Source organism: Methylobacterium sp. 092160098-2 (assembly GCF_028920805.1).
Lineage (GTDB): Bacteria > Pseudomonadota > Alphaproteobacteria > Rhizobiales > Beijerinckiaceae > Methylobacterium > Methylobacterium fujisawaense.
The window spans coordinates 2,402,040-2,515,534 of the sequence record NZ_JAQPZJ010000001.1; the positions used below are offsets into that span (position 1 = coordinate 2,402,040).

99 protein-coding genes, 1 tRNA gene, 3 pseudogenes and 2 riboswitches (2 of these 105 cut by a window edge) are annotated in these 113,495 nt (G+C 69.8%); of the genes and pseudogenes, 50 read left to right on the top strand and 53 right to left on the bottom strand.

What is annotated here, in order from left to right; translation table 11 throughout:
* A protein-coding gene (locus PQI07_RS11280; protein ID WP_274926639.1) for an EAL domain-containing protein crosses the window boundary here: on the top strand, positions 1-165 show its end. 933 nt of this gene lie to the left of the window's left edge; 165 of the gene's 1,098 nt are visible here — the last part of the coding sequence; the start codon falls outside the window, past its left edge; it ends in the stop codon at positions 163-165.
* Between the two features lie 41 nt (positions 166-206).
* Here PQI07_RS11280 and PQI07_RS11285 read toward each other — a convergent pair whose 3' ends face one another.
* From PQI07_RS11285 to bla, 5 genes are all read right to left on the bottom strand, one after another.
* A complete protein-coding gene (locus PQI07_RS11285; protein ID WP_274926640.1) occupies positions 207-1,457 on the bottom strand; it encodes an OprO/OprP family phosphate-selective porin in 1,251 nt (416 codons plus the stop codon).
* Between the two features lie 251 nt (positions 1,458-1,708).
* On the bottom strand, positions 1,709-2,557 hold the full coding sequence (gene panC, locus PQI07_RS11290; RefSeq protein ID WP_274926641.1) for a pantoate--beta-alanine ligase: 849 nt from the start codon (positions 2,555-2,557) through the stop codon (positions 1,709-1,711).
* Between the two features lie 140 nt (positions 2,558-2,697).
* Positions 2,698-3,054 carry a hypothetical protein gene (locus tag PQI07_RS11295; RefSeq protein ID WP_274926642.1) on the bottom strand — a complete coding sequence of 119 codons (357 nt, stop codon included), beginning with the start codon at positions 3,052-3,054 and terminating at the stop codon, positions 2,698-2,700.
* A 67-nt stretch (positions 3,055-3,121) separates the two neighbouring features.
* Complete coding sequence (locus tag PQI07_RS11300; RefSeq protein ID WP_043356908.1) at positions 3,122-3,607, bottom strand: YbaK/EbsC family protein; 486 nt, start codon at positions 3,605-3,607, stop codon at positions 3,122-3,124.
* An 11-nt stretch (positions 3,608-3,618) separates the two neighbouring features.
* Positions 3,619-4,497: a class A beta-lactamase gene (bla, locus tag PQI07_RS11305; protein ID WP_274926643.1), complete on the bottom strand. Its 879-nt coding sequence runs from the start codon at positions 4,495-4,497 to the stop codon at positions 3,619-3,621.
* A 123-nt stretch (positions 4,498-4,620) separates the two neighbouring features.
* On the opposite strand from bla, the gene mnmE reads away from it, so the two are divergent.
* Positions 4,621-5,946, top strand: a complete 1,326-nt coding sequence (gene mnmE / locus PQI07_RS11310; RefSeq protein WP_274926644.1) for a tRNA uridine-5-carboxymethylaminomethyl(34) synthesis GTPase MnmE — start codon at positions 4,621-4,623, stop codon at positions 5,944-5,946.
* Between the two features lie 101 nt (positions 5,947-6,047).
* Here mnmE and PQI07_RS11315 read toward each other — a convergent pair whose 3' ends face one another.
* Together PQI07_RS11315 and PQI07_RS11320 are read right to left on the bottom strand one after the other, a co-directional pair.
* Positions 6,048-6,527 carry a hypothetical protein gene (locus tag PQI07_RS11315; protein WP_043356918.1) on the bottom strand — a complete coding sequence of 160 codons (480 nt, stop codon included), beginning with the start codon at positions 6,525-6,527 and terminating at the stop codon, positions 6,048-6,050.
* Between the two features lie 104 nt (positions 6,528-6,631).
* Positions 6,632-8,254, bottom strand: a complete 1,623-nt coding sequence (locus tag PQI07_RS11320) for an ABC-F family ATP-binding cassette domain-containing protein (protein ID WP_053609608.1) — start codon at positions 8,252-8,254, stop codon at positions 6,632-6,634.
* A gap of 234 nt (positions 8,255-8,488) precedes the next feature.
* Between PQI07_RS11320 and PQI07_RS11325 the strand changes: the two genes are divergently transcribed.
* The 3 genes and pseudogenes from PQI07_RS11325 to PQI07_RS11335 all read left to right on the top strand — a co-directional run.
* Complete coding sequence (locus tag PQI07_RS11325; RefSeq protein WP_274926645.1) at positions 8,489-9,532, top strand: IS110 family RNA-guided transposase; 1,044 nt, start codon at positions 8,489-8,491, stop codon at positions 9,530-9,532.
* A gap of 265 nt (positions 9,533-9,797) precedes the next feature.
* A pseudogene (locus tag PQI07_RS11330) lies at positions 9,798-10,739 on the top strand (IS110 family RNA-guided transposase); the annotation flags it as partial.
* A gap of 265 nt (positions 10,740-11,004) precedes the next feature.
* Positions 11,005-11,946, top strand: a pseudogene (locus PQI07_RS11335) (IS110 family RNA-guided transposase); the annotation flags it as partial.
* Between the two features lie 206 nt (positions 11,947-12,152).
* Here the strand turns inward: PQI07_RS11335 and PQI07_RS11340 are convergent.
* Entirely contained in the window at positions 12,153-12,326 is a 174-nt protein-coding gene (locus PQI07_RS11340; protein WP_274927771.1) for a hypothetical protein, read from the bottom strand.
* Between PQI07_RS11340 and PQI07_RS11345 the strand changes: the two genes are divergently transcribed.
* Positions 12,292-12,552, top strand: a complete 261-nt coding sequence (locus PQI07_RS11345; protein ID WP_043384142.1) for a hypothetical protein — start codon at positions 12,292-12,294, stop codon at positions 12,550-12,552. The two genes, PQI07_RS11340 and PQI07_RS11345, sit on opposite strands and share 35 nt — an antisense overlap.
* A 90-nt stretch (positions 12,553-12,642) precedes the next feature.
* Here PQI07_RS11345 and ypfJ read toward each other — a convergent pair whose 3' ends face one another.
* Both ypfJ and PQI07_RS11355 read right to left on the bottom strand, forming a co-directional pair.
* The gene (gene ypfJ, locus PQI07_RS11350) at positions 12,643-13,554 is read right to left on the bottom strand and encodes a KPN_02809 family neutral zinc metallopeptidase (protein WP_043384038.1); all 912 of its coding nucleotides are present in this window, start codon (positions 13,552-13,554) and stop codon (positions 12,643-12,645) included.
* 143 nt (positions 13,555-13,697) lie between these two features.
* Positions 13,698-14,450 (bottom strand): uracil-DNA glycosylase, encoded by a 753-nt coding sequence (locus PQI07_RS11355; protein ID WP_446720946.1) that lies wholly within the window; start codon positions 14,448-14,450, stop codon positions 13,698-13,700.
* A 439-nt stretch (positions 14,451-14,889) separates the two neighbouring features.
* On the opposite strand from PQI07_RS11355, the gene PQI07_RS11360 reads away from it, so the two are divergent.
* From PQI07_RS11360 to PQI07_RS11375, 4 genes are all read left to right on the top strand, one after another.
* Positions 14,890-16,563 (top strand): electron transfer flavoprotein-ubiquinone oxidoreductase, encoded by a 1,674-nt coding sequence (locus PQI07_RS11360; RefSeq protein WP_043353371.1) that lies wholly within the window; start codon positions 14,890-14,892, stop codon positions 16,561-16,563.
* A 154-nt stretch (positions 16,564-16,717) separates the two neighbouring features.
* Positions 16,718-18,586, top strand: coding sequence for a tetratricopeptide repeat protein (locus tag PQI07_RS11365; RefSeq protein WP_043384035.1), 1,869 nt, complete (start codon positions 16,718-16,720; stop codon positions 18,584-18,586).
* Between the two features lie 348 nt (positions 18,587-18,934).
* Positions 18,935-19,894, top strand: a complete 960-nt coding sequence (locus PQI07_RS11370; protein WP_274926646.1) for an OmpA family protein — start codon at positions 18,935-18,937, stop codon at positions 19,892-19,894.
* Positions 19,895-20,152: 258 nt separating this feature from the next.
* Positions 20,153-21,826 (top strand): formate--tetrahydrofolate ligase, encoded by a 1,674-nt coding sequence (locus PQI07_RS11375; protein ID WP_043384032.1) that lies wholly within the window; start codon positions 20,153-20,155, stop codon positions 21,824-21,826.
* A 33-nt stretch (positions 21,827-21,859) separates the two neighbouring features.
* Here PQI07_RS11375 and PQI07_RS11380 read toward each other — a convergent pair whose 3' ends face one another.
* Positions 21,860-23,227 carry an 8-oxoguanine deaminase gene (locus tag PQI07_RS11380; protein WP_043353330.1) on the bottom strand — a complete coding sequence of 456 codons (1,368 nt, stop codon included), beginning with the start codon at positions 23,225-23,227 and terminating at the stop codon, positions 21,860-21,862.
* A 140-nt stretch (positions 23,228-23,367) separates the two neighbouring features.
* Here PQI07_RS11380 and PQI07_RS11385 point away from each other — a divergent pair, with 140 nt between their 5' ends.
* Together PQI07_RS11385 and PQI07_RS11390 are read left to right on the top strand one after the other, a co-directional pair.
* Positions 23,368-23,961: a MarR family winged helix-turn-helix transcriptional regulator gene (locus PQI07_RS11385; protein ID WP_210274645.1), complete on the top strand. Its 594-nt coding sequence runs from the start codon at positions 23,368-23,370 to the stop codon at positions 23,959-23,961.
* Complete coding sequence (locus PQI07_RS11390) at positions 23,958-24,665, top strand: response regulator (RefSeq protein WP_043353334.1); 708 nt, start codon at positions 23,958-23,960, stop codon at positions 24,663-24,665. Before PQI07_RS11385 ends, PQI07_RS11390 begins: the two co-directional genes overlap by 4 nt.
* 16 nt (positions 24,666-24,681) lie before the next feature.
* Here the strand turns inward: PQI07_RS11390 and PQI07_RS11395 are convergent, their stop codons facing one another.
* The 4 genes from PQI07_RS11395 to PQI07_RS11410 all read right to left on the bottom strand — a co-directional run bounded on the left by PQI07_RS11395 (position 24,682) and on the right by PQI07_RS11410 (position 27,043).
* The gene (locus PQI07_RS11395; protein ID WP_043353327.1) at positions 24,682-24,918 is read right to left on the bottom strand and encodes a hypothetical protein; all 237 of its coding nucleotides are present in this window, start codon (positions 24,916-24,918) and stop codon (positions 24,682-24,684) included.
* 102 nt (positions 24,919-25,020) lie between these two features.
* Positions 25,021-25,845, bottom strand: a complete 825-nt coding sequence (locus tag PQI07_RS11400; RefSeq protein WP_274926647.1) for a 2-keto-4-pentenoate hydratase — start codon at positions 25,843-25,845, stop codon at positions 25,021-25,023.
* Positions 25,846-25,873: 28 nt separating this feature from the next.
* Positions 25,874-26,347 (bottom strand): VOC family protein, encoded by a 474-nt coding sequence (locus PQI07_RS11405; protein WP_043384134.1) that lies wholly within the window; start codon positions 26,345-26,347, stop codon positions 25,874-25,876.
* Between the two features lie 366 nt (positions 26,348-26,713).
* The gene (locus PQI07_RS11410; RefSeq protein WP_043384130.1) at positions 26,714-27,043 is read right to left on the bottom strand and encodes a CsbD family protein; all 330 of its coding nucleotides are present in this window, start codon (positions 27,041-27,043) and stop codon (positions 26,714-26,716) included.
* Positions 27,044-27,682: 639 nt separating this feature from the next.
* On the opposite strand from PQI07_RS11410, the gene PQI07_RS11415 reads away from it, so the two are divergent.
* From PQI07_RS11415 to PQI07_RS11430, 4 genes are all read left to right on the top strand, one after another.
* A complete protein-coding gene (locus PQI07_RS11415) occupies positions 27,683-28,432 on the top strand; it encodes an SDR family oxidoreductase (protein WP_274926648.1) in 750 nt (249 codons plus the stop codon).
* A 31-nt stretch (positions 28,433-28,463) separates the two neighbouring features.
* A complete protein-coding gene (locus tag PQI07_RS11420; protein ID WP_043384020.1) occupies positions 28,464-28,880 on the top strand; it encodes a cupin domain-containing protein in 417 nt (138 codons plus the stop codon).
* Positions 28,881-28,941: 61 nt separating this feature from the next.
* Complete coding sequence (locus PQI07_RS11425) at positions 28,942-29,919, top strand: sigma-70 family RNA polymerase sigma factor (protein ID WP_274926649.1); 978 nt, start codon at positions 28,942-28,944, stop codon at positions 29,917-29,919.
* Positions 29,920-30,058: 139 nt separating this feature from the next.
* Positions 30,059-31,750 (top strand): methyl-accepting chemotaxis protein, encoded by a 1,692-nt coding sequence (locus tag PQI07_RS11430; RefSeq protein ID WP_075380949.1) that lies wholly within the window; start codon positions 30,059-30,061, stop codon positions 31,748-31,750.
* A gap of 323 nt (positions 31,751-32,073) precedes the next feature.
* Here PQI07_RS11430 and PQI07_RS11435 read toward each other — a convergent pair whose 3' ends face one another.
* Both PQI07_RS11435 and arsH read right to left on the bottom strand, forming a co-directional pair.
* The gene (locus PQI07_RS11435) at positions 32,074-33,471 is read right to left on the bottom strand and encodes a voltage-gated chloride channel family protein (protein ID WP_274926650.1); all 1,398 of its coding nucleotides are present in this window, start codon (positions 33,469-33,471) and stop codon (positions 32,074-32,076) included.
* Positions 33,472-33,512: 41 nt separating this feature from the next.
* Positions 33,513-33,585, bottom strand: a riboswitch (Fluoride riboswitch).
* 217 nt (positions 33,586-33,802) lie between these two features.
* Entirely contained in the window at positions 33,803-34,549 is a 747-nt protein-coding gene (gene arsH, locus PQI07_RS11440) for an arsenical resistance protein ArsH (RefSeq protein ID WP_043353686.1), read from the bottom strand.
* 50 nt (positions 34,550-34,599) lie between these two features.
* On the opposite strand from arsH, the gene PQI07_RS11445 reads away from it, so the two are divergent.
* The 7 genes from PQI07_RS11445 to PQI07_RS11475 all read left to right on the top strand — a co-directional run bounded on the left by PQI07_RS11445 (position 34,600) and on the right by PQI07_RS11475 (position 43,307).
* A complete protein-coding gene (locus PQI07_RS11445; RefSeq protein ID WP_043353685.1) occupies positions 34,600-34,959 on the top strand; it encodes an ArsR/SmtB family transcription factor in 360 nt (119 codons plus the stop codon).
* Positions 34,952-35,389 carry an arsenate reductase (glutaredoxin) gene (arsC, locus tag PQI07_RS11450; protein WP_043353683.1) on the top strand — a complete coding sequence of 146 codons (438 nt, stop codon included), beginning with the start codon at positions 34,952-34,954 and terminating at the stop codon, positions 35,387-35,389. The genes PQI07_RS11445 and arsC overlap by 8 nt, the downstream gene beginning before the upstream one ends.
* Positions 35,390-35,423: 34 nt before the next feature.
* The gene (locus PQI07_RS11455; RefSeq protein WP_274926651.1) at positions 35,424-36,719 is read left to right on the top strand and encodes an arsenic transporter; all 1,296 of its coding nucleotides are present in this window, start codon (positions 35,424-35,426) and stop codon (positions 36,717-36,719) included.
* A gap of 7 nt (positions 36,720-36,726) precedes the next feature.
* Positions 36,727-37,896 (top strand): MFS transporter, encoded by a 1,170-nt coding sequence (locus PQI07_RS11460; RefSeq protein ID WP_075380945.1) that lies wholly within the window; start codon positions 36,727-36,729, stop codon positions 37,894-37,896.
* A 536-nt stretch (positions 37,897-38,432) separates the two neighbouring features.
* Positions 38,433-38,750 carry a hypothetical protein gene (locus PQI07_RS11465; protein ID WP_274926652.1) on the top strand — a complete coding sequence of 106 codons (318 nt, stop codon included), beginning with the start codon at positions 38,433-38,435 and terminating at the stop codon, positions 38,748-38,750.
* A gap of 57 nt (positions 38,751-38,807) precedes the next feature.
* Complete coding sequence (locus tag PQI07_RS11470; protein WP_075380944.1) at positions 38,808-39,986, top strand: efflux RND transporter periplasmic adaptor subunit; 1,179 nt, start codon at positions 38,808-38,810, stop codon at positions 39,984-39,986.
* Between the two features lie 147 nt (positions 39,987-40,133).
* Positions 40,134-43,307, top strand: coding sequence for an efflux RND transporter permease subunit (locus PQI07_RS11475; protein ID WP_053609600.1), 3,174 nt, complete (start codon positions 40,134-40,136; stop codon positions 43,305-43,307).
* Positions 43,308-43,467: 160 nt separating this feature from the next.
* Here PQI07_RS11475 and PQI07_RS11480 read toward each other — a convergent pair whose 3' ends face one another.
* Entirely contained in the window at positions 43,468-44,286 is an 819-nt protein-coding gene (locus PQI07_RS11480) for a hypothetical protein (protein WP_274926653.1), read from the bottom strand.
* A 128-nt stretch (positions 44,287-44,414) separates the two neighbouring features.
* Here PQI07_RS11480 and PQI07_RS11485 point away from each other — a divergent pair, with 128 nt between their 5' ends.
* Entirely contained in the window at positions 44,415-44,870 is a 456-nt protein-coding gene (locus PQI07_RS11485; protein WP_043353674.1) for a DsrE family protein, read from the top strand.
* 104 nt (positions 44,871-44,974) lie between these two features.
* Here the strand turns inward: PQI07_RS11485 and PQI07_RS11490 are convergent, their stop codons facing one another.
* Together PQI07_RS11490 and PQI07_RS11495 are read right to left on the bottom strand one after the other, a co-directional pair.
* Positions 44,975-45,550, bottom strand: coding sequence for a phospholipase A2 family protein (locus PQI07_RS11490; RefSeq protein ID WP_107059924.1), 576 nt, complete (start codon positions 45,548-45,550; stop codon positions 44,975-44,977).
* Positions 45,551-45,653: 103 nt separating this feature from the next.
* A complete protein-coding gene (locus PQI07_RS11495; protein WP_043353672.1) occupies positions 45,654-45,905 on the bottom strand; it encodes a hypothetical protein in 252 nt (83 codons plus the stop codon).
* Positions 45,906-46,198: 293 nt separating this feature from the next.
* Here PQI07_RS11495 and PQI07_RS11500 point away from each other — a divergent pair, with 293 nt between their 5' ends.
* The 3 genes from PQI07_RS11500 to PQI07_RS11510 all read left to right on the top strand — a co-directional run bounded on the left by PQI07_RS11500 (position 46,199) and on the right by PQI07_RS11510 (position 47,975).
* Positions 46,199-46,459 (top strand): hypothetical protein, encoded by a 261-nt coding sequence (locus PQI07_RS11500; protein ID WP_274926654.1) that lies wholly within the window; start codon positions 46,199-46,201, stop codon positions 46,457-46,459.
* 257 nt (positions 46,460-46,716) lie between these two features.
* On the top strand, positions 46,717-46,968 hold the full coding sequence (locus PQI07_RS11505) for a hypothetical protein (RefSeq protein WP_043353668.1): 252 nt from the start codon (positions 46,717-46,719) through the stop codon (positions 46,966-46,968).
* A 311-nt stretch (positions 46,969-47,279) separates the two neighbouring features.
* Positions 47,280-47,975 carry a VIT1/CCC1 transporter family protein gene (locus PQI07_RS11510; protein ID WP_043353666.1) on the top strand — a complete coding sequence of 232 codons (696 nt, stop codon included), beginning with the start codon at positions 47,280-47,282 and terminating at the stop codon, positions 47,973-47,975.
* A gap of 90 nt (positions 47,976-48,065) precedes the next feature.
* Here PQI07_RS11510 and PQI07_RS11515 read toward each other — a convergent pair whose 3' ends face one another.
* A complete protein-coding gene (locus tag PQI07_RS11515; protein ID WP_043353665.1) occupies positions 48,066-48,272 on the bottom strand; it encodes a hypothetical protein in 207 nt (68 codons plus the stop codon).
* 940 nt (positions 48,273-49,212) lie between these two features.
* On the opposite strand from PQI07_RS11515, the gene PQI07_RS11520 reads away from it, so the two are divergent.
* Positions 49,213-49,614: an EF-hand domain-containing protein gene (locus PQI07_RS11520; protein WP_043383999.1), complete on the top strand. Its 402-nt coding sequence runs from the start codon at positions 49,213-49,215 to the stop codon at positions 49,612-49,614.
* Positions 49,615-50,286: 672 nt separating this feature from the next.
* Here the strand turns inward: PQI07_RS11520 and ftsH are convergent.
* The 7 genes from ftsH to PQI07_RS11555 form a co-directional block, all read right to left on the bottom strand.
* Positions 50,287-52,185 carry an ATP-dependent zinc metalloprotease FtsH gene (gene ftsH, locus PQI07_RS11525; RefSeq protein WP_274926655.1) on the bottom strand — a complete coding sequence of 633 codons (1,899 nt, stop codon included), beginning with the start codon at positions 52,183-52,185 and terminating at the stop codon, positions 50,287-50,289.
* A gap of 401 nt (positions 52,186-52,586) precedes the next feature.
* Positions 52,587-54,878: a glycoside hydrolase family 65 protein gene (locus tag PQI07_RS11530; RefSeq protein ID WP_274926656.1), complete on the bottom strand. Its 2,292-nt coding sequence runs from the start codon at positions 54,876-54,878 to the stop codon at positions 52,587-52,589.
* The gene (locus PQI07_RS11535) at positions 54,875-55,600 is read right to left on the bottom strand and encodes an HAD family hydrolase (protein WP_274926657.1); all 726 of its coding nucleotides are present in this window, start codon (positions 55,598-55,600) and stop codon (positions 54,875-54,877) included. The genes PQI07_RS11530 and PQI07_RS11535 overlap by 4 nt, the downstream gene beginning before the upstream one ends.
* Before the next feature lie 223 nt (positions 55,601-55,823).
* Positions 55,824-56,849, bottom strand: a complete 1,026-nt coding sequence (locus PQI07_RS11540; RefSeq protein ID WP_274926658.1) for an NAD-dependent epimerase/dehydratase family protein — start codon at positions 56,847-56,849, stop codon at positions 55,824-55,826.
* Positions 56,850-56,993: 144 nt separating this feature from the next.
* The gene (locus PQI07_RS11545; protein WP_075380937.1) at positions 56,994-58,214 is read right to left on the bottom strand and encodes an ATP-grasp domain-containing protein; all 1,221 of its coding nucleotides are present in this window, start codon (positions 58,212-58,214) and stop codon (positions 56,994-56,996) included.
* Positions 58,215-58,510: 296 nt separating this feature from the next.
* Positions 58,511-59,257 (bottom strand): ABC transporter ATP-binding protein, encoded by a 747-nt coding sequence (locus tag PQI07_RS11550; RefSeq protein ID WP_053609592.1) that lies wholly within the window; start codon positions 59,255-59,257, stop codon positions 58,511-58,513.
* Positions 59,254-60,384, bottom strand: a complete 1,131-nt coding sequence (locus PQI07_RS11555; protein WP_043356800.1) for an ABC transporter permease — start codon at positions 60,382-60,384, stop codon at positions 59,254-59,256. Before PQI07_RS11555 ends, PQI07_RS11550 begins: the two co-directional genes overlap by 4 nt.
* A 274-nt stretch (positions 60,385-60,658) precedes the next feature.
* Here PQI07_RS11555 and PQI07_RS11560 point away from each other — a divergent pair, with 274 nt between their 5' ends.
* Positions 60,659-60,880 (top strand): hypothetical protein, encoded by a 222-nt coding sequence (locus tag PQI07_RS11560; RefSeq protein WP_251982472.1) that lies wholly within the window; start codon positions 60,659-60,661, stop codon positions 60,878-60,880.
* 386 nt (positions 60,881-61,266) lie between these two features.
* Here the strand turns inward: PQI07_RS11560 and PQI07_RS11565 are convergent, their stop codons facing one another.
* The 3 genes from PQI07_RS11565 to PQI07_RS11575 form a co-directional block, all read right to left on the bottom strand.
* On the bottom strand, positions 61,267-61,512 hold the full coding sequence (locus PQI07_RS11565; RefSeq protein WP_043356801.1) for a hypothetical protein: 246 nt from the start codon (positions 61,510-61,512) through the stop codon (positions 61,267-61,269).
* Between the two features lie 141 nt (positions 61,513-61,653).
* Positions 61,654-62,241: a phasin family protein gene (locus tag PQI07_RS11570; protein ID WP_043356803.1), complete on the bottom strand. Its 588-nt coding sequence runs from the start codon at positions 62,239-62,241 to the stop codon at positions 61,654-61,656.
* 987 nt (positions 62,242-63,228) lie between these two features.
* Complete coding sequence (locus PQI07_RS11575; protein ID WP_081948693.1) at positions 63,229-63,714, bottom strand: response regulator; 486 nt, start codon at positions 63,712-63,714, stop codon at positions 63,229-63,231.
* A 737-nt stretch (positions 63,715-64,451) separates the two neighbouring features.
* Between PQI07_RS11575 and PQI07_RS11580 the strand changes: the two genes are divergently transcribed.
* Entirely contained in the window at positions 64,452-65,900 is a 1,449-nt protein-coding gene (locus PQI07_RS11580; protein WP_043759420.1) for a DUF1254 domain-containing protein, read from the top strand.
* Between the two features lie 516 nt (positions 65,901-66,416).
* Positions 66,417-66,893, top strand: coding sequence for a BLUF domain-containing protein (locus PQI07_RS11585; protein ID WP_051045092.1), 477 nt, complete (start codon positions 66,417-66,419; stop codon positions 66,891-66,893).
* A gap of 328 nt (positions 66,894-67,221) precedes the next feature.
* On the opposite strand, the gene PQI07_RS11590 is transcribed toward PQI07_RS11585, so the two are convergent.
* Positions 67,222-67,872, bottom strand: coding sequence for a hypothetical protein (locus tag PQI07_RS11590; RefSeq protein ID WP_274926659.1), 651 nt, complete (start codon positions 67,870-67,872; stop codon positions 67,222-67,224).
* Here PQI07_RS11590 and PQI07_RS11595 point away from each other — a divergent pair.
* Both PQI07_RS11595 and PQI07_RS11600 read left to right on the top strand, forming a co-directional pair.
* Entirely contained in the window at positions 67,855-68,238 is a 384-nt protein-coding gene (locus tag PQI07_RS11595) for a cobalamin B12-binding domain-containing protein (RefSeq protein WP_274926660.1), read from the top strand. The two genes, PQI07_RS11590 and PQI07_RS11595, sit on opposite strands and share 18 nt — an antisense overlap.
* A 449-nt stretch (positions 68,239-68,687) precedes the next feature.
* Positions 68,688-69,077: a TIGR02300 family protein gene (locus PQI07_RS11600; protein WP_043356817.1), complete on the top strand. Its 390-nt coding sequence runs from the start codon at positions 68,688-68,690 to the stop codon at positions 69,075-69,077.
* On the opposite strand, the gene PQI07_RS11605 is transcribed toward PQI07_RS11600, so the two are convergent.
* Entirely contained in the window at positions 69,052-69,405 is a 354-nt protein-coding gene (locus PQI07_RS11605) for a hypothetical protein (protein ID WP_043383977.1), read from the bottom strand. The genes PQI07_RS11600 and PQI07_RS11605 overlap by 26 nt on opposite strands.
* Before the next feature lie 335 nt (positions 69,406-69,740).
* On the opposite strand from PQI07_RS11605, the gene PQI07_RS11610 reads away from it, so the two are divergent.
* Complete coding sequence (locus PQI07_RS11610) at positions 69,741-69,956, top strand: hypothetical protein (protein WP_244538926.1); 216 nt, start codon at positions 69,741-69,743, stop codon at positions 69,954-69,956.
* Between the two features lie 144 nt (positions 69,957-70,100).
* Here the strand turns inward: PQI07_RS11610 and PQI07_RS11615 are convergent, their stop codons facing one another.
* On the bottom strand, positions 70,101-70,310 hold the full coding sequence (locus PQI07_RS11615; protein WP_043356824.1) for a cold-shock protein: 210 nt from the start codon (positions 70,308-70,310) through the stop codon (positions 70,101-70,103).
* A gap of 272 nt (positions 70,311-70,582) precedes the next feature.
* On the opposite strand from PQI07_RS11615, the gene PQI07_RS11620 reads away from it, so the two are divergent.
* The gene (locus PQI07_RS11620) at positions 70,583-70,861 is read left to right on the top strand and encodes a hypothetical protein (protein ID WP_043356826.1); all 279 of its coding nucleotides are present in this window, start codon (positions 70,583-70,585) and stop codon (positions 70,859-70,861) included.
* Between the two features lie 101 nt (positions 70,862-70,962).
* Here PQI07_RS11620 and PQI07_RS11625 read toward each other — a convergent pair whose 3' ends face one another.
* The 5 genes from PQI07_RS11625 to PQI07_RS11645 form a co-directional block, all read right to left on the bottom strand.
* Complete coding sequence (locus PQI07_RS11625) at positions 70,963-72,024, bottom strand: YihY/virulence factor BrkB family protein (protein WP_043356828.1); 1,062 nt, start codon at positions 72,022-72,024, stop codon at positions 70,963-70,965.
* A gap of 292 nt (positions 72,025-72,316) precedes the next feature.
* Positions 72,317-73,126, bottom strand: coding sequence for a transglutaminase-like domain-containing protein (locus PQI07_RS11630; protein ID WP_446720947.1), 810 nt, complete (start codon positions 73,124-73,126; stop codon positions 72,317-72,319).
* Between the two features lie 240 nt (positions 73,127-73,366).
* Entirely contained in the window at positions 73,367-74,410 is a 1,044-nt protein-coding gene (locus PQI07_RS11635) for an IS110 family RNA-guided transposase (RefSeq protein ID WP_274926645.1), read from the bottom strand.
* A gap of 416 nt (positions 74,411-74,826) precedes the next feature.
* The gene (gene groL, locus PQI07_RS11640) at positions 74,827-76,470 is read right to left on the bottom strand and encodes a chaperonin GroEL (RefSeq protein ID WP_091994949.1); all 1,644 of its coding nucleotides are present in this window, start codon (positions 76,468-76,470) and stop codon (positions 74,827-74,829) included.
* Between the two features lie 98 nt (positions 76,471-76,568).
* Positions 76,569-76,856, bottom strand: a complete 288-nt coding sequence (locus PQI07_RS11645; RefSeq protein ID WP_043356833.1) for a co-chaperone GroES — start codon at positions 76,854-76,856, stop codon at positions 76,569-76,571.
* 350 nt (positions 76,857-77,206) lie between these two features.
* On the opposite strand from PQI07_RS11645, the gene rsgA reads away from it, so the two are divergent.
* The 5 genes from rsgA to PQI07_RS11670 all read left to right on the top strand — a co-directional run bounded on the left by rsgA (position 77,207) and on the right by PQI07_RS11670 (position 81,864).
* Positions 77,207-78,241: a ribosome small subunit-dependent GTPase A gene (gene rsgA / locus PQI07_RS11650; RefSeq protein ID WP_043356834.1), complete on the top strand. Its 1,035-nt coding sequence runs from the start codon at positions 77,207-77,209 to the stop codon at positions 78,239-78,241.
* Positions 78,242-78,489: 248 nt separating this feature from the next.
* Positions 78,490-79,461, top strand: a complete 972-nt coding sequence (locus PQI07_RS11655) for an NAD(P)H-binding protein (protein WP_274927707.1) — start codon at positions 78,490-78,492, stop codon at positions 79,459-79,461.
* 437 nt (positions 79,462-79,898) lie between these two features.
* Positions 79,899-80,399: a hypothetical protein gene (locus PQI07_RS11660; RefSeq protein ID WP_274926661.1), complete on the top strand. Its 501-nt coding sequence runs from the start codon at positions 79,899-79,901 to the stop codon at positions 80,397-80,399.
* Complete coding sequence (locus tag PQI07_RS11665; RefSeq protein ID WP_274926662.1) at positions 80,396-80,668, top strand: type 2 periplasmic-binding domain-containing protein; 273 nt, start codon at positions 80,396-80,398, stop codon at positions 80,666-80,668. The genes PQI07_RS11660 and PQI07_RS11665 overlap by 4 nt, the downstream gene beginning before the upstream one ends.
* Positions 80,669-80,706: 38 nt before the next feature.
* The gene (locus PQI07_RS11670) at positions 80,707-81,864 is read left to right on the top strand and encodes an L-dopachrome tautomerase-related protein (RefSeq protein WP_274926663.1); all 1,158 of its coding nucleotides are present in this window, start codon (positions 80,707-80,709) and stop codon (positions 81,862-81,864) included.
* Positions 81,865-82,396: 532 nt separating this feature from the next.
* Here the strand turns inward: PQI07_RS11670 and PQI07_RS11675 are convergent.
* Together PQI07_RS11675 and PQI07_RS11680 are read right to left on the bottom strand one after the other, a co-directional pair.
* Positions 82,397-85,513 (bottom strand): efflux RND transporter permease subunit, encoded by a 3,117-nt coding sequence (locus PQI07_RS11675; protein ID WP_274926664.1) that lies wholly within the window; start codon positions 85,511-85,513, stop codon positions 82,397-82,399.
* Complete coding sequence (locus tag PQI07_RS11680) at positions 85,510-86,595, bottom strand: efflux RND transporter periplasmic adaptor subunit (RefSeq protein WP_043759408.1); 1,086 nt, start codon at positions 86,593-86,595, stop codon at positions 85,510-85,512. The genes PQI07_RS11675 and PQI07_RS11680 overlap by 4 nt, the downstream gene beginning before the upstream one ends.
* A gap of 586 nt (positions 86,596-87,181) precedes the next feature.
* Between PQI07_RS11680 and PQI07_RS11685 the strand changes: the two genes are divergently transcribed.
* The gene (locus tag PQI07_RS11685) at positions 87,182-89,650 is read left to right on the top strand and encodes a 2Fe-2S iron-sulfur cluster-binding protein (protein ID WP_274926665.1); all 2,469 of its coding nucleotides are present in this window, start codon (positions 87,182-87,184) and stop codon (positions 89,648-89,650) included.
* A 1,661-nt stretch (positions 89,651-91,311) separates the two neighbouring features.
* Here PQI07_RS11685 and PQI07_RS11690 read toward each other — a convergent pair.
* The 10 genes and pseudogenes from PQI07_RS11690 to PQI07_RS11730 all read right to left on the bottom strand — a co-directional run bounded on the left by PQI07_RS11690 (position 91,312) and on the right by PQI07_RS11730 (position 100,167).
* Positions 91,312-93,450, bottom strand: a complete 2,139-nt coding sequence (locus PQI07_RS11690; RefSeq protein WP_274927708.1) for a TonB-dependent receptor — start codon at positions 93,448-93,450, stop codon at positions 91,312-91,314.
* 133 nt (positions 93,451-93,583) lie between these two features.
* A riboswitch (cobalamin riboswitch) is annotated at positions 93,584-93,781 on the bottom strand.
* Positions 93,782-94,493: 712 nt separating this feature from the next.
* Positions 94,494-94,826, bottom strand: coding sequence for a hypothetical protein (locus PQI07_RS11695; RefSeq protein WP_274926666.1), 333 nt, complete (start codon positions 94,824-94,826; stop codon positions 94,494-94,496).
* Positions 94,827-94,860: 34 nt separating this feature from the next.
* Positions 94,861-95,265 (bottom strand): DUF6538 domain-containing protein, encoded by a 405-nt coding sequence (locus PQI07_RS37860; protein WP_446720948.1) that lies wholly within the window; start codon positions 95,263-95,265, stop codon positions 94,861-94,863.
* Positions 95,266-95,351: 86 nt separating this feature from the next.
* A tRNA-Ser gene (locus PQI07_RS11700) sits at positions 95,352-95,443 on the bottom strand.
* Positions 95,444-95,455: 12 nt separating this feature from the next.
* Positions 95,456-96,304: a glycosyltransferase family 2 protein gene (locus tag PQI07_RS11705; protein WP_274926667.1), complete on the bottom strand. Its 849-nt coding sequence runs from the start codon at positions 96,302-96,304 to the stop codon at positions 95,456-95,458.
* Positions 96,301-97,569, bottom strand: a complete 1,269-nt coding sequence (gene lysA / locus PQI07_RS11710) for a diaminopimelate decarboxylase (protein ID WP_043386933.1) — start codon at positions 97,567-97,569, stop codon at positions 96,301-96,303. Before lysA ends, PQI07_RS11705 begins: the two co-directional genes overlap by 4 nt.
* A gap of 165 nt (positions 97,570-97,734) precedes the next feature.
* Positions 97,735-98,078 (bottom strand): annotated as a pseudogene (lptM, locus tag PQI07_RS11715) (LPS translocon maturation chaperone LptM).
* Positions 98,079-98,247: 169 nt separating this feature from the next.
* On the bottom strand, positions 98,248-98,550 hold the full coding sequence (locus tag PQI07_RS11720) for a hypothetical protein (RefSeq protein WP_043352393.1): 303 nt from the start codon (positions 98,548-98,550) through the stop codon (positions 98,248-98,250).
* A gap of 144 nt (positions 98,551-98,694) precedes the next feature.
* Positions 98,695-99,423, bottom strand: a complete 729-nt coding sequence (locus PQI07_RS11725; protein ID WP_075380922.1) for a hypothetical protein — start codon at positions 99,421-99,423, stop codon at positions 98,695-98,697.
* Between the two features lie 111 nt (positions 99,424-99,534).
* A complete protein-coding gene (locus PQI07_RS11730) occupies positions 99,535-100,167 on the bottom strand; it encodes a DUF1134 domain-containing protein (RefSeq protein WP_043386928.1) in 633 nt (210 codons plus the stop codon).
* A 183-nt stretch (positions 100,168-100,350) separates the two neighbouring features.
* Between PQI07_RS11730 and PQI07_RS11735 the strand changes: the two genes are divergently transcribed.
* A complete protein-coding gene (locus PQI07_RS11735) occupies positions 100,351-100,896 on the top strand; it encodes a YHS domain-containing (seleno)protein (protein WP_043352398.1) in 546 nt (181 codons plus the stop codon).
* On the opposite strand, the gene PQI07_RS11740 is transcribed toward PQI07_RS11735, so the two are convergent.
* The gene (locus tag PQI07_RS11740) at positions 100,877-101,740 is read right to left on the bottom strand and encodes a 3'(2'),5'-bisphosphate nucleotidase CysQ family protein (protein ID WP_053610564.1); all 864 of its coding nucleotides are present in this window, start codon (positions 101,738-101,740) and stop codon (positions 100,877-100,879) included. The genes PQI07_RS11735 and PQI07_RS11740 overlap by 20 nt on opposite strands.
* Before the next feature lie 97 nt (positions 101,741-101,837).
* Positions 101,838-104,819: a bifunctional [glutamine synthetase] adenylyltransferase/[glutamine synthetase]-adenylyl-L-tyrosine phosphorylase gene (locus PQI07_RS11745; RefSeq protein ID WP_274926668.1), complete on the bottom strand. Its 2,982-nt coding sequence runs from the start codon at positions 104,817-104,819 to the stop codon at positions 101,838-101,840.
* A 375-nt stretch (positions 104,820-105,194) separates the two neighbouring features.
* Between PQI07_RS11745 and chpT the strand changes: the two genes are divergently transcribed.
* The 8 genes from chpT to PQI07_RS11785 form a co-directional block, all read left to right on the top strand.
* Positions 105,195-105,917 (top strand): histidine phosphotransferase ChpT, encoded by a 723-nt coding sequence (chpT, locus tag PQI07_RS11750; RefSeq protein ID WP_043352403.1) that lies wholly within the window; start codon positions 105,195-105,197, stop codon positions 105,915-105,917.
* 103 nt (positions 105,918-106,020) lie between these two features.
* Positions 106,021-108,750, top strand: coding sequence for a hybrid sensor histidine kinase/response regulator (locus PQI07_RS11755; RefSeq protein WP_274926669.1), 2,730 nt, complete (start codon positions 106,021-106,023; stop codon positions 108,748-108,750).
* Positions 108,751-108,814: 64 nt separating this feature from the next.
* Positions 108,815-109,333: a chemotaxis protein CheW gene (locus PQI07_RS11760; protein WP_043386919.1), complete on the top strand. Its 519-nt coding sequence runs from the start codon at positions 108,815-108,817 to the stop codon at positions 109,331-109,333.
* An 11-nt stretch (positions 109,334-109,344) separates the two neighbouring features.
* Positions 109,345-109,737: a response regulator gene (locus tag PQI07_RS11765; protein WP_043352407.1), complete on the top strand. Its 393-nt coding sequence runs from the start codon at positions 109,345-109,347 to the stop codon at positions 109,735-109,737.
* Between the two features lie 57 nt (positions 109,738-109,794).
* On the top strand, positions 109,795-111,015 hold the full coding sequence (cheB, locus tag PQI07_RS11770) for a chemotaxis-specific protein-glutamate methyltransferase CheB (RefSeq protein WP_053610567.1): 1,221 nt from the start codon (positions 109,795-109,797) through the stop codon (positions 111,013-111,015).
* Positions 111,012-111,875: a CheR family methyltransferase gene (locus PQI07_RS11775; protein ID WP_043386914.1), complete on the top strand. Its 864-nt coding sequence runs from the start codon at positions 111,012-111,014 to the stop codon at positions 111,873-111,875. Before cheB ends, PQI07_RS11775 begins: the two co-directional genes overlap by 4 nt.
* Positions 111,876-112,046: 171 nt before the next feature.
* The gene (locus PQI07_RS11780; RefSeq protein ID WP_274926670.1) at positions 112,047-112,664 is read left to right on the top strand and encodes a hypothetical protein; all 618 of its coding nucleotides are present in this window, start codon (positions 112,047-112,049) and stop codon (positions 112,662-112,664) included.
* Positions 112,665-112,810: 146 nt separating this feature from the next.
* Positions 112,811-113,495 carry the 5' portion of an asparaginase gene (locus PQI07_RS11785; RefSeq protein ID WP_274926671.1) on the top strand. It continues 332 nt past the right edge of the window, so only the first 685 of its 1,017 coding nucleotides appear in the window; the start codon lies at positions 112,811-112,813; its stop codon lies beyond the right edge, outside the window.

The window sequence follows — 113,495 nt, forward strand, 5'->3', positions numbered from 1 at the left end:
CTGATCGACCTCGACGTGCCGTTCGCCCAGGGCACGGCCTTCGCGGCTCCGCGGCCGGTCCGGTCGGAGGTTCTGGCCGCCCCGCCCGTCGAGCAGCCCGTGCCGCCCCCGGAACCGACGCCCGAACGGCGCCCGTTCCGATCGGTCCTGCGCCGGGCGGTGTGACGGGCGTCAGCTGAGGCCGCTGGCTTTCCCGGCACGCGCCGTCACCAGTAGATCTGCAGGCGTGCGATCACCGTGTCGACCGAGAACGGGGCCGTGCCCAGGGTCGCGGATTGGGCCTCCCCCGGCTGCACGCGCCCGTGAATGACGTTCCCGATCAGCCGCAGATTCGGCTCGGGATACCAGCTCAGGCCGAGGGTCACGTCCTGCTCCATGCCCCCGCGAAAGCCGCGGGCGTTCAGGTCGATGGCACTGTAGCGCGCGGCCAGTTCGAACACGCCGATCCCGCCGGGGGACACACGCTGCGCCTCCGGAACCGCCACGCCCCTGAAGGTCGCGTAGGTGGTGCCGCTCTGCGGCGTCAGCGCGTAGGCACGGCCTTCGCCGTTGAGCACGAGCGCCGCCTCGACATAGCCGCCCTGGAAGTCGAGCGCGGAGCCGGATTGTCCGGGGCCGCGGAACGGCTGCAGCGCCGCGTAGATGTATTCCGCCTGGATCAGGACCGGACCGCGGCGATAGGCGAATTCGGCACCGAGCCGGGACACGCTGGCGGCATCGGGGAGATCGCCGGTGTCCACCAGGGGGCGCTCGAACAGGAAGGCTCCCGCGGGGCTCGAGAAGCCGAAGGCTCCGTCGGACCGCGACCGGTTGCGGACGATCCCGGCGAGGCCGAGATGCAGGGTCTCGTCGGCGGTCATGATCGGCGCGACGGTGGCGCGGGCCGCCACCGCGACACCATCGCCGTCGATGCCGTTGCTGGCGGCGTTGCCGAACAGGCCGGCCACCGCGGTCCAGGCCTGCCCGTGATGCCCGGCCGCGACGCCGAAGCGACGCTCCGGCACGAGGGCATTGGCCACCGAGCGCTCGACGAACAGGGTGTCGTTGTTGCTCTGCAGCCATTCCAGGCTGAAGGGCTCCTTCATGTTGCCGAGCGTCAGGATCGTGTCCGGCAGTCCCTTCCAGGCCACCAGCGCGTCGTTGATCGGCAGCATCGGGTCGGCGAAATCGTACTGGAAGGCGATCACCCAGTCGCGGCCGATGGTGAGCGTCGGCTCGATCCAGGCCCGGCGCACGGCGACGGTGTCGGGGAAGGCCTCGGGCAGGTCCGGCCGGCTGAAACCCGCCGCACCGCCGTCGATATGCAGCCGGCCGCCGATCTGGAGCTTCACATCGGGCGCGGGGAAGGTGAGGGTCAGCCCCTTGGCATCGACGCGAAGACGCTCGCCGTACGGGCCGGCCATCCCCTCGAACGCGTCCTCCCCGGCGCCCGCGGGCACCGCCAGGGCGAGGGACATGGCCAGGACGGCCGGAGCGGTGCGCGGTCCATTCACGGTCCCAGCAGAGAACAGGTCGGCCGGCCGGAGCCAATGAGCCGATGGCGCAAAATCCGAAAAGTCCGAGGGCCGTGGCCAGACGGCCACGACGGCGCGCGCCCGGTCGAGGGGGCGGTCGAGGGGCCGGTCGAGGGGCCGGGGGCAACACCCGGCGGGACGGCTATGGGGTGCATTCCCCCGATCCCCGCGCCGCCGGCCCGCGGCCGGCCAGCCTACACGGCGCGGTTGTCGATCAGCCGGGTCCGGCCCAGAAAGGCGGCGGCGAGCACGCGGGCCGGGCCGTCGACCCGTTCCACCGGCGCCAGGGTCCGGGCGTCGCAGACCGCGAGATACTGGACCCGGAACCCCGCCGCCTCCAGCGCCGCCCGCCCGGCGGCGATCCGCCCGGCCACGGGGGTGCCGTTGCGGGAGGCCGCCGCGATCTCGCCCAGGACCGCCTGGAGCTTCGGGGCGACGGCACGCTCCTCGGGAGAGAGGTAGCGGTTGCGCGACGACAGCGCGAGGCCGTCGGGCTCCCGCACGGTCGGCACGCCGTGGATCTCCACCGCGAGGTCGAGATCCGCCACGGCCTGCTGAATCACCCGAAGCTGCTGGAAATCCTTCTCGCCGAACAGGGCGACGTCCGGGCGGACTTGGTTGAGGAGCTTGGTCACCACCGTGGCGACGCCGGCGAAATGGCCGGGCCGGAACGGGCCGCACAGGCCCTCGGTCAGGCCTGCGACCTCGATCCGGGTGGCGAAGCCCGGCGGGTACATGGTCTCCACGCCGGGCGTCCAGGCGGCATCCGCGCCGGCCTGTGCGAGCAGGGCCAGATCGGTCTCCAGGTCGCGGGGATAGCGGGAGAAATCCTCGTTGGGGCCGAACTGGGTCGGATTGACGAAGATGCTCGCCACCGTCCGGCGGCCGATCCGCCGCGCCTCGGCCACGAGGGCGAGATGCCCTTCGTGCAGGGCCCCCATGGTCGGGATCAGGACGACGCGCTCACCCGCCGCGCGCCACGCGGCGACGCATCGGCGCAGGGCTGTGAGATCACGGAAGGGCTGAAGGGTCGGCTCGGGCACGGGACGGGCTCCGGGGGAGGGCAGGGCCGGTCTAGAGCATGATGCGGAGCGGTGGAATCCGGCACTCCGATCAGCCTGCGTGAACACGGGCCTGGATCTGCCGCGGCGACGCGGTCTCCGGAATGGCGCGTGTTTCGGCGTCAGGGGCAGTAGGGCAGGAGGGAGCGGCCGAAGGGATCGTCCACGCCGGGCGGCGGCGTGAAGCCGTAATAGCTCGGATGCCCCAGGCCGTACTCGGAGCCGACATAGCTCGGATCGTCCGGCGCGTTGGTGGGCACCGGCACCCGGCGGGGCGTGCAGCCCACCGGCACGGGACGGGACCGGACGGCGTAGACCGGGCGGCGATCGAGCCCGTCGTTGCGCGGGAAGAAGCGCGGGCTGGCCCCCACACCCCTCTCGGCGGTTCCACGGATGTCGAGATCCGCCCCGCGGGCCGATCCCGCGAGCAGCAGGACGAATCCGAGCGCCGTCATCGCCCTTCGTCCCGTCTTCCGCATGCCGTACCCGTCTCCGCCGGAAGGCGTCACCGTGGGGCGGCAGGGTAAACGGATGATTACCGCGCGCTCACGTGAGCGGTACGACGAGGGCCTTCAGGGCGCCGACGAGATCGCCTTCGGTCAGGCGGATCTGCAAGCCCCGACCGCCCCCGTTCACGTGGATCTCGGCCGCCGGGTCGGTCAGCGATCCGGCATCGATCGCCGTCGGGACGGGCCGCTTCTGCCCCAGGGGACTGATGCCGCCGACATGGTAGCCGGTCAGCCGCTCGGCATCGGCGGGCTTGAGCATGGCCGCCGCCTTGCCCGAGAAGGCGGCGGCGACCCGCTTCATCGACACCTCCTTGTCGGAGGCCACGAGCAGGCAGATCGTCCGTCCGTCCACGGCCGCCATCAGGGTCTTCAGGATCCGTCCGGGCGCGACCCCGAGCGCCTCCGCAGCCTGCAGGCCGATGCGCGGGGCGTCCGGATCGTACGCATAGACGTGGAGGCTGTGGCGGATCCCGGCCTTGTCCAGGGCGAGCGTCGCGCGGGTGGTCTTGGCGGGGGTCTTCATGGGTCGTCCGGTCAGGCTGCCTGTGCTCGCGCGGCGATGAGCCGGCCGATTTCCGCGTAGGCCGCCGCGTAGGTCTCCGCGGACGCCGTCGAGCCGGTGACGTAGACCGCCACGACAACCGGTGCACGCCCCGGCGGCCGCAGGATCGCGATGTCGTTGACCGAGCCGTTGTCGCCGCTGCCTGTCTTGTCGCCCACGATCCAGTCGGGCGGCAGCCCAGCTCGCAGGCGCTTGCGCCCGGTCTCGCAGGCGATCATCCAGGCTTCCAGCCGGCCGCGCGACGCCGGCGACAGGACGGTGCCCAGGAGGATCCGGCCCAGGCTCGCCCGCATGGCGTCCGGCGTGGTCGTGTCGCGCGGGTCACCGGGGAGCGCCGTGTTGAGGGTGGGCTCCGTCCGGTCGAGGCGGGTGACGGGGTCACCGGTGTCGCGCAGCCATGCGGTCAGCGCCTCGGGGCCGCCGAGGCTCGCCAGGAGCAGATTGGCGGCGCTGTTGTCGCTCCACACGATCGCGGCCGCGCAGAGATCCGAGACGGTCATCTGCCCTGTCCCGGCACCGGCCTCCAGGGCCTTCCGGGTCACCGGCGCGTAGCTCAGCAGGTCGCCGGAACTGTAGGCGACGATCCGGTCGAGGGTCTCGCGGCCGGTATCGACCCGCGCCAGCACCGCCGCCACCGCCAGCACCTTGAAGGTGCTGCACATCGGAAAGCGCGCGTCCGCGCGATAGGCGGCGAGGACGCGGTCCGCCGTGGCGGCCGCGATGCCGAGGCGACCGTCGAGCCGACGCTCGAGGGCGCCCCAGTCCGGCTCAGCCTCGGCGGCCCGCAGGGGCAGGGCGAAGGGCGCGGCGAGCAGGCCGAGGCTGACGGTGCGGCGGGTCGTGACGAGCATGGCGCATCTGGGTTCGAGGGCGCGACACCGCAACCCGGCGCGGCACCGCGACGCCGGAATGGTATAGGGCACCCGCACCTGTTTCACGTGAAACTCTGCCCCTCCGCACGACTCTGCCGGATCATGACCCAAGCCGAGACCCTCTTCGCACCGGCCAGCGGCTTCGGCCGCGCAGCCGTCGCGGTGATCCGCATCAGCGGCCCGGCCGCGCGCGACGTGCTCGTCGCCCTTTGCGGGAGCCTGCCGCCACCCCGCCGGCTGTCCCTGCGAAGCCTGCGCGATCCGGCCGACGGCACCGAACTCGATCAGGCTCTGGTGGCCTGGTTTCCGGGGCCGGACACGTATAGCGGCGAGGACATGGCCGAGCTGCACCTCCATGGCGGTGCGGCGGTGCGGATGGGCGTTCTCGCCACGCTTGCCCGGTTTCCCGGGTGCCGCACGGCCGAGCCCGGCGCCTTCACCCGTCGGGCGGTCCTCAACGGCCGGATGGATCTCGCCGCGGCCGAAGCCGTCGCCGATCTGATCGATGCCGAGACCGAGGGCCAGCGCCGGCAGGCCCTCCGTCAGCTCGACGGCGCCCTCAGCCGGCAAGTGGCCGCGTGGCGGGCGGAAGCGGTCGATTGCCTCGCCGCCGCGGAGGCGGCGCTGGATTTCGCCGACGAGGGCGACGTGGACGATGCCGGGCTCGACGCCGCCTTGTTCGGCCGCGCCGCGCGGCTTCGCGACGCGATCGCCGGGACCCTGCGCGACGGGCAGAGGGGCGAGCGTCTCCGCGAGGGCTTCACGGTGGTGCTGGCCGGGGCACCCAACAGCGGCAAGTCGACCCTGCTCAATGCCCTCAGCCGACGGGACGTGGCGATCGTCTCGGACCGTCCGGGAACGACCCGCGACGCCATCGAGGTGCGGCTCGACCTCGGCGGCCTGCCCGTCCTGCTGGTCGACACGGCCGGGCTCCGGGAGACCGCGGAGCCGATCGAGGCGGAGGGGATCGTGCGGACGCGGGCGCGGATCGACAGCGCCGATCTGGTGATCGCCCTGGTGCCCCCAGACGGGGCGGTTCCGGAGCTCGGGCCGACCCGCACTCCGATCCTGAAGGTCCGCACGAAGGCCGATCTGTTTGCCGGCTCAGAAACGGAACGGGAGTCGGACGGTCCGGCCGTTTCGGCCCGCACGGGCGCCGGAATGGCGCGGTTGCTGGATGCCATCCAGGCTGCGGCCGAATCCGGTCTCGGCACCGGCGATGCGCTGATCACCAGGGCCCGGCACAGGGCGGCGCTCGAAGCCTGCGTGGGCCATCTCGACCGCCTGCTCGAAGGCACGGGCGGATTGCCGGAGCTCGCCGCGGAGGATCTGCGTCTCGCCGTCCGGGCGCTGGGCGAGGTCGCGGGTCATGTCGGCGTCGAGGATGTGCTCGATCGGTTGTTCAGCGGCTTCTGCATCGGAAAGTAGTTCTATAGCCGGCAACTCAAAGCGGCATTCGGCGCGGCTTTCCCGGTTTCGTCGCCGGTCGTGCCGCGCTGGGACCGGGATGATCGGCGGATGCGGCGCGCCTACTGGGGGATCCGCAGGATCCGGGGCCGCCAGATTCCGAGCGCGACATTCGCGGTCGCGACCGCCAGCAGCACCCAGAGGGTTCCGCGTTCGCCGGGGAGCGACACGGCCAGCACGGCGGGATCGACGAGGCCGGCCAGCGCCCGGGCGCTCTGCTCCGCCTCCTGCTTCATCGGTCCCTGCACGTAGACCAGGCCGCCCTCGAACATCAGGACCCCGGTGGCGAGCTTGAGCCATGCCCAGCCGGCGTTCAGAAAGGCGCGGTTCAGGGCCATCGCCAGCAGGCCGGACATCAGCGTCACCGCCAGGGCGGGCAGGAAGATCCAGGTGGCCACGGCCCCCATCGCGCCCCGCATCGCCGCGTATCCCGCCAGGGCGGATGGCGCGGGCGCGAGGCTCAGCATGACCACCAGGGACGCCATCGCCCCCAGCAGCCCGGCGGATCCCATCGTGTGGAGGAACTTCAGCAGGCGTCGCACGGCATCTCACCCGGGGCCGTTTCGGCGCAGCCTAGCGTGGGGCCTCCCGGGGGGATAGCGGCGCGCCGGTCGCACCGCACCGGGACGGGGTCCGTCCGCGCCCGTCAGCTCCGCAGGCCCGGCGCCTCCTGGCCGGTGCGGGCCACGTATTCGGTGTAGCCGCCGCCATACTGGTGGATGCCCTCCGGGGTCACCTCCAGCACCCGGTTCGAGAGTGCGGCCAGGAAGTGCCGGTCGTGGGAGACGAACAGCATCGTCCCCTCGTAGTTGGCCAGCGCCTCGATCAGCATCTCCTTGGTGCCCATGTCGAGGTGGTTGGTCGGCTCGTCGAGCACCAGGAAGTTCGGCGGATCGTAGAGCATCAGCGCCATGACCAGCCGGGCCTTCTCGCCCCCCGAGAGAACCCGGCAGCGCTTCTCGACATCGTCCCCCGAGAAGCCGAAGCAGCCGGCCAGCGCCCGCAGCGAGCCCTGTCCGGCCTGCGGGAAGGCCTCCTCCAGGGTCTGGAACACGGTGCGGTCGCCGTCGAGCAGGTCCATGGCGTGCTGGGCGAAGTAGCCGAGCTTGACGCTGCCGCCCACCGTGACCGAGCCGTCATCCGGTGCGGTGGTGCCGGTCACGAGCTTCAGGAGCGTCGACTTGCCGGCGCCGTTGATGCCCATCACGCACCAGCGCTCCCGGCGCCGCACCGAGAAGTCGAGGCCCTCGTAGATCGTGCGGCTGCCGTAGCGCTTGTGCACGCCTTTGAGCATCACGACGTCGTCGCCCGAGCGCGGCGCCGGCTGGAATTCGAAGGCCACCGATTGCCGCCGCCGGGGCGGCTCCACGCGCTCGATCTTGTCGAGCTTCTTCACCCGGCTCTGCACCTGGGCGGCGTGGGAGGCCCGGGCCTTGAACCGCTCGATGAAGGCGATCTCCTTGGCCAGCATGGCCTGCTGGCGCTCGAACTGCGCCTGCTGCTGCGCCTCGTTCAGCTTCCGCTGGCCCTCGTAGAAGGCGAAGTCGCCCGAGAAGGTGGTGAGCGCGCCGCCGTCGATCTCGATGACCTTGGTGACGATGCGGTTCATGAACTCGCGGTCGTGCGAGGTCATCAGCAGGGCGCCGTCATAGGCCTTCAGGAAGGATTCGAGCCAGATCAGGCTCTCGAGGTCGAGGTGGTTGGACGGCTCGTCGAGGAGCATCACGTCCGGGCGCATCAGCAGGATGCGGGCCAGCGCCACGCGCATCTTCCAGCCGCCCGAGAGGGCGCCGACATCCCCGTCCATCATCTCCTGGCTGAAGCTGAGGCCGTCGAGCACCTCCCGTGCGCGGCCCTCCAGGGCGTAGCCGTCGAGCTCCTCGAACCGGGCCTGGACCTCGCCGTAGCGCTCGATCAGGGCGTCCATCTCGTCCGCCCGCTCCGGGTCGGCGAGGGCCGCGCCGAGCTCGGCGAGCTCGGCCGCCACCGCGCTCACGGGGCCGGCGCCGTCCATCACCTCGGTGACGACGCTGCGGCCGGACATCTCGCCGACATCCTGGCTGAAATAGCCGATCGTGATGCCCCGGTCGGCGGCGACCTGCCCCTCGTCGGGCTGCTCCTGGCCGATGATCATCCGGAACAGGGTGGTCTTGCCGGCCCCGTTCGGGCCGACCAGCCCGACCTTCTCGCCCCGCTGCAGGGCGGCCGAGGCCTCGATGAAGACGAGCTGCCGCCCGTTCTGCTTGGTGATCTTGTCCAGGCGAATCATGAAGTGCGGGCGCGGTGTCCGGGAATGGGGCTCCGGGGCGCTTACGGCATCGATCGAGACGGCGCAAAGACGGGCGCGGCCGCTGGGCCCTGCATGGCGCGCAACCGTGACCGTCATCCGATCGCCGGACGCCTTTTCTGCCCGATTCTGCGAGCTAAGATGGGGTATTCGGGGTGCCTCGCGCGGCGGAAGCGGCGGCATGATGGCGCTTCGATCCAATCCCGGAGCCCCACCATGAGCGAGCAGCACCACGTCGGCCTCGATGTCTCCGTGAAGGAGACCGCAATCTGCATCGTCGATCCCCATGGTAAGGTCGTGCACCGGGCCACCGTCGAGAGCCATCCCGAGGTGATCGGCCGGCACCTGATCGACCTCGGCCACAGCTACGCGCGTGTCGGCCTGGAGGCGGGACCGCTCTCACCGTGGCTCTACGCCGGCCTGGTCGAAGCCGGACTGCCGGCGATCTGCGTCGAGACCCGCCACATGCATGCGGCCCTCTCGGCCCGCATCAACAAGACCGACCGCAACGACGCGATGGGCATAGCCCAGATGATGCGGGTCGGCCTGTTCAAGCCGGTCCACGTCAAAACGCCGGCCAGCCAGCAACGCCGCCTGCTCCTGACCTCGCGCAAGCTGCTTCAGCGCAAGGCTTACGACATCGAGAGCGACCTGCGCGGCCAACTGCGCAACTTCGGCCTCAAAGTCGGTGTCGTGGGGGCTGCCGGTTTCGAGCAGCGCGTACGCGACCTCGTGCTCGATCTGCCCTTCGTCGCGGCCGTGGTCCTGCCGCTGCTGGAGGCGCGCTCGGCGCTGCGGACCCAACTGGCCAAGCTGCACAAAATGCTGCTGGACCAGGTCCGCACCGACCCGGTCTGCCGGCGCTTGATGACCGCGCCCGGCGTCGGGCCGGTCGTGGCGTTGACCTACCGTACCTGCGTCGACAACCCAGCCCGCTTCGGACGATCGCAATGCGTCGGGGCGCATTATGGTCTGACGCCGCGGCTCTACCAGTCCGGCGAGACGAAGCGGGTCGGCCGAGTCTCGAAGTGCGGCGACACGATGATGCGCGCCGCACTGTATGAGGCCGCGCTCGTGCTGCTGACTGGCCCTCGGGTTCGATGGTCCTCGCTGAAGGTCTGGGGGCTGGCTGTGGCCAAGCGCAGAGGCATGCAGAAGGCCCTCGTGGCCGTCGCCCGCAAGCTGGCGATCGTGCTGCATCGGATGTGGCGCGACGAGAAGGATTTCCGCTGGTCGACCGAAGCCGCGACGGCGGCCTGAAGCTTACGGATCAGCATCACGTAACACCGAGCTCCTCCGGCGTGGAGGAGGTCCCTGTGGGGACGATGGGAGCGGGTGAGACCGAGGAAACTCGAGCGTCGGTTCTGCCGGGCGCGCGGCTTAGATGGATCCGCCCACTCCCTCTAACCCCATCATGAGGCGGCGCTCGCCGACCTCGGAGAGAAGCAAGAGCTCCACAGGGCCGATCACGCGTCGAACCAGGATGCGCACGAAAGGGCGTTGACCGATGAACCCCGAATAGAGAAGCCATCCCGAGGTGATCGGCCGGCACCTGATCGACCTCGGCCACAGCTACGCGCGTGTCGGCCTGGAGGCGGGACCGCTCTCACCGTGGCTCTACGCCGGCCTGGTCGAAGCCGGACTGCCGGCGATCTGCGTCGAGACCCGCCACATGCATGCGGCCCTCTCGGCCCGCATCAACAAGACCGACCGCAACGACGCGATGGGCATAGCCCAGATGATGCGGGTCGGCCTGTTCAAGCCGGTCCACGTCAAAACGCCGGCCAGCCAGCAACGCCGCCTGCTCCTGACCTCGCGCAAGCTGCTTCAGCGCAAGGCTTACGACATCGAGAGCGACCTGCGCGGCCAACTGCGCAACTTCGGCCTCAAAGTCGGTGTCGTGGGGGCTGCCGGTTTCGAGCAGCGCGTACGCGACCTCGTGCTCGATCTGCCCTTCGTCGCGGCCGTGGTCCTGCCGCTGCTGGAGGCGCGCTCGGCGCTGCGGACCCAACTGGCCAAGCTGCACAAAATGCTGCTGGACCAGGTCCGCACCGACCCGGTCTGCCGGCGCTTGATGACCGCGCCCGGCGTCGGGCCGGTCGTGGCGTTGACCTACCGTACCTGCGTCGACAACCCAGCCCGCTTCGGACGATCGCAATGCGTCGGGGCGCATTATGGTCTGACGCCGCGGCTCTACCAGTCCGGCGAGACGAAGCGGGTCGGCCGAGTCTCGAAGTGCGGCGACACGATGATGCGCGCCGCACTGTATGAGGCCGCGCTCGTGCTGCTGACTGGCCCTCGGGTTCGATGGTCCTCGCTGAAGGTCTGGGGGCTGGCTGTGGCCAAGCGCAGAGGCATGCAGAAGGCCCTCGTGGCCGTCGCCCGCAAGCTGGCGATCGTGCTGCATCGGATGTGGCGCGACGAGAAGGATTTCCGCTGGTCGACCGAAGCCGCGACGGCGGCCTGAAGCTTACGGATCAGCATCACGTAACACCGAGCTCCTCCGGCGTGGAGGAGGTCCCTGTGGGGACGATGGGAGCGGGTGAGACCGAGGAAACTCGAGCGTCGGTTCTGCCGGGCGCGCGGCTTAGATGGATCCGCCCACTCCCTCTAACCCCATCATGAGGCGGCGCTCGCCGACCTCGGAGAGAAGCAAGAGCTCCACAGGGCCGATCACGCGTCGAACCAGGATGCGCACGAAAGGGCGTTGACCGATGAACCCCGAATAGAGAAGCCATCCCGAGGTGATCGGCCGGCACCTGATCGACCTCGGCCACAGCTACGCGCGTGTCGGCCTGGAGGCGGGACCGCTCTCACCGTGGCTCTACGCCGGCCTGGTCGAAGCCGGACTGCCGGCGATCTGCGTCGAGACCCGCCACATGCATGCGGCCCTCTCGGCCCGCATCAACAAGACCGACCGCAACGACGCGATGGGCATAGCCCAGATGATGCGGGTCGGCCTGTTCAAGCCGGTCCACGTCAAAACGCCGGCCAGCCAGCAACGCCGCCTGCTCCTGACCTCGCGCAAGCTGCTTCAGCGCAAGGCTTACGACATCGAGAGCGACCTGCGCGGCCAACTGCGCAACTTCGGCCTCAAAGTCGGTGTCGTGGGGGCTGCCGGTTTCGAGCAGCGCGTACGCGACCTCGTGCTCGATCTGCCCTTCGTCGCGGCCGTGGTCCTGCCGCTGCTGGAGGCGCGCTCGGCGCTGCGGACCCAACTGGCCAAGCTGCACAAAATGCTGCTGGACCAGGTCCGCACCGACCCGGTCTGCCGGCGCTTGATGACCGCGCCCGGCGTCGGGCCGGTCGTGGCGTTGACCTACCGTACCTGCGTCGACAACCCAGCCCGCTTCGGACGATCGCAATGCGTCGGGGCGCATTATGGTCTGACGCCGCGGCTCTACCAGTCCGGCGAGACGAAGCGGGTCGGCCGAGTCTCGAAGTGCGGCGACACGATGATGCGCGCCGCACTGTATGAGGCCGCGCTCGTGCTGCTGACTGGCCCTCGGGTTCGATGGTCCTCGCTGAAGGTCTGGGGGCTGGCTGTGGCCAAGCGCAGAGGCATGCAGAAGGCCCTCGTGGCCGTCGCCCGCAAGCTGGCGATCGTGCTGCATCGGATGTGGCGCGACGAGAAGGATTTCCGCTGGTCGACCGAAGCCGCGACGGCGGCCTGAAGCTTACGGATCAGCATCACGTAACACCGAGCTCCTCCGGCGTGGAGGAGGTCCCTGTGGGGACGATGGGAGCGGGTGAGACCGAGGAAACTCGAGCGTCGGTTCTGCCGGGCGCGCGGCTTAGATGGATCCGCCCACTCCCTCTAACCCCATCATGAGGCGGCGCTCGCCGACCTCGGAGAGAAGCAAGAGCTCCACAGGGCCGATCACGCGTCGAACCAGGATGCGCACGAAAGGGCGTTGACCGATGAACCCCGAATAGAGAAGTCGTTTCCCTGCCGCTCCAGCCGCCGCTCCGGCGTATGGTGCCGGGCTTGGCCGTGGCGGACGCCTTTGAGGACGATGATGTTTTGCGGTTGGTGGACGACGAGCCTCGACATGGCCATGCTCGGCCTGGAGGCTCAGGGCGTGATCGCCCAGCGGATGGCGATGTTCGCCCTCGGGGGGCCGGCCGCGCAGGTCGAGGCGCAGCTCATGGTGACCGAGAAGATGCTGGCCGCCGGCGAGGCGGCTCTGATGCTCGCCGCGGGGGCCTCGAACGGCAAGGTGATCCGCAGCTACCGGCGGAAGGTCCAGGCCAATGCCCGGCGCCTGAGCCGGGGGTGAAGTCGAGCGGAGCGCGTCTCCCTCCCCCGCGAAGAGGGGAGGGAGGGCGTATGTCAGGTCCGGACGAGGCTCTCCGCCCCGCCGCACACCTCAGTTGTTCGCCGTCCGGAACGTGTCGCAGGCCTTGGTCTGGCCGCTCTTGTAGCCGGCCTTGAACCAGCGCTGGCGCTGGGCCGAGGAGCCGTGGGTGAAGGAATCCGGCACCACGTAGCCCTTCGAGCGCTGCTGCAGGGCGTCGTCGCCGATCTGGGCGGCGGCGTTCAGGGCCTCGTCGATGTCGCCCTGCTCCAGCTCGGCGTACTTGTCGTTGGAGTTCTTGGCCCAGACGCCGGCGAGGCAGTCGGCCATCAGCTCGATCCGCACCGAGAGGGCGTTCGCCTCGGTCTTGCTGGACGCCTGCTGCTGGCGCGCCTGGACCTTGCCGAGGATGCCGAGCACGTCCTGGACGTGGTGGCCGACCTCGTGGGCGATGACGTAGGCGTAGGCGAAATCGCCCTTCACGCCGAACTTCGACGCCATCTCCTTGAAGAAGCCCGTGTCGAGATAGACCTTCTTGTCGAGGGGGCAGTAGAACGGGCCCATCGCCGCCTGGGCCGAGCCGCAGCCCGAGCGGGTGCCGCCGGTGTACAGCACCAGGGTCGTCGGCGTGTACTGCTTGCCGGTCTGCTGCGGCAGGATCTGGCTCCAGACGTCCTCGGTGTTGCCGAGGATCTTCGAGGCGAACCGGCCGCTCTCGTCCGTCGGCGCCTGCCGCCGCTTGGCCTGGGTCTGCGGATCGACCTGCTGCTCCTGCTGGCCGCGCCCGCCGCCGATCCGCTCGGCGCCGCCGATCAGGATCGCCGGGTTGATGCCGGTGAAATAGCTGATGATCAGCAGCACCACGATGGTGCCGATGCCGAGCCCGCCGGCGCCGCCGCCGGGAAAGCCCATGCCGCCGCCGCCGCCGCCCTCGCCCCGGCGATCCTCGACGTTGTCGGAGCTGCGTAGATCTTCCCAGCGCATGGTTGGGTCCCGCCATCAATGCTGCGCCGGCCGCCTCGGGCAGCCCACGGTTTGCTATGCGTCGCTATGTCCGGCCGACGGTGGACCAGCGGCGGGAACGAAGCTCTAATGGCGGGAGGGGAGACCCGGTTCCGCCCACGTGGTCAAGCTTTCCCGTCGAGAAGGGCGCGCAGGGATCGGAAATCCCGCCATGCGAGACGCTTCTGTACCGGCTGGCGCAGCAGGAAGGCCGGGTGGAGGGTGGCGAGCAGCTTCACCTCGCGGTTGGGCAGCTTGTAGGGGAACAGTCGGCCGCGGGTCCGCAGGATGCCATCCTTCGTGCCGGTCAGCGTCTGGGTCGCGGGCGCGCCGAGGCAGACGATGAGGTCCGGATCGACCAGCTCGATCTGGCGCTCCACGAAGGGCCGGCACACCGCAACCTCCTGGGGCGTCGGGTTGCGGTTGCCCGGCGGGCGCCAGGGCACGATGTTGGCGACGTAGGCGCTGGTCCGGTCGAGCCCGATCGCCTTCATCATCTTGTCGAGGAGCTGGCCCGAGCGGCCCATGAACGGCTTGCCGATCCGGTCCTCGTCGGCGCCGGGCGCCTCGCCGAGAAACATCACCCGCGCCTTGGGATTGCCGTCGGCGAAGACGAGGTTCTTGGCGGTGAAGCGCAGCGGGCAGGCGTCGAAATCGGCGAGGATCCGCTCCAGTTCGTCCAGGGTCTTCGCCTGCCGCGCCCGGGCGCGCGGGCGTCGCTCGCGGCTTCGTCGGGCTGGGCGCTGGCGGCGCGGCCGAAGGTCCGCGACGGCGCGGCGGGCGGCGGCGAACCGGGGGCGGCACGAGGCTGCCGGCGGTCGGGCCGGCGGGCGGGTCGGGGGCCCGGCGCGGTGCGCGCAGGGTCGGCGCCGGCGCATCCGCCTCGCTGAACCGGTCGTGCGGCCGCTCGTCCAGAACCGCGTCGGCACCGGCCTCCACGTGGAAGTCGAGATAGGCGATCAGATCGGCTTGCGCGTCGTTGGGGCTCGGCATGGAGAGGAGCATGTGGGAACGCCGCGGCCTGTGGACAACTCTCGAAACCCGCCGGCCGGGCAAGGTCTTGCGTGACGGAACAGCGCGATCCCGCGGGCCCCGCCCCACCCGCCCTCTGACCGGCATGCCGGGTTGCGGACGGGGTGGGATCGTCCGGCACCCGTCACATGTACCGCCCCGTGCGGCAAAGGGAACTTTGCCTTAAGCCGGATCTTCGGCAACTTGCCTTTCCAGCTTGGAATCGCTTGAGACGGCAGCAGGGATGCCGGCCCACCGCGGATCGGGGGCTGGAAGAAGACTGGAAAAAGAAAAGGAGAGGCGAGGATGGCGCTGCCCGAACGCGAGAGCATGGATTTCGACGTGGTCGTGGTGGGCGCCGGCCCGGCCGGCCTCGCCACCGCGATCCGCCTGAAGCAGCGCGCCGCCGAGATCGGCGAGGAGATCAGCGTCGTCGTCGTCGAGAAGGGCTCCGAGGTCGGCGCCCATATCCTCTCCGGCGCGGTGATCGACCCGATCGGCCTCGACCGGCTCCTGCCCGAATGGCGCCAGGACCCGGAGCGGCCGCTCAAGACGGAAGTTCAGCGCGACGAGTTCATGATGCTCACCAAGAACAGCGGCATCACCCTGCCGAACCTGTTCTTCCCCAAGCTCATGTCGAACCACGGCAATTTCGTCGGCTCGCTCTCCAACGTCTGCAAGTACCTGGGCGCGCAGGCCGAGGCGCTCGGCGTCGAGATCTATCCGGGCTTCCCGGCCTCCGAGGTGCTGTTCGACGACAAGGGCGCGGTGGCGGGCATCGCCACGGGCGATCTCGGGATCGGCAAGTCCGGCGCGCCGCGCGAGGACTACACCCGCGGCATGGAGCTGCGCGCCAAGTACACGGTGTTCGGCGAGGGCGCCCGGGGCAACCTGACCAAGGGCCTGATCCAGCGCTTCTCGCTCAACCGGCACAGCGACCACTTCAAATACGGGCTCGGCGTGAAGGAGCTCTGGCAGCTCGCGCCGGGCAAGTTCGAGCCTGGGCTCGTGCGCCACACCATGGGCTGGCCGCTGCCCAACAAGGCCGGCGGCGGCTCCTGGCTCTACCATTTCGACGACAACCTGCTCTCGGTCGGCTTCGTCACGCACCTGAACTACGAGAACCCGACCCTGTCGCCGTTCGAGGAGTTCCAGCGCTTCAAGACCCATCCGCTGATCGCCGAGACCTTCGAGGGCGCCAAGCGCATCGGCTACGGCGCGCGCGCCATCATGGAGGGCGGCTGGCAATCGGTGCCGAAGCTGGTCTTCCCCGGCGGCTGCCTGGTCGGCTGCTCGGCGGGCTTCGTCAACGTGCCGCGGATCAAGGGCTCGCACAACGCGGTGCTCTCCGGGATGCAGGCGGCCGACGCCATCGCGGACGCCCTGAAGGCGGGCCGCGCCGGGGACGAGCTCACCGCCTACGAGGCCGGCTGGCGCGACAGTCCGATCGGGCAGGACCTGAAGGCGGTGCGCAACGTCAAGCCGCTCTGGTCCAAGTACGGCACGCTGGTGGGCGTCGGCCTCGGCGGGATCGACATGTGGGCGACGAGCATCTTCGGCGCCTCGCCGTTCGGCACGCTCAAGCACGGCAAGCCCGACCACGCCTGCCTCAAGCCCCTCTCCGAGGTGACGCCGATCGTCTACCCGAAGCCCGACGGCAAGCTGACCTTCGACCGGCTCTCCTCGGTCTACCTGTCGAACACCAACCACGAGGAAGACCAGCCGCCGCACCTCAAGGTCCGCGACCTGGAGCTGCAGAAGCGCTCCGAGCACGACGTCTATGGCGGGCCGTCCGGCCGCTACTGCCCGGCGGGCGTCTACGAGTGGGTGGCGGATTCCGCCGCGAGCGACGGGGTGCGCTACCAGATCAACGCGCAGAACTGCGTCCACTGCAAGACCTGCGACATCAAGGATCCGAACCAGAACATCGACTGGGTGACCCCGGAGGGGCCCGGCGGGCCGAACTACCCGAACATGTGAGGCGCCCGGACCGGGCCGGGAGGACGCGGCGTCATCCTTTCGCCTTGCGGGGCTGGCGGGATGGGTTCAGTGTCCCCAGCGTTTTTTCGGGGATGCCCCGCCATTCTCGCGCCCGGCCCCTGACGGGCCGGCGCCCAGGAGCCGCGATCGGTTCATGATGATCACACGCGCCCGCCGGAGCGTCTCGGCGCTCGCCCTTCTGCTCGCCGCCGGGCTGCCGCAGACCGTGCTGGCCGCGCAGCCGAGGGAATCGACCCCGGTGCTCGACTACGAGCCCGCGGATTCGCTGGAGGGCAACTTCCTCTCCGCCTACATCGCGGGCGCGTCCCGGGACACGGCGGCGGCGGCGACCTTCTACCGCGAGGCGGTCAAGGCCGATCCGCGCAACGCCGAGCTGGTCGAGCGCGCCTTCATCTCGCTGCTCGCCGACGGCGCCCTGCCGGACGCGTTCCGCACCGCCGAGAAGCTCATCGCCCGCGATCCCACCAACGGGCTCGCCAACCTCTCCCTCGGGGTGCGCCAGATCAAGGCGGGCCAATGGGCCGCCGCCCGCCAGAACTTCTCGCGCAGCGGCCGCGGGGCGGCCACCGACCTGACCGCGACGCTGCTCACCGCCTGGTCGTATGCCGGCGCGGGCGACGGCAAGAAGGCGCTGGAGACGGTCAACAAGCTCCGGGGCGAGCGCTACTACAACACCTTCCGCGACTACCATGCCGGCCTGATCGCCTCGGTGACCGGCGACAACGCCGAGGCCGAGCGGCGTCTCAAGGCCGCCTACGAGGCCGACCGCAACACCCTGCGCATCGTCGACGCCTATGCCCGGATGGAGGCGAGCCTCGGCCGCACCGATCTGGCGATCCAGGCCTATTCCGACTTCGACCAGCTCTCGCCCCGCCACCCGCTGGTGCGCGACGCCCTCGACAAGCTCAAGGAGGGCAAGCCGCTCACGCGGCTGATCGGCACCGCCCAGGAGGGCGCAGCCGAGGTGCTGTACGGGCTGGGCTCCGCGGGCTCGACGCAGGGCGACGAACTGCCCGCCGTGATCTACCTGCGGCTGGCGCTCTACCTCGCCCCCGACCACGCCCTCGCCCGGCTGACGCTGGCCGACACGCTGGACCGGATGAAGCAGCCCGAGCGGGCCAACGAGGCCTACGCGCAGATCCCGGCCGCCTCCCCGCTCAAGCTCAACGCCGACATCCAGATCGGCCTGAACCTGGAGCAGATGGGCAAGGGCGACGAGGCCCTGGCCCATCTCGACGCGGCGATGAAGGCCCACCCGGACGACATCGACGTCATCACGGCGCTGGGCAACGTGCAGCGCGCCCGCAAGAAGTACGAGGAGGCGGCCGCCACCTACACCCGGGCCATCGGCCTGATCGGCGACCGGCCGCAGGCCAATTACTGGACGACCTACTATTTCCGCGGCACCGCCTACGAGCGCGCCAAGCAGTGGCCGAAGGCCGAGGCCGACCTGAAGAAGGCCCTGTCCCTGGTGCCGGCCAACCAGCCGGCCGCCAAGGCGCAGGTGATGAACTATCTCGGCTATTCCTGGGTCGATCAGAACGTCAACATCGACGAGGCGTTCAAGCTGCTGCAGCAGGCCGCCGATGCGAGCCCCCGGGACGGGATGATCGTCGACAGCCTCGGCTGGGCCTATTACCGCCTCGGCCGTTGGGACGATGCGGTGCGCGAGCTGGAGAAGGCGGTCGAACTGAAGCCCGGCGATCCGACCATCAACGACCACCTGGGCGACGCCTACTGGCGTTCGGGCCGGCGCCTCGAGGGCAAGTTCCAGTGGCAGCACGCCAAGGATCTGAACCCCGAGCCGGACGACCTCACGCAGATCAACGCGAAGCTGAAGGACGGTCTGCCCGACATCGAGAAGCCGACCGCCACCGCCGAGACCGTGCCGGCCCCGGTCGCCGCCCCGCACAACGCCGAGAACCCGGAATTGCCGAAGGGCGCCCCCCAGCCGCACGAGGCGCCGGGCGCCGCCGACAAGGCCAAGAAGTCGGGGGGCTAGCGCCCCTCTCCCGATCCGGCGCCCTGGCGGTCCGCACCTCGTTCATCACGGCGGTGCGGCGGCCGGCGCCGCCCGCAGCCGACGCTCGGGCGCGCCATCCCGAAGATCCGCAAGGCGGCTTCGGGCCGCAAGGGCAAGATCTTCGGCCTCCGGGCATGAGCCTGCGCCCGTTCAGGCTCCCGGTGCCTGCGTAAGATCGCCGGTATTCTGCACCCGACATCCCGTCGCGCCGTCCTGCAAAGCGCAAAGACGAACGGGATTCTCTTGGGGACCGTAGCTCAAGAGGCCTAATTGCCTGACGATCCGGGCCCGCTAGGCTCGCGCCTCCGCAACCTGTCGGAGTGGATCGTGAAAGCGCTGAAGCCGGTCTGGATCCTGCTGGCCCTCGCCTGTGCGGCATCCGGAATCCCGGCCGATCCTGCGAGCGCGCAGGACACGGTGTCCGGGCCGGCTGCGTCCATCCTGGAGGCCGTCCCCGTCTCGAACGCGCCGCTCGGCGGCTTTCCCTACTTCGCGCTCCCCGACGGCTACCAGCCGCTGAACCCGCCCGAGACCCGCGCTTTCGGGCATTTCCTGTTCTGGTCCGGCACGGCGCTCCACGAGGTCGAGGGCAAGGTCTTCCTGTCCCTCATCGGCACCAAGGACGGCAAGACCTACGCATCCTATGAGCTGAAGAAGAATATCGAGGCCGTGCTGACACAGGCCGGCGGCCGGAAGATCGCCGACAGCAGGATCCCCGCCTCCCTCACGGAGACGCTGCCCGAGGACATCCGGATCGGGATGTATGAGGGCCTGGGCAATGTCTACAACGAGCCGGCGCAGACCTGGGTGATCCGCCGGCCGGACCGGCAGATCTGGGTCCATTTCGTGCCCGGCAGCAACAACGCGGCCTGGACCATCCTGGAGACCAAGCCGTTTCTCCAGACCGGCGCCCTCCTGCCCGCCGAGCAGCTGAAGCAGGACCTCGACACGACGGGAAAGGCGGTGATCCAGGTCAACTTCGCCACCGACAGGACCGAGATCCTGCCGGCCTCCGCCCCGCAGATCGACGCGGTGGCGGGCCTGCTGCGGACGAATCCCGGCCTGCGGCTCGCGATCAACGGCCATACCGACGAGACCGGAGCCGCCGCGCACAACCAGGCCCTGTCCGACGGCCGTGCCAAGGCGGTCATGGCGAAGCTCGTCGCCGCCGGCGTCGCGAGGGATCGGCTGAAGGCCAGGGGCTTCGGGGCGTCCAGCCCGGTCGCCGCCAACGACAGCGCGGAGGGACGGGCCAAGAACCGGCGCGTCGAGCTGGTCAGGTTCTGACGGCCGAGGCGCCGATGGCAGGCCTCGACCGGGCGTCTCGCTGGTCCGGACCCGCTCCGTGCGTCGGAGCTGGGGACGTCGGGGGCGACAAGAGTATTTTGTCCGCCATATCATAAAAATCGACGCGCATTTTCCCGGGCTTTGACGCACAGTGCGCAGCCGTTCGCGGGCGGCCAAGCCGCAGCCCGCACGGCAGGAGATTCGCACGGCAAGAGCCGGCGGGCGGGCATCGCGCCCGCGAGTCAGGGAGGAAGGCCCATGCCGTCAGATATCGAGATCGCCCGCGCCGCGACCCTGAAGCCGATCGCGCAGGTCGCCGAGAAGCTCGGCATCCCGGATGACGCGCTCCACAATTACGGCAAGCACATCGCCAAGATCGACCACGGCTACATCGCCGGGCTGGAGAGCCGGAAGCCCGGCAAGCTCGTGCTGGTCACGGCGATCTCCCCGACGCCCGCGGGCGAGGGCAAGACCACCACCACGGTGGGCCTGGGCGACGCCCTGAACCGCATCGGCGAGAAGACCATGATCTGCCTGCGCGAGCCGTCGCTCGGGCCGTGCTTCGGCATGAAGGGCGGCGCCGCCGGCGGCGGCAAGGCCCAGGTCGTGCCGATGGAGCAGATCAACCTGCACTTCACCGGCGACTTCCACGCCATCACGTCGGCCCACAGCCTCGCGGCCGCGCTGATCGACAACCACGTCTACTGGGCGAACGAGCTCAACATCGACGTGCGCCGCATCCACTGGCGCCGCGTCGTCGACATGAACGACCGGGCTTTGCGCCAGATCACCCAGTCGCTCGGCGGCGTCGCCAACGGCTTCCCCCGGGAGGACGGGTTCGACATCACGGTGGCCTCCGAGGTGATGGCGGTGTTCTGCCTCGCCAAGGACCTCGCCGACCTGGAGGAGCGCCTCGGCCGGATCGTGATCGCCGAGACCCGCGACCGCAAGCTCGTCACCCTCAAGGACGTGAAGGCCACCGGCGCCATGACGGTGCTGCTCAAGGACGCCCTGCAGCCCAACCTCGTGCAGACGCTCGAGGGCAACCCGGCGCTGATCCATGGCGGCCCCTTCGCCAACATCGCCCATGGTTGCAACTCGGTGATCGCCACACGGGCCGGCCTTCGGCTCGCCGACTACACGGTGACGGAGGCCGGGTTCGGCGCCGATCTCGGCGCCGAGAAGTTCCTCGACATCAAGTGCCGGCAGGCGGGGCTGACCCCCTCGGCCGTGGTGGTGGTGGCGACCATCCGCGCCCTCAAGATGCATGGCGGCGTCGACAAGAAGAACCTCGGGGCCGAGAACATCGACGCCCTGGAGAAGGGCTTCGCCAACCTCGCCCGGCACGTGACCAACCTGCGCGGCTTCGGCCTGCCGGTGGTGGTCGGCGTCAACCACTTCTACGCCGACACCGATGCCGAGCACGCCAAGCTCAAGGAACTGTGCCGCGAGCGGCTCGACGTCGAGGCGATCACCTGCCGCCACTGGGCGGAGGGCGGGGCCGGGGCCGAGGAGCTGGCCCGCGCGGTGGTGAAGCTCTCCGAGGCCGAGCCGGCGCCGATCCGCCACGCCTACGAGACGGAGAGCCGCCTCTCCGACAAGATCCGGGCGATCGCCACCAAGCTGTACGGGGCCGCCGACATCCAGATCGAGACGAAGGCTCAGGCCAAGCTCGCCACCTTCGAGAAGGACGGCTACGGAAACCTGCCGATCTGCATGGCCAAGACCCAGTACTCGTTCTCCACCGACCCGACCCTGATGGGCGCCCCCGAGGGCCACATCGTGGGCGTGCGCGACGTCCGGCTCTCGGCCGGCGCCGGCTTCGTGGTGGCGATCTGCGGGGAGATCATGACCATGCCGGGCCTGCCCCGGGTGCCCGCCGCCGACACGATCCGGCTGGACGCCAACGGGCAGATCGACGGGCTGTTCTGAGGATCACGCGCGGGGCGGGTCAGGGCTCGCCCTCTACACCGCTCCGAACAGGTCCACCGCCAGCCGGGAATGCGCCTCGCGCAGCATCCCGGTATCGACCCCGAGCGGCTGGCCGTCGATCACCCGCCAGCGGCCCGCCACCATCACCCGGTCGGCCCGGGTGGCGCCGCACAGGACCAGAGCCGCCAGCGGGTCGTGGGCGCCGGAGAAGCGCAGCTCGTCCAGGGTGAACAGGGCGAGGTCCGCCTCCCGGCCCGGCTCGATCCGGCCGATATCGGTGCGGCCGAGGCAGGCGGCCGAGCCTTCGGTGGCCCAGCGCAGGGCGTCGAGATGCGTCACGGCCTCCGCCCCGTAGGTGAGCCGGTTGATCATCAGGGCGTGGCGCACGCCTTCCATCAGGTTCGAGCTGTCGTTCGAGGCCGAGCCGTCGACACCGAGGCCCACCGGCGAGCCCGCCGCCTCCAGCTCGCAGGTGCGGCAGCGGCCCGAGGCCAGGGTCATGTTCGAGGTCGGGCAGTGGCAGACGCCGACCCCGGCCTTGCCGAGCCGGGCGACCTCGGCATCGGTGAAGTGGATGCCGTGGGCGAGCCAGACCCGATCGTTCAGCCAGCCGACCTCCTCGAGGTACTCCACCGGCCGGCAACCGAACATCTGCTGGCAATAGGCGTCCTCGTCCAGCGTCTCGCCGAGATGGGTGTGCAGCCGGCTCCCGTGCCGGGCGGCGAGCGCCGCGCTCTCGCGCATCAGGCGCCGGGTCACCGCGAAGGGCGAGCAGGGGGCGAGCGCGACCTGCACCATCGCGCCGGGGGCGGGGTCGTGGAACAGGTTCAGCACCCGCTCGCAATCCGAAAGAATCGTGTCGTCGTCCTGGGTCAGGCTCTCGGGCGGCAGCCCGCCCTCCCGGTCGGACAGGCTCATGGAGCCGCGGGTGATCGCGGCCCGGATCCCGAGGGCCCGGGCCTCCGCGACCTGGACGTCCATCGAATCCTCCAGCCCCTTCGGGAACAGGTAGTGATGGTCGCCCGCCGTGGTGCAGCCCGAGAGCAGCAGCTCGGTGAAGGCCACCTGCGTGGCGAGCCGGAACGCCTCCGGGGTGATCCGCCCCCAGACCGTGTAGAGCGCCTTCAGCCAGGGAAAGAGCGGCTTGTTGATCGCCAGCGGGTGGGCGCGGGTCAGCGTCTGGAAGGCGTGGTGATGGGTGTTGATCAGCCCCGGGATGACCACGTGGCGCGAGGCGTCGAAGGTCTCGTCCACGGGCGCGGCGGGTTTCGCGCCCGCCGCCACGCATTCGACGATCCGGGTGCCCGCCACGACGATCCCGCCCCCGGCGCCCTCGGCCAGGATGGCGCGCGGATCGCGGATCCAGAGGCGTCCCGGTCCCGGTTCAGCTGCCTCGGCCATGTCCGTCCGCTCCCGTCGATCGAGGATCCTGCGTAGCGGAGGGGCCGGACCGGCGGCAATCCCGCTTGAGGATCGCCGCCGGCCGGCGCCCCGGCCGGCCCGGTCAGGGTTGACGGGCCCGGGCCGCCTTGAGAAACGTCATGGGGACTGACCTATCACCCGTTGGGAGCGGCCGCGCCGTGACACGGACAGCCCCGCGCGAGGCGATCTTCGCGGCGAAACCCGTCCCGGGCGCCGCGCCGGCCGCCCTCGGCAGCGACGACCTGATCGAGCTTCTGTTCTTCGCCTACCGGGATTTCGTGGGCGATCCCGACCGGATCCTGGCCGCCTACGGCTTCGGCCGGGCCCACCATCGGGTGCTGCACTTCGTCGACCGCTATCCCGGCCTGACCATCGCCGAACTCCTCGACATCCTGCGCATCACCAAGCAGAGCCTCAACCGGGTGCTCAAAGACCTGATCGGGCAGGGCTACGTCGCGCAGAAGCCGGGTTCCAGCGACCGGCGCCAGCGCCTCCTCTACTGCACCGAGGCCGGCGCCCGGCTCGCGGCCGACCTCACGCGGGTCCAGGCCCGCCGCCTCGCCCGGGCGCTCGCGGCGCCGGATGCCCGGGGCTCCCCGGAGGATTTCCTGATGGCGATGATCGAGCCGGAGGACCGCCCGGCGGTCCAGCGCCTGATGGCGCGGCGCGGGGGCGGGAGCGACGGGCGCGTCGCCGGGGAGGAGTGCGCGTGAGCAATGCCGCCCGGGCCGACCTGCCCGACGAGGCGCCCCACGTCCTCGTGGTCGACGACGACCGCCGGCTGCGCGAATTGCTCGCCCGCTACCTCACCGACCAGGGCTTCCGGGTCACCGCGGCGGCGAGCGCCGCGGAGGCGCGGGCCCGGGCCCAGAGCGTCGTGTTCGACGCCATGGTCCTCGACGTGATGATGCCCGGCGAGAACGGCTTCGACTACGCCCGCAGCGTGCGCGAGACGTCGCGGGTGCCGATCCTGATGCTCACCGCCCGCTCCAACCCGAACGACCGGGTGATGGGGCTGGAGATCGGCGCGGACGATTACCTGCCCAAGCCCTTCGAGCCGCGGGAACTGACGCTGCGGCTCAACAACATCATCAAGCGCAGCGCGCGGCCCCGCGCGGCGGCCGCCGAGGCGGTGACCTTCGGGCCGTTCGCGTTCCGGGTCGACCGGGGCGAGCTGCGCCGGGACGACGAGCTGATCCGCATCACCGAGCGCGAGCGCGAGATCCTGACGATCCTGGCGATGGCGGGCGGCGCCAATGTCGAGCGCGAGCAGCTCGCCGGCCCGGGCGGGGCCGCGGCGGAGCGCACCGTCGACGTGCAGATCAACCGCCTGCGCCGCAAGACCGAGGTCGACCCCGCCAATCCGGTCTTCCTGCAGACCGTGCGGGGCGTCGGCTACCGGCTCGCGGTGGATTGAGCCGGAACCGGGCGGCTCAGACCACCCGCGGCTCGTCGCGCTTCAGCTTGAGGGCCTTGGCGATCCGGGTGGACAGGCTGCCCACGACGGCGAGGGTGGCCGACGGGTCGACCAGAGGGCGGACGGCCTCCAGCGCCTCCGCGGCGCTGGGCTTCATCACCGCGTAGACCGTGGCGCCGGATGCCGGGCTGGAGCCCTGCACGGTGACGGAGACGAGGAAGGTCGTGTGGCGTCGCCGCAGGCGTCCAGGCATGGCTCAGCATTTGGCATGTCGGCTAACCATCACCAATGCCAGAGTCCCGGAGCCGGCCCGGGAAACGACACGATCCTGGCACGATAACCCGTGCCGGGTCTTTCAGGTCAGGGCAAGGTCGATGCCGGGAAGCCGCAGCCCGTCGAGCCGCGTGCTCCAGTGCTGGCCGGAGGCGACCGGAAGCGCGTCCGTCAGCGTGCCGGTTGTGACGACCGTGCCGGCTGCGAGCGGCGGGGCGACCGGATCGTTAGCCAGCGCATCGACCAAGTGCGCGAGGGCGGCGAGCGGTCCCGTCCCGAGGACGCTGCGGCCGCCGCCCCGGTCGGCGACGGCGCCGTCCCGCAGCAGGTCGACGGTGAAGCCCGCGAGGTCGCCGATCCAGCCGCGCCGCGCGGCCGCCGGAACCGGCACCCGCTCGCCCACCACCAGCAACCCGTGCAGCCCGAAGGCCGCCACGGTGTCGGGCGCCGCGAAGCGCCAGCCCGGATAGAGCGACTGCACGATCTCGAAGCCGCTCGCGGCCCAGTCGAGGCAGGCGATCAGCGCCTCGGCATCCATGCCGGGGTCCGGCGCGCGTGCCAGACCGAACACGATCTCCGGCTCGATCCGGGGCTCGACGAAGGCCGCGAGGGGCACCGGTCCGCCCAGGGCGGCCCGGTCGCGCAGGGTCGTGTCGTAGACATGCCCCCAGATCGGCGCCCGGACGCCGTACCGCTCCCACAGGGTCGTGTTGGTGAAGCCGATCTTGTAGCCGACATTCCGCTCGCCGCGCCCGGCACGCAGGCTCCGGATCGCCTCGGCGACCCGGTAGGCCGCCGGCAGGTCGAAGGTCGGATCCCAGCCGGTCAGCGGTGCGATGGGGCGGCGATGCTCGTGCGCGGCCAGGATGGTGCGCGCGTGGGCCGCGGCGGATATCGGCTCGGTCATCGGCAACAGGGTCCAGGCCGACGCGACGTCATCCGCGCCGGGCCGCCTCGATCGCGGCGACGTCGATCTTCCCCATGGTCATCATGGCCGTGAACGCGCGCCGGGCCTCCGCGCCGCCGGCCGCCAGCGCGGCGGTGAGCACGCGTGGCGTGATCTGCCACGCGATGCCCCAGCGATCCTTGCACCAGCCGCAGGCGCTCTCCTGCCCGCCATTGTCGACGATGGCGGTCCAGAGCCGGTCCGTCTCCGCCTGGTCGTCCGTGGCGATCTGGAACGAGAAGGCCTCGCTGTGCCGGAAGGCGGGACCGCCGTTCAGGCCGATGCACGGGATGCCGGCCACCGTGAACGCCACCGTCAGCACGTCCCCCGCCTTGCCCGACGGGTAATCGGCCGGTGCCCGGTAAACCGCGCCCATGGCGCTGTCCGGAAAGGTCGCGACGTAGAATCGGGCGGCCGCCTCGGCCTCCGTGTCGTACCAGAGGCAGATCGTGGCCTTGGGAATTTCGCTCTCGCCGAGCGCGTTCCGGGCGTCCTGATCCTCGGCGACCACGCTGGCCATTGCGGTGCCTCCCTTGCCGTTCCCGTGCCATGCCGACGCGCGGGCCTCGCCGCCGGCCGACAGGGGCCGCGGCACGCCCCCATACAACCATGAGATGTCGACCCGGCAAAGACCGACACGCGGGACCGGCCGGTCGGGTTGGCCGCACGGATTTGCGTCGCGGCGCGATCGACCGCGCGGGGACCGTTTTGCCCGGCGCCGTGGAGGCCCGGCCGGGACGCGGGCCGATCATCGGCCGCGCGGGGCCCCGCCTGGGAGATCCGCGAGTGCCACGCCGCCGACGGTGTCGGTGCGAGCGGGCGTCGCGGCTCAGAGCTTGCTGACGAGCAAGCCCAGACCGAAGCCCGCGAGCCCGGCGACGAGCAAGGAAGCGTGGGGCCAGGCGACGGAGGTCTGGTGACCTTCCCACGCGTAGGCACGGCTCCGGTCATAGGCCTCCGCGGCGTGGTCCGAGATCTCGTTGGCCGCGTGCCGGACCGCGTCCTTGGCCTGACCGTAGAGGTTCTCGGCGGTGCCCTGCGCTTCGCGGAGCCGGCCCTCGATCGCATCGCGGTTCGAACCGGCGAGGTCGCCAACCGAGCCCTGAACCGTGCCGCCGAACGCGCGCGCGGCCCCCGTGATCCTGTCCGTGTCGATCATCGCGCTGCCCTTCACATCCTGTCTCGGGCTGGCATCGGCTGCGGTCTCGCAAGCCCGACGCCCACCCTCTCGCGACGGGTGCAACGGCGGCCTCCTCCAAGCGTTCCGGCGAGCGGTCCAGTCCAGTGGGTCCAGGCTTCCGCCACGGACCCTGGCCATTCCGGGATGGCGCGCTGTCCCGTCGGGGTCGCGCGGAAGGCGATATCGGCTGAGCCGCACGCGACGCCGGCGCGGACGCCTTCAATCGGGACCCTGTGCGGATCGGCGGTCTCGTCGGAGGCGCGGACGTCGCCGAGCCGGCGAAGGGCGTCGGAGGCCGTCCGGTCGCCTGCGGACTCATCGGTGCCGGCGCCGACACGGTCGGCGAGACCGTCACGGGACTGGCCGGGTCTGGCCAGGACTGTCCGCTGGAACGCCCTCCGGGTCGGCTTGATGGGGGAGGCCCGGATCGACCCCGTGACGCTCAGCCCGGAGGGGGGGCTGGCTTCCGGTGGTGGCCATGGACGGCGTCCCACGCCGCGGCATCGCCTTTTTCTCCGACGGCATGTCACATCCCGCGTCGTCCCCTCGTCTTGACGTCGAACGAGCGCCCGAGCGGCACCCCGCCGCGCCGCCCGGTTCACGCAGGAGACGCGCGTCATGAAGATGGTTGTGATCGGCGGGAGCGGGTTGATCGGCAGGCAGTTGACCGCCGAACTCGGCCGCAGGGGACACGAAGCCGTCGCCGCCTCCCCGCGGACGGGCGTCGACGCCCTGACGGGTGAGGGGCTCGCCGAGGTTCTCGTCGGCGCCGAGGTCGTGGTCGACGTCGCGAACGCACCGTCCTTCGAGGATGCGGCGGTGCTCGATTTCTTCGAGCGGTCGAGCCGCAACCTCCTGGCCGCCGCGCGTCGGGCCGGCGTGACGCACCATGTCGCCCTCTCGATCGTCGGCACGGATCGCCTGGACGGGAACGGATACTTCCGGGCGAAGGTCGCGCAGGAGCGGCTGATCGTGGCGTCCGGCCTGCCCTACACGATCGTTCGTGCAACCCAGTTCTTCGAGTTCGTCGCCACGATCACCGCGGCGTCGGTCGTAGGCGATCGCATCGTCGTCCCCGACGCCGATTTCCAGCCCATCGCCGCCGCCGACGTCGCGGCCGCGCTGGCGGACGTCGCCGTCCACGAGCCCCGCAGCCGGACGATCGAGATCGCCGGACCGGACAGGCTGCCCTTCCGCGACTTCGTCGCCCGATGCGCCGCCGCCGCCGGCGACCGCCGGGCGGTGTCGGCCGACCGCGGCGCACGGTATTTCGGCGCCGCGCTGGAGAAGGGCTCGCTCGTTCCCGAGGATGCTGCCGCGGCGCGCCTCGGATCCACGCGCTTCGCGACTTGGCTCGCGACCGTCTGACGGCCTCCCTCACCACGCTGGACGAACCCCCATGGTCAAAGCACTCATCCTCTCCGCTTGCCTGGCCGGCTTCGCGCTCCCGGTCGGGGCGGCGGAGCTGCGGGCCGGCGAGGCCCGCGTCACGACGATCTTCGACCACCCCCTGCCGGGCATCCCCGGCAAGAGTCTGCGCGGCGTCCTCGTCGCGTACGGGCCGGGCGGGTCCTCCCCCGCCCACAGGCATGCGCGCTCCGCCTTCATCACCGCGACGGTGATCGAGGGCGCGATCCGCAGCCGCATCAACGACGGGCCTGAGCAGATCTTCCGGGTCGGCGAGAGCTTCGTGGAGCAGCCGGGCGACCACCACGCCGTGAGCGCCAATGCCAGCGCCACGGAGCCGTCCCGCCTTCTCGCGGTGTTCGTCGTCGACACGGACGACCGCGACCTGACCGTGCCGGACCGGCGGTGACACCCCCTCCGGCCGCGTGCGAGGATCCCCGGGTCTCGCCATCGCTCCGCAGACAGATCCCATGCCGCCGACCGACACGCAGACCGACGCGGCGACCGCCACCTTCGAGGCCCATCGTCCGCGCCTCCTGCGCATCGCCTACCGCATGCTCGGCTCCCGCAGCGAGGCCGAGGACATGGTGCAGGACACGTGGCTGCGCTGGATCGCGGCGGATCGGGGCGCGGTCGCGGCCCCGTATCCGTTTCTGGCCCGCATCGTGACCCGGCTCTGCCTCGACCAGATGAAGTCGGCCCGCGCCCGCCGGGAGACCTATGTCGGCGCCTGGCTGCCGGAGCCCCTGGTCGAGACGGGGGAGGACGGCGTGGACGAGGACGATCTCACGCTGACGCTGATGATGGCGCTGGAACGCCTCTCGCCCCTCGAGCGCGCAGCCTTCCTGCTCCACGACGTGTTCGGCATCCCGCTCGGCGAGGTGGCGGACACGCTTGATCGGGAGGCGGCCGCCGTGCGTCAACTCGCGGTGCGCGCCCGCCGGAACGTGCAGTCCGCACGGCCGCGCTTTCCCGTGGCGCGGGAGGAGGGCGAACGGATCGCCCACGCCTTCTTCGCGGCCTCCGCCAGCGGGGACATCGCGACCCTGCGCACGCTGCTCGCGGAGGACGTGGTGCTCTGCTCGGACGGCGGCGGCAAGGTCCTGGCCTTTCCCAACCCCATCGTCGGGTCGGAGCGCCTGCTCCGTCTCTTCGCGGGCGTCCGGCGCAAATGGGGGCCCGAGCGGGCCGCGATGGTCGCGCCGGTCTGGATCGACGGATTGCCGGGATACATCAGCCGGGAACGCGGCGATCTCCTCCAGACGACTGCGCTCGCCATCGAGAACGGTCGGATCACCGCCCTCTACATCACCCGCAACCCCGACAAGCTCCGCCATGTGCTCCGTCAGGTCCTGCCCCCTGTGGCGGGCGCAGCCGGCACCGGGCCGCATGCGGAGCCGCAACCGCGCGAATCCGCGGAGCGGCGCCCGGGAGGGGCGGTTCCTTGACCGCATCGCCGAGAGCGGGTGCGCATCGGCCCGGCCCCGAGGCCCCTGGGATCGCGCTGGCTCTCTCCGCATCACGGAAACTTGAATCGAAATTTAATCGTGTTCGTTGACGTTTCGCCTGATGCACACAGGTGGAACCATGTCCTTGCTCTCCAACGCTAAAATATTGACAAAGCTGTCAGCGGTCATCGTGCTTATCGGTGGAGTGATCGGTGGCTGTATTTGGTTTGCGCAGGCGCGGATCGGCCAGATCGATAAGGCCTATAGTTCTTTCATCGATCGCGATGCGAAGGCGGTTGCAACGGCGCGTCGCCTGAATCGCAGCGTCTTCGAGATGAATTACTGGGTGTATCGCATCCTCGCTGAGACAGACGAAGCTCAGATGAAGGTGGCCAACACTGGATTCGACGACGCCATCCCCACCCTGACAAAGGCTCTGGCCGACCTGCGCCGACTCGCGCCGGATTTTGGCGCCCGCATCGACGAGCAGGCGGCCCGTATCCATCAGTTCGTCCAGCAGGTCTCCGAGGTTCGCCAGCTCTGCCTGGCGGGCCGGAACGCCGAGGCCCTCGCGCTGGTCCATCGTACGATCGACCCGACCTTCGTCGCCCTGGTGCAGGGCAGTTCGAAGCTCGGGAACGACATCGATGGCGCGATGGAGAAGGGCTCGGCCGAACTGACCGAGCAGACCAACGCCACCCGCATCTCCCTGGTGTCGTTCAGCGCGCTCGGCTTGCTGGTCGGGCTCGCTGCGGCCGCCCTCGTGACGATCGTCGGCATCACGCGCCCGCTCGGCAGATTGGTCGTCGTCCTGCGACGCATGGCGCAAGGGGAGATCGAGGCGGAGATCCGGGAGGCTGGCCGGGGCGACGAGATCGGCGCGGTCGGCCGGGCGGTGGAGGGGATCAAGGCCCTGGTCGCCCGCAAGGCCGCCGAGGAGGCCGAGGTCAAGCGGCTGGCCGACGCGGCCGCGGCCCAGGCGCGCCGGCGCACCATGATCGAACTCGCCGACGGGTTCGAGCGGGCGGTCGGCGGCGTCGTCGGCATGGTCTCGTCCTCGGCCACGGAGCTGCAGGCCACCGCCCGGCAGATGACCGCCACCGCCCAGGAGACGGCCTCGCAATCCACCACCGTGGCGGCCGCCGCGGAAGAGGCCGCCGCCAACGTCCAGACCGTGGCGGCCGCCGCGGAGGAGCTGGGCTCGTCGGTGCAGGAGATCGGCCGGCAGGTCACCGGCTCGGCCCGGCTCGCGCAATCGGCGGTGGGCGAGGCCGACCAGACCGCCGCCCTGGTCCAGGCGCTCAGCCAGACCGCCGCCCGGATCGGCGACATGGTCGGGATGATCTCCGGGATCGCCGGGCAGACCAACCTGCTGGCGCTCAACGCCACGATCGAGGCGGCGCGGGCCGGCGCCGCGGGGCGGGGCTTTGCGGTGGTGGCTGCCGAGGTGAAGGCGCTGGCCGAGCAGACCGCCAAGGCGACCGAGGAGATCGCCCGGCAGATCGGCGCGGTGCAGGAGGTGACCGGGCAGGCCGTGACGGCGATCGGCGGGATCACCGGGCGGATCCGGGAGATCGACGGCGTGGCGACCTCGATCGCCGCGGCGGTGGAGCAGCAGGGGGCGGCGACGCAGGAGATCGTGCGCAACGTGGCGCAGGCCTCGACCGGCACCACCGCGGTGACCGGCACCATCGCGGGCGTCGCGCAGGCCTCCGAGGAGACCGGCGCCGCGGCCAGCCAGGTGCTCGCCTCCGCCTCCGAACTCTCGCGCCAGTCCGAGCATCTCGGTGCCGAGGTCGCCCGCTTCCTCGCAACCGTCCGCGCCGCCTAACGGGTCTCTGGCCGGATCCTCCCGGTCCGCCCTCGCGGCGCGGGCCGGCTCCGCCGCTTACGGGCCGGCCCGACGGTGGTGCGGGGGCAGGGCGCGGATTGCGGGGGGGCGTGTGGCGCCCATTGAGACCGGGGCGTCCTCGGCCGACGGCCTTGAGCAGGCCGTCGGCCTTCGCCTGCACGACCCGTTCCCCGCAGAGGGGCCTGGAGCCCCCCAGGAACGGGCTTGGCGTGGTCGAGCCCTGTCGGCGCACGTCATTGAGATGCCCGCACCGTCCCGATCCCGGCCGGGACGACCGGACGCGTCGAAGCCCTGGGGCGCACCTATCTGTCGGGGGCCGACACGGGGGCCGGCGCGGTCAGCCGGGCCGCGCGGTGCGTGCGCGCATGGCGCAGGGTGGCGTCCGGCGGCAGGGTGCCCACGGAAACCTTCGGGACGGCGATGCGCTGGGACAGGTAGATGCCGCTGTGCCCGGAGCACAGGTAGGCCAGGAAGCAGGCGGTCGCGATGTAGACGCCGTGCGTGGCGCCGAACAGCTCGATACCCATCAGCGTGCAGGCCAGCGGCGTGTTGGCCGCTCCGGCAAACACGGCGACGAACCCGAGGCCGGCCAGGAGATCCACCGGCGCCCCCAGCACCCCGGCCAGTGCGTTGCCGAGGGCCGCGCCGATGAAGAACAGCGGCGTGACCTCGCCGCCCTTGAACCCGGCGCTCAGGGTGACGACCGTGAACAGCATCTTGAGCGCCCAGCTCCAGGGATGCACCTCCGGACCGAAGAAGCGGGCGATGGTCAGCCCGTGCGGATCCGCCGACCAGACGCCCAGTCCCAGATAATCCCGCGTGCCACAGAGGTAGACCAGGGCGATCACCGCGAGGCCGCCCGCCACGGGGCGGAGGGGCGCGAAGGCGATGACCCGCTTGCACCATCCGCCGAGCATGTGGTTCGCCTCGGCGAACACCAGGCCGGCCAGTCCGAAGGCCACGCCTGCCACCGCGACCTTGGCCAGGAGCAGCGGCTCGACCATGTGCGTGCCGACGGCTCCGGCGTGGTCGTCGATACGGTAGACCCCGTGTTCGATGCCCCACAGCTGACAGGTCCAGTCGCCGACCACGGCCGCGACGAGGCAGGGCACGAGGGCCGCATATTCGATGCGTCCGACAGCGAGGACCTCGAGCGCGAAGACCGCGCCGGCCAGTGGCGTACCGAAGACGGCGCCGAACCCCGCGGCGATCCCGGCCATCAGCATGATCCGGAAGCTCGGCGCATCCAGGCGGACCGCCTTGCCGAAGGCGCTTGCGAGGCTGCCGCCCAGTTGGACGGCCGTGCCTTCGCGGCCCGCCGATCCGCCGAACAGATGCGTGACCACCGTGCCGAGGAAGATCAGCGGCGCCATGCGCAGGGGCACGCCGCCCCCGGGCACATGGATCTGCTCGACGATGAGGTTGTTGCCGCCCTCCACGGACTGGCCGAAGCGATGGTAGAGCAGCCCGATAGCCAAGCCGCCGAGCGGCAGGAGAAACAGCAGCCCGGGATAGGCGAAGCGCGCCCGGGTGGCCGCATCGAGGCTCCAGAGGAAGGCCGCGCACAGGGAGCCCACGGCGGCGGCCATGGGCAGCAGAACCAGGATCCAGCGCGCGACCGAGACGGCATGATCGTGCCGCGTGCGGATAAAGGCCGCTACGTTGAAGCGTGTGAACAGATTTTGGAAGGTTGCGCGCATGACATCCCCTTGATGCGATGCCGCAGGACTTTGCGGGATCGCAAGAAGTAGGAGTCATCAGCCTGACGGCGGTTCGGCCTTGATGGCCCGGCAGACACCATTGCCGTCCTCGAGAGATACGGGACCCCTCCGAACCGCGTCAAGGCCCTTCGTGCAGGCCTGCGGCGTGCGGGGGACGAACCCGTCGCTCCCCCGAGGGTGGACGCGGAGACAGCGGATCCGGTCGGCCCTCGGGGCGCCGGGGCTCGCACAGACCTGCCCCACGGGCGGCCGGTCGCCGCCGCGATCACGACGGCGCCCGCGTGGACGGTCGCATCGGCGGCGGGGTGTCTCAGCGCTTCACAAAGCCGATGTCGGCGGCCACGGCGCTCAGGCGCTCCGGCGCGCGCTCCTTCCGCTCGCTGTAGCGGTCGACGAGGTCGTCGGCCCGCTCCCGGGTCAGCAGCGTGAACTTCATCAGCTCCTCGCATACGTCCACGACGCGCTCGTAGAGCGGCCCCGGCTTCATCCGGCCGGCCTCGTCGAACTCCTTGTAGGCCATCGGGACCGACGACTGGTTCGGGATCGTGATCATCCGCATCCAGCGGCCGAGAATCCGCAGGCTGTTCACGGCGTTGAAGCTCTGCGAGCCGCCGGACACCTGCATCACGGCCAGGGTGCGCCCCTGGGTCGGCCGCACGCTGCCTTCGGAGAGCGGCAGCCAGTCGATCTGGCTTTTCATCACGCCGGTCAGCGTGCCGTGCCGCTCCGGCGACACCCACACTTGGCCCTCGGACCAGATCGAGAGGTCGCGCAGCTCCTGCACCTTCGGATGATCGGCGGTCGTGTCGTCGGGCAGGGGCAGGCCGTGCGCGTCGTAGATCCGCACCTCGCCGCCCATGGCTTCCAGGAGCCGGGCGGCCTCGTAGGCGAGGAAGCGGCTGAACGAGCGCTCCCGCAGGGAGCCGTAGAGGATCAGGAACCGGGGGGCGTGGGTGAGCGGCTTGACCGCCTCCAGGCGCGCGCGGGTCGGCACCACGAAATGCGCGGCGCTCAGGTTCGGCAGGCCATCGGTGAAAGGCTGGCGCGGCTTGTCCAAGGTTCAGCTTTCTTGTACGTTCAAAGAGTGATTTGAAGATTGTAACGAATATGGACGAGCCGCAAGCCCTCGCCGCCTTCGCGGCCCTCGCCCAGGAGCACCGTCTGCGCCTGGTGCGGGTGCTCGTGACCGCCGGCCCGGACGGGCTGGCCTCCGGCGTGCTGGCTGAGGCGGTGGGCGTCTCCGCCGCCACCGTGTCCCATCATCTCAAGGAACTGAGCCACGCGGGCCTGGTCGCCTCGCGGCGCGCGGGGCGCTCGATCATCTACAGCGCCGCCTACCCGGCGCTGTCCGGCCTGATCGCCTTCCTGATGAAAGATTGCTGCCAGGGCCGCCCGGAGGTCTGCACCCCGGCGATGGCCGCCCTGGCACCCTGCTGCCCCGCCCTAGGAGAGACCGCCCATGCCTGAGCCGTTCGACGTCGTGATCTACCACAACCCCGAATGCGGCACGTCCCGCAACACCCTCGCGATGATCCGCAACGCCGGCATCGAGCCGCACGTGATCGAATACCTCAAAACCCCGCCCGCGCGGGCGCTGCTGGTGCAGCTCCTGGCCCGCGCCGGTCTGTCGGTGCGTGCGGTGCTGCGGGAGAGCGGCACGCCGTTCGCGGAGCTGAACCTCGGCGATCCCGCGCTGACGGATGCGCAGCTCCTGGACGCCATCGCGGCGCACCCGATCCTCCTCAACCGCCCGCTGGTGGTCACGCCCAAGGGCGTGCGCCTGTGCCGACCGTCGGAAGCCGTGCTCGATCTTCTGCCGGTGCAGCAGGGCGAGTTCGTCAAGGAAGACGGTGAGCGGGTCGTGGACGAGCACGGCCGCCGCGTCGCCACGGCTTGAGCCTCACACCGATCCATAAGACGAAAACGCCCGGATGCTCGCGCTCGCCATTTTTCTTGCCACCCTCGTGTTCGTCATCTGGCAGCCCAGGGGCCTCGGGATCGGATGGAGCGCGCTGGCCGGCGCGGGGGTCGCTCTCGCCGCGGGCGTGATCCATCCGGGCGACATTCCGGTGGTCTGGCATGTCGTCTGGGACGCCACGTTCACCTTCGTGGCGCTCATCATCCTCTCCCTGCTGCTCGATGAGGCCGGGTTCTTCCATTGGGCGGCCCTGCACATCGCCCGCTGGGGCGGCGGCCGGGGCCGGCGGCTGTTCCCGCTGGTCGTGCTCCTCGGCGCGGCCATCGCGGCGGTGTTCGCCAACGACGGCGCGGCGCTGCTGCTGACGCCGATCGTGCTGGCGATCCTGCTCCGGCTCGACTTCAAGCCGGCGGCGGCCCTGGCGTTCATCGTCGCCTGCGGGTTCGTGGCGGACAGCACCTCCCTGCCGCTGGTGATCTCCAACCTGGTCAACATCGTCTCCGCCAACTTCTTCGCCGTGACCTTCGGCCGGTACGCCGCCGTGATGGTGCCGGTGAACCTGGTGTCCCTGGCGGCGACGCTGCTGGTGCTGTGGGCCTATTTCCGGCGCGACGTGCCGGAAGCCTACCCGGTCGATGCCCTCGAACGCCCGGCCGACGCGATCCGCGATCCGCTGGTCTTCCGGGCGGCGTTCCCGCTGCTCGGCGTGCTGCTCGCCGCCTACTTCGTCACCGCGCCGTTCGGGGTGCCGGTGTCGGCCGTCACCTGCGCCGGCGCGGCGGTGCTCCTGCTGCTCGCCAACCGGGGCGGGATCATCCCGATCCGCAAGGTGCTGACCGGCGCGCCCTGGCAGATCGTGCTGTTCAGCCTCGGCATGTACCTCGTGGTCTACGGCCTCCGGAACGCCGGCCTGACCGACGTGCTGGCGAAGGGCCTGGTCTGGCTCGCCGGCCACGGCCCGTGGGCCGCCACCATCGGCACCGGCTTTGCCGCCGCGATCCTGTCGTCGCTGATGAACAACATGCCGAGCGTGCTGATCGGGGCGCTCGCGATCGAGCGGGCGCCGGACCTGTCGCCGCTGACCCGCGAGCTGATGGTCTACGCCAACGTGATCGGCTGCGACCTCGGGCCGAAGTTCACGCCGATCGGCAGCCTCGCCACCCTGCTCTGGCTGCATGTCCTGGACAGCAAGGGCCAGAGGATCACCTGGGGCCAGTACATGAAGGTCGGCCTGGTCATCACCCCGCCCGTGCTGCTGGCCACGCTGCTGGCGCTGGCGGCCTGGCTGCCGCTGCTCGGCACCCGGTAGGCCGCGCGTGTCCGGGGGGCGGCGCTGGCCGGTGATCTCCGCCCTCGGCGTGATCGAGATCCTCGCCTGGGGGTCCTCGTTCTACCTGCCCGCCGTGCTCGCCGGCCCGGTGGCGGAGAGCACCGGCTGGCCGCTGGCCTGGGTGGTCGGCGGTCTGTCCCTCGGGCTCCTCGTTGCCGCGTTCGCCGCGCCGCATGTCGGGGCGGCGATCCACCGCCACGGCGGCCGTCCGGTTCTGGCGCTGGCGGCGCTGCTGCTGGCGGCCGGCCTGATCACGCTGGCCGCCGCGCCGGTCCTGCCGGTCTACCTGGCCGGCTGGCTTCTGCTGGGGCTCGGCATGGGCTGCGGCCTGTACGATCCGGCCTTCGCCACCCTCGGGCGCCTCTACGGGGCGGCGGCACGGCCGGCGATCACCACCCTGACCCTGTGGGGCGGGTTCGCCAGCACCGTGTGCTGGCCGCTCTCGGCGTTCCTGGTCGCGCAGGTCGGCTGGCGGGGCGCCTGCCTCGCCTATGCCGGCCTGCACCTCGGGGTCACGCTGCCGCTGGTGCTCCTGCTGATCCCGAACCCGCCGGCGGCGGCGGCGGAGCACCGCGCGGCGCGCACCGGCCCTCTGTCCGCCTCCGAGCGGCGGGCGTTCCGGCTGTTCGCCGGGGTGCTGGTCCTCGGCGGCGCGATCATGGCGCTGGTGTCGGTGCATCTGCTGACGCTGCTGCAGGCGCGGGGCGTGGCGCTGGCGTCCGCCGTGTCCTACGCGGCGCTGATCGGCCCGGCGCAGGTCGGCGCCCGCATCGTGGAGATGTCGTTCGAAGGGCGGCATCACCCGCTGTGGACTCTCACCGCCGCCCTGGGCCTGGTGGCGCTGGGTTTGGTGCTGCTGGCCCTGGGGCTGCCGGGCGTCGGGATCTGGCTGGTGCTCTACGGCGGCGGCAACGGGATCTATTCGATCGCGCGGGGCACGGTGCCCTTGGCCCTGTTCGGTCCGGTGCGCTACCCGCTGGTGGTCGGCCGCCTGGCGCGGCCGGGGCTGGTCGCGCAGGCGCTCGCCCCGCCGGCCGGCGCGTTCGTGCTGACCCAGGCCAGCCCGGAGGCCCTGTTGTGGCTCTTGCTCGCCCTGAGCCTCGCCAATCTCGGGCTGGTCGGCGCGCTGTGGCATCTCCACCGCGCGGAGCGGTGAGACGGCGGCCAAGCCGACAGGCAGGGGATCGCGACACCGGCCCCGTCCCGCCGGCCGACGGGAGGGGGGATCGCGCGACCGCGACGAACCCTGCATGTTCGGCTGTTCGGGGTTCGGTCCATCGTCCCACTCCGCCGGGTCCAAGACCGGCCGATCCGCTCGCCTCGGCGGCGCCCGTCTTTCACAGGTGAATCATCGCGGGCCGTCGATCCTGGGGGCGCCGAAATACCGTGATGCAGGTGTATCATTGGGTCTGTTGCTGTCCCGTATCGGTTGGGACGTTTAAATAAGACGTAAATACATCGTGGGCCCGATCTGCCGGGGGATCGCGGGATTCGGTAGTCCGCCTTGGTTGATAACAATTTTTGAGGCCATGGCTCAGCTGCGAAATGTGCTATCGATAGAGCACAGGCGACCGAATCGGGCCCGTTTGCGCATCGAACCTGTATTTTCGCAGGGCGGGGCATCTGTGTTGGGCCGCCAAAGCCAGGATCGACCGGGTTGTCCGGTTGGCGCGCTGCGCGGGTGTGTCGATCATGATGTTTGCCGTTCCTGCCCTGCTGATGGAGCTGGCGTTGGCGATGCCGGTCTCGGACACGATGCCGGTCTTCGACGTTCACGGCAGCTGCCGGGCGGCGACGCAGCAGATGACCCTCGATGCCGGCCGGCAGAAGCTCTGCCTCGAGGATGAGGGGTCGGCGCGGGCCGAGGTCGAAAAAAAGTGGTCCAGCTACCCGGCCGGTGACCGGACACGCTGCGCGGCGGAAGCGCAACTCGACGGCCTGCCCAGCTATGTCGATCTGCTCGAATGCCTGACCCTCGCCCGGGAAGCCAAGGCCGAGGATGGTCAGTAGCCGCGGCAGGACCGAGGCCAAAGACCATCCGTAACGATCTCAGGTTGAGGGCCGGCCGTGCCGATCGTGCTGCAGCTTCCCGGATCCGTCCGTCTTCTCGCCCTCGCGGCCATCGCCGGATGCGCCGCCGGTTGCCGCGATTCGAACCAGTACGTCCCGCCACCGCCGCCCGGCGTCTCGGTCTCGCAGCCGGTCGTGCGCACGGTGACGCGCTACTTCGAACTCACCGGCAACACCAAGGCGTTCGCGGCCGTCGATCTCGAGGCGCGGGTCCAGGGCTTTCTGGAGGCGATCACCTACAAGGACGGCGCCGTGGTGAAGGCGGGCGCGCCGCTCTTCGCCATCCAGCGCAACACCTACGAGGCGCAGCTCAAGCAGGCGCAGGGCGCCCTGGCGGCGCAGCAGGCCGCTCTGGCGAACGCCCAGTCCGAATATCAGCGCCAATCCACGCTGGGGCGGCAGGAATTCGCCTCGCAGGCCCGGGTCGAGGACGCGAAGACCAAGCAGGACCAAGCCAGCGCCGCCGTCATGGAGGCGCAGGCCAACCTCGACATCGCCACCATCAACCTCGGCTACACGCAGGTCTCCGCGCCCTTCGACGGCGTGGTCACCAACCACCTGGCGGATGTCGGGGCGCTCGTCGGCATCAGCGGGCCGACCAAGCTGGCGCAGCTCGTCCGCATCGATCCGCTCTACGTCTACTTCAACGTCAGCGAGCAGCAGGTGCTGCTGGTCAAGCAGCACCTGCGCGCGACGCAGCAGCCGCTGGGCGATCTGGCCAAGATACCGGTGGAGATCGGCCTGCAGACCGAGACCGGCTATCCGCATACCGGCCGGCTCGACTACCTCGCGCCGCAGGTCGATCCGTCCACCGGCACGCTGCTGGCCCGGGCGCTCATCGAGAACGGCGATCACGCGCTCCTCCCGGGCCTGTTCGTGCGGGTCCGGATCCCGGTCGGCCGCGACGACAAGGCGCTGCTGGTCCGCGACGACGCCATCGGGACGAACCAGCAGGGCAGCTACGTGCTCACGGTCGGGGCCGACAACACGGTCGCGCAGCGGGTGGTGACGCTCGGGGCGCGGGACGGGCGGTACCGGGTGATCGAGGCGGGGCTCGCCCCCGGCGACTGGGTCGTCACGGACGGCATCCAGCGAGCCATCCCCGGGGCCAAGGTCGCACCCCAGAAGTCGGCGGTGGCCGAGGCCTCTCCAGGCCCGGCGCCGCTTCAGCGGTGAGACACCGGCCGGTGCGCCCGGCCGAGCCCGCGAGACCGATGGTCCAGGGCACCGATCCGCCCGGTCACCGGAGGCCGGCATCCGCCCATCCGCGGCCCGCCGATGCGGCGGCCCGCCCCTGAGACGCCGGCACCGAGGGCCAACGGCATGATCTCGCGCTTCTTCATCGAGCGGCCGGTCCTGGCCAACGTGCTGGCCCTGATCATGGTGCTGGTCGGCGCGGTGTCGCTCCTCAACCTGCCCGTGTCGCAATACCCCAACGTCGTGCCGCCGACGGTCCAGGTCACCACGCGCTATCCGGGTGCGAGCGCCCGCACGGTGATCGACACGGTGGCGCTGCCGATCGAGCAGCAGGTCAACGGCGTCGAGGGCATGCTCTACATGCAGTCGACCAGCGCGAGCGACGGCACCTACACCCTCACGGTCACCTTCGCGATCGGGACGGACGGCGATCAGGCGCAGGTGCTGGTGCAGAACCGCGTCGCGATCGCGATGTCCTCGCTGCCGCAGGCGGTCCAGGTCCAGGGCGTCACGACCCAGAAGAAATCCACCGCAATCCTGCAATTCGTGACGCTGTCGGCCACCGACGGGAAGTTCGACAGCCTGTTCCTGTCGAATTACGGCGTGATCAACGTGCAGAACGAGCTGGCCCGGCTCCCCGGCGTCGGCAACGTCACGGTGTTCGGCGCCGGCCAGTACGCGATGCGGATCTGGCTGGACCCCGATCTGCTCCAGGCCCGGGGCCTCACCCCCGACGCCATCATCAACACCGTGCAGCAGCAGAGCCAGGAGGTCACCGCCGGGGCCCTGGGGATGCCGCCGGTGCCGACCGGACAGGATTTCCAGTACACCCTCAACATCAACGGTCGGCTGAACGACGCCCCGGACTTCGAGAACATCATCATCAAGGCGGACGCGCAGGACGGCGGCCGCATCACCCGCCTGCGCGACGTCGGTCGGGTCGAACTCGGCGCGCAGACCTACAGCCAGTCCTTCACCCTGAACGGTCAGGCCGCCGCCGGCATCGGCATCTACCAGCTGCCGGAGGCGAACGCGCTCACGGTGGCGAACGCCGTCGGCACCCGGATGGCCGAACTCGCCAAGACCTTCCCGCCGGGCCTCGTCTACGCCATCCCGTTCGACACGACCGCGTTCGTCCAGGCCTCGATCCACGAGGTCTACAGGACGCTGTTCGAGGCCGCCGTGCTGGTCCTGATCGTCATCCTGGTCTTCGTCCAGGACTGGCGGGCCATGCTGGTGCCGGCGACGACGGTGCCGGTGACCATCATCGGCGCCTTCGCCGCCATGGCGGCGATGGGCTTCAGCGTGAACCTCTCGACTTTGTTCGCCATCGTGCTGGCGATCGGCATCGTGGTGGACGACGCCATCGTGATCGTCGAGGGCGTGGCCCACCATATCGACGAGGGCCTCTCGCCCCGGGCGGCGGCCGAGAAGGCGATGGAGGAGCTGTTCGGCCCGATCATCGGCATCACCCTGGTGCTCATGTCGGTCTTCGTGCCGGCCGCGTTCCTCCCCGGCCTGACCGGGCAGCTCTACAAGCAGTTCGCCCTGGTGATCGCCGCCACCGCGCTGATCAGCGCGATCAACGCCGCCACGCTGAAGCCGACCCAATGCGCCCTGTGGTTGCGCAAGCCGGTGCCGCCGGAGAAGCGGAACCTGTTCTACCGCGGCTTCAACCGCGTCTACGGGGTCGTCGAGGGCTGGTACGCCCGGCTGATCGCCCACATGGTCCGGCGCAGCGGCCTCATGGCCGTCCTCGCGCTCCTGCTGATCGGCCTGGCCGGATGGGGATTGACCCGCCTGCCCACCGCCTTCCTGCCCACGGAGGATCAGGGCTACGTGCTGATCGGGGCCCAGCTGCCCGACGGGGCCTCGAAGGAGCGCACCGACGCGGTGATGCAGCGCATCAGCGCGCAGGCGAAGGCGACGGCCGGCGTCGACAACGTGCTCACCATCAGCGGCATCTCGGTCCTCGATTCCAACGCCACCCTGCCCAATGCCGGTGTCGCCTACGTCGTCCTCAAGGACTGGGACGCCCGGGCCCGGGAGAAGGGCCAGGATCTGCGCAGCCTCTACGACCGCTTCAATACGATGCTGGAGGGCGTCGAGGACGCCGCGACCTTCGTGCTCATCCCGCCGCCGATCCAGGGCATCGGCAATGCCAGCGGCTTCACCATGCAGGTGGAGCTGCGCAACGGCGACTTCGATTACCCCCTGCTGGAGAGCCTCGCCCGGACGATCGTCGCCGACGGGAACGCGCAATCGGGCTTGCGGAAGCTCAACACCTCGTTCCGGGCCGGCGTGCCGCAGATCGCGATCGCGGTGGACCGGATCAAGGCCGAGGCGCTCGGCGTCACGGTCGGGCAGGTCTTCTCGACGCTCTCGAGCTACGTGGGGTCGTCCTACGTCACGCAGTTCAACAAGTTCGGCCGGACCTTCCAGGTCTACGTGCAGGCCGCGCCCGATTACCGGCTCCGCCCCGAGGACGTCGAGAACCTGAAGGTGCGGGCCGGCAACGGGGCGATGGTGCCGCTCGGCACCATCGTGGAGATCAAGACCGTGCAGGGCCCGTCCCTGATCAGCCTCTACAACCTCTACCCGACGGCCACGATCGTGGGCGGGGCGGCGCCGGGCTTCAGCTCCGGGCAGGCGCTGGACCTGATGCAGCAGATCGCCGCCAAGGTGCTGCCGCCGGGCACGGGCTATGACTGGACGGCGATGTCGTACCAGGAGAAGGCCGTCGGCGCGCAGATCTACCTCGTGTTCGGGCTCGCCATCCTCCTCGTCTACCTGGTCCTGGCCGGCCAGTACGAGAGCTGGATCCTGCCGCTGGCGGTCCTGCTCGGGGTGCCGCTGGCGCTCCTGGGCACGGTCGGGGCGCTGCTGCTGCTCGGCGTCGCCAACAACCTCTACACGCAGATCGGCCTGATCCTGCTGATCGCGCTGGCGAGCAAGAACGCCATCCTGATCGTCGAGGTCGCCCGCGAGAAGCGGCAGGCCGGTCTCGACATCGCGGCCGCGGCCGTGGAGGCGTCGCGGTTGCGCTTCCGCCCGATCCTGATGACCTCGTTCGCCTTCATCCTCGGCGTCCTGCCCCTCGTCACCGCCTCCGGGGCCGGCGCTGCCGCGCGCAAGTCGATCGGCATCACGGTCTTCAGCGGGATGCTGGCCTCGACCTGCCTCGCGGTGCTGTTCGTGCCGTGCTTCTACGTCATCCTGCAGCGCGTCGAGGAGCGGCGCGCGCAGGGGCGGCAGCCTGTGCCGACCGGGACCGCATCCTCGGCCCCCGAGAGGGTCTGACACCGTGACGGAGGGCGCGCATCCCGGATTGCGTCGGGTCCCGGGGGGCGGCGTGGCGGGTCCAGCCTGACGCCGCCGCGAGGATTTCGGCTCCTGGCGCGTCCCCCGCAACAGGGCGGTCGAGCGTACCGCGACACCGGGGATCGGACGCCCCGCCGCTTCACCGCGTGACGACGCCGGGCTCCTTCGGACTGGGCCGGCGCTGCAGGATGAGAAGCCCGGCCGAGTAGATCAAAGAGACGAGGAGGGCGGCACACAGGGCGGCGGCGGCACCGAGGGCCTGGACCGTCAGGTGAAGCGTGAGCAGCGCCAGGCCGAAGCCGAAGACGCCCCGGATCGCAATGCTGGCCAAGCGTGCCATCGCGCCCCCGCCGATCCGGCGATGCAGGATCACGAAGGTGCTCGTCAGGGTGACCGGAAAGGCGGCGACCACCCCGGTCCGCGCCGGTCCCAGGGCCGAACTGACAGCCAGGACAACCGCCACGAACAGGGCCACGGCCGTCGCTCGGGCCAGGAGATCCACCGGTCGCGGCCGCGCGACGACCGCGCTCCGGACGAGGGAGGTTCGCACCGCCTGCCGGGTCGCGACGGCCCCCGCGCCATAGACGAGTGCGTTGAGCCCGAGGGCCGTCAGCGGCGTCCAGGACGCGGCGGATACGGGGATGGCCACCGCCAGCCATGCCAGCGTCGCCGGACCGAGGGTCGAGCCCAGATCCCGGCCGCTGGCCCGCAGGGCGTAGACGGTCAGGAACAGGCCCGTCGCCGCATTGGCGGCGAAGCCGTTGAGGGCCGCCCCGGCGACGAAGTCGGTATCGTGTTCCAAGGCCATGAACAGGTAGGCCGGCCCGGCCGAGACCGGCAGGCTGACGATGAGGGCGCCCCAGACCGGTCCGAGGAGTTCCGCCAGCACGGAGGCCAGCACGACGACGGTTCCCGAGGCCAGCGCCCGGACCAGGGCTGTTACCCATATCGCTGCCACGGCCGCTTCCCCGGCATCGCACCGCCGATCCGGATCGACTTCGGAGCCGCGGCTTCGCTATCACGGGCGCCGGGCCTGGGCCAAAGTCACGGGCTCCGACAGGCGCCGGCCCCGACCGGAGATCAGCCATGCGACAGCTCCCCCGACGCCCGATCCTGTTCCTGCTGGCCGGGCTCGCCGCCGCCCCGGTCTCCGCCGCCGAGACGGGCAGGGGGCACCGCGTCGTGTTCCAGGTGGACACAGCCGACCCGGCCACGATGAACCTGACGCTCAACAACGCCACCAACGTGGTCGATCATTACCGCGCCAAGAACGAGGCGGTGGAGATCGACATCGTCGCCTTCGGGCCGGGCCTCGCCATGTATCGGGCCGACAAATCCACCGTGGCCGACCGGATCGCGCATTTCGCCGAGTCCGGCTTCCCGTCGAAGATCCAGTTCTCGGCCTGCAACAACACCAAGACCGCCATGGAGAAGGCCGAGGGGCATCCGATCCCGCTGCTGCCGCAGGCGACGATCGTTCCCTCCGGCGTCGTGCAGATCATGGAGCGGCAGGAGCAGGGGTGGAGCTATGTGCGGCCGTAGGGTGATCTGCCGGCGCGCGGCCTGCGCCGCCGCCGGTCCCGCGGCGGTGCGGGACGGGCGCGACTTCCGAAGTCCCGGCCGAGGAGCCGGTCCACCGACCGGGATCAGGGGGCGCGGCAGTCCATCGCGGCCGTCGCCTCGATCACGCTGAGGGCCCTGCGCCGGACTTCCAGCGTCACCTTCGGGCTGTCCGAGACGATGGAGGCCTCCCGTTTCAGCGTCGCGTCGCAGGCGCATGAACTGTACCCGGCCGTGTCATAGCAGGCATCGTGGCGCATGCATGCGGCGTCCAGGTCGTCGGTCGGCGGCAACCCCTCGCCGCGCTGCCCCTTCCCGCAATAGTTGCCGTGAAACAGTTCCTTGCCGGCAATGACTTGGCCAAGCTCGCCCTTGGGCGGGGCCGGCGCCTCGGCGCGGCCGCCCGGGTTCAGGTCGTTGGCCGGGCCGCCGGCCTTGGATCCAGACGAGCGGAGCGTCTTCGGGATATCGGACCGTTCGTCGGGCTCGTTCAGGGCCCCGCCGGCCCGCCCGTTCGGATCGGAGACATCCGGAAGGGGCGGGGGCGGCCCGGGGCGAGGCTCCCCGTCTTCGGCGGATGGAGGCGCCACAGGCGCCTGTGCGAGCGCACCCTGAGAGGTCAGGACGACAACCGCGAGGACAATCGCACGGACGAGGGTCATGACCGGTCCCGATGGCTACGGCGCAGGCGCGCGCAAGGTGTCTCGGCCCAAGCGGGGTTCGGTCTGCCCGGGCCGGCGAGGCGAGGATATGCCCGCGACGGATCTAGTAGCGGTCGTCGCGGTACCCGCGGTAGCGACGCTCCTCGAAGACGCGCGCATCCCTGCGGCCGTAGCCGCCCATGTCGCGATGGCGGCGATACCCGTGCGCGGGCGCCCATGCAGGCGGGCCGCCGGGGCGGAAGCCGCGTTCCCCACGGGCCCAGGGCGGATCGGCCAGGGCGGCGGACGAGGTCCCGAGAACGCCTCCCGCCAAGGTCAGTGCGCCGAGCAGGAACAACGTTGGCGTGCGAAACATGGAGCCTCCCTCGCAGCGGGGTTGGTCCCGGTGCGGCTCAGATACGGCGCTCGGGGCAAATCCGTTCCACGCGCCGCGCAGCACCATGGGCCCATGCGACGACTGGGTTGCGCGGTTTGAGCCGGTCAGACGTGCGACAGATCGGCAGGAACAACCTCAAAGAATTTCTTCAGTATTTAGGTCGGCGATATCTCCGGTCTTCGAACATCGGGCGATACTTTCGAGACATCGAATTTTTCTGGAACGGTCGCGGCCACCCTGCCGTTTAGGGGCTCCAACACAGGAGACGCTCAATGCGAAGCTTCCCGATCATCATTCTCGCCACTCTCGCTCTCGGCGGCAGCGCCATGGCCGCCGAGCAGGGGGCTTCGTCCAAGGCGCCCGGCCACGAGATGCAGGACCGCGGAAGCCGGGCGGGGAGCCCCGGCGCATCCGGCTATGCTCCCGGACACGAGATGAAGTCCGGCGGGACGGAATCGACCGGTTCGACCACGCGGACCGGCGGCACGGCTACCGGTACGTCCGGCACCGGTTCGACCGGAACCCACCGCTGACGCACCTGCTGCGCCCCTTCCGGCCCTGTCGGCCGGTCGGGGCGCAGTTCCGCGGGCGGTCGGGCTCTCCAGCGCAATCATCGTCGCCCTTGCACCGCGCCGGGCCACAGATCCGCTGAGGGCCCCGTCCGGAACGCCCGCCGGGGCACCGTCCGGCGCCGGCTGTCCGGGCCAACGCCGACGGGCCCGCCGGCGTGCAACCGCTTTCGACCCATTCGACTTACCGACCGGATTCATCGAGCCGAAGGGGCATCGCCATGCCGATACGTTTGGTCACGACCGTTCTGTTTCTGTCCACCGCGGCAACCTCCGTCTGGGCCGCGCCGATGTCCGCCGACGAGAAGGCGGCGTTCCAGCAGCAATGCATGGGCGACTTCACGACCTTCTGCGGCGACCTGACCCCGGAGGATGGTCCCGGAACACAGGCCTGCTTCGAGAAGAACATGGCGAAGCTCTCCACCGGCTGTCGGGAGGCCATACAGAGCTTCAAGCAGGCGAAGCGCGGCTGAGCCGTCGGCCGCTCAGCCCGAGCGGGCACGCCTGGCGCTGCCGGGACAGGCGCGCAGCCGAAACCGTTGGGGCTTTGGAGGGGGGCTTTGGAGGGATGACCCGCCGGGTGTGACCAGGGTCCTGCCGATCTCCTCGCGCCGGCGGGGTCGGCCGTTCCATCTGGCTCGGGCCCGGCGGAAACGCCCGGCCTGAGCGGGCTTCTCTGCGCCACAGCCGCTTCGGTGCATCGCCACCTCTGGCACGAGCGCGCCCTGCGTCGCATACTTCCCGGCAGCGGCAGATCCACACCCGCCGAGAGAGGCTGACGCCGATGCGCGCGCGCCATGCGGAAAGCCACCTGATCGAGCGCATCGGCTGGTTGCGTGCCGCGGTGCTGGGCGCCAACGATGGGCTCGTATCCACGGCCAGTCTGATCGTCGGCGTGGCGGCCTCCGCCGCCGCCGCCAGCGATATCCTGGTCGCCGGTACGGCGGGCCTCGTCGCCGGCGCGATGTCGATGGCGGCCGGTGAGTACGTCTCGGTGAGCTCCCAATCCGATACGGAGCGGGCCGACCTCGCGCGCGAGCGGCGCGAACTCGAACAGGACCCGGCGGCCGAGCGGGAGGAGCTTGCGGGGATCTACGTCTCGCGCGGCCTCGACCACGATCTCGCGCTGAAGGTCGCCGACCAGCTGATGGCGCGGGACGCCCTCGGCGCCCATGCCAGGGACGAACTCGGCATCTCCACGTTCACCACGGCGCGCCCGATCCAGGCTGCGCTGACCTCGGCGGCGACGTTCTCCGCGGGCGCGGCCATGCCCCTTCTCGTGGCCGCGGTCTCTCCGGCCGACTATCTCGTCGTCTCGGTGTCCGCAGCTTCGCTGACGTTCCTCGCTGTGCTCGGAGCGTTGGGCGCGAAGGTGGGCGGCGCAGCGATCCCGCGGGCGACCGCGCGGGTTGCGTTCTGGGGGGCCCTGGCGATGGCGGTCACCGCGGGGATCGGGCATCTCGTCGGCAAGGTTGTGTGACCGCTCGGCCGGAGACACGGCGGAGGCGCAAGCCAAGGATCACGGAGCGCTGGGCGGCATTGCTGTTGCGCGCGTTACGCAGCGTCGGGCTCAGCGCGAGCCGATCTGCCCGACAACACGGTCAATCTCATCGATGACGCTCACCAGGAGTTTCGCCTGCTTGTCCAGATCGGCGACTGCCGGGCGGCCCGGCGTGTCCGTCGTCCACCAACGACCGTTATCGATGACGTCGACCAGCCGGCCGAGGCGGGCGTGCTCACGTTTCAGGGTGTCGATAAACTCCTTGCCGCTCTGCATGGACCCCTCCCTCTCGGACGGCCGAGCCGAGACTTGCCCCCGGAGCGGACCGCTTGAACGTGCGCAATCCCTCGTGTCGGCAAGGGAAGCGGCGATGGCCAGGGCCTTGATCCATTTCGGTTTGTTGAGACGGATACTGGCAAATAGCGACGTCCGACGCGACGATGACGTCGCGGCACATGACATCCGGGCAACTGCCGCCGCGTCGGTCTTGCACCGGAGACGACCGCGACGGCGCGCGCCGAGGCTTCGCGCTGGGCAGAGGTGACTCTGGCGGTGTCGGGTTCAGGCCGTGCGGGTGCCGCGGTGGTCGCAGTCATGATGAGCCTACCTGTTCGCGCTCCAGCGACCGGCCGATCGAAGTCGAACTCGCATACAAGGTCAGCCTCGCGTCGTTGAGCCAGATCAACGCCAAGCCGCTGTTCCCGAGTCCGTTGCGAGCGCGCGGATTGCTGCCGGCACGGTGGACGCCACACTCAGCGGGTTCGGGCCGGTTCTCGAACTCCACCGGGCCTGCGGGAGCCGAGCGTCGCGTGCCGCCCGGCCGCTTTGTCGAAGCGTGGGGGGCGGAGCGGCATCAGCGGAGCGGGTCTGCCCCTGCGCCGGATCGCCAGGACGGGCGCATCCGCCACGACGCGTGCCGTCATGCGCGCCTGCACCGCCGGTCTCGCCATCACACCCCAACCGGGTATCGGTGACACCCCCAGCGGGCCCCGCGAGGGACTTCGATGGCCGGGGCGCATCCGGCGCCCAGGACGTGGCGATGCCGACGGAATGGCATGCCTCAGATCGAACGCCGATCCTGAGGTCCTGAGCGGTTGATCAACATCAATGTGTGACCCCTCGGGGCAGGTAACCTGAATTCGGTTGCGCCCACGGCCGACCGCATCGCTGGCGACATTGCGCGTGACGAAGGACATCTCTCGCTGGGGAGGGTTTCATGACGCTGGCGACACTAGTGCAGGTGACGGCCCTCACCACACTCCTCGCGGCCGGCTCGCTGTCCAGCGCAGGTGCTCAGACATCAACGGGCCCGGAGAACACGCCGGACCCAGCCTCCCCGCCCAACCGACCCAGCATGATGGGGCGGGGCATGATGAGCGGCATGGGAGGACTGGGCCATGGCGGCATGTGTGGCATGATGGACCACATGATGGACGGGATGATGGCCGGCGGCCTCCGAATGCGGATGATGTTCGCGATTGCGGATACGGACGGGGACGGTTCTCTCTCGTTCGACGAAGTGACGGCTATCCATAAGCGTCTCTTCAACGCGGTCGACGCCAACAAGGATGGAAAGGTGACCCCCGAGGAGCTTCGGAAATTCTTCTCGGATCGGTAGTCGAAGCTCACAGCAAGCCGCAGAGACCGAGCGGGACGAGCCCGCGCAGCCGCCACGTCGTCCTCCGCCCAGCCCGGCCTTGGGCCGGCGATGAGGCGGGTCGGCGATCCCATGAGGCATGAGCGTGCCGGCGCACCCGGCGCCTTCCACGGGCGAAGGGTCGGGGTGCGGGCGCGCGATGAGGTGCGGATCGGAGGCCGACCACAGATGGGGCGCCGCCGCCATGGCCACGCCGTTCGGCGAGCCCGACGCCACCCGTGTGACCGGCACCCGGCCTTCGCCGCGCCGGCCGGCCGGCGGGTCGATCCGCCGTCCCGGTGACCCCGCCTCGAACAGCGCCTCCGGGACCACGCGCGGGACCACGCGCGCGTGGGAAGCCGCCCATGACACAGATATGCTCAAGCATCTCCTCATCGTGCCGGTGGCCGTCGTCGGCGGCTTCCTCGTCGCGACGGGGTGGCCCGCCGCCGCCGCCGCGTTGCGGGCTCTGCTGACCGGTGCGCGGTACCCGCCCAGGATCGCGGGCTCGGGTGTGATGCCGGCGGCTGTTCCAGAGCCGGAACGGGCCAGGCGCGTTCGCCTCACGGACGATCAGGTCGCCAAGGCCAGGATCCGCCCCAGACGGCCTTCCGGTCCTGCCGGCTGCGCCGTCGGCCCGGATGGCCGCCGGCTTCATCGGTCGGTGCCCTGCTTCGCATCGACCGGCAGCCGGACGACCGGCGCGCGCCGCCGCTCGGGCTCGGGAGACGGGCCTCGTTCCGGGCCCGGCCTGAGCGCGGGAAACTCCGCCGCCGTCACCGTTTCCACGTCGAGGAGGAGCGCGGCCCCGCCCTCCAGATCCTGCCGCCGCCGTCTCAGGATCTCTGTCGCCGTCTCGAATGCCCCCGCCACGATGTCCCGGCCGGCAACGTCGATCTCGCGAGCCGTCAGGTCGGACGCGTTCGGCCGGTCGCTGCCGATCTCGGACAGGAACGGGTTCGCGGGTGGCAGATAGGTGCGCTGGCCGACCTCCGGCGTCATCCCGTGCCGGGTCACCATCTCCAGCGCGATCTGGGTCGCGCGCTGCAGGTCGTCCGCGGCACCGGTCGAGACATCCCCGTCGAAGACCAGCGCCTCGGCCGCACGGCCGCCGAGCAGGACCGCGATCCGGTTCCGCAGCGCGCTCGCGGTGATCAGGAACCTGTCCTCGGTGGGACGCTGGATCGTGTAGCCGAGCGCCCCGACGCCGCGCGGGATGATCGAGACCTTCAGGACCGGATCGACACCCGGCAGGCTCGCGGCAACGAGGGCGTGTCCCATCTCGTGGAACGCCACGCGCCTGCGCTCCTCCGGCCCAAGCACGCGGCTGCGCTTCTCAACCCCGGCCACGATCCGCTCCATGGCGGCCGTGAAGTCGGCATAGGTGACGTCCGCGCCGCCGCGCCGGGTCGCCACGATGGCGGCCTCGTTGACGAGATTGGCGAGGTCGGCGCCGGTGAATCCGGGCGTGATGCCCGCCACCTCGTCCAGGTCGAGCTCCCCGGCGAGCCGGACCTTGCCGACATGCACCTTCAGGATCTCGACACGGCCCTTCCGGTCGGGGCGGTCGACGAGCACCTGCCGGTCGAAACGGCCGGGCCGGAGGAGCGCCGGATCGAGGACCTCCGGCCGGTTCGTCGCAGCGAGAAGGATCACGCCGGTGGTCGGGTCGAACCCGTCGAGTTCCGCGAGGAGCTGGTTGACGGTCTGCTCGCGCTCGTCGTGGCCCCCCAGGATCTGCGTGCCGCTGCGGCTGCGGCCGAGGGAGTCCAGTTCGTCGATGAAGATGATGGCGGGCGCGGCCTCGCGGGCCTGCTCGAACAGGTCTCGTACCCGGGCGGCGCCGACGCCGACGAACATCTCGATGAATTCGGCCCCCGAGATCGAGAAGAACGGCACGCCGGCCTCGCCGGCGACGGCGCGCGCGAGCAGCGTCTTGCCGGTGCCCGGCGGCCCGACGAGCAGGATGCCCTTCGGTGACCGCGCCCCGAGCCGCCCGAAGGACTTGGGATCCTTGAGGAAGGCGACTGTCTCCTGCAATTCGGCCTTGGCCTCGTCGACGCCGGCCACGTCCTTGAACGTCACCTTCGTGTCGGTCTCGACATAGACCTTGGCCTTCGATTTGCCGATGGCCATGAGGCCGCCGAGGCCGCTCCGCCCGGACACGCGGCTGAAGAGGGCGCGCCACAGAAAATAGACGGCGAAGGCAGGCAGGATCCAGGAGAGGAGGCCCGTCATGAAGCCCGTGGATGGGGCTCCCTTGACCACCACGCCCTTGGCCGAAAGCCTGTCGGCGAGGGCTGGATCGACGCGCGTCGCCACCACGTACCGGTGGCCGTTGTCCGCCGGCTCCTTCAGCGTGGCCGCAATCCGGTCGGTGCCGACGGTCGCCTCGGCAATCTTTCCCTGGGCGACCAATTGCTCGAACTGACTGTAGGGGATCGCGTCCGTCTGGCTGAAGCCGACCCAGAGATCGTGGACGAGCAGGACGCCGAAGGAGGCCGCCGCCACGGACCAGAGCGCCCAGCTCAACTTGCGCTGACTCGGGTCCATGAGCGCCTCCCACGTCGCCTCGGGAAGTGCGCCGTTCGGCCGCTCGTCGCTTTGCGCCAGCTCAAATGTCTCGGCCCGTCTGCAACCGCGGCGCGGGGTGGCGACATCCGTCGGTCGAGCGGGCTGAACGCGCAGCCTGTTCGGAGCCGCGGTCGAACGCGGCTCCGCATGACGCCGCAGCGAACCTCCGGTCGCCCCATGCGGACCGGCATGGGGGGCGGCTGCCGCCTGTGACGGGCGACCGTGCTTTGCTGGCCGGATCGGCGCCGAACCCATCGCCGATCAACATCCCGGGGATGGCCCCTCGGCGTGCGTCGCGGCGGGGATCGCTTACGGAGGGGAGAGGGCGGGCGGTCCCGGTCCCGCAACCGAGATCCACCGCCCGCTCCAGGACGACGGTCTCATCCGCCGACGCCCTTGACCGTCAGGGGCCGGTCCATCGCGATGACGAAGGCGGCGCCTCCAGCGAAGACCGTCATGGGAGCCCCCCGGTCGAGGGCGACACGCAGCACACGGGTCGTCCCGTCTATGGCCACGGTCAGGTCCCGCCCGCGCCACCGGACCCTGAAGTCGAGGCTCTGCCAGTCGGCCGGCAGGCACGGATCGAAAGCGAGCCCGTCAGCCCGCAGCGACAACCCGGCGAAGCCGAGGATCGCTATCATCCAAACCCCGCCGAGGGCCGCGACGTGGATGCCGCCGCCGATCGCCACATGGGTGTCGGCGAGATCGATTGCCGCGCTTCGGCGGAAGTAGCTCAGCGCTGCCTCGGCACGCCCCAGCCGCGCGGCCGCGAGGCCGTGCATGGCCCGGCTCAGGGAGCTCCCGTGCCCGCATCGGGGCTCGTAATGGTCGAAGTTGGTCCCGCCGCTCGCGCCCGGAAAGGCCTCGGGCAGGAGGGCCAGGAGCGCGACGACGTCGGCCTGCTTGATGACCTGCGCCCGCTGCGTCCGCTCGCGCCCCAGCACGACATCCATCGGCACCGAGCGCCCGGCATAGGCGTTCAAATCGACCGTCTCCAAGGCCGAGAAGCCCGCGAACTGCTCGAACAGCCCCGTGGCCGGATCGAAGCCGGTGGCGATGGCCTCCGCCGCCTCACGCCAGTGCGCCAGTTCCGGCTCGCCGAGGTCCAGACTCCGCGCGAGGCGCGCCCACGTCTCCGGCCAGCGGGCCTGCACGAGGGCGGCGACGTCGAGGCCGCGCGCGATGGTCCACCGGGCCATCCCATTGGTGAAGGCGTTGTCGTCCACGCCCTCGTGATACTCGTCCGGCCCGATGACCGTGCGGATGTGACGCCGGCCGTCCGCCTCCGGCGCCGCACGCCAGGTCCAGAACCGGGCCGTCTCCAGGATGATCTCAGCCCCAGCCTCCTGCAGGAAGGCTTCGTCCTCGGTCGCCTGCCAGTATTGCCACACCGCATAGGCCACGTCGGCGCTGATATGCTGCTCCTGGCTGCCGCAGAGGACGTCCAGGATCTTGCGGTCCGGGCCGACCGTCTGGGCGGGCGTGACCTCCGACCCGCTATCGGCCGATTCCCAGGCGTAGAGGGCGCCCCGACAACCCATCTGCGCGGCCTTGGCGCGGGCCGCGTCCAGGGTGCGGAAGCGGTACATCAGGAGGGTGCGCGCGGCCTCCGGCCAGGTCAGTGCGTAGAAGGGCACGAGAAAGATCTCGGTGTCCCAGAAGACGTGGCCGCGGTAATCGTCCCCCGTGAGGGCGCGGGCTGCGACGGAGACGTGCGGGTCTTCCGGATTCGCCGCCCCGTTCAGGTGGTAGATGGCGAAGCGCAGTGCGGCCTGGGCGGCATCGTCACCGGTCACCCGGATGTCGCTGTAGCGCCAGCGCTCGGCCCAGGCCGCCTCGTGGCGGGCGAGGATGCCGCGCCAGCCGAGCGTGCGCGCGGCGGCCAGTTCCTTGCGGGCCCGGGCGCCCGCATGGACGTCGGTGGCGTGGTGGCGGGTCACCGCGATGATGCGCCGGAAGGTCACGATCTGGCCCGGCTGGGCGGTCCAGCTCCAGTTCCAGGTCAGGTCGCCCCGCATCACGGGCTGACGCTCGATCCCGTCGACCTCCAGGGAGGCCGCCGCCGCGATGGCGAGGCTCCGGCCGGATCGCCAGGTGCGCCACGCCTTCAGGTCGAGTTCCGCCCGTTCCGGCGCGAGTTCGAAATCCGTGGGCCCGAACGCGGCCTCGAAGGTGAGGTCGCTGACCCCGCTCTCGATCCGAAGCTCGATCACCTGCATGCCGATCGCACGCGCGTGCAGCGACACCAGCCGCAGGGAGCGCAGGCAGACATCGAGCGGGGCGTTGCAGGTCTGGCGGGCCTCCATGAACAGGGCCCCCCGTCGCATGTCCAGGGTCAGAGCCCGCGAGGACCGGTCCGGGCAGCGCATGAGCGGGCCGTCCGGCAGGAGGATGCGGACCTGCGTCCAGTCGGGGGCCGGCACCAGTTCCGGAACCACGCTGTCGGGCGTCGGCGTGTCGAACAATCCGGCGACGTAGATCCGCGGCGGAACAGCCCGGCAGGCGCCGAGATGGGAAGCCAGCCCGCCCCGCACGCCGAGAAAGCCGTTGCTGAGGGCGAAGCGGGTTTCGAAGGTGCTCTCCCGCAGCAATTCGTATCCGGTCTCGCGCAGCAGCCAGGACGGATCGCCTCCAGCGATCATGTCTTCGGCCAAGGTGTCGGCCACGCTCATGCGGCATCTCCCGAAGACGACGGCGCGATATGCTCGATGCAGATCTCGTCGAAACTCGCGACCACCCGGTCGGCCCCCGCTGCCCGCAATTCGTCGGCGTCGCCGAGGCGGGCGATGCCGATGGCCGTCATGCCGCCGGCCTTGGCGGCCCGGATGCCCACGGGGGCGTCCTCGGCCACGAAACAGCGGGCCGGGACGACCCGCAATTCGGCGGCGGCCAGCAGAAAGATCTCGGGGTCCGGCTTGCCGTGGCGCAGGGCGCGGCCGCAGATGCGGGCCGCGAACGCGTCGAGCAGCGTCCGGTCCTCGCTCAGCGGCACCGCGCGCATCATGGCCTCCGCGTTCTTCGAGGACGAGGCCGCCGCCAGGGGCCAGCCCCGGCCGGCGAGGGCCCGGACGAAGCGGAGGGCGTCCGGAAAGGCCGTCACGCCCTCGGCCGCAACGATCCGCTCGAGACAGCGCTGTTTCGCATCGGCGTAGGCCGACACGAGGCGCTCGGTATCCGGTAGACCCAGCGCGGCGAGGGCCGCGCGGGCCCCGTCGATCCGGGCCTTTCCGGCGACCTGCGCCTGATACAGGGCGGTGGTGAAGGGCCGGGGATCCGCGACGCCGGCGAGCGCCTCGCGCCAGGCACGTTCATGCGGGGACGCCAGCAGGACGCCGTCGACGTCGAAGATGAAGGCGGGGGCGCTCGGGCGGCGCGTGATCGGTGGAGGCCTCATCCCGTCGCTCCCCCGGCCGAATGGCGCGTCCTGCGGATCAGCCATCTCCCGGTCGCGCCGAAGACCAGAACCGACCTGGCGTCGGCGCGGGAGAGCATCCGGCCGCCGAATGTCAGGAGCGCCAGTGACTTGCGGGCTGGGCCGGCCTCGAGCCTCTCCGGCGACCGATGCGCGTCCGGCAGCCCGCCTGCCGGCGACACCCCGCTCGACGGCATCGGGCCGATCAGGACGCAAAGCCGGTGCTGCGGGCCGGTGCGGCCACATCCGCGCGCGGGACGGACCGCTCGGTGAGCCATGCGACCGCCAGCGCCAGTGCTTCGTCGATCGGTCTGGGTTCGTAGCCGAGTTCCCGGCGCGCCTTGCTGTGGTCGAACGCCGTGGAACGCAGCGCAAGGCGCACGCCCTCGCGCACGGCCACCGGACTTCGGTGGGAGATATGATCGGCGAACCACTCGGCAACGATGGCCACCGCCATCGCGAGGCTGCCCGGCAACGCCATGGACGGCATGCGTCGGCCCGTCATCCGCTCCAGCCTGGAGAGGAGCTGCCGCAGCGGCACGTTCTCGCCGCCCAGCACGTAGCGCTGCCCGGCTTGTCCCTTCTCCCCCACCAGACGCAGCCCCTCGGCCACGTCCCGGACATCGACGAGGTTGAGCGTGCAATCGAGGAAGAACGGCGTCTGCCCGGTCAGGAAGAGGGCGAGCATCGCCGCGGGCGGCGTCATGTTCCAGTCGTCCGGTCCGATCGGGACCGTGGGGCTCGCGATCACGACATCGCGGCCCGCCTGCGCGGCGGCGAACGCCGCCTGCTCGGCCAGGCATTTCGATCGTGTATAGGGACCGGCCATCCGGTCCAGGGATGAGAGATCGCCGTCGCGCACCCGCGCAGCATCCCGAAATCCCGTGAGCAGCACCGCCTCGGTCGAGCAATGCACGACCCGTGCGGCAGGCGGCGCTGCGGCCAGCAGGCGTTCCGTGCCCTCGGCGTTCGCGCGGGCCAAGGCACCCCGCTCGGGGGCCCATAGGTGCGCGTCGCCGGCCAGATGATAGACGCGCGCGATCCCGACCATCGCGGACGACAGGGCGGCGGCATCGAGAATCGAGCCGCGGCGATACTCGGCGTCAGCCGAAAGGCCACGCGGGTCGCCACAGTCGAGCACGCGCACGCTGCGCCCTGTGGCAATGATCGACTGGACGAGATGGCGGCCAATAAAGCCGCATCCACCCGTAACGAGATCGACGGCGGTCATCGGATTTCTCTGGAATTCGATGCGATGCTGATGTTCTGCTCATTTATTGCGTTGATCTCGATCAATTCCGCCGGTGTATCGGTGCGGAATTGGCGGCCAATACAATGCGGCGATTGGGCGGCCCGGGTCGGGCGAGCTGGAGGCTTAGGCCAGATCTCGAATGTGCCGCATCGCTTCGGGTGTCAGGAGGTGAGCGCCCCATCCCTGCCGCACCATCGCTCCGGCGCAGGCCGGCCGCGCGAGGAGCATGAGCGCCGCACCCACCACCGGCAGGACGCTCAAGGGATCGAGACGCACCGGCGTCAATTCTTCGCGCGCCTGCGCGAAGGGTCCTGGGCGGCCGACAAGCTGCAGGATCGACGCGACGAGGTTCCGCCGGCGGGCGCCCCGAAGCGCCGCGCCGAGGAGGACTTGCAGGGCGAGCCGCGTGCGCACCCCCGGCCGGCCCATGCGGCCGTGCGCGATGCTGTGACCGGCAGATACGCGGACCAGCAGGTCCGCAAGGTTGAGGCCCGCGAGGCTGGCGGCCATCGGCTCGACGAGGCGCGGATTGCCGTCGATGTAGAGCGGGCGCTCGCCGCGGTCGTCCGTGAAGTAATCGACGGACAATGCGCCGTGCCAGGACAGATGGGAGCCGATCTTTGCAAGATCGCTGGCGACGTTGGGGCGATGAACGCTTTCTTTGAGCGCCGCGCCGCCGCCTGCTCCCTCGACGAGCCTGCGCGTGGCGTGGAACCCGACGAGCCGCCCCTCCTGGAAGACGGCCTGCGCCTGCTCGAGGGGCGCGGACACCCATGCCTGCACGAGGATCGGCTCGCCCGGGCTCGCCACATGCGCGAGTTCGGCCGCGGCACGGTCCCGGTCCGCCTCGCAACGGATCAACCAGGTGCTGCGGCTCGCCGTGCCCAGGGCGGCCTTCACGACGAACGGGTAGGCCGCGTGCTGGGCGAGGCTGCGCGGATCGTCGAGCAAATGTGTTGGGGGCTGTTGCAGGCCGAGCTCGGTCAGCAGGCCGCGAAAACCGAGCTTCGTCAGGACGCGCTCGTAGCTTTCGAAGGCCGGAACCGCAAACGCAACCCGCGGGCGCAGTTCGTCGGCCAAGCGGGCGACGAGGTATCCCTGCTCGTGGATGGGCAGGAGGACATCGAATCTCTCCCGCGAGAGCGTCTCGTGGAGGAAGTGTCGAAACCCCTCCGGATCCGTGCCGAGGGGCGGGCAGCGATAGCGGCGGACGACCAAGCGCGAGAACCGCCCGAGGCAGATCCGGGCCGGATCGCAGTAGGCGACCTCGTGCCCGGCGAGCGCCAGGGCCGTGATGGCTTGGCGCGCAGACGTGCTGCTGCCCTCGGTCAGGAGAACGCGCATGCGGTGCTCGTCGCCTCCAGGATGCTCGGCGGCATGCCCGTCGCGCCGAGGCCGTCGATGCCCGTGTCGATGCCTTCAGGGCAGAGCGTCCGTCCGCGCCAGGACGCGCCGATGGCGGAGGCCCGTTATGGTCCGGATACGGGCGCCTCGCCGGGACGAGCAGACGGAGACGGCTGTCGCGGCGGGGGCACGCATGGCCGGTCGCGAAGCCACCGCGGCCCGGGCTCGCGGACGTCCAGAAGACCGCCTGCCGCGCGCCGCACCCGCCCGGCCGCGATGATTCTGCCGCCTGTCGATCATGGGCGGCCGGCCCTCTGCGAACCCACGGTCCGGGCATGCGTCTCGCAGTCGTCCGTGTCCGGCCGTTCCTCGCGCGTGATCGCCCCGTCCTCGATGTGCACGATCCGATCGGCGAAGCGGAAGAGACGCGCGTCGTGCGTCACGACGAGGACGGCCCGCCCGCGCTGCTTCGCCGCCGATGACAGGATGGCCATGATCGCCCGACCGTTTTCCGAGTCGAGAGCGGCCGTCGGCTCATCCGCGAGGATGACGGACGGATCCGCGACCAGCGCCCGCGCGATCGCGACGCGCTGCTGCTCGCCGCCGCTCAGCTCGCGCGGGAACGCGTTCAGCTTGGCGGAGAGGCCGACATCGGCGAGGACCGCGGCGCTCTTCGCGGTCGCCCCGGGGCCGCGCTCGCTGCGGATATCGAGGGCGAGCTGGACGTTCTCCGCCGCGGTGAGCGTGGAGAACAGATGGTAGGATTGGAAGACAAAGCCGATGTGCCGCCGCCGGATGGCCGCCAGCGCCTCCGGCCGGGCGTCGCCGGTCGGGACGCCGCAGACCCGCACGGTCCCGCTCGTGGGCGTCAACATGCAGCCCAGGATGGACAGCAGGGTCGTCTTGCCGCTGCCCGAGGGCCCGACCAGGACCGTCAACTCGTGGGCGCGGACGACAAGGTCGAGCGCCCGCACCGCCTCGACGCGCGTCGGCCCCTGCCCGTAGGTCTTGCACACCCGCGCGGCTTCGATCGCGGCGCTCATCGGGTGAGCACGCTCGCGGGATCGACCCGGATGATCCGGACGATGGAGGCGATGCCGGAGGCGACGCACATGAGGAGCGTGAGGGCGAAGGCGACCGCCACCAAGGCGGGGGTAATAATCACCGGGGCGACGCTCGTCGCGGTCAGACGCTCGACCCCGATACTGATCACGGTCGCCACCGAGAGACCGATCAGCGCGTTCACGAGCGCCTGGAAGGCGATGACCCTGTAGATGTATCGGTTGGAGGCACCGATCGCCCGGACCATCGCGAATTCGTAGAGGTGCTCCTTCGTGCTGGAGTAGAGCGTCTGCGCGATGATGACGGTCCCGACGATGATGGAGAGCAGGGCGCCCGCGACGAGAGCCGCGCCGGCCCCCGTACGGTAGAGCCAGAAATTCAGGGACCGCGCGCGAAACTGTTCCGGCGTGAGCGCCTCCATGCCGGAGACACGCGCCTGCGCCTCCTGCCGGATGCGCGCGATGTCGGCCCCCGGCTTCGCCCGGATGAGGAAGTACGTGACCAGATTGGCCGGTAATCCGACATAGGATCGGGCGCTGCGGAAATCGGTGAAGACGTAGGGCCGCGTCGTGAAGGAGCGCAGGCCGGAGGTGACCGCCCCGACCGTCACCGGGTGCCCGCGAACCTGTGCCGTCTCGCCGCGCGCAGACACGCCGAGCTGGTCTGCGTAGGACCGTTCGAGCGACACGGTGCCGGCGGTCGCGAGATCGTCGAGGCCACCCTCCACGATGTTCCACGGCGCCAGGCCACCGACCGGGTCGGACGCGATGATGAAGATCCCGATCAATCCGCCGTCCGGCGGCAACCAAGCCGAGAAGCCCGCCACCACCGGGACGGCCTCCGACACCCCGTCGACGGCGCTCAGCTCCTGGCGCATCTCCGCATCGAGAATCGAGATGTCCTCGAAGTACTGCGTTCCTTTCGAGACGATCCAGAGATCGGCTGCGGTGTGATCGACGATCAGCGTCACCATCCGCCCGAAGCCGTAGAACAAGCCCATCTGCACCAGGATGAGGACGACCGAGAGCACGATCCCGGTGACGGCGGCCACGAACCGAAGCCGATCCTGAAGCAGATTCCGGAGCGCCAGCGTCATGACAAGCGGCATTCGCGTGCTCGATATGTGCCATTGTCATGTAAAAATCAGCATAAATTGCCAGTAATGAGATTGATATGGATCAATTGCGGCGCCATGGCTCTGTATTCACATTCGCTTTGATCTTGATCTGGAGGGCGATATGGGCCGCGCGTGGTGTGTCGCCGGGGCGGCGGCAGCGATGGTCCTGGTCGGTTCCCGCGCTTGCGCAGAAGACGCTTTCGAGGGGCGATACCTGCAGAACCGGCCATGCCGTGGCGACAGGACCGATCCCCCGAGCCTGAGGGTGACGATCACACCGCAGCAGATCACGTACGCGGGCGGAACATGCGCGATAAAGACCAGGCGCGGCGAAGGGAGCAGGCTCATCTTCGGCGTCGCGTGCCGGTTTCGCAGCGGCATCACGATGGGATCGGACATCGTCTTCACGCGCCAGCGGGGCGGCGTCTGGCACATGACCCAGGGGGATGGGGATTTCGAGGCCGACATCTACAGGTGTCCGGACTGAATCCGCGCCGTGGCTGAAGGGAGCCGGACCTGCTGTCGCCGCCGCGTCGATGCCCCGGCGGTGAGCGTTTCCGCGTCACGATCACCGGCGCCTTCCTTGTGTGCCGCGGCCCTCTGCAGGGTGACGGTCTCTCGCCTGCCTCAGTCGGGCCATGGGCTGCGTGTGCGTTTCACCTGGTCAGGCGCGCCGACTCGGGTAAGCCGTTTCCGGCCCTGCTCCGACAGGTCACCGAGTGTCTCAGTCGGGTGGTTTTGCGACGGCCTGCTTCTGGGCAAGGGTTTGGAAGACGCAGACGCGGCTGCGGCGGCGACACGCCCGGCTCCCACGTCTGTGCGCGCTGCGTGAGCCTCACGGATTGCCCGAAGGCGATTGCCGGCCAATCCCGATCAGGTCGCCGTGAGACGCTTCTCGTTCGCAGCCACGTGCTCACGATAGCGGGCGACAACCACGTCGACAGAACCTCCGGTCATCAAGGTGCCCGAGGCCTCGATGAAAGCGCTGATCTTCTCGCTGACCATTCGGTGCGCCTCAAGCTGACCGTCGGCACCGCCCAAGGCGAGTTTCACAAGCCGAAGTTCGACGACCCTTTGTGCCTCGAGAGCGAGCAGGGTCACGGCATAGGGGTTGTACATCGCGCACTCCGAGCCACGCCGCGCGAGAACCGACGCGACTGCGACAAACGAAAAGGGCGGCCGAAGCGACCGCCCTCGGGTTGATTGCCGGATCGAGGAGGATCGCTCGACCTTCGGTCCGGCGTCTCAGCGCACGCGCGTTCAGCCCTGCTGCGCGATGCCGGAGAAGGTCTTGCCGGCCTCCTCGATGGCGCGCGCCGAGGTCTCGGAGAGGGCTTTGCCGTCCTGAACCATGGATTGCAGCCCCTCACGGACGAGCTCGCTCTGAATCGCGGAGTACTCCTGCACCGATTTGGCGCGAGCCAGCTTGTTCAGGCCGTCGAGGTTGCGCTGCCACTGCTTCTGGCTCAGCGAAAGCCAGATCCGTGACGTGTCCTGGAAGGCCTGGGTGATCACGGTCCCGCAGCGAACGACTGCTTCCATGTTCTGCTTGGACTGCCGAGCCAAGCGCTCGCTGCCCTCGCCCGTGTAGCCGAGGGTGCGGCTGAAGCGATCCGCGGCTTGGCGCGCTTGGTGCGAGGCCGTCTCGACGCCTTTCTGCACGATGTGCTGGGTGTTCTCCGCGGCGCGCTCGTTGAGATCGACGAACTTGTTCACACCGTCGCGAGCGGCGTCGGCGAATTGTGTGGTCTGCTCGGCGGACTTGTCGGCGTTGGCCTTCAGGGTCTCGGCGGCCTTGTCGAACTGCCTGTTGTGCCTGTTCTGGTCAGTGTTTTGATTGGATGTCATTGTAAATTCCTGTCCTATAATCGATTGGCGATGTCTGCTCTGCGAAATTCAGATGCCAATCGGGATGCGGGGATAGTTATTTATCCCTCTTATTGCGCCTAATTTAAATCGTGCGCCGGATCATATAAACAATGTCTGAAATGAAGATTTGATCCAAATAATGATCCGTGATTTTCCGGAACGGAGATACTTAAATGATAAGTCGCTGATTGCGCTGCACAATAAAAATTTCGGCAGGATGCACTGCGGTCAGGGTGGGTCGCGTGAGACCGCGACGGCGTATTGGGCGCAGGCCGTCCCGTGGTCGCCAACGGCTTGCGAGGCGCTCACGAGCCCAGGGCTGCCGCGATGCGGTCGTCAGCGGCACGATCCTCGCTGTCGACGCCGCCGATCATGGTCAAGCTGTAGTCCGGCCCCGGTCGGGAGAACCGCCCGAGATCGCCCGTCAGCGGAGCCGCCGCGGGCCTCGGCGTGGGCGTCGAGCGGCCATTCGGCGCCTGCCGTCTGACGTTCCGCGGGTCCGTCTCGCGAAGCTCGGCCGCCAGGACGTCGACCCTTGCCGGAGCGATCGTGACCCGCCCCGGGTCCCGCCGGCCTCCTTGCCGACGCTCGGCACGCGCTCGCCGTCGCACGCGGTGATCGCGACGAGCTTGGCCATGCGGTCGAGCACGAGCGTCCGGTCGTCGGCGGTCCCGCCGGCGGCATCGAGCGCCCTCTCGATCGCAGCCGTGTTCCGCGCGCGGGTGGCCAGGTCGCCCCGGGTGGCCTCGCCCTTGGCCTGCTTCCGGAGCTCCGTGGTGATCGAGGCGTTCGAAAGGTCGCGGACCGGCAGCGGGCTCTGTCCGCTTCGGAGACGCCAACGAAGGACGCCGGATCGGCGAGACGGGCGGGTTTGCGCTCGTCTGCCTGCGAGCGACGACGCATCAAACCGAACATCGCCTCGGCCAAACTGACGGGCTTCAGACCTGGCCGTGATGGAAGCAGGGGTTACGTCTTGTCCGGCTCGGTCGAGGGGCCGGCAACGGTTCCCAGGCCGTTGCCCAGGTCCACTCCCCTGTGAGGCGGTACTCCGCTCGGCAATACGGGGGCGGTTGCGGGCGCCTCCTGCACCTGTGCGAGGCCGGCGTCCACCTCGTGAATGAGGTCTGCAAAGTCGTAGGGCTTGCTGAGCAGGCGTGTGCCCGGCGGCAGCGCCCGCTGAAGATCCGATCCGGCTCCCGAGGTGACAATGATGCCGACAGCGGGCCAACGGTGATGAACGAGGTGGGCAAGGGCCACACCATCACCCACGATGCCGCGCCCCGTCACCAGCATGCTCACCGGGGTCGGTCCTTCGAGCACCGCCAGCGCCTCGGCGGCTGTGCGGACCTCTATGGCCTGAAAGCCAACATCCTCCAGCATGTCGGCCGTGACCATACGGACAAGTTCATCGGCCTCGGCGATGAGGATGGCTAAAGGCCTGCTGTCAGACACAGACATGCTCCGCGTGATCAGGGCGGGAGCGCTCGCTGCTCTCAGGCACTGACGGCCGGGTCCGAAGCCAGTGATTCCCCCTTATGCGCCAATTGTCCGCCGGGCGCGATGACCTTGGTTGTGGCAGCGCGTCACCCGAGGGCGCGCCCTGGTCCGGCCGCCTTCCGCCCAGAGCCGAACTTGCCGGACGGCCGACGAATGGCGTCTGTGGACGCCCCTGCTTTCGGGGCGTCCAACAGCGGGCCGAAGGGCCGACATGGGTCGGCCGCGGACGGACCGCGCGGGGTGGATTTCTGCCGGGCTGCTCCCGGGCGCAGAGACGTTGGAGCGGGCCTTGCCCTCCCGCCTGCTCACGATCCCAAGCAGCCGATCCCACCGGTAAAGATTGGGCATGCGGATGAAGACCAACTCCGCCGGTTCGCTATGGGGCGCCTTCAGCAGACCGCCGTTTGTGGCCGCTTCGAACTGGAGCGTTCCGCTAGGACAAGCCTTACTGGACTGTCAGACACACAGTGCGCTTCCGGGTCGAGCCAAGCCGCTGTCCCATTCGGTCAAGCTGCCGTGCTCAGCTTCGGTATGCTGCCGCGCGCCGCGATCCGATGTGGCTCTCGAAGGTTTCTCTGTTCTGACGGTCGGCAAAGCCGGTCCGGCGAGAGGGCGCTGCATTCGGCGCGTCTGGGGGATCGAGATTTTTCCTGAAGCCGCCTGCCTGAGCGGGCAATTCCGAGGAGACGGTCATGGATGTCACCAGACGGATCTTCGCCGCCGGCGCCGCTACGATCCCGTTCGTCGGCTCGGGCCTGCCTCTCGCCCGGGCTCAGAGCACGGCCCAGGACGCGCCACTCATCGGCAACAACGCGGTGGCCGATCCGATCGAGCTGGCGACGGACGCCTATATCTACGGCTACCCGCTCGTCACCATGGAGATGACCCGGCGCGTGCTCACCAATGTGGCGGCGCCTGAGGGCAAGAACGCCCCGATGGGCCAATTCGCCAATCTGCGCGAATATCCAGACGCGAAGTTCCGGGCCGTCACCGCACCAAACGCGGATACTCTGTACTCCAGCGCCTTCATCGATGTCGGGACAGAGCCCCACCTTCTCAGCATCCCGGAGGAGGACGGCCGATACTATCTCATGCCGATGCTGAGCGCCTGGACGAACGTGTTCGCCGTGCCGGGCAAGCGCACGACGGGAACCGGGCCACAAACCTACTTCATCGCCGGACCCGGCTGGAGCGGCAGCGTGCCGTCCGGCGCCAAGCTGATCCAGGCGCCGACTAACCTGATCTGGATCCTTGGCCGGACCTACTGCACGGGGGCTCCCGAGGATTATAGGGCCGTGCACGCGCTGCAGGACCAGTACCGGCTCATCCCGGCGAGCGCGGCCGGCAAGCCGTACACACCGCCTCCGGGGCGCGTCGATCCGAGCGTCGACACGAAGACGGCGGTGCGCGAGCAGGTCAACCGCATGGATGCGACGACCTACTTCAACATGCTGGCCACCCTCATGAAGGACAACTCGCCGGCGCTCGCCGATGGGGTTCCGGTCGCCAAGATGGCCTCACTCGGCATCGTGCCGGGCCAGCCCTTCGATCCCGCACGCCTGCCGCCTGCCACCCGCGAGGCAATCGCGCAGGCGCCGAAGGAGGCCATTCCTCGCATCATAGGGCACATGAAGACGGCGGGAGAGCACGTAAACGGCTGGACCTTCACGACCAACGGCGGGGATTACGGCAAGGATTACCTGCAACGCGCTCTGGTGACGGCGGTCGGGCTCGGCTGCAACTTGCCGCAGGACGCAGTCTACCCGGTCGCCACGGTTGATGCCGCGGGCCGTCGGCTGACCGGCGCCTCGACGTACGTGATGCGTTTCCCGGCCGGCGAGCTGCCGCCCGTCAACGGCTTCTGGTCGCTGACGATGTATGACGCGGACTACTTTTTCGTCGACAACCCGATCAACCGCTATTCATTGAGCCCGCGCGACAGCCTCAAGGCCAACCCGGACGGCTCGGTTGATCTCCTCATCCAGCATGAGAGCCCTGGCCCGCAGCGGGAGGCGAACTGGCTACCTGCCCCGGCCGGGCCTTTCATCCTGATGCTCCGCACCTACTGGCCGAAGGACGTCCTCCTGAACGGCTCCTGGGCGCCGCCGCCGGTCACCCGCAGCTCCAGCGCCACGCTCTAGGCCGCACGGCCGGATCCCTGCCCGAGAGGCAGCGCTCCATAAGATCCAATCCGCGAACGTCCGCCTGCGACGGTGACGCAGTCCGTTGCGACCGCCCCGCCGAAGGCCGGCTCCTCACCCCGAGCCGAAGTCGCTTTACCGCAGGCAAACGTCTCCTTTGAGGACGAGACGAACGCGGTCCTGACGACCGAGATGGGTCGAAACCTGCAGGGCCGCTCAGGGCGAGAGCGGTCCGACCGCTTTCGGACCGCCAGGCAGGGAAGCCGACGTCGGTTCCGCGCCTGCACACGACCCATGGCAGGCCAATGGCAGGCCCGTGACAGGCCCGCTTCGTCGTCACCGCATCGGCCTGATCGCGGGTGAGCACGCTGATGGCCGGTCGATCCGCAGCACCTTCGGTGTCCGCGTGATGGCCGGGGCGACCAAGCTCAATGCCAAATCCGGTTCGTTGCGCTATCCTGCCGCTGACGCGCCGGGGGGAACGCCCTGCTTGGCATAGACGGAAAGAGCCCGCTCATGTTCGATGAATACGGCATTCCACGCGGCGCTGAGTTGAACGAAGTCCCGCTGCCCGCGCTGTATCATTTCGTCTATTGCAGCCGTGCCGCCGACGGCGTCGACGATGCCGAGGTCGGCCGCATCGTCAAGGCGGCCCAGCTCCACAATCTCGCGCATGGCATCACCGGGGTCCTGGTGTTCGGCAGCGGCGTCTTCTTCCAGTGGATCGAGGGGCCGGCTGCCCAGATACACAAGCTGATCGCGCGCCTGCATGGCGATTCGCGCCATTACGATGTCGTTTCGCTGAGCCAGAGCGAGGAAGAGCGAGAGCGTCTCTATCCGGACTGGGAGATGGAGAAGGTCGAAGCCGAGGACATCCGCATGGTTCTGACGGACGCGCTTGAAAGCGCCGAAGACAAGAGCAACATCGCGGCCCTCAAGCGGATTCTCAAGCAACTCGATTCGGGACCGCTCGATTCGCTGGGACGAAGCTGATCGGGCCAGCCCGTAACATCCAGTCCGGCGCCCGATCGGCGTGGTGGGCCAGGACTTCGATGGCCCCCATTCGACCTCGACCGAGCGTCGCAGAGCATCCCGTTCTCCAGGATCGACCGCGTCGCCGTGGCGAACCTCCATTCCAGTCCCTGCGGCTGCGCGGTTGGGCCCGCGAGCCAGTCCGACCACGCAAAGACCCTTCACGGGCAAGGGGGCGCGCGATCGCCTGTCTAAGCCCGAGCCCGAGCCCGACCGTTGTCTCGCCCGCGCGCAACACTTTGTCTTTCGGCCAAGCCGGGCCGCGTTGTCTTATCCCAGGAAATTTGACTTAGCCTTTACATCCGCGCTGACAACAGTTCTCATGCTGCGCAGCGATCGATAGGCCAGCAAGGCCGCCGACGCTGTGGCGCCGGGGGGGACGATGCAGAATTTCGGTTCGTCCGACCATCTGGGGGGCGACGGTCTCCCGCACGATACCGAACGTGCGACCGAGGCTCGTCGGCTCTATGCGCGCAAGCGTGCCGCCGAGGCCGCACGCGAGCGCTGCCTGGCCCTGGGGCAGGTCGTCCAGACCGAGATCATCCCGCAACTGGTTCTGCGCCATCGCGGTTTGGGGACCGAGGGAGCCATACCCGCCTTCAAACCAGACGCGGGACAGATCGCGGCCTTCACCGATCTCACGCTCGCGACGGACGATGGGGCCGTCATCGAGGCTTTCTCGGCCCTGGTGGCGGCCGGCCACCCTGTCGATCGCCTGTTCCTCGATCTTCTGGCCCCCTCCGCGGCTCTCTTGGGCCGGATGTGGGACGAGGATCTGTGCGACTTCGTCGAGGTCACCACGGGCGTGGCCCGTCTCCAACGGCTCGTCGCGCGTTTCCGAGCCGCGCCGGGGACCGCCTCGCGCGATGATCGGCGTCGTCTGCTCCTGATGGGCGCTCCAGGTGAACAGCACACGTTCGGCGTGCGGATCGTCGAGCAATTCCTGCGTCGGGCAGGCTGGGCCGTGTCGATCGGCCTCTCCTCCAGTCCAGAGGAGATCGCCGCTCTGGTGGCGTCCGAATGGTTCGGCGTCGTCGGTCTGACGCTCAGCAGCGAGACGCGCGTCGACCAGCTCGCCACGGCGATCCGCTCCGTGCGCGATGCGTCGTGCAACCGAGCCATCTGCGTGATGGTCGGAGGACCGATGTTTCTGCAGCAGCCGGACCTCGTCCAACGGGTCGGAGCGGACGCATCCGCGGTGGACGCGGCGACGGCGGTGCTACTCGCGCAACGACTGCTCGATCTTGCGGCCGACGAGGCCGGGACGTCAGGAGCAGACGCGGTTGCGACCGAGTGCGGGGCCTGACACCGCCGCAGGAGAAGCAAGGCTTCATCAGCCTTCCTGCGGCTCTGAGAGGTCAGCCGCGTGCCATCCGGCATCCGGCCGATTGAGCCTCGGAATCGCTCTCAGGGGACGGGCGCGAGGCGGCCGACTGGGGCGGCCCGAAGACGGTCCCTGTGCAGTCTGGCGAAGGGCCAGGGGCCGCTGACTACCCCGGGGCGACGTTGCCGGGCGGCCTGGGAATGGCGGCGTCCGAGAGCCGACGTTCAAGCGGTCGGTCGGGCGGGCGCGTGTCTGCCCCCTCGCGGGGTCAGCCAGGCCGTCACCGGCAGCGGGACGTCTGCGGGCGGGCAAGCCGCTGCCCGGATCCGATTCAGACTCGCGTTGGGCAGGGTGATCCGCCGCCATCTATGATAGACGAGCCGGAGAGTGCGCTGCCCGTCCAGCGTGGAACGTCCTTTTGGAGAGTCGCAGTGGCACGTCCGGACCTTGGTACGAAGCGCATTTGCCCGGTGACGGGCAAGAAGTTCTACGACCTCAACAAGACCCCCGTGATCTCGCCCTACTCGGGCGAGGTCGTCCCCACCTCCGTGTCGCCGTCCTCCGCCCGAGCGGCCGCACCCGTGGTGGCGCGCAAGGAGACGCCGGTCGACGATGAGGAGGAGACGGACGGGCCGGAACTCGTCTCACTGGATGAGGCCGAGGCCGAGGAAGCCGACAAGGACACCGATACCGAGAGCGATGACACGCTCGATATCGAGGACGACGGCGACACGGTCGAGGATGACACCCTCGTGGTCGACGAGGACGACGAGGACACCAGCGACCTGATCGAGGTCAACGACGACGAGGACGATCAGTAGCCGCGCTCAAGCGGATCGCCCGATCCGCCGAACGCTGATCCCTCGCAGGGTCTCGGCGGCCGATCGATCGGGCCGTCGGGCGGCCCATGAGCAGGGCCGATCGCACCGCCATGCGACGGGACGGCTCGTCGCTGTCAGGATCGACCACGGTCGCGGACGCGAAGGCGTGCGCCGCGACGGCCGCAGCCAGATCGAGACTATGGTCCGGCCCGATCGGATGATTCTGCGTCGTCGGTTCCGCGAGGTAGACGTCGATGGCGGCACCGACGTCCTCGATGGCGATGCGCTCGGCGGTTACGAGATCCCAGAGCGTGGCATCGTCCGACATCGGCGACGTCCCATACCGCGCGCGACAGGCCGCAACGACGTGACAGCGAGGACACCCTGATCATCAAGGAGCCCCAAGGGCAAGGCGGTCGCCGGGGGGGCACCCCACGGAACACCGCGGCTCTCGCACAAGGCCGATCCTGCGGCTCCTGCACGGTCTGCTGTCGAGCCCTGGAGATCAAGGCCCTCGACAAGCCCGCGGGGATCCTGTGCCGCCACAACACCGGCACGGCGTGCGGGATCTATCCCGAGCGCCCGGAGGCCTGCGCCCGCTGGGATTGCCTGTGGCGCAAGATCGGAGCCCTGCCGGATGACCTGAGGCCGGATCGGTCGGGCGTGCTGTTCTCGTTGGAGAGCCGGCCACCGGTCGCAGAGGCTCCCGACGCGGCCTGCATCGTCGGTCGCGCGGTGGACGGGGCGCAAGCCTTCGACCGAGGAGCGGTGGCGGAGGCCTTCGCCATGTTCGTTCGCGAGGGGTCGCTGCCGGTGTGGAAGGCCTCCGACCGGGAGGCCACCCTGGTGAGCCGGGGCGGGGCGGTCCCGGCGCGGTGACATCGGTGGCGAGCGGTCCCGCCCAGGTCGTCGCTTCAGCACCGCAAGCCGATACCCGATTCGGCCCGCGATGCTGATGTTAGGCGGATCTGGTCAGCCGATGCCGAACGGCGCGCGCCGGCTGTGATCCCCACGAAGGACGGCTCAGGCGCCCTTCAGGTTGGCGGCGCTCTCCTTGCCACTGCGCCGGTCGGCTTCGACGTCGTAGGAGATCTTCTGCCCCTCGATCAGGTTGCGCATCCCGGCGCGCTCGACCGCCGAGATGTGGACGAACACGTCCTTGCCGCCGTCGTCGGGCTGGATGAAGCCATAGCCCTTGGTCTCGTTGAACCACTTCACTGTGCCGGTAGCCATAGCGTTAACCCTGGTCGTCGGCGCGCCAACGCGGCACGCCGTGAGCTTCGAACCGGCCGGATCAGCCGACCGTTCCATGCGCGGCACCGATCAGGCGGCGTTGAACCGACGACCGCACGAACCGTGACGGCGTTTTCCGGGTTCGCTCCGGCCGCCCATCATCTGGGCTATCATTGCGGCTCAGGGAGGCGCAGGATGCCGATCGACGGATCGCGTGCCTCGAGCGCCAGCAGCTTGGGGCTGGTGTTCACAACGAGAGCGGGCAGGCGCGAATGGCAGACGTCGTAAGCTTCCCGGCCAGGCGCCATTCGTCCTGTGCGCTCTCGCCGTACCGGGCCTACCGGTTCGCGCCGGATGGGAGCGTCAGGTCGACCATCCCGATCGAGGCCGCCAGCGACGCGGACGCGACGGAACGTGCCCTCTGCCTGAGCGACGGAGACCGCGTCGAACTCTGGTCGCGGGCCCGCTTCATAGCCCATGTGGGACCCCTGGACGGTCCGATCGCCACCTCGATCGCGCTGATTGAGGACGAGCCGTCGCCGGATCCGTGAGCGCGGCTTTTCGCGCGTGACGCTCAGCCGGGCGTGAGATCCCGACGCCTGCGACAGGCCCGAGATTCAGGCCGGTCCTCTTGACCGTGCCGGCACCCCATTCAGCCCTCGGTCGGTCCGATGGTGTCGGCCGCATGGGCCTCGCGCGAGCCGAGCGGCTTCGGCTGCCCCCGCGTGCTGTCGCGCGCCGTCTGGCGTTCGATCTCGGCGTTCAACTTGGCCCCCAGAAGCACGATCACGACCGAGAACCAGATCCACGTCATGAACCCGACGCCTGCGCCGAGCGAACCGTAGATCCTGTTGTAGCTGTCGAAGCTGGCCACGTACCAGGAGAACGAGACCGAGGCACAAACCCAGGTGATGGCCGCGGCGACGCCGCCCCAACTCACCCACCGCCACTTGGCCTCGCGCCGGCTGGGTCCGTACCGATACGTCACGGCCAGGCCGAGGCTGACGAGGATCAGCAGCCCCGGCCAGCGCACGAGGCGCAGCGTGACGTCGGTCAGCACGCCCAGGCCGAGCTGGTCGAGCGCGAGCGGCAGGATGACGACCAATCCGGTGGCCGTCAGGGCGAACACGATGCCGCTCAACGTGAACAGGAAGGTGGTGGCATAGAAGCGCACCAGCGAACGCTTCTCCCGCTCCCTGTAGATCACATTGAGCGCATCGAAGAGGGCGCTCACGCCCGAGTTCGCACTCCAGAAGGCGATCAACACGCTCACCAGCGAGGCCGTGCTGAGCGCGCCGGCGCTCTGCTGGGCGACGCGTATGAGCTGGTCGGACAGGAGGGCGAGGACGCCGCTCGGCAGGACGCCCGAGAGGAGGCTCAGGTGCTCGCTGATGACGTGCGGGTCGGAGAACAGGCTGTAGACCGACACGATGGTCGCCAAAGCCGGGAAGGTTGACAGAAGGGTGAAGAAGGCGACGCCCCCGGCCGTGGTGAAGATGCGGTCGCGCGGGAAGGAGTACAGGATCCTCCAGAGGACGTCCTTCCACCCCAGGGCCGGGATCTGGGCCGGATCATCCGCGGTTCGCCCGCGACCGGGTTCGCGCGCGCGGCTCCGGGCGCGGCTGAGGCTTCCCGTGTCAGGCCGGCGCGTGCTGACGGAGCGCCAATCCTCGCCCTCGTCCTCGCCCTCGTCGTGGTTCTGGTCCGGGCTCACGAGGGATCCTGCGCAGCGCCTTGACCCGGGCGCACTCTACGTCGTTCCGGCCGGCCGCCAATCGCGTCGGCCGTTGCGCCGCATTGAAGCAGACCTTCGGCGTCAGGCCCATCATCGCCATGCGTCGAGGCCCGCCCGAGGTCCGGCAACGGACACGGAGCGCGCCGGCCGGGCAGCCGGGTCGCCCGCCCGTTCCTGCCTTGTCAGATCGACGGCTGCGCGACGCCGCAGCGCCACCATCCTGCGGTCGATCGGCCGAATCGGCTGTGCTCGGCTTCGATACGGCGCCGGTTCAGGCCGGGCCGGGCGCTTCTTCCGTCGTCACGCGAAACCCGGTGAGATCGTTGGGCCCGAAGGTGAGCGTCAACGGCACGTCCGCGGCGTCGCGCCCATAGGCGATCAGGATCCGGCCGATCCGGGAGCTGTTGTTGCGAGGGTCGAAGGTATGCCAACGGCCACCGAGATACACTTCCATCCAGGCGGCGAAATCACCGGGCGCATGCGGCAGCGGCAGGCCGATGTCGCTGACATAGCCGTTGCAGTAGCGCGTCGGGATGTTGAGGCAGCGGCAGAACGCGATCGCCAAATGCGCATAGTCGCGGCAGACGCCCCGCTGCTCCTCGAAGACATCGAAGGCCGTGCGGGTTGCACGCGCGTGCTCATACCCGAAGGCGATCCGATCATGCACATAGTCGCAGATCGCCTGCACCCGTCCCCAGCCGGGCGGGACATGTCCGAACAGATCCCACGCGATAGCGGAGAGGCGATCCGTCTCGCAGTACCGGCTGCCGAGGAGAAACAGCACGCTGTCCGAAGGCAGCTTCTCGACCGGGATCTCCGGAGCGTCGAGTTCCTGCAGATCCCCGCTGCCGTGGTCCCGCACGACCGTGTCGGTCTTGAGCATGAAGCGCCCCGCCGGAGCGACCATACGGGAGCACCAATTCCCGAAGCTGTCGCGATAGCCCTCCAGGGGAACGGCCGGGCTCGTGATCAGGTAATCGGGCCGTTCGAGGTCAGGGAAGCGCGATGCGTGGACGTTGAGCGTCGCGATGACGGGCGTGGGCTGTGGAAACTCGTTCTCTATTCGGGGTTCATCGGTCAACGCCCTTTCGTGCGCATCCTGGTTCGACGCGTGATCGGCCCTGTGGAGCTCTTGCTTCTCTCCGAGGTCGGCGAGCGCCGCCTCATGATGGGGTTAGAGGGAGTGGGCGGATCCATCTAAGCCGCGCGCCCGGCAGAACCGACGCTCGAGTTTCCTCGGTCTCACCCGCTCCCATCGTCCCCACAGGGACCTCCTCCACGCCGGAGGAGCTCGGTGTTACGTGATGCTGATCCGTAAGCTTCAGGCCGCCGTCGCGGCTTCGGTCGACCAGCGGAAATCCTTCTCGTCGCGCCACATCCGATGCAGCACGATCGCCAGCTTGCGGGCGACGGCCACGAGGGCCTTCTGCATGCCTCTGCGCTTGGCCACAGCCAGCCCCCAGACCTTCAGCGAGGACCATCGAACCCGAGGGCCAGTCAGCAGCACGAGCGCGGCCTCATACAGTGCGGCGCGCATCATCGTGTCGCCGCACTTCGAGACTCGGCCGACCCGCTTCGTCTCGCCGGACTGGTAGAGCCGCGGCGTCAGACCATAATGCGCCCCGACGCATTGCGATCGTCCGAAGCGGGCTGGGTTGTCGACGCAGGTACGGTAGGTCAACGCCACGACCGGCCCGACGCCGGGCGCGGTCATCAAGCGCCGGCAGACCGGGTCGGTGCGGACCTGGTCCAGCAGCATTTTGTGCAGCTTGGCCAGTTGGGTCCGCAGCGCCGAGCGCGCCTCCAGCAGCGGCAGGACCACGGCCGCGACGAAGGGCAGATCGAGCACGAGGTCGCGTACGCGCTGCTCGAAACCGGCAGCCCCCACGACACCGACTTTGAGGCCGAAGTTGCGCAGTTGGCCGCGCAGGTCGCTCTCGATGTCGTAAGCCTTGCGCTGAAGCAGCTTGCGCGAGGTCAGGAGCAGGCGGCGTTGCTGGCTGGCCGGCGTTTTGACGTGGACCGGCTTGAACAGGCCGACCCGCATCATCTGGGCTATGCCCATCGCGTCGTTGCGGTCGGTCTTGTTGATGCGGGCCGAGAGGGCCGCATGCATGTGGCGGGTCTCGACGCAGATCGCCGGCAGTCCGGCTTCGACCAGGCCGGCGTAGAGCCACGGTGAGAGCGGTCCCGCCTCCAGGCCGACACGCGCGTAGCTGTGGCCGAGGTCGATCAGGTGCCGGCCGATCACCTCGGGATGGCTCTCGACGGTGGCCCGGTGCACGACCTTACCATGGGGATCGACGATGCAGATTGCGGTCTCCTTCACGGAGACATCGAGGCCGACGTGGTGCTGCTCGCTCATGGTGGGGCTCCGGGATTGGATCGAAGCGCCATCATGCCGCCGCTTCCGCCGCGCGAGGCACCCCGAATACCCCATCTAAGTCATCTCGCAGCCGACAAGAATGCGCATGTGCTCTCTCCTCGATGGCAACCGCGAGATCGGCGCGGGTCATGCCGACAGGACGAATTTCGCAGGGCCCTCGTCGGCGCGATCGCCCTGCGAGCCAACGCATCCGTCACGAGGATGAGGCGCCCGGAGCGAACGGCACAAGCTTGCCGGTTTCAGCCCGGCGGGGGCGGCAGCGGTCGATAGCGACAGAAGGTCGGTCCAGCCGGTCGATCCAGCCGGTCGATCCACCCCCTCGTGTTGCGCCGAAGCGCCCTCCGGCGATCCGCCTGTCGGCGTGCCGGAGGGCGCTTCGGATCTGTTTCGGCCGGTTAGAAATCCATGCCGCCCATGCCGCCCATGCCGCCGCCGGCGGGCATGGCCGGAGCCTCCTTGCGCGGCGCCTCGGAGATCATCGCCTCGGTGGTCACCAGCAGGCCGGCGACCGAGGCCGCGCCCTGAATGGCCGCGCGCACCACCTTGGCCGGGTCGACGATGCCGGCCTTGAGCATGTCGACATACTCTTCGGTCTGGGCGTTGAAGCCGTAGGTCTCCGAGCTGTTGGCCAGGATCTTACCGACCACGATCGAGCCCTCGACGCCCGAGTTCTGGGCGATCTGACGGATCGGGGCCTCAAGGGCCTTGAGGACGATCTTGATGCCGGCCTGGACGTCGGGGTTGTCGTTCGCGAGCCCCTGGACGGCGGCCTTGGCGCGCAGGAGCGCGGTGCCGCCGCCGGGGACGATGCCTTCCTCGACCGCCGCGCGGGTGGCGTGCAGCGCGTCGTCGACGCGGTCCTTCTTCTCCTTGACCTCGACCTCGGTCGAACCGCCGACGCGGATCACCGCGACGCCGCCCGCGAGCTTGGCCAGACGCTCTTGGAGCTTCTCGCGGTCGTAGTCCGAGGTGGTCTCCTCGATCTGCGCCTTGATCTGGCTGATCCGGCCCTCGATGTCGGCCTTCTCGCCGGCGCCGTCGATGATCGTGGTGGTCTCCTTCTCGATCCGCACGCGCTTGGCGCGGCCGAGCATCGGGAGCGTCACGTTCTCGAGCTTGATGCCGAGGTCCTCGGCGATCATCTGGCCCTTGGTCAGGATCGCGATGTCCTCGAGCATCGCCTTGCGGCGGTCACCGAAGCCCGGCGCCTTCACGGCCGCGACCTTCAGGCCGCCGCGCAGCTTGTTCACCACCAGGGTGGCCAGCGCCTCGCCCTCGATGTCCTCGGCGATGATCAGGAGCGGCTTGCCGGTCTGGACCACGGCCTCGAGCACCGGCAGCATGGCCTGGAGCGAGGAGAGCTTCTTCTCGTGGATGAGGATGTAGGGATCCTCGAGCTCGGCGACCATCTTCTCCGCATTCGTGATGAAGTACGGGGACAGGTAGCCGCGGTCGAACTGCATGCCTTCGACGACGTCGAGTTCGGTCTCGGCGGTCTTGGCCTCCTCGACGGTGATGACGCCCTCGTTGCCCACCTTCTGCATGGCGTGGGCGATCATCTCGCCGATCTCCTTGTCGCCGTTGGCGGAGATCGTGCCGACCTGGGCGATCTCCTCGGACGAGGCGACCTTGCGGGAGCGCGCGCCGATATCCTTCACGACCGCGGCCACGGCCAGATCGATGCCGCGCTTCAGGTCCATCGGGTTCATGCCGGCGGCGACGTACTTCACGCCCTCCCGGACGATGGAGGCCGCGAGAACGGTCGCGGTCGTCGTGCCGTCACCGGCGGTGTCGCTCGACTTGGAGGCCACTTCGCGCACCATCTGGGCGCCCATGTTCTCGAACTTGTCGACGAGCTCGATCTCCTTGGCGACGGTGACGCCGTCCTTGGTGATGCGCGGGGCGCCGAAGCTCTTCTCGATCACGACGTTGCGGCCCTTCGGGCCCAGCGTCACCTTCACCGCACTGGCGAGCAATTCGACACCGCGCAGCATCTTCTCGCGGGCATCGACCGAAAAGCGAACGTCTTTGGCGGACATGGTGGAGCACTCGTCATCTGTCGTTTGGCCCTGAGGCGCGCCACAGCGGGCGCCTCGAAGGGCAGATCGTCGTGAGGCTCTGAGCGGCCTGATCCGCGCTAGGCGACGATGCCCAGGATGTCGGATTCCTTCATGATCAGGAGGTCCTGACCGTCGATCTTGACCTCGGTGCCGGACCACTTGCCGAACAGGACGCGGTCGCCGGCCTTCACCTCGAGCGGGTTGATCTTGCCCGCCTCGTCGCGCACGCCCGGTCCTGCGGCGACGACCTCGCCCTCCTGCGGCTTCTCCTTGACCGTATCGGGAATGATGATGCCGCCCTTGGTCTTCTCCTCGCCTTCGATGCGACGGAGGACCACGCGGTCGTGCAGCGGACGGAATTTCATCGTGGTATCCTGATCGTTCCCAAGCGAGATCCAACCGACATGATTGGCGCTGTCGCGGGAAAGGCTACGGCGAGACTGTCATCGCCGCCCGATCGACGCATTGTTAGCACTCACCGAGTGGAAGTGCTAATCTTATGAATGGGCCGGAGACTGGCTCATCCGGGCATTGGGGCGCGCGCCTTCGCGGCCGCTCCCGATTGACCCGCGCGGCGACACGACCGTCCGCCTCCCGTGGGTATGGCCAAGGGAGGCGGCGCAGGGAGACGGCGCAGGCCGACGGTCCTTGCACTCGGCCGGGCATCGACGTGCGCCTGGCGGTGGAGGGCTGGCCAGGCGCAGGATGCCATGTCATGGGCAGGGCGGTGATCGATCATCCGCCTTCCTTCCAGCCCCTGTCGCTTGCAAGCTTGGGCTGGTCCGACTTCTTCGAAGTCCAGCGTGAACCCCACGAGGCCGATCTCGCCCCGATGCGGATCGCGACGCTTCACCGGTCTCGCTTGACCGCCCTGTCGGAGGCCGGATCCGTCGAACTGACGCTCGCGATCCACGCCAGCACGAGCGACTTCACCGTGGGCGATTGGGTTCTCGTCGATCCGCGAACCCAGACCGTGCATCGCCGTCTCAGCCGCAGGACGGTCATGGAGCGCCGCACCGAAGGCAGCCGGACCCTTCAGGCCGCTGCGGCCAATGTCGACACGCTGTTCATCGTCACCTCCTGCAACGCGGATTTCAATCCGGCGCGACTGGAGCGCTATCTGGCTCTGGCCAATCAAGGCGGCACAATTCCGGTGATCCTCCTCACCAAGGCCGACACGACAGCCGATCTGGGAACCTACCAGCGCCAAGCGTCCGAGTTGCAGCGCGGGCTCGACGTCGTAACCCTCAACCCCCGTCTCTCCGCGGCTGCAGACGCCCTCGCTCCGTGGTGTGGGCTGGGGCAGACGGTGGCGCTGGTCGGCTCCTCCGGCGTCGGCAAATCGACGCTGGTGAACACGCTGGTCGGTCCCGGTCAGGCCCAGGCCCAGCTGACCGGCGGCATTCGCGAGCACGATGCCAAGGGACGCCATACGACCACGTCGCGTTCGCTGCATGCCATCGCCGACGGCGGCTGGGTCATCGACACGCCGGGGATGCGCACGCTGCACGTCAGCGGCGCCGCGGAAGGGATCGAAACGCTGTTCGCCGAGATCATCGAACGCGCGCCCCTGTGCCGATACCGCGACTGCACCCACACAAGCGAACCCGGGTGCGCCGTGCAGGCTGCCGTCGCGGACGGCAGCCTCGCACCTGAGCGGCTGATCCGTTGGCGCAAGCTGTTCGACGAGAACCGGACCAATACACCGACACCGGCTGGTCCACGCAGCCACCGACGTCCTCGCAGGTAGGCTGCGGCCCTGACTGTCCCGCTGCCGCGAGAGCGGGCGCCGGCGGCGCGCTCCGTGCTATGACGCCGGCATGACGCGCTGACCCTTCGCCCACACCCGTGGCAATCCAGGCTGCGAAGGCGGCCTCCTGTTCGGGTGGATCGATACGGTCTCGTCACAACGACCGGACATGCCGGAACCCTGAGTGGCTGGATAAGGTGAGCGTGACCGGAGACCAATCGGACGCGTTGCGCCCGCGACGCGTCGCCGTGCTCGGTGGCACCGGGACGATCGGGCGCGCGACGGTGCGCGCGCTGGTGTCACGGGGCCATGACGTGGTCTGCTTCGTCAGGCGTCGCGCCGACATCGACGACCCGTCAGGGCCGCCCGCGTGCTCCCGACTGCCTCCGGGCGCGACCGCAAGGGTGGTGGATGTGACCGATCCATCGTCCCTCGCCGAGGCGGGTTTCCGCGGCGAGCCGTTCGACGTCCTGGTCTCGTGTCTCGCCTCGCGCACGGGCTTGCCCGACGACGCCTGGGCGATCGATTATCGCGCGCATGTGAGTGCGTTGCACGCCGGGAAGGCGGCCGGCGTGACCCACGTCATCCTTCTCTCGGCGATCTGCGTCCAGAAGCCGGTCCTGGCGTTCCAGCACGCCAAGCGCGCGTTCGAGGGCGTTCTGGCCGGGTCGGGCCTCGATTACACGATCGTACGACCAACGGCCTTCTTCAAATCGCTCTCGGGGCAAATTGATCGTTTGAAACGCGGGAAGTCGTTCCTGATTTTCGGCGACGGTACGCTGACGGCCTGCAAACCGATCAGCGACGACGACTTGGGCACCTACATTGCCGAGTGCCTCGACGACCCGGACCGGCGCAATCGCGTGCTGCCGATCGGCGGCCCGGGCGAAGCCGTGACCCCGAAGGCGCAGGGCGAGCAGCTCTTCGCCTTGCTCGGGCGCGAAGCGCGATTCACGCATGTGCCCGTAGCCCTTCTGGACGTCATCATAGTCACTCTGGCCATGCTCGGACGGCTGGTTCCGACCATGGCAGCCAAGGCCGAACTCGCGCGCATCGGGCGCTACTACGCGACGGAATCCATGCTCGTTCTGGATCCGGTGACGGGGCAATATGATGCGCGCGCCACACCGTCGACCGGCTCTGAAACTCTCTTCGACTATTATGCGCGCGTGATCCGAGGCGAGGCCGTTGCCGAGCGCGGCGACCACGCCGTGTTCTGACGGCGCGCCGTCTGGACGCCTGCAAGCGGGCCGCAGGGCCGCCCAAGCGGGGCGGAAGCCGACGCGCCGACCGGCGTCAGCTTCTCCGCTTCACCCACGTCGAGGCAGCCTGACCATCGTCGGCCGGAACCGGCAGGCGCCGGTGATCGCCTGAGAGCCTTGGTCGAGTGGATTGCGGCCGGCCTGCTCCCGAGCCGGGGGTGGAGCGAACAGGCACGTCCGGCGCGTCCTCGCGCGCCTGACCACAGGTCTCCCGGGGCTGCTGCTGTAAGGGCGCGTGGGCGGTCGCGGACCACGCTGCCGGCCGGTCTTGGGGCGGATCTGCCAGCCATCGCCTGCCGGGGTGACCGGGCGAATGTGTCTCAGATCGACAGCCCGGCTTGGAGAACGATGTTGGGTCCAGGACCGAACCGACGTGTGAGACGAGGATGTCGTTCATGAGGGTTGCACTCTTCGCCGTCGCGGCCTGCTTGGCCTCCCCCCTGGGCGCCGCCGAGGATGCGGGACAGACGGTCGCCAGCGAGGGCGACTGGGTGCTCAGGAAGGCCGGTCACCCGTCGAGCGGGGACGCTGACTGCATCCTGGCGCCGAAGACCCGATCGCGCATCCAGATCGTCGGCGACCGGCTCGAGGTGACGGGTCTGCCGAAGAATTCCATCCTCAACTATCAGTATCGGGTCGACGACGGGCCGGTATCGAACGCAATGTTTCCCACGGCGCAGATGCAGGAAATCGGGGTGATTTCGCTGAATGGCGATGTGCTCAAGAGCATCCTGAACGGCCGACGATTCAGCATCCGCCTGCTCGACAGATGGCACGAGGCCATCACGGAGGAGATCAGCCTCGCCGGCCTGCGCAGCCTGCGCGACCAGCGCGCGGACGCCTGCAAGTCGTCAGGGGCCGAGGGACAGCCGAGCCGAGCGCCCGGCTCCGGGTGAACGCCTCGGTCCCGTTCGGCACCCAGGTCATCCTGCCGGTCCGGCCGCGATCTCTCGCGGCACATCCGCGGATGCGCGTCGATCTCGCCGAGCACGAGGGCCTGTCCGGCGACGTGGTGCGCCTGATGGCGCTCGGCGGCGCCGGCCTCGCACGGTTCGGCCGGTCCTACGTCTCCGCGGATCTCGCCGCAGGGCGGCTCGCGCCGGTGCTGGAGCCGTTCAATCCCGCCATTGCCGACCGGTGCCGACGTCTTACCTGCTGCGCCTAACGACAGGCCTCGACGCGGCGTCGGGGGGAGAGGACATCATGAAGAGTCTCACCGCCACCCTGGCGGCGGCATTGTCCATCGCGCTTGCGAACGACGCGGCGCGCGCGGCCGAGCCCTCCACCGCGCCGGCGCCTGCCATCGAGCAGGTCGCACAATTCGACGGCGCCATGCCGACGGGCATCACTGTCGCGCCCAACGGGCGGATGTTCGTGAATTTCCCGCAATGGGGCGACAACGCGCCCTTCACCGTGGGGGAGGTGGTGAACGGGACGACGGTGCCCTATCCCGATCTCGCGACGAACCAGCCCGATCCGGCCGCCCCGGCCGCGCATTTCATCTCCGTGCAGAGCGTCGTCGCCGACGGCGCGAACCGGCTCTGGGTGCTGGATACGGCCGCGCCCGGCTTCCGCACGCCGCAGCCGGGCGGTGCCAAGCTGGTGGCGATCGACTTGGCCACGAACACGATCGTCCGCACCATCGTCCTGCCCGACAGCGTCGTTTTGCCGACGACCTATCTCAACGACGTCCGCTTCGACCTGCGCCAGGGTGAGGCCGGCGTCGCCTACATCACCGACAGTTCCAACGCGGGCATCGGCGGGATCATCGTGGTGGACCTCGCCACCGGAAAGGCATTCCGCCGCCTCTCCGGCCATGCGAGCACCGCGCCTGAGCCCGACTTCACCCCCGTCGTCGATGGCGAGCCGCTGATGAACCGCCCCGCCAACGGGCCGGCGAAGCCGGTCCGCGTCGCCAGCGATGCCATCGCGCTCTCGGCGGACGGGTCGCTGCTCTATTACGGCCCGCTCTCCGGCCGGACGCTCTATGCCGTGCCGACCGCCGCCTTGCGCGATCCCCGGGTGAGCGAGGCTGATCTCGCCGGCCAGATCCGCGACATGGGCGCCAAGGGCGCCTCGGACGGGATCGCCGAAGACGATCGCGGCCGGGTCTTCGCCGGCGATTACGAGCACAACGCCATCCGTGTGCTCGACCAGGGCAAGTGGTCCACCGTGGTCACCGATCCGGCCATCAGCTGGCCCGATACGCTGTCGATCGGGCGCGACGGTTACCTGTACTTCACCGCCAACCAGTTGCACCGGCAAGCGGGCTTCCACGAAGGCCGCGACCTTCGCCGCAAGCCCTACGCTGTGCTGCGCATCCGGATCGACAGCGGGCCCGTCCTCCTGACCCGCCCCTGAGACCGCGTCGCGGCTGAGGCCTGCGCCGGATCGCGTGGACGTTCTCCGGCGACAGATCCGACGCCCGGCTGCCGTGATGATGGACCTCGCCGCGCCTCGCCGCGCCGGGGAGCCTTCTCGAGGGGGCGAGATCGGCGAACCGAAAGGCTGCCCGGCATGACCCCGTGCCAGAGCCTCCCCACGACCTTGAGCGCGGGGGCGCTGCCGCCAAGCTCCAGGGCCGGAAGCTGCGGCGGCGGGGACGGTTCCGGGATCCGCCCGTTCGGCTCCATGGATCCGCGTTGCGGCGGTGGACGATCGGCGCGCGAGAAAGCAATCTTGATCGCGTCATGCTGGCGTTGGATCTTCAGGATCCCGTCCGCCTTTTGCAGGGTCCCGATGCACACGAGCGGCGGTCCACAGGGGCGACGGCGTGCGGGTACGATCAATGATCCCGGCGGGCCCGTGGGGGGGCAGATACGGGCCCGCCGGGCCATCACACGCGAATTTGGAAGCGCGTGCGATCTTCTGGACGTCTCTGGAGACGGCGTCCTTACGTCGAGCGGGGCGTTACGGCCGCTCCGTCGACGGTGACCACGGCCGGCCCTGCGACGGCCTTTTCCGGCCGCTGCACCCGGAACCACAGGGCGTACAGGGCGGGCAGGAACAGGAGCGTCAGGACCGTACCGACACCGACGCCGCCGATGAGAACGTAGGCTAGCGCACCCCAGAACACCGAGTGGGTCAACGGGATGAAGGCCAGCATCGCAGCCGCCGCCGTCAGGATGACGGGCCGCGCCCGGCGCACGGTCGATTCCACGATGGCCTCATAATCCCCGAGGCCCGCCGCTTGGTCGTGGTGGATCTGGTCCACCAAGATCAGCGTGTTCCGCATGAGGATGCCCGACAGCGCGATCAGCCCGAGGATCGCGTTGAAGCCGAAGGGTTGGTGGAAGACCAACAGGGTCGGCGCGGCGCCGACGAGGCCCAGCGGTGCGGTGGCAAAGACCATGAACATGGTGGCGAACGAGCGCACCTGGATCATGATCACCGTCAGCGTCACGATGAGCATGATGGGGAACACCGCCACCAGCGACAGCATCGCCTTCTCGCTCTCCTCCACGGAGCCTGCCGTGTCGATGCGGTAGCCCGGCGGCAGCTTGGCTTTGATCGGCGCCAGCAGCGGAACGACCTGGGCGTGGATGTCGGGCGGCTGCTTGCCGTCGAGCACGTCGCCCTGCACGCGGATGTAGGTCTCACGGTTGTAGCGCTTCAGGACCGCATCCTCGGTGCGGCTCTCCAAGCGCGCCACCTGCGAGACCGGCACCTGGCGCCCGTCCTTCGTCGCCAGCGTCAGGTCGCCGATCTCCCCCAGCGAGCGCCGCTCGGGGCCGGGGCTGCGCAGGAGGACGTCGACGGAACGCAGGTTCTCCCGGACCTGGGTGGCGGGCGTGCCATTGAGGTAGCTCTGCAGCTGCTGGCCGGCCTCCTTGGGCGTCAAGCCGATCAAGCGCAGGCGCTCTTGGTCGAGGGCAAGGTGGAGACTCGGGGTCTTGTCGCCCCAGTCGAGATGGACCATGCGCATGTTGGGGTTCGTGGCCATCGCTTGGGCGACCTCACCGGCGATGCCGCGAATGATGTCGAGGTCGGGTCCCACGACGCGGAAGGCGACGGGGAAGCGGACCGGTGGTCCGAACACGATCTGGAGGACCCGCACACGGGCTTCAGGAAAGCGGCCGTCCTCGACGAGCTTGCGCACCTTGCCCCGGAGGGCGTCGCGGGCATGGGAATCGGCGGTCTGCACCACGATCTGCGCGAAGGCGGGATCGGGCAGTTCCGGGTCGAAAGAGAGCACGAAGCGCGGCATGCCCTGGCCGATATAGCTCGTGATCTCACGCGCCTCGGGCAACTCGCGAACCGCCGCCTCAATCCGCTTGACGCTGGCCTCGGTGGTGGCGAAGGCCGAGCCCGCCGGCAGGGTGACCTCGACGATGAGTTCGGGGCGCTCCGAATTCGGGAAGAATTGCTGCTCGACCTTGCCCATGGCCACGACGGCGAGTGCGAACAACCCCACCGTGATGCCGGCGGCGATCCACTTATGGTCGACGGACAGGCGCACGACGCGGCGCAGGCGTTCGTAGTTCTTCGTGGCGTAGATGGCGTCGTGCCCGCCCTCGACCTTCTCGATGTTGGGCAAGAGCTTGACGCCGAGATAGGGCGTGAAGGTCACGGCCACGATCCATGAGACGATCAGCGAGAAGGCCACCACCCAGAAGATGTTTCCGGCGTACTCGCCCGCCGTCGACGCGGCGAAGCCCACGGGCAGGAAGCCCGCGATGGTGACCAGCGTGCCGGTGAGCATCGGCGCGGCCGTGGCGCTCCAGGCGTAGGTCGCGGCCTCGATCCGGTCGGCGCCTTCCTCCATGCGCACCACCATCATCTCGATGGCGATGATGGCGTCGTCGACGAGGAGGCCCAGCGAGATGATGAGGGCGCCGAGGGTGATGCGGTCGAAGTCACGGCCCGTGACCATCATCACCACGAACACCGCCGAGAGCGTCAGCGGCACGGCCAGCGCCACCACGATGCCGACCCGGAAGCCCAGAGCCACCAGCGACACAAGGATGACCACACCGAGCGCGGTGAAGAACTTCACCATGAACTCGTTGATGGCGTCGTCGATGACCTTCGCCTGGTCGGTGATCTTGCTGAACGTGATCCCGGTCGGTGTCTCGTGATGGATCGCCACTTCCTCGGCGTTCAGCGCCTCGCCCAGGCTGAGACCGTTGTAACCCGGCTTCATCACGAGGCCGAGCATCAGGGCCGGCGCGCCGTCGTTACGGATCTCGAAGGTCTTCGGGTCCTCGTAGCCGCGCTTCACCGCGGCGATGTCGCCGAGCTTGAGGCTGCGGTCGCCGACGGCCACCGGGAGGTTGCGGATCGCGTCGAGCCCGTCGATGGCGCCGTCCAGGCGCAGGTACACCCGCGGGCCGTCGGCCTCGACGAAGCCAGCCGGCGTCACATCGTTCTGGTTGGCGAGCGCCGCCAGCAGTTGCTGGCCGTTGATGCCGAGCGTGGCGAGACGCTGGTAGGAAATCTCGACGAAGATCTTCTGCGCCTGCTCGCCGAGGATGTTGATCTTCTCGACGCCCGGCACCCGCAGCAGGCGCTGCCGCAGGTCCTCGGCGCGAAGCACCAGTTGACGGTGCGGCAAACCCCTGGCCTGGAGCGCATAGAGAGAGAAGTAGACGTCCGAGAACTCGTCGTTGAACAGCGGCCCGAGCACGCCGCGCGGCAGGCTGGAAGCCTGGTCGGAGAGCTTCTTGCGCGTCTGGTAGAACTCCGACTGAAGTTTCGCCGGAGGCATGTTGTCCTTGAAGAAAACCTTCATCAGCAACAGTCCGGGCCGGGTCGTCGTCTCGACACGGTCGTAGTAAGCGAGTTCCTGCAGCCGCTTCTCGAGCGGGTCGGCGACCTGCCGCTGCATCTCGGCGGTCGTCGCCCCAGGCCATGCGGCCGAGACGGCCATTGTCTTCACCGCGAAACTCGGGTCCTCGCCACGCCCGAGCTTTTGGAAGGCGAAGAAGCCGGCACCCGTCAGGGCAATCAGCAGGAACAGGGTGACGGCCCGCTCGCGGACGGCCACGGCCGAGAGGTTGAAGCGGCTCATCGGGCCACCCCGGTCATGCTGACCGGCGCTTGCCGCACCTTCTGGTCGGCTTTGAGGAGATGGGCGCCGAGGGCTACGATCCGGTCGCCGGGGTTCAGGCCGGCCACGATCTCGACCCGCTCCTCGCCCATTCGGGCGACCTGCACCATCTGCGGCCGCACGGTCTCGGTCGCGACGTCGTAGCGCCAGACCGCGGTGCCGCGGCCCTGGTCGAACAGCGCCGCGAGGGGTACCTCCACGCTCGCTGTGCGGACCGCCGCATGGGCCTTGAGCTGCAGGGTGACGGTGGCGCCGAGCGGCGCCGCCTCGCCGTCTCCCGAGAGGATGTAGCGCGCCCGGTAGGTGCGCGTGGCCGGGTCGGCGGTGGCGGACAATTCGCGCAGTCGGGCCGGATAGGTCGCCGCGTCCTCGGAATAGAGCGTGGCGGAAGCCTCGCCCTGAGCGGCGCGCCGGCTGCCCTCGGGTATGAACACTTCCGCCTCGCGCGCCCCGTCGCGAGCGAGCTTGACCACGGTCTGGCCGGCGGCGACCACCTCCCCAGGATAGGAGGGCACTTCCATGACGACGCCGTCGGCATCGGCCTTGAGCTCAGCATACCCCGCTTGGTTCTCGATCTGGCTGGCTTGGGCTTCGGCATTGGCGAACTGGGCGATGGCCGCGTCGGCCGCGCCCTTGTTCTGGTCGTAGGTCTGCTTGGAGGTCCAGCCGTCCGAGACGAGCTTACGGCTGCGCTCCTCGTCGGCCTTGGCCTTGATCATCTGGGCGCGGGCGGCATCGACGGAAGCGCGCGCCGCGTTGAGCGCGAGGGTGAAGTCGGTTCGGTCGAGGCGCATCAGCGGCTGGCCGAGGCGCACGCGGTCACCAGGATCGACGAGGCGCTCGAAGATCTTGCCTCCCACCCGGAAGCCGAGGTTGCTCTCGGTGCGCGCCCGGATCACGCCCGTATAACGGGAGACCGCGCCGGGGCTCGGGACGACTTCGGCGATCTGCACCAGGGGCGGCTCGGGGCTGACCGCTGTCTCGGCGGGCGAGCAGGCCGCCAGGGCCAATCCGGTCAGTCCGACCATCCATCGCGCGTCCATTGGCGATTCCCCGTAACCTTTTGAGGGGTTTTGATATGATAGTCGTCATCTATTCCGGCTCGGTTCCATCGTCAATGGCCCGTGCTGCCGCCCATCCCGGGGGACACGATCACGGAAGGCCGGGGCCACGCGATGGGCTTCATGGCGACCGGCGACCTTGGGGGCAGGGGACGTACACCGCCGGGGTCGGGTCCGGGAGATCGCTCCGGATCGTCGCGCTGCGTTGAAGCTCAAGGCCGCGGCCTGCCACGCGGAAGGCGTGGCTCCTCTGGCAGCGCCGAGCAAGACCGCGCCCTCCCCGACACGGAGGAGCGCCTCGAAGGCCCCAAGGCGGAGGCCCAGCCTCGAGACGACGAACCATCCGTCCTGATGCGTCCTGTCGTGGCGGTGCGCGGTCACGTCGGAAGGCGGCAATCTCGACCGGCGAAGTCACAGGGCGCCCAGGCCGGCTTGCGGATCGGAGCGCAGACACTTATAGATTACATATAACATCTATTTTGCGGCATCGAAGGCGCCGGGTGCTCGGCGCCTGTCGTCCGGAGCATCCCGGATCGCGAAGCCAGCCTGGGGCGGAGATCCCTGCCTGATGAACCTCGAAGATCATCCCACGGTGAAGCGTCTCCGTGCCGCCGAGCTATCGAGCGGGCCGGCCGCTGCAAGGAGGCCATTCGGGGCGGGCGAACTGCGACAGCTGGCCCTCGAATGCGGTGCGGACGACGTCGGGTTCGTCGAGATCGGCCGGTTCGAGCTTGAGCCGCAGCGGGACGAGATCCTGCGGCACTATCCCTGGACGCGGTCCCTCGTCAGCATCGTCGTCAAGATGGCGCAGGCACCGGTTCGCGGGACGCCGCGGTCCGTTGCCAACCTCGAATTCCACCGTGCCGGTCACGACACCAACGCCATCTGCGCCGCCATCGTCGCGCGCCTTCAGGATCATGGCATCCGAGCCGTCAACCCCTCCATGGGCTTCCCGATGGAGATGAACCAGAACCCCGGGCACGCCATCTGGATCGTGGCTCACAAGCCCGTGGCGGTCGCGGCAGGTCTCGGCCGGATGGGCATCCACCGCAACGTCATCCACCCGAAATTCGGGAACTTCATCCTGCTGGGCACGGTCCTGCTCGACCAGGACATCGACATCCCCGACGCGCCCATCGACTACAACCCGTGTCTGGAATGCAAGCTCTGCGTCGCGGCCTGCCCGGTCGGTGCGATCAAGCTCGAAGGCGCCTTCGATTTCCAGGCCTGCTTCACCCACAATTACCGCGAATTCATGGGCGGCTTCACCGACTGGGTGGAGCAGATTGCGGACTCCCGCGACGCGCTCGACTATCGCCGGCGGGTCAACGAGCCCGAGACCGCCTCGATGTGGCAGAGCCTGACCTATGGGGCGAACTACAAGTCGGCCTACTGCATCGCCGTGTGCCCGGCGGGCGAGGACGTCATCGGCTCGTACCTGAAGGATAAAGGCGCGCACCGGCGCGAAATTCTGAAGCCGCTCCAGGATCGCCCGGAACCGGTCTACGTCGTGGCCGGCACCGACGCCGAGGAGATCGCCAGACGCAAGTGGAAGCACAAGACGGTGAAGCCCGTCGGCAATGGCATGACCCCCCGGACCATCGGTGGCCTCCTGACCTTCATGCCCATCGTGTTCCAGCGGGCGCAGGCGCGCGATCTCGACGCGGTCTTCCATTTCACCTTCACCGGCGCCGAGAGCCGCCAAGCAACCGTCACCGTCCGCGATGGAAAGATCGCCGTTCGCGACGGCTTGGTCGACAAGCCCAACCTGCGTGTGATTGCCGACGCCAAGACGTGGCTCGGGTTCCTCGCCAGGGAAAAGAGCTTGGTCTGGGCTCTGGCGAGGCGGAAGATCCGGATCTCCGGGGACCCCCGGCTCCTGCTGGCCTTCGGCAAATGCTTCCCGTCGCCCGAAATCCGGCGCAAGCCCGTCGAGATCGTGCCCGAGACCTCTCTGCTGCGTCCCGCGATAACGCCCTACGCGCGGAACGACGAGGCGACCGGGACGGTGCGGTGGTTCGGCGAGCTGGAACTGCGCGACGTCGCGCAGGTCACCCGCACGGTCAGGACGTTCCGCTTCGTCGATCCGAAGGGCGGCGAGATCCCCTTCCGGCATGTGGCCGGGCAGTACCTGACGCTGGAGATCACGCGGCAGGGCATTCCGACCCGCCGCTCGTACACCATCGCCTCGTCGCCGACGTGGCGGGACCATATCGAGATCACCGTCAAGCGCGAGGAGAACGGCGCGGTCTCCCGTTGGCTGCACGACGAGATGCGACCGGGCGACCGCGTCCAGGTCGAGGCGCCGAGCGGTGGCTTCGTGTTCTCCGGCAGGGAATGGCCGACCGTCGTGCTGATCGGCGGCGGCGTCGGGATCACGCCCATGATGAGCAGCGTGCGTTACCTGACCGAGACGGACTGGCCCGGCACGATCTACCTCCTCCTCAGCTTCAAAAGCCCGCAGGACTACATCTTCAAGGACGAGATCGAGACGCTGAGGAAGCGGAATCCCAGGCTTCACGTTTCGGTCGCGATGTCCGCACCGGACAGGGAGGCCTGGAAGGGGCATACCGGTCGCATCGATGCCCGCTTCGTCGCGGCCGCCGTGCCGGATATCGCGCTCCACCGCGCCCACATCTGCGGACCGACGCCCATGATGGACGCGGTCAAGGCGGTCCTGCTCGATCTGGGCGTGCCGGCCGGTCAGATACGGACAGAGGCCTTCGGAACCGACCGTCGCGATCCGACCGGAAGGACTGGACAGTCCGGCACGGTCGTCGGTCAGGTCAAATTCCTGGACACCGGTAAGACGTCTACGGCTCGCGAGGGAGCGACGCTGCTCGACGTGGCTGACGAGGCGAAGGTCCGCATCGACAGCGCCTGTCGCTCCGGGACGTGCGGAACCTGCATGGTGAGGCTGCGGAGCGGGACGGTTCGGATGCCCGTGCAGGACGCACTCGGCGACGGCGACAGGGAGGATGGCTACATCCTCGCCTGCCAGGCCGAGCCTGAAGGCGACGTGGAGTTGGAAGCGTAGCCCCGCGTTCGGGGGGGCGATTGATGCCGTTCAGCCCTCGGCGATGGGCGCATCTCGTGCCGCGCGGCGGGACACCCCCAGGGCGGGGTGATCCTTGGCTTCGACCGGCTGCTCGCGTTGGCCAATGCGGGCTTCGCTTCAGGCCGCTATCGCGTTGGGGCCATGACGCTCGACGTCGAGACCGGCACGGGTTGGTGGCCAAGCCTAGCGCCAGCTCGGCTCCAAGCACCCGCGCCGCCCCTGAGCGGGCCGTCCCGGGCCGCCGGTTGCTCGCCTCCGTTGCCAGAACGCCGGCCTGACGTCATCCCGCGGGCAGAAGACCCCGCCCGCTCAAGATCCCGGCAAGCCATCGCCGATGAGTCCAAACGCGTTTTGGGCCGGGCCCACTCCATCAAGCGCAGGTCGGTTTGCGTCAGGGGGCGCCGTCCGCACCGTTTTTGATCGCAGCTCGGCGGCGTCCAGTGCGACGTCGCGGCGACGGGATGGGAGGACACTCAGGGAGTGCAATCCACAGGCCGCGGCTGCGGGGGCGAACCGACTTTTGGCGCGCCAACCCGTTGTGAGGAAACACCGGTTTCGGGTTGGTGGGCGATCGCGGAGACGCGGCCCGCCCATGATCTCGAATTTCGTGTTTTTTATCCGCTGCTTACCTCGATGGCTGCGTTCGCTACCCATCCCAGTCCACGTGATCAACGCGGATCTCCGGGTAGTGCGGCGGACGACGACGGATTGATCAGCTCGCATCGGATGCGCGAGCGGGACATGCTTGGGTTCCAGCCACAGACCTGAGGCGGTCCGCCGCATTTTCCCATGGGGGAACCGGGGTCACATCTCACGCGGCTCGTACGGAGCCGTCGACATCGGCCGCGACATGATCGCGGGTTTAGCTCCATGGCCTCCATCAAAATTCGTGCGTCCGCTGACGGGACCTTTGCGGTCTGCCGGAATGGATCCGCCGTCGCCTCTGGCCTGACCCGAGCCCAGGCCGACCATCTGGTGGCGGTGCTCGGCTGGATTTCCTGAGGCCTCCGAGATCCCTCCCACCGCCTGCACGGGATGTGCGAGCGGCGTTCACTGGGAAGAGCAAGTTTGGATTGAAATGTCTCCAATCAGACATTAGGCCGCCGCCGCCGGCTTCAGGCTGGCCGTCCACGTCCGCCTACCGTTCGCCCCTCAGCGACAAGGGCGGGCGTGGATGCCAAGGGGGGCGCGAAACGCTGCCCCTAAGCTCGACCGCGTCGTCGCCGGCTCGGCGAACCCTCGCCGAAACTTCCTGCTCCCTCACGCCGTAGCGTAGGCGTCCCATGCCGATGTGGAGGCGCTGCGGTGACGTTGATCAGTCTGGCTTGCTTCGTGGCTGGAACGGCCTCTGCCGCGGCGTCTCTCATCAGCGACCGTCTGCGCGTCATTCTTGAAGCTGCGGGTGGCTCCCTGTTTCTGGTCGGCCTTTGCGTGCTCGGCGCAGAGTTGCCGCTGTTCAGATAGGGCCCATTGCAGCCTCCCGGCGGCCTCACTGCATCGAGGCCCGCGACGGCAGGTCCGCCGGAGCTGCCAGGGCTTCCGGCTTGGCGCACCCGCCCCCGAAAGCGCTCAAAAGCCTCGTCCCCGCTTCCGGGGCACTCGGTGGGCTTATACGAGCCCGTGTGGACCGGACCGGTCCTTCAGAATTTTCCAGCGATGGTTAGACGTACCGCCGTAGGCTCGACCGGGTGAAACACGCGGTCGATCAGCCCTTCGGCGGGCTCGCCGGGCAACCGTGAAACATACGCGTAGGTGATCTGGTCAGACTTGCTGTTCGTCAAGTTCAGTACGTCCAGCGAGACGCTGATGCCGTTGTCGAAATTGTAGCCCACCCGGCCGTTGAACAGCGCGGTCGCCCGCGAGCGGATCGCGTTGTCCTCAATCAGCGGCCGGGGGCCGAAGTAGCGGAAGCGGAGTGATCCGAACCAGCCTAGCGGCTCGCCGAAGGTCACGCCCGCCGACGCGATGGTCGTCGGCGCTTCAGGAACCCGGTTGCCCACCGGGTCGTAGTCCGAGAAGCGAGCGTTCGTGATCGTCAGGTCGCCCTCCAGCGCGAGCCAGGGCGTCACCGCATACCGGTTGGTCCATTCCACGCCGAAGCGGCGGGTCGGGCGGCTCGGCTCCGTGGTGCCGGTATCGCCCTGGAACAGGTTCTCTGAGGCGAAATCGAGCCGGAACAGGGCGAGGCTCGTCTCCAGCCCGGCAATGGACCGGTTGCGCAGGCCGATCTCGTAGCCCGTGGAGGGCACGAGGAAGGGCGAGCGGGTCGTGTTGAACAGCGAGGAGGTCGGATCCACCGTGGCGGTCACGCCGCGCACATCGTTCGAGTGGAAGCCGCCGCCGTAGTTCACGAAGAGTTCGGTGTCGAACCACGGCCCGAGCGTCAGGCCGAGCTTTGGGTTGACGATGCCATCGCGCGCCTTGCCCGAATTGGCTGGCGTGTCCGAGACGACGCTGGCGTAGTATCCGTCCGCGCGGAAACCGACGCTGGTGCGCAGCCAGTCGGTCCAGCGCACGCGGTTGTCGAAGTAGAAGGCTCCACTTGTCTCCACCACCCGGTCGTCGAGCACGCCCGAGCGATACTGCCGGTTCGTTGTGTTGAACAGGCCGACGCGGATCGAGTCGGTGCGGGTCTGCACGCCGATCTCGTTTTCCATCGGCCTCCCGAACAGGTCGCCCTGGAAGATATGCAGGGCCTCACCGCCGCCGATGATGCGCTGATCGAGCTGGTGGAACTGGTCGCCGTTCACCGGATCATTGAGGAAGTAAGTGAAGTCGTTGAACAGGTTCAATTGGGATCGGATGACGTAGGCCGAGGCCCGCGTCACGCCCGTGTCGTCCGTTGCGCTGAACTTGCCCGAGAGCGAGAAGCGCGAGGTGTCGCCGCCATCGGTCGGGTTGATCGTGCCGTAGCGGCTGATCAGCCCCTCCGTCACAGCGCGCTCTGGGATCTGGTTGGTGGCGGTCCAGCGCGCCGCATAGGCCATGCCGGTGACCGAGAAGCCGTCGAGCGGCGTACCCTGGCTGTAGCGGGCCACGCCGTTGATCTTGCGCAGGGCGTCCGGGACCACCCACGGGCCGTCGTAGACCTGGGCTTCCCCCGCGAGGAGGAGGTTGCCCTCACCGAGTGGTACGGTAGCGATCGAGAGCGCGCGCTTGTAGCCGAAGCTGCCGATGGAGGTCAGGGCGACGTTTTTCGCGGTCGTGTCGAGATAGTCGATCCGCACGGAGCCCGCAGAGGCGAAGTCACCGTCGCGGACGAAATACGGACCCTTGTGGAATTCCACCGCGCCGACGAGTTCCGGGATCAGGAAGTTGATGTCGGCGTAGCCTTGTCCGTGGGCATGGGTTCGCATGTTGAGCGGCATGCCGTCGAGGAACAGGGCTATGTCGGTGCCGTGGTCGAGGTTGAACCCGCGCAAGAAGAACTGATTGGCTTTGCCCTCGCCGGAGTGCTGCGTGACGATCAGGCCCGGCACCGACTCCAACACCTCGCCGGGGCGCGTCACCGGACGGCTGTTAAGCTGTGCGCCCGTGATGACACCCGAACTGGCGGAAGCCACGGGGGTGCTGATCCCACCGATCCCGGTCGTACCCCCGACGTAGCCCGCGCTCGCGGCCGGACCGACGCGCGGCGATGCGGATACGGCTGTGTCGGCGGTGACCGAGATCTCCTCCAGCGTCGTCTCGGTGGTCGCCGCACTCGGCGTGGAGCGGTCCTGAGCTGCGGCCGCCGAGGCCAGGGCGGCGAGGCCGACGCCCGACCAGGTCGAGAGCATTCGGATGGTGGGACGACGGGACACGGGAGCCTCGGGCGACGGGAGTGGCACGTCACCGCGAATGAGGTCTCCACGCCCAGCGTCAGCCCGGCGCTTCGACACCCGTCAGGACACCCCGCCCGACGCGTTTCGCGTGTGACCACGACTGACGGCAGGTCTCCTGGCTCGCGGGTCACCGCCCTCGCACCGTCTTCCCGGATGAGGCACATCCAGTGACGCGGTGGTGCTGGGCTCGCCGCTTACAGTTGCGGGGGCAGCCGCGGCTTCAGGGCAAGCCCTTCACCGCGTTCCCTTTTGATCCCCGAAGGGAACCGTCGCTGTCACCATCCGTCGCCTTGTCAGGCCACGTCAAGCCATGAGGAAGATCGGCGACCGTGTGTGGCCTCGCTGTGACAATGGGGTCCGTAACCTCGCCGTTATCGAACGGTCGCTTCCGCGCATCGCGCCAATTACCGCGTCACACCCATTGCCGAACTTGACCGGACGCGAAGCGACACGGTTTGGCTATAAGAGGCTTGATCACCTGTGGTTCGATCGCCCGATCTAAAGCCTCGATGGCGGCTCGGAGTTGCTCCGGTCCGAGTCCTGACGCGTATACGGCAAGGCCGAGCGCGGCTTGGCGTGACCCATAAGCTCGGCGATAACGCTGCTGTTTACTGTTGTGGTGTGCGTAGAGGCCCGTTGGAGATAAGTTGCGAAGTATCGTCTGAAGCTATGGACATCGACCTGTTTGCTGGGCCCAAGCACCTTCTGGCAAAAGGTGGCAAATCGCTTCACCACGATCCAGCTTCGCTTCCCGTCCGGCCCCGCGGGCGTGAGACCCGAGCATACCCAGCCGTCTGACGAGCGTGCAACGCGCTGCTGCAAAATCGGCCAAGCTGATCCATGAACTGGTACGACGCGCCGGGCATGCTCCGTTTTCCGTGAGAGATGCGGAACGCTCGCCCCTCTGTGCGCATGTCGGCGGTGCGAAGCTGGCAAGGCTCGCTGATGCGGCAGCCGGTCAGTAAGCCGACCCGCATGAGGTCGAACAGCACCGTCCCCTACCGCTGGCCCATGATCGCCACAGGATCAGCCGTGAGGAGCGTGACAAGCTCATCAGCGGTGTCGGCGCGCTTCGATGGCTCCTGCCTCGATCCGTTCGCGACGCTACCCTGGCCCAGCCACGGATTGTCGGCGACAAAGCCACGCTTGATGAGCCGCTGCCACATCGAAGAGAGCGCCGCGATCTGTCGATGGACCGTGGCCTGAGACGCCCGACTCCGCAGGAGCACGTCGCTGACGAACTCACCCGCGGTGCGTCGATCCACGCCGCGGACGGCATAGTTTGACGGCTGAGTTTGTGCGAACTCCCGGACGGCAAGGGCGTGCTGCATCCGAGATTGCTTGGTCTGGACCCATCGATCTCCTTCAACCAGCGCTCCAGCGTCGTGAGCATTGTGGTCTGGCGCGATGAGCCCCCTGGATGAGCATGATCGCGGCCATCCTTTCGGGTCGTCTCTTGGGGAGAGAATGAGGCGTTGGGTCGGGGCACTCGCGCCCGGTATCGTCGCGGGACCGTCCTGAACCGGTCAGGGCAGCCGCCCGGGCGGGCTCCCAACCGTCCGATACGGTCTGCGCACCGATCCAGTCCCAGAGCAGCGCCAGCGCGATCCACCGTCGCTGCCGCGCAACAGCCTCGGTGCTCGCGTCGAGAGCCCGGACGAGGTGGGTCTGTCCGACCGTGGAGACGAGATGGGCTGGCACCCTGAGTCGCAGGGACCAGCGCCCACGACGGCATTGCAGGTGGTCGGGGTGCCGCACCTTTGGCCTCATCCCGTACGGCTACGATGACGCTGTGTCCCCAAAGCTGGCCGGACGAAGCGAGAAAAGTGCTGCTTTTACAACATCTTAGGGCTAAATGGCGGAGACGGAGGGATTCGAACCCTCGATACCCATTTCTGGGTATGCTCATTTAGCAAACGAGTGCCTTCAGCCGCTCGGCCACGTCTCCGGCGCTCTGGCTCTAGAAGGTCGGATCCGGCGGGTCAACCCGATCCTGGCGGGCGGCGGCCACGCGGCGGCGCTCGACATGCTTCGCGACGCGCAGATGCCGCGAGATCGCGTAGTTCATCGCCGTCAGGAAGCCGTAGGTGCCGCGCACGAAGTGGCGGCGCCCGAGATAGGCCTTCAAGAAGTTGCCCGGCAGTTCCACGAACACCCGCCAGGTCGGGATCACCACGCCCCGCGTCTCCAAGTCCTCCGCCTGCTGGTCGGAGTAGCGATTCAGCTTGTCGAGCTGGTCGCCGAGCGAGCGCACCGAGAAATGATGGATCACGCCCCTGAGCCGCCCCGGCGTGACGCCGGGTTCCAGCGCCACCCGGTCGTGCACCGGCGAGGCGGCGTAACGGCCCCGGTCCTTCCTGTAGAGCCGGACCGGCGTCAGGGTGTAGGCGAGCGGGTGCGGGCGGCCCTCGCCGGGAAAGATCTCCGCGATGCCGATCCGCCACGCCGGCCGGCGCGGCTCGCCCGCGGCCCAGAGGGCCCGGATCTCCCGGACGAGATCCTCCGGCACTACCTCGTCGGCGTCGAGGTTCAGGAGCCAGACATGCCGGCACTGCTCCTCGGCGAACCGCTTCTGCGGGCCGTAGCCCGGCCAGGGATTGTGGATCACCCGCGCGCCGAGCGCGGCCGCCAGCGCCTGCGTGCCGTCGGTGGAGCCCGAATCGACCACCACGAGGTCGTCGGTCAGGCCCCGCACCGCCCGGATCGTCGCGCCGATCCGGTCCACCTCGTTGTGGGCGATGATGAAGACCGACAGCGGCAGCCGCCGGTCGGCCGCCGCGACCGACGGGGATGCGGGCGCGCCGCTCACGCCAGCCAGTCCGGCACCCGGTCGAGGGCGATCAGCGCGTCGACGTCGAGGCGCGGTCGCACCACGGCCGCCCGGTCGCCCCGCACCAGAACCTCCGGCACCAGGGGCCGCGTGTTGTAGGTGCAGGACTGCACCGCCCCGTAGGCGCCGGCGCTCATCACGGCGATCAGGTCGCCCGCCGCCACCGCCGGCATGTCACGGTTGAGAGCGAGATAGTCGCCGCTCTCGCAGACCGGACCCACCACGTCGGCGACGAGGCGCGGCGTCCCGGAACTTGGCTCGAGGACCGGCCGCAGGGCGTGATAGGCCTCGTACAGGGTCGGGCGGATCAGGTCGTTCATCGCCGCGTCGACGATCACGAAGGTGCGCCCCTCGCTGTGCTTGACGTAGAGCACCCGCGTCACCAGGATTCCGGCATTGCCGACGATCATCCGGCCGATCTCGAAGACCGGCCGCAGGCCGAGCGGGGCGAAATGCGGCCGCAGGGTCGCCGCCAGGGCGGCCGGATCCGGCGGCGGCGCGTTGTCGTCGCGATAGGGGATCCCGAGACCGCCGCCGAAATCGATGTGGCGCAGGGGATGGCCGGCCGCCATGAGCGTCCGGGCGAGGTCCGCCAGCAGCCGGGCCGCGTCGGCGAAGGGCGCCAGATCGGTGATCTGGCTGCCGATATGCATGTCGACGCCGTGCACCGCGATCCCCGGCAGGGCGGCGGCAGTGGCGTAGACCGCCGGCGCCCGGGTGATCGGGATGCCGAACTTGTTCTCGTACTTGCCGGTGGAGATCTTGGCGTGCGTGCCGGCATCCACGTCGGGGTTCACCCGGATCGAGACCGGGGCCTTGAGGCCGAGGCCCACGGCCACGTCGGACAGGACCGCGAGTTCCGGCTCGCTCTCGACATTGAAGCAGAAGATGCCGGCCTTGAGCGCGGCCTCCATCTCGGCGCGGGTCTTGCCGACGCCGGAAAACACGATCTTGCCGGGATCCACCCCGGCCGCCAGCGCCCGCTGCAGCTCGCCCCCCGAGACGATGTCCATCCCGGCGCCCTGGGAAGCGAGGGTGCGCAGGACGGCCTGGTTCGAATTCGCCTTCATGGCGAAGCAGACCAGCGCGTCGTCGGCCGCGAAGGCCTCCGCGAAGACGCGGTAATGCCGCTCGAGGGTGGCGGTGCTGTAGCAGTAGAACGGCGTCCCGACCTCCGCGGCGAGGCCGGTCAGGTCGACCGCCTCGGCGTGCAGGCGGCCGTCGCGATAGTGGAAATGGTGCATCTCGGCCGTGTCTCGTCTGCGCGCCGGAGCGCGGCCTGTTTCCCGTGAAACACCCCGCCGCAGGCCGACGCGGGCGCACGCCGACGACCGGATCCGACCGGGTCACCGGGCGCGGAGCACCACGACGGCCTGCCGGCGGCGTGGCGCCGTGCCGGCCTCAGCCCTCTACAGCAGCGGATCTAGAATGAAAGGCTCCTTCGGCACGCGGTAGCCCCGCCGCGCGCCGCGGCTGGTCTCCACCGGCGCATCGGTGCCGCCCGGCGGCACTGCCGCCACGGAGAGTTCGTCGCCGGCGCGCACCGAGGCCGCATCCGGCTCCGGGGCGCCCCGCCGAGGCCGACGGAGACCGGCAGCGTCCGCCGCCCGGTCGCCGCGCCCCCGCTCGCCGGCGCGGCGGCCGGGGCCGCCGTCTGCGGCGGTTCCAGGGCACCACGCCGCCCGCAGGCGGAGACCGCCAGGGCCACGAGGCCGGACACGGCGAGGAGTTTCAGGGCGGGTTTCGACAACATCGCGCGAGGGTCCGGCGGGCTCGGCACCGGCACGCGAGGGCCGGCGGGAGCGCTACCTTAGCCGTTGCCGAGCCCCGGCGCGAGCGCGCCCCCGCCACAGGCCGGGCTCGGTCCTCGGCCGATGGCCCGCTCGGGGGACTTTCGGCCGAGGATTGTCAGCGGAGAGGCGTCAGCCCCGCCGCTCCTTGCCGCCCTGCGAGCCCTGCCGGTTCTTGGCGGGGGCGTTCTGCTGCTGCTCGGCCTCGTAGGCGTCGATCGCCCGGCGGCAGTTCTCGCTCAGCTTCTTCCAGTTCTTCTGAAAGCAGGCGTCGGTGGCCGGATCGTCGGGGGCCAGATTGCCGCAGTAGGTCAGGTAATCGCCGGTGCAGTACTTCTTCAGGGTCTCGTTGCCGCGCTTCGTCTGCTGCGCCGCCGCCGGCAGCGTCAGGACAACGGACGCCGCGACGGCGAGGGCGATCGGCTTCAGGCGCATGGGTATCCGTACCATCTGTCGAAGTTGTGAATGCGTGACGCGTCGACGTTGCGATGATGCCTTTGCGTGGTCGAAACAAGGCAGTCGTCGCAGGTTTTCGGTCCGGTTCTGGTGGTAGAGGCCCCGTTTCGGAGGCGGATCCGCTCAAACCCGTTCGTGCTGCGGCATCGGCGCGGCGGCGCGGGGCATCCGGCCCGGGCCCGTGAGGGCGTCGGCGACCTCGACGATTCGCCGGCGCAGATCGGCGTTCTCCCGCTCGATCCCGGCTTGCCGGTCCGGTTGCCGGTCGCCGGAGCGGTCGTTCTGCCGGTCGGCCAGGGTCAGGGCCAGAGCCTCCTCGGCCGCCTTCAGGCTGGCGCGCAGATCGTCGCGCTCGGCCGCCAGCGCGGCGGCGTCCGGTGCCGGGGCCGTGCCCTGCCGGAGCGTCAGGAGGCTGTCGAGCAGGTCGGCATGGGCGTCCTCGAGGGCCTGGAGCGTCGCGAGGCTCGCGGTGCCGTCCTCGCGGGCGATCGCCAGTTCGGCCTCGAGCTCCCGGGTCTTGGCCTGGACCTGGGCGATTTCGGCATCGCGGGCCGCGACATCGCGTGCCAGGGCGGCGACCCGCATCGTCCCGGCTCCGATCGCCGCCATGTCGGCCTGCCGCCGCGCCTCGACCGTCTCGACCCGGCGCTCCAGGCGGCGCTGCTGGACGGCGAACTGCGCGCGCAGGAAGTCGCGCTCCGCCGCGATCTCGGCCGGCGACAGGGGCAGGCGCGCCTCGGCCCGGCGTCGCTCCAGGCGTGCGGCACGCGCATTGAGGGCCGGCAGCAGCAGCAGGCCGCACAGGCTCGCCGCCAGGAAGCCCAGCGCGAAGATCATCACCGTTTCGATCACGAGGGTGCAGTCCGCGCATCCGGCCGGAAGACCCGACCCAAGTCCACTCTAGCCCAGGTTGGCCGCGGGGGTGAAATCCTGCGGCACCGGTCAATCAGAACGGATTCCTGATCAGAACGGGTTCCAGGTCGGCTCACGGGTGAACTTCAAATAACCGACATTGATCCCGAGGCGCGCGCCCACGCCGCTGCGGATCGGCACGACGATGGTCCGGTCGTTGACCACCGCGGTCATCCCGAAGCCGCCCACGAGGTAGGCCGAGCCGTCGACGCCGGCGAAGCGGCGATACAGGTTGCGCACGTTCGGCAGGTTGTAGACCAGCATCATGGTGCGCGCGCCGTCGCCGCCGACGTCGAAGCCGAGGGACGGGCCCTGCCAGTAGATGCGCCGCTGCCCGGCATTGCGGGTGTAGAGGGTGCCCTCGCCGTAGCGGACGCCCGCCACCAGGGCGCCGCCGCCCTCCTGTCCGAGGATATAGCCGTTGGGCTCGCCCCAGCGCCGGCCCGCCTCCTCGACGGTGAGCGCGAGCCCGCGCGACACGGTGCCGAAGAACCGGTGGCCGGATTCCACGATCTCGCCGGGGCGGAAGGTCTCGGGCGTGTCGAGGTCCTCGCCGGCCGCCCGGGCCGGCTCCGCGGCGGCGAGGCCGGCGAGAGAGGCGCCGAAGGGCGCGCCGAGAGCCAGGCCGAGGCCCGCCCGCAGCAGGGTGCGGCGGTCGGTGCCGCGATCGTCTCGTGCCATCATCGTTGTCTCCTCGCCCGGTTCGATTAACGGTTCGTGCGATGGACCTGGGCCGCTCTCGTCCCGCCGGGCCGGCAGCGGCCGCGCCTGCGCCCCGGATCGGCCGGGGCGCCGCCATCCATCCGGGCCGTGCGTCCCGCGAACCCGGGCGGATGAGTCGGACCAGCTTCTGAGGGAATTCGCAAGATGTGGTTAACGCGTCCTGACCCCGCGGCCGCGGCGATCATCCCGGGGGCGGCGCTGACAATCACGCTGGCCCTCGCGCTGACGGCCACGCTGGCCCCTCTGCCGGGGGTCGGCCCCCGCCGCGCCGCGGCCGAAGAGGGCCTGCCGTCCCAGACGCGGATCGCGCTGCTGACGCTCAACGGCTTCGACCCCGTCAGCTACTTCCTAAAGGGCGGGCCGCAGGCCGGGGCGGCCCGGTTCGAACTGTCCTGGGACGGCCGGGTCTGGCGCTTCGCCAGCGGCGCCAACCGCGAGGCCTTCCGGGACGATCCGCCGGTCTACGCCCCGCGCCTCGGGGGCTACGACGCTGCCGGAATCCTCGAGGGCCGGCTGGTGGATGCCGATCCCCTGGTCTTCGCGGTGATCGGCGAGCGCCTCTACCTGTTCCGGAATGCCGAGCGCCGCGCCCGGTTCCTGGCCGAGCCCGACCTGGTCCGGCAGGCGGAGGCGGCGTGGCCGGCCCTGCGTGCCCTGCAGGACGTCCCGCCTATGGATGCGCCGCGCTGAGCGGCACCGTCGGCCTGCCGGTCGGCAGGGCGAGGCGCGGGGCCAGGGCGGGATCGCCCAGGGCCGCGAAGGGCCCGTTGCGATGATCGGGCCCGTGCTGCCCGTAGCGGATCGGGCTACCGCCGGGCACCACCACGCAGCCCCCCGCCGCCGCGACGATGTGATCGCCCGCGGCCGTATCCCATTCCATGGTCGGGCCGCAGCGCACGTAGATGTCCGCCTCGCCGGCGGCGATCAGCCCGAACTTCAGGGCGGATCCGACCTGGCGCGTCTCCAGGACGGGCAGCGCCGCGAGGCAGGCGGCGGTTTCGGGATCGCCGTGCCGCCGGCTGCCCAGGGCGACGAGGCCGGCCTCCGGCGCCGGTCGCGTGTGGACCGGCCGCCCGGCCCCCGGCCGGCCGGCGACCACCGCGCCCTCGACGGTTGCTGCGCCCGCCCACCAGACCCGGCCGAGCCCCGGGGCCGCCAGGGCGGCGGCCACCGGGCGGGCGCCGGACACCAGCGCGATGTTGACCGAGTAGTCCGGCGTCCCGGCGAGGAAGTCGCGGGTGCCGTCCAGGGGATCGACGAGGAAGAAGAGGTCGGCCGGCCGCGTCGCGTCGGTCTGGGCGCGCTCCTCGGCCACGACCGCGATCCCCGGGAAGCGTCCGGCGAGGGCCTCGACGATCAGGTCCTCGGCCTCGGTGTCGGCGGCGCTCGACGGTGAGCCGTCCGGCTTCAGGGCGTGGGGGCAGGGGGCCCGATGGTAGCGGCGCAGAATCTCGCCCGCCGCGCAGGCGATCTCGGCGAGCGCCGCGGCGATCCGCTCACGCTCCGGTTCCGAGATCGTCGTCGCGCTCGTCATGGTCCCTCCGGAGGCGACCCTGAATGCCCGAGCCCGCCGGCAATGTCGACCGTGTCTCCCGGGTGTGCGGCCGGCCTGTCGGGCCGGGACGGCCCCGTCAGCCGTGCTCCGGCGGGACATCCGCGGCGCCCGGCATCCGCAAAGTCCGCCGGATCCGCGCCAGCAGGGCCTGGCTCCGGCGCCGGTGGCGGCGCAGCTCCGCCGCGAGGCTGCGGGCGTCCGGAAGGCCCACGGCCTTGGCGATCTGCCGGGCCGCGGTCTCGGAGGGCTCCGCGGCGGGATCGGTCATCACGAGTCGCTGCCACTGATAGACGGCGTCGAGGAACCCGTAGGTCTCGGCGAGGGCCTCGCCCGTTGCCGCGGGCAGGAGGCCGCGCGCCGCCGCCTCCCGGAACAGCGCCTCCGCGCCGAGGCCGATGCAGCCGGGCCAGTCGCGGGCCCGGCTCAGCACGAGGGCCTGGGCCAGGAAGTCGAGGTCGAACAGCGCGCCCGGTGCGAGCTTCAGGTCGAAGGGGCCGGCATGGCCCCGCTCCCGGGCGACCAGGGCCCGCATCGCGCCCGCCTCGGCGCAGACGGCGGCGGTTTCGCGCGGTTGCCGGAGCACCCGGGCGATCGCGGCCGTGACGTCGGCCGCCAGGGTGGCGTCGCCGGCCACGACCCGGGCGCGGGCGAGCGCCATGTGCTCCCAGAGTTCCGCCTCGCCGCCGTGATAGGCCGCGAAGCCGCTGAGCTGCACGGCGGGCGGGCTGTGGCTGCCGTAGGGCCGCAGCCGCAGGTCGACCGCGTAGAGCCGCCCCCGCCGCGTGGCCGTGGTGAGCGCCGCGAACACGCGTTGCGCCAGCCGGTTGTAGGCCACCACGGCGTCGAGGGGGCGCCGGCCGTCGCTGGTGCGATTCTCCGGGTCGAAATCGTAGAGGAAGACGAGGTCGAGGTCGGATTCCGCGCTGAGCTGCCGGGATCCGAGGCGGCCCAGCGCCAGGATGCAGCAGCGTCCCTTGGGCAGCGTGCCGTGGTCCAGGGCGAACCGGCGCTCCTCCGCCTCCAGGTTCAGCGCCACCGTCGCGTCGGCGATCGCCGCGTAGGCCTCCCCGGCCTGGCGCGGCGTGAGGATGCCCGACAGGAGGCGGGCGCCGGTGACGAAGGTCATCTGCCGCGTGGCGTCCCGGCAGCGGTCGAGGCTCTCCTCGTGGCTCGCCGGCTGTCCCAGGAGCGCCCGGTACTGCGCGCGGACCTGATCGGGATCGGTGGTCGGCGTCACGAAATCTGCGTCGAGCACGGTGTCGAGGACGTGCGGGCTCAGGCCCACCGTGTCGGCGAGGCGGGGTGCCGTCCCCAGGATGTCGGCGAACAGGAGGCGCAGGCGCTCGTGCGAGCGCAGGATGGCGAGGAGTTCCGCCACCGCGGGCATCCGCGCGAAGGCCCGGTCGAGGGCGAGGAGCGCCGCGTCCGGATCGGCGGTTCCGCCGAGCGCCCGCAGCAGCGCCGGGAGCACCTCGGCGAGGATCTCCCGGGCCCGTCCGGTCCGCAGGGCCGGGCGGCGCCCGAGATGCCAGCCCTGCACGGTCTCCCAGGCCAGGGGCGGATCCCGGAACCCGAAGGTGCCGAGCCGCGCCAGGGTCGCGGGCTCCGGCTCGCTCGCGCCGAAGACCAGGGGGGCCCCGTCCCCGCCGGCCTCCGGCCCGGCCTCGAACAGCAGGGCGTAATGCGCCTGGACCCGGCCGGCGTGGTGGAGCAGCGCCGCCTCGAAGGCCGCCAGGTCGGAAAAGCCCGCGAACAGCGCCAGCGCGGTCAGCGCCTCGGTCCCGGTGGGCAGGCGCTGGGTCTGCTCGTCCCGGATCATCTGGATCCGGTGCTCCAGGGTGCGCAGGAAGGTGTAGGCCGCACGCAGCTCGTCCCGGGCCTGCCCGTCGATCCAGCCCTGCGCGACGAGTTCGGCCAGCATCGCGACCGTACGACGCCCCCGCAGGGCGGGCTTGCGGCCGCCGAAGACGAGTTGCTGGGTCTGGACGAAGAACTCGATCTCCCGGATGCCGCCGCGGCCGATCTTGATGTCGTGGCCGCCGACCGCGATGGTCTCGTGTCCGCGGACCATGTGGATCTGGCGCTTCAGGGCGTGGATCTCGGCGATGGCCGGGAAGTCGAAGTGCCGGCGCCAGATGAACGGCGCCAGTTCCGCGAGGAACGCTTCGCCGGCCGGGATATCGCCGGCGATCGGTCGGGCCTTGATGAAGGCCGCGCGCTCCCAGTTCTGGCCGAGCGTCTGGTAGTAGTCGAAGGCGAAGCCGGTGGAGAGCGCCACCGCGGTGGAGCCCGGGTCCGGCCGCAGCCGGTAGTCGATGCGGTGGACGTATCCGTCCGCGGTCCGGTCGGCCAGGAGCTTCACCAGCCCCTGCGCCAGCTTGACGAAGAAGGGCTTCGGATCGCCGCCGGTGGCCGCGGCGGCGGAGCCGGCCTCGTAGAAGACGACGAGGTCGATGTCGCTCGAATAGTTCAGCTCGCAGCCGCCGAGCTTGCCCAGGCCGAGGACGATCAGGCCGGACCCGTCCTGCGGCGCCTCCGGATCCGCGGGCCGGAACCGCCCGGCCGCCATCCCCTGCCGGAGCAGCGCCTCGACCGCCCCGCTCACCGAGGCGTCCGCGAAGGCCGACAGGGCCTGGGTCACCGCGTCGAGATCCCAGCAGCCGCCGAGATCGGCCAGCGCGACCAGGAGGGCATGTTCCTCCCGGTTGGCGCGCAGCCGCCGGCCGACCTCGGCGAGGTCGGGGTTCGCCCCGCAGGACGCGCCGACCGCGCGCTGCCGGGCGATGATGTCCCGGCTGGCCGCGTCCGGCGCCTGTTCCAGCAGGGCGACGAGCCGGTCCGGCGACCGGGTGGCCGCCCGCCAGAGGAAGGGCGAGTGGTCCGCGAGGCCGAGGAGCAGGTCCCGGCACGGCGGCGTCAGGAAACCGGCCGGAAGGGCCGGCGCGATCTCGGCGAGCCGGGCCTGCGCGGCGTCCGGATCGGCGAGGCCGAGCCGGGGGCTCAGGCTCGCGCGCAGCGTCGTGGCCGATCCGTTCCGGAGACCGGTCTCGTCTCTCATGCCGCATCCTCCCTGGCGCGACGGGGCCGGCATCGTAACCGACCGGGCCGCCCGTGTCCGGCCCCGCGCGCAGGGACGCGCGGATCCAGGGCTGGGCGGATCCTGGGCGATGCGGATCCGGAATCGGGGGCCGCCCCGCCCTCCGTCCGATCCGGTAACGCTTTTCAAAGCTGACCGTGGCGTCTATCCGTGCGGACCGGTCGTCGCCCCCGGTCCGACCTGCAGGCCGTGCGGGACCCCCTCGGGCGACTCGATCGCCACAGGGGCGGCCGAGGACTGGGCGCCCGGGAGCCGGGCGGCCGGAACCCGGCAGCCTCGATCGGGGCCCCGACCCGCAGACGTCCGCACCTCAGATCCGCCCGCCCGGAGCGCACCATGTCCTCCCCGACCTCGCCCACCCTGCATCTCGACGGCCTCGACCTCGCCGCCCTGCTCTGCTCCCGCGTCTGTCACGACGTGATCAGCCCCGTCGGCGCGATCGTGAACGGGCTCGAGGTCCTGGAGGACGACCAGGACGAATCGATGCGGACCTTCGCCCTGGAGCTGATCGGCAAGAGCGCCCGGCAGGCCTCGGCGCGGCTGAAATTCGCCCGCATCGCCTTCGGGGCCGCGGGCTCGGCCGGCGCCTCGATCGACCTCGCCGACGCCGAGGGCGTGGCCAAGGGCATGTTCTCCGACGAGAAGACCAAGCTGACCTGGAGCGCCCCCCAGGCCCTCTTCCCGAAGAACAAGGTCAAGCTCCTCCTCAATCTCGTGATGGTCGCCACCTCGGCGATTCCCCGGGGCGGCGTGATCGACGTCGTCGTCTCCGGCGATGCCGAGGCGCCCACGCTGGTGCTCAAGGCCAAGGGCTCGCATGCCCGCATCCCGCCCCACGTGGAGGAGCTGATGGCCGGCCGCCCCGAGAGCGGCACCGTCGACGCGCACGGCATCCTGCCGTTCTACGCGGGCCTCGTGGCGCGGGCCGCCGCCATGGATGTGCGATTCGCCATCGAGGGTGATGAAGTGACTATCACCGCCACGCCCGCCGCGAGCCCCGCAGTGATCGGAGCGCCCGAAGACCCCGACGGCGAGGCTTCGGACACGGCCCTGGCGTGAAATTCTGAAAAACCGAGACGCGGGGCCGGGATGGAAACGCTTCCCTAACCCCGCGCGAGTAAGTAGGTTGCGCGAGACCTTCTCCGCGTAACGAGTAGCGCCTATGGACGACCTGCTTCGCGAGTTTTTGACCGAGAGCGGGGAGCATCTCGACACGGTTGATGCAGAACTTGTTCGATTCGAGCAGGATCCGAACAACGAGACTATTCTGCGAAACATCTTCCGTCTCGTGCACACGATTAAGGGAACCTGCGGATTCCTCGGCCTTCCGCGGCTCGAAGCCCTGGCGCATGCTGCGGAAACCCTGATGGGCCGCTTCCGCGACGGGCTGCCCGCCACGTCGGATTCCGTCACCCTGATCCTGCTGACGCTGGACCGGCTCAAGGCGATCCTGGCCGATCTGGAAGCCACCGGCACCGAGCCCTCGGGCTCGGATGACGACCTCATCTCCGCCCTGGAGCGCATGGCCGAGGGCGCGCCCGAGCCGCAGGCCGTCGCCCCGCCGCCGCCCGAGCCGGTGCTGCCCGATCCGGTGGTCCGCGAGCTGAAGCCCGGCGAGGTCACCCTGGACGAGCTGGAAGCCGCCTTCCTGTCGGCCCCGGGTCCCGACGAATCGGATTTCCTCCCGCCGCCGGCCCCCCTTGCCGCCGCGCCGGCCCCGACGCCCGCGGCCCCCGCGGCGAGCGCGCCGCCGAAGGCCGAGGCCAGGGTCGAGCCGGTCGAGGCCGAGAAGCCCGAGCCGGCCCGCGCCGAGAAGGCCGAGGGCGCCGAGGGTGAGACGACCGCTGCCGCCAAGAACCAGACGATTCGGGTGAACGTCGACACGCTCGAGCACCTGATGACCATGGTCTCGGAGCTGGTGCTGACCCGCAACCAGCTCCTGGAGATCGCCCGCCGCCACGAGGATTCGAGCTACAAGGTCCCGCTGCAGCGCCTGTCGCACGTCACGGCCGAGCTGCAGGAAGGCGTCATGAAGACGCGCATGCAGCCGATCGGCAACGCGTGGCAGAAGCTGCCGCGCGTGGTGCGCGACCTCTCGGCGGAACTCGGCAAGCAGATCGACCTCGTGATGGTCGGCAACGAGACCGAGCTCGACCGGCAGGTCCTTGAGGTCATCAAGGACCCGCTGACCCACATGGTCCGCAACTCGGCCGATCACGGCCTCGAATCGACCGCCGAGCGCGTGGCGGCGGGCAAGCCCGCCCGCGGCACGATCCGGCTCGCCGCCTACCACGAGGGCGGCACGATCACGATCGAGATCGCCGACGACGGCAAGGGCCTGAACCTCGCGGCGATCCGGCAGAAGGCGGTGCAGCGCGGCCTCGCCTCCCAGGCCGATGTCGAGCGGATGACCGACGCCCAGGTCGCCAAGTTCATCTTCCACGCCGGCTTCTCGACGGCGGCGGCGGTGACCTCGGTCTCGGGCCGCGGCGTCGGCATGGACGTGGTCAAGACCAACATCGAGACCATCGGCGGCCTGATCGACATCGCCACGACGGCGGGGCGCGGCACGACCTTCACCATCAAGATCCCGCTGACGCTGGCCATCGTCGCCGCGCTGATCGTGCGGGCCGGCGAGCACCGCTTCGCCCTGCCGCAGGTGGCGGTGCTGGAGCTGGTGCGGGTCGATGCCGGGGCGCAGCGGGTCGAGCACATCAACGGCGCGCCGGTTCTCCGCCTGCGCGAGCGGCTCCTGCCGATCGTCTCGCTCACCGGCCTGCTCGGCCAGTCGAGCCCGAGCGGGGAGGCGGAGCAGGCCGGCTTCGTGGTGGTCGCCCAGGTCGGGCGCGAGCGCTTCGGCATCCTCGTCGACGAGGTCTTCCACACGGAGGAGATCGTCGTGAAGCCGATGTCGGTGAAGCTGCGGCACATCCCGATGTTTGCCGGCAACACGATCCTCGGCGACGGCGCCGTGGTGCTGATCGTCGATCCCAACGGCGTGGCCCGCCAGGTGGCGCAGGGCGTCCAGGGCAGCGGCGGCCACATCGACGCCGACGCCGACGAGGCGGTGGAGATGGCCGACACCAAGACGACGCTCCTGGTGTTCAAGGGCGGCCAGGGCAGCTTCAAGGCGGTGCCGCTGTCGCTGGTCACCCGCCTCGAGGAGATCGAGTGCGCCAAGGTCGAGTGGCTCGGCGGCCGCGCGCTGATCCAGTATCGCGGGCGCCTGATGCCCCTGGTCCCGGCCGACGCGGCGATCACCATCAAGTCGGAGGGGACGCAGGCCCTGGTGGTGTTCTCCGACGGCGAGCGCGCCATGGGCCTCGTGGTCGACGAGATCGTCGACATCGTCGAGGAGCGCCTCGACATCGAGATCGCGGCCGACCGGTCGGACCTGATCGGCTCGGCGGTGCTGCGGGGCCGGGCGACCGACATCATCAACATCGCCCACTTCCTGCCGCTGGCCTACGACGACTGGGCGCGCGGCCTGAAGCGGCCCGAGCAGATCTCCACGATCCTGCTGGTCGACGACTCGGCCTTCTTCCGCGACATGCTGAGCCCGGTGCTGAAGGCGGCGGGCTACCAGGTGGTCACCGCGGCGAGCGCGGACGCGGCGCTGGCGGCCCTCCAGGCCGATCCGCAGATCGAGGTCGTGGTCACCGATCTGGAGATGCCGGGCCGCAGCGGCTTCGACCTCGTCGCCGCCATGCGCCGGGCCGAGCCGCGCCTCGCCGGGCTCCCGGTGATCGGCCTCAGCGGCGCGATCGGCGCCGATGCGGTTGAGCGCGCCCGGGCCCTGGCGATCAGCGACCTCGTGGCGAAGTTCGACCGCAGCGGCCTGATCTCGGCGCTGGCCGAGATCGGCGCCGCCACGGTGTCGAAAGCCGCCTGAGCCTGCACGCCGCCCGCCCCAAAACGATCGAGACGATCGAGACGATCGAATCCGGAGAGTTCCGATGCAGGCTGCCAACGCCAACACCAGCGGCGCCACCACCAACGGCGTCGAGACCGGCGCCACCGACGACTTCGTCACGGTCTATGTCGGCGAGACGCTGTTCGGCCTGGCGATCGAGCGGGTGCACGACGTCTTCGTCCCCTCGGGCGTGACGCCGGTTCCCCTGGCGCCGGCCGAGATCGTCGGCCTCCTGAACCTGCGCGGCCGCGTGGTGACGGCCATGAGCCTGCGCCGGCGGCTGGGCCTGCCCGACGCGGAGGCCCAGGCGGACGGCACCAAGGCCAGCCCGAAGATGGCGATCGGCCTGGAGCAGGCCGGCGAAACCTTCGCGCTGGTGGTCGACGGCGTCGGCGAGGTGCTGAAGCTCGGGGCCGACAGCCGCGAGGCGGTGCCGATCAACCTGGATCCGCGCTTCCGCGATCTCGCCACCTGCGTCCATCGCCTCGACGGGCGGCTCCTCGTGATCCTCGACGTGGACGCGCTCCTCGGCTTCACGCCCGCCGGCGCCAAGGCGGCTTGAGGGAGAGGTCGATGAAGGCGCCCCACGAGACCACCTGCCTGGTGGTGGACGATTCCGCGGTGATCCGGAAGGTCGCCCGGCGGATCATCGAGGATCTCGGCATGAACGTGAGCGAGGCCGAGGATGGCAGCGCCGCCCTGGAAGCCTGTGCCGCCAGCATGCCGGACGCGATCCTGCTCGACTGGAACATGCCGAACATGGACGGCTACGCCTTCCTCCAAGCCCTGCGCCAGAGCGAGGGCGGGGGCGTGCCGAAGGTCCTGTTCTGCACCACCGAGAACGATGTCGGGGCGATCGCCCGCGCCCTCCGGGCGGGGGCCGACGAATACATCATGAAGCCCTTCGACCGCGACATCCTGACGGCCAAGCTCGAACAAGTCGGTCTCGTCGCCGACGCGGCCTGACCGCACGATTCGGCTCCGACGCCCCTGCACCCGCGACCTGTACCCGAGGCAAGCATCATGGCCCTGAGTCCCGCGGTTGCTCCGCTCCGTACACCCACCACCCCGAGCACGACCGCATCCGCCACCACGATCCGGGTTCTGGTGGCCGATGATTCCGCCGTGGTGCGCGGCCTCGTGGCCCGCTGGATCGGCGAGGCCGGATTCGAGCTCGTCGGCACGGCCTCGAACGGCCGGATCGCCCTCGAGCTGATGGCCAAGCACGACCCGGACGTGGTCCTGCTCGACATCGAGATGCCGGAACTCGACGGCACGACCGCGCTGCCGCGCATGCTGGCCATGAGCCCGAGCGTGCAGGTCGTGATGATGTCGACGCTGACCACGCGCAACGCCGACATCTCGTTGAAATGCCTCGCCCTCGGGGCGGTGGACTACATCGCCAAGCCCGAGAGCAGCCGCGGCGTCACCACCTCGGACACGTTCCGGGTCGAGCTGATCGAGCGCGTCCGCGTGTTCGGCTCCGCCCGCGCGCGGAGCCGGCGCCCCGCCTTCGGCCATGTGCCGGCCACCCCGCACGCCCCCGCCGGGCCTGCGGTCGGGCACCACGCACCCGCGGTCGTGGCGCATCCGGCGCCGGCCGCCGCGCGCCCCGCGACCCCCTTCACGCTGCGGCCGAAGGTCCGCAACCGGACCCAGCCCCGGGCCCTGCTGATCGGCTCCTCCACGGGCGGCCCGCGGGCGGTGGGCGAGATGCTGGAGGGAATCGGCTCGGCCGCCCTACGCCGTCTGCCGGTCCTGATCGTCCAGCACATGCCGCCGATCTTCACCGCGGTTTTCGCCGAACACCTCGCCACCCGTACCGGGCTGCCCGCAGCCGAGGGCAAGGCCGACGAGCGGGTCGAACCGGGCCGCATCTACGTGGCCCCGGGCGGCCGCCACATGGGACTGGCCGCGGCCGCCAGCGGCCCGATCATCAAGCTCACCGACGGCCCGCCGGTGAACTTCTGCCGCCCCGCGGTCGACGTCCTGTTCAAGGACGCGGCGGTCGTGTTCGGCGCCGCCACCGCGACCGTGATCCTCACCGGCATGGGCTCGGACGGCACCAACGGCGCCCGGGCCCTCACCGAGGCCGGCGGCCCGGTTCTGGCCCAGGACGAGGCCACCAGCACGGTCTGGGGCATGCCGGGCAGCGTCGCGCGGGCCGGGCTCGCCGAGGCCGTGCTGCCCTTGCCCGAACTCGCGACGGCGCTCCGCGCCATGATCACGGGGCAGCCGGCATGACCGAACTCGAGTTCGAATTCCTGCGCAGCTTCCTGAAGCAGCGCTCCGGCCTCGCGCTGACGCCGGAGAAGCGTTACCTCGTGGAGAGTCGGCTGACCCCGGTCTGCCGCCGCTTCGGGCTCGCGAGCCTGGGCGACCTGATCGGCGCCCTCAAGCTCGCCCAGAACGGAACGATCGAGCGGGCCGTGGTCGAGGCCATGACCACGAACGAGACCTTCTTCTTCCGCGACCGGATCCCCTTCGACCTGTTCCGCGACACGCTCCTGCCGGACGTGCTGGCGCGCAATGCCAGCCGCCGCCGGCTGCGGATCTGGTGCGCGGCGGCCTCCACCGGGCAGGAGCCCTACTCGCTGGCCATGCTGCTCCAGGAGGCGGCGCCGCGGCTCGCCGGCTGGCAGGTCGAGATCGTCGCCACCGACCTGTCCACCGAGGTGATCGAGAAGGCCAAGCTCGGGCTCTACAGCCATTTCGAGGTCCAGCGCGGCCTGCCGGTGCAGTGGCTGATCAAGTACTTCACCCAGGTCGGCGAGCAGTGGCAGATCGCCCAGAGCCTGCGCAGCATGGTGGATTACCGCCAGCTCAACCTGCTGCACAGCTTCGCCTCGCTGGGCCAGTTCGACGTGATCTACTGCCGCAACGTGCTGATCTACTTCGATGCGCCGACGAAGTCGGACGTGCTGGCGCGGCTCGCCGCGCAGCTCGCACCGGAGGGCGCGCTCCTGCTGGGGGCCGCCGAGACGGTGATCGGCCTCACCGACCGGCTGTCGCCCAACCCGAAGCACCGCGGCCTCTACGGCCATTCCGAGGCCGCGGCGCGCCCGGCCGAGGCGCCGCCGCTGCGCATGGCCGCGAGCCTCTGAATTCAGCGATCGGGGTTCCCGGTCGCGCCCCGGCTCCGGGCCGTCCCTGCACCCGGCACCGCGACGGGGATCCGGGCGGTTCCGGAAACGCGGCCTTAAGACTCGCGTGGGTAATTTGCACACGGACCCGCCGCCGGGCGAATCCGGCTCATCCGTGACCCGAGCCCCCTCATGAGTACCGTCTCATCCACCGCGACATCGCAGCTCGCCGCGCAGCGATGGTCGCCGCCTCCGTCGCCCAAGACCCAGATGTCCGACACGATCAGCAGCGCGCTGTCGGCCGGCACGATCAGCAGCACCGACGCGACGGCGCTCACCAGCGCCCTGAGCAGCATCGATTCGAGCCTGTCGTCGGACAGCTCCGCCTCGGGCAGCACCACGACCCGGTCCAAGCTCGACCCGTCCTCCATGAAGGATCGGATCGACGGCCTGATCGCCGATCAGGTCAGCAGCGGCAGCCTCACCGCCGACCAGGCCACGGAGCTGAAGAACCTGTTTTCCAGCCACGGCCAGAGCCTTCAGAGCGCGGACGCCACCGGCGACGTGTCCGGGCCGGACGGTCCGCCGCCCGGCCCCCCGCCCGGTCCGCCGCCGGGGAGCGCCGCCTCCGGCAGCACCGGCAGCGGGACCTCGTCCTCCACGTCGGTGACGCAGTCGACGAACGACCTCCTCTCGACCTTTATGCAGCAGCTCCAGAGCAGCCAGTCGGTCGGCGCCGGCTATGGCGCCAACGGCACCACCAACAGCAGCAGCAGCCTCTCGGCCCTTCTGGTCGACTTCCAGAGCTGAGCCGGCGGTGCGGGCGTGGCCGGCCGAGGGGGCCGCCCGCCCGACGCATCGCCCGCCTGCGCGCGGCCGGGGTCGACCTCGGCCGCGCGACGCGGCATCACTCCGCCATCGCATTCGCGCGACCGGACAGGGTCGGGAGGCACGGCATGGCGGCAGGATCGGGGACCGGATTGCCCAAGGTCGCGTTCATCGGCACGGGCGGGACGATCTCGTCCCTCGGGCGCGACACCCTCGACATCCTCGACTACACCGCCACCGACCGGCGCCTCGAAGCAGGCGGCATCCTGGAGGCGGTCCCGGAACTCTCCACCGTCGCCACGGTGGTGCCGGTCCCGTTCCAGGCGGTCCCGAGCCCGGCGATCGGATTTGCCGAGTGGCGCGACCTCGTGCGCCTGTGCGAGCGCCTCGCGGCCGAGCATGCGGATCTCGCGGGAATCGTCATCGGGCACGGCACCGCCACCCTGGAGGAGACCGCCTACGCCCTGAGCCTGACCCTGACGATCGACCTGCCGGTGGTGCTGGTCGGCTCGCAGCGGCCGATGAGCGCCCTCTCCACCGACGCCAAGCTCAATCTCGTGGCCGCGATCCGCACCGCCGCGGCGCCGGCCTCCCGCGGGCGCGGCGTGCTGGTGGTGCTCAACGACGAGATCCAGGCGGCGCGCGAGGTGACCAAGACCTCGGTGGCCCGGCTTCAGACGTTCCGGACGCCGGATTTCGGCGTGCTCGGCCATGTCGACGGCGACAGCGTCCGCTACTATCGCCGCTCCGAGCGGGCGCACGCACCGGGCACGCCCTTCGACATCCGCAGCCTGCCCGCGCTGCCGCGGGTCG

Excerpts from the sequence above, each read along its gene's own strand:
- mnmE (WP_274926644.1), top strand. The coding sequence starts at position 4,621 with ATGACCCAAGCCGAGACCCTCTTCGCACCGGCCAGCGGCTTCGGCCGC.
- PQI07_RS11545 (WP_075380937.1), bottom strand. The coding sequence starts at position 58,214 with ATGCGCGTTCTCCTGACCGAGGGCAGCAGCACGTCTGCGCGCCAAGCC.
- PQI07_RS11580 (WP_043759420.1), top strand. The coding sequence starts at position 64,452 with ATGGATGTCACCAGACGGATCTTCGCCGCCGGCGCCGCTACGATCCCG.
- PQI07_RS11660 (WP_274926661.1), top strand. The coding sequence starts at position 79,899 with ATGAGGGTTGCACTCTTCGCCGTCGCGGCCTGCTTGGCCTCCCCCCTG.
- PQI07_RS11775 (WP_043386914.1), top strand. The coding sequence starts at position 111,012 with ATGACCGAACTCGAGTTCGAATTCCTGCGCAGCTTCCTGAAGCAGCGC.
- PQI07_RS11355 (WP_446720946.1), bottom strand. The coding sequence starts at position 14,450 with ATGCGCCGGCGCCGACCCTGCGCGCACCGCGCCGGGCCCCCGACCCGC.
- PQI07_RS37860 (WP_446720948.1), bottom strand. The coding sequence starts at position 95,265 with ATGAGGCCAAAGGTGCGGCACCCCGACCACCTGCAATGCCGTCGTGGG.
- lysA (WP_043386933.1), bottom strand. The coding sequence starts at position 97,569 with ATGCACCATTTCCACTATCGCGACGGCCGCCTGCACGCCGAGGCGGTC.
- cheB (WP_053610567.1), top strand. The coding sequence starts at position 109,795 with ATGGCCCTGAGTCCCGCGGTTGCTCCGCTCCGTACACCCACCACCCCG.
- PQI07_RS11695 (WP_274926666.1), bottom strand. The coding sequence starts at position 94,826 with ATGCAGCACGCCCTTGCCGTCCGGGAGTTCGCACAAACTCAGCCGTCA.
- PQI07_RS11755 (WP_274926669.1), top strand. The coding sequence starts at position 106,021 with ATGGACGACCTGCTTCGCGAGTTTTTGACCGAGAGCGGGGAGCATCTC.
- PQI07_RS11720 (WP_043352393.1), bottom strand. The coding sequence starts at position 98,550 with ATGCGCCTGAAGCCGATCGCCCTCGCCGTCGCGGCGTCCGTTGTCCTG.
- PQI07_RS11530 (WP_274926656.1), bottom strand. The coding sequence starts at position 54,878 with ATGAGCGTGGCCGACACCTTGGCCGAAGACATGATCGCTGGAGGCGAT.
- PQI07_RS11555 (WP_043356800.1), bottom strand. The coding sequence starts at position 60,384 with ATGCCGCTTGTCATGACGCTGGCGCTCCGGAATCTGCTTCAGGATCGG.
- PQI07_RS11365 (WP_043384035.1), top strand. The coding sequence starts at position 16,718 with ATGATGATCACACGCGCCCGCCGGAGCGTCTCGGCGCTCGCCCTTCTG.
- PQI07_RS11780 (WP_274926670.1), top strand. The coding sequence starts at position 112,047 with ATGAGTACCGTCTCATCCACCGCGACATCGCAGCTCGCCGCGCAGCGA.
- PQI07_RS11760 (WP_043386919.1), top strand. The coding sequence starts at position 108,815 with ATGCAGGCTGCCAACGCCAACACCAGCGGCGCCACCACCAACGGCGTC.
- PQI07_RS11540 (WP_274926658.1), bottom strand. The coding sequence starts at position 56,849 with ATGACCGCCGTCGATCTCGTTACGGGTGGATGCGGCTTTATTGGCCGC.
- PQI07_RS11745 (WP_274926668.1), bottom strand. The coding sequence starts at position 104,819 with ATGAGAGACGAGACCGGTCTCCGGAACGGATCGGCCACGACGCTGCGC.
- PQI07_RS11490 (WP_107059924.1), bottom strand. The coding sequence starts at position 45,550 with ATGACCCTCGTCCGTGCGATTGTCCTCGCGGTTGTCGTCCTGACCTCT.
- PQI07_RS11425 (WP_274926649.1), top strand. The coding sequence starts at position 28,942 with ATGCCGCCGACCGACACGCAGACCGACGCGGCGACCGCCACCTTCGAG.
- PQI07_RS11690 (WP_274927708.1), bottom strand. The coding sequence starts at position 93,450 with ATGCTCTCGACCTGGTCGGGCGTCGGCCTCGCCGCCCTGGCCTCGGCG.
- PQI07_RS11615 (WP_043356824.1), bottom strand. The coding sequence starts at position 70,310 with ATGGCTACCGGCACAGTGAAGTGGTTCAACGAGACCAAGGGCTATGGC.
- PQI07_RS11375 (WP_043384032.1), top strand. The coding sequence starts at position 20,153 with ATGCCGTCAGATATCGAGATCGCCCGCGCCGCGACCCTGAAGCCGATC.
- PQI07_RS11565 (WP_043356801.1), bottom strand. The coding sequence starts at position 61,512 with ATGTACAACCCCTATGCCGTGACCCTGCTCGCTCTCGAGGCACAAAGG.
- PQI07_RS11685 (WP_274926665.1), top strand. The coding sequence starts at position 87,182 with ATGAACCTCGAAGATCATCCCACGGTGAAGCGTCTCCGTGCCGCCGAG.
- PQI07_RS11570 (WP_043356803.1), bottom strand. The coding sequence starts at position 62,241 with ATGACATCCAATCAAAACACTGACCAGAACAGGCACAACAGGCAGTTC.
- PQI07_RS11505 (WP_043353668.1), top strand. The coding sequence starts at position 46,717 with ATGCCGATACGTTTGGTCACGACCGTTCTGTTTCTGTCCACCGCGGCA.
- PQI07_RS11730 (WP_043386928.1), bottom strand. The coding sequence starts at position 100,167 with ATGATGGCACGAGACGATCGCGGCACCGACCGCCGCACCCTGCTGCGG.
- PQI07_RS11415 (WP_274926648.1), top strand. The coding sequence starts at position 27,683 with ATGAAGATGGTTGTGATCGGCGGGAGCGGGTTGATCGGCAGGCAGTTG.
- ftsH (WP_274926655.1), bottom strand. The coding sequence starts at position 52,185 with ATGGACCCGAGTCAGCGCAAGTTGAGCTGGGCGCTCTGGTCCGTGGCG.
- PQI07_RS11605 (WP_043383977.1), bottom strand. The coding sequence starts at position 69,405 with ATGTCGGACGATGCCACGCTCTGGGATCTCGTAACCGCCGAGCGCATC.
- PQI07_RS11435 (WP_274926650.1), bottom strand. The coding sequence starts at position 33,471 with ATGCGCGCAACCTTCCAAAATCTGTTCACACGCTTCAACGTAGCGGCC.
- PQI07_RS11455 (WP_274926651.1), top strand. The coding sequence starts at position 35,424 with ATGCTCGCGCTCGCCATTTTTCTTGCCACCCTCGTGTTCGTCATCTGG.
- PQI07_RS11410 (WP_043384130.1), bottom strand. The coding sequence starts at position 27,043 with ATGATCGACACGGACAGGATCACGGGGGCCGCGCGCGCGTTCGGCGGC.
- PQI07_RS11620 (WP_043356826.1), top strand. The coding sequence starts at position 70,583 with ATGGCAGACGTCGTAAGCTTCCCGGCCAGGCGCCATTCGTCCTGTGCG.
- bla (WP_274926643.1), bottom strand. The coding sequence starts at position 4,497 with ATGCTCGTCACGACCCGCCGCACCGTCAGCCTCGGCCTGCTCGCCGCG.
- PQI07_RS11520 (WP_043383999.1), top strand. The coding sequence starts at position 49,213 with ATGACGCTGGCGACACTAGTGCAGGTGACGGCCCTCACCACACTCCTC.
- PQI07_RS11385 (WP_210274645.1), top strand. The coding sequence starts at position 23,368 with ATGGGGACTGACCTATCACCCGTTGGGAGCGGCCGCGCCGTGACACGG.
- PQI07_RS11465 (WP_274926652.1), top strand. The coding sequence starts at position 38,433 with ATGATGTTTGCCGTTCCTGCCCTGCTGATGGAGCTGGCGTTGGCGATG.
- PQI07_RS11680 (WP_043759408.1), bottom strand. The coding sequence starts at position 86,595 with ATGGACGCGCGATGGATGGTCGGACTGACCGGATTGGCCCTGGCGGCC.
- PQI07_RS11300 (WP_043356908.1), bottom strand. The coding sequence starts at position 3,607 with ATGAAGACCCCCGCCAAGACCACCCGCGCGACGCTCGCCCTGGACAAG.
- PQI07_RS11320 (WP_053609608.1), bottom strand. The coding sequence starts at position 8,254 with ATGATTCGCCTGGACAAGATCACCAAGCAGAACGGGCGGCAGCTCGTC.
- PQI07_RS11535 (WP_274926657.1), bottom strand. The coding sequence starts at position 55,600 with ATGAGGCCTCCACCGATCACGCGCCGCCCGAGCGCCCCCGCCTTCATC.
- PQI07_RS11740 (WP_053610564.1), bottom strand. The coding sequence starts at position 101,740 with ATGACGAGCGCGACGACGATCTCGGAACCGGAGCGTGAGCGGATCGCC.
- PQI07_RS11585 (WP_051045092.1), top strand. The coding sequence starts at position 66,417 with ATGTTCGATGAATACGGCATTCCACGCGGCGCTGAGTTGAACGAAGTC.
- PQI07_RS11515 (WP_043353665.1), bottom strand. The coding sequence starts at position 48,272 with ATGCAGAGCGGCAAGGAGTTTATCGACACCCTGAAACGTGAGCACGCC.
- PQI07_RS11395 (WP_043353327.1), bottom strand. The coding sequence starts at position 24,918 with ATGCCTGGACGCCTGCGGCGACGCCACACGACCTTCCTCGTCTCCGTC.
- PQI07_RS11550 (WP_053609592.1), bottom strand. The coding sequence starts at position 59,257 with ATGAGCGCCGCGATCGAAGCCGCGCGGGTGTGCAAGACCTACGGGCAG.
- chpT (WP_043352403.1), top strand. The coding sequence starts at position 105,195 with ATGTCCTCCCCGACCTCGCCCACCCTGCATCTCGACGGCCTCGACCTC.
- PQI07_RS11420 (WP_043384020.1), top strand. The coding sequence starts at position 28,464 with ATGGTCAAAGCACTCATCCTCTCCGCTTGCCTGGCCGGCTTCGCGCTC.
- PQI07_RS11380 (WP_043353330.1), bottom strand. The coding sequence starts at position 23,227 with ATGGCCGAGGCAGCTGAACCGGGACCGGGACGCCTCTGGATCCGCGAT.
- PQI07_RS11400 (WP_274926647.1), bottom strand. The coding sequence starts at position 25,845 with ATGACCGAGCCGATATCCGCCGCGGCCCACGCGCGCACCATCCTGGCC.
- PQI07_RS11495 (WP_043353672.1), bottom strand. The coding sequence starts at position 45,905 with ATGTTTCGCACGCCAACGTTGTTCCTGCTCGGCGCACTGACCTTGGCG.
- PQI07_RS11765 (WP_043352407.1), top strand. The coding sequence starts at position 109,345 with ATGAAGGCGCCCCACGAGACCACCTGCCTGGTGGTGGACGATTCCGCG.
- groL (WP_091994949.1), bottom strand. The coding sequence starts at position 76,470 with ATGTCCGCCAAAGACGTTCGCTTTTCGGTCGATGCCCGCGAGAAGATG.
- PQI07_RS11475 (WP_053609600.1), top strand. The coding sequence starts at position 40,134 with ATGATCTCGCGCTTCTTCATCGAGCGGCCGGTCCTGGCCAACGTGCTG.
- PQI07_RS11735 (WP_043352398.1), top strand. The coding sequence starts at position 100,351 with ATGTGGTTAACGCGTCCTGACCCCGCGGCCGCGGCGATCATCCCGGGG.
- PQI07_RS11500 (WP_274926654.1), top strand. The coding sequence starts at position 46,199 with ATGCGAAGCTTCCCGATCATCATTCTCGCCACTCTCGCTCTCGGCGGC.
- PQI07_RS11430 (WP_075380949.1), top strand. The coding sequence starts at position 30,059 with ATGTCCTTGCTCTCCAACGCTAAAATATTGACAAAGCTGTCAGCGGTC.
- rsgA (WP_043356834.1), top strand. The coding sequence starts at position 77,207 with ATGGGCAGGGCGGTGATCGATCATCCGCCTTCCTTCCAGCCCCTGTCG.
- PQI07_RS11345 (WP_043384142.1), top strand. The coding sequence starts at position 12,292 with ATGTTTTGCGGTTGGTGGACGACGAGCCTCGACATGGCCATGCTCGGC.
- ypfJ (WP_043384038.1), bottom strand. The coding sequence starts at position 13,554 with ATGCGCTGGGAAGATCTACGCAGCTCCGACAACGTCGAGGATCGCCGG.
- PQI07_RS11645 (WP_043356833.1), bottom strand. The coding sequence starts at position 76,856 with ATGAAATTCCGTCCGCTGCACGACCGCGTGGTCCTCCGTCGCATCGAA.
- PQI07_RS11295 (WP_274926642.1), bottom strand. The coding sequence starts at position 3,054 with ATGCGGAAGACGGGACGAAGGGCGATGACGGCGCTCGGATTCGTCCTG.
- PQI07_RS11285 (WP_274926640.1), bottom strand. The coding sequence starts at position 1,457 with ATGTCCCTCGCCCTGGCGGTGCCCGCGGGCGCCGGGGAGGACGCGTTC.
- PQI07_RS11675 (WP_274926664.1), bottom strand. The coding sequence starts at position 85,513 with ATGAGCCGCTTCAACCTCTCGGCCGTGGCCGTCCGCGAGCGGGCCGTC.
- PQI07_RS11360 (WP_043353371.1), top strand. The coding sequence starts at position 14,890 with ATGGCGCTGCCCGAACGCGAGAGCATGGATTTCGACGTGGTCGTGGTG.
- PQI07_RS11635 (WP_274926645.1), bottom strand. The coding sequence starts at position 74,410 with ATGAGCGAGCAGCACCACGTCGGCCTCGATGTCTCCGTGAAGGAGACC.
- arsC (WP_043353683.1), top strand. The coding sequence starts at position 34,952 with ATGCCTGAGCCGTTCGACGTCGTGATCTACCACAACCCCGAATGCGGC.
- PQI07_RS11510 (WP_043353666.1), top strand. The coding sequence starts at position 47,280 with ATGCGCGCGCGCCATGCGGAAAGCCACCTGATCGAGCGCATCGGCTGG.
- PQI07_RS11445 (WP_043353685.1), top strand. The coding sequence starts at position 34,600 with ATGGACGAGCCGCAAGCCCTCGCCGCCTTCGCGGCCCTCGCCCAGGAG.
- PQI07_RS11340 (WP_274927771.1), bottom strand. The coding sequence starts at position 12,326 with ATGTCGAGGCTCGTCGTCCACCAACCGCAAAACATCATCGTCCTCAAA.
- PQI07_RS11670 (WP_274926663.1), top strand. The coding sequence starts at position 80,707 with ATGAAGAGTCTCACCGCCACCCTGGCGGCGGCATTGTCCATCGCGCTT.
- PQI07_RS11325 (WP_274926645.1), top strand. The coding sequence starts at position 8,489 with ATGAGCGAGCAGCACCACGTCGGCCTCGATGTCTCCGTGAAGGAGACC.
- PQI07_RS11485 (WP_043353674.1), top strand. The coding sequence starts at position 44,415 with ATGCGACAGCTCCCCCGACGCCCGATCCTGTTCCTGCTGGCCGGGCTC.